96 protein-coding genes (1 of these 96 running past the window's edge) are annotated in these 115,343 nt (G+C 38.9%); 13 read left to right on the forward strand and 83 right to left on the reverse strand.

Translation table 11 applies throughout. From position 1 onward, the window contains the following. Positions 1-110 precede the first annotated feature (110 nt). The 23 genes from R2B72_RS18625 to R2B72_RS06455 all read right to left on the reverse strand — a co-directional run bounded on the left by R2B72_RS18625 (position 111) and on the right by R2B72_RS06455 (position 24,279). Positions 111-272: an RNA polymerase sigma factor gene (locus R2B72_RS18625; protein ID WP_412177803.1), complete on the reverse strand. Its 162-nt coding sequence runs from the start codon at positions 270-272 to the stop codon at positions 111-113. A gap of 250 nt (positions 273-522) precedes the next feature. Beyond that, on the reverse strand, positions 523-1,509 hold the full coding sequence (locus tag R2B72_RS06350) for an SEC-C domain-containing protein (RefSeq protein ID WP_318615563.1): 987 nt from the start codon (positions 1,507-1,509) through the stop codon (positions 523-525). A 191-nt stretch (positions 1,510-1,700) separates the two neighbouring features. Beyond that, a complete protein-coding gene (locus R2B72_RS06355) occupies positions 1,701-1,856 on the reverse strand; it encodes a DUF1540 domain-containing protein (RefSeq protein ID WP_203247655.1) in 156 nt (51 codons plus the stop codon). A 75-nt stretch (positions 1,857-1,931) separates the two neighbouring features. Further along, positions 1,932-2,789: a YitT family protein gene (locus R2B72_RS06360; protein ID WP_318615564.1), complete on the reverse strand. Its 858-nt coding sequence runs from the start codon at positions 2,787-2,789 to the stop codon at positions 1,932-1,934. A 237-nt stretch (positions 2,790-3,026) separates the two neighbouring features. Further along, positions 3,027-3,329 (reverse strand): YunC family protein, encoded by a 303-nt coding sequence (locus R2B72_RS06365; RefSeq protein WP_318615565.1) that lies wholly within the window; start codon positions 3,327-3,329, stop codon positions 3,027-3,029. Between the two features lie 135 nt (positions 3,330-3,464). Next, positions 3,465-4,829, reverse strand: a complete 1,365-nt coding sequence (locus tag R2B72_RS06370) for an MATE family efflux transporter (RefSeq protein WP_318615566.1) — start codon at positions 4,827-4,829, stop codon at positions 3,465-3,467. A gap of 205 nt (positions 4,830-5,034) precedes the next feature. Beyond that, entirely contained in the window at positions 5,035-5,175 is a 141-nt protein-coding gene (locus R2B72_RS06375; protein ID WP_318615567.1) for a hypothetical protein, read from the reverse strand. Between the two features lie 59 nt (positions 5,176-5,234). After that, a complete protein-coding gene (locus tag R2B72_RS06380) occupies positions 5,235-6,341 on the reverse strand; it encodes a GNAT family N-acetyltransferase (protein ID WP_318615568.1) in 1,107 nt (368 codons plus the stop codon). A 12-nt stretch (positions 6,342-6,353) separates the two neighbouring features. Continuing rightward, positions 6,354-7,304, reverse strand: a complete 951-nt coding sequence (locus R2B72_RS06385) for a GNAT family N-acetyltransferase (RefSeq protein ID WP_318615569.1) — start codon at positions 7,302-7,304, stop codon at positions 6,354-6,356. 12 nt (positions 7,305-7,316) lie between these two features. Beyond that, a complete protein-coding gene (locus tag R2B72_RS06390) occupies positions 7,317-8,912 on the reverse strand; it encodes an FAD-dependent oxidoreductase (protein WP_318615570.1) in 1,596 nt (531 codons plus the stop codon). Further along, positions 8,902-10,530 (reverse strand): hypothetical protein, encoded by a 1,629-nt coding sequence (locus R2B72_RS06395; RefSeq protein WP_318615572.1) that lies wholly within the window; start codon positions 10,528-10,530, stop codon positions 8,902-8,904. Before R2B72_RS06395 ends, R2B72_RS06390 begins: the two co-directional genes overlap by 11 nt. A 137-nt stretch (positions 10,531-10,667) precedes the next feature. Next, on the reverse strand, positions 10,668-11,486 hold the full coding sequence (locus tag R2B72_RS06400; RefSeq protein WP_318615573.1) for a carbohydrate ABC transporter permease: 819 nt from the start codon (positions 11,484-11,486) through the stop codon (positions 10,668-10,670). After that, positions 11,476-12,384: a sugar ABC transporter permease gene (locus tag R2B72_RS06405; RefSeq protein WP_318615574.1), complete on the reverse strand. Its 909-nt coding sequence runs from the start codon at positions 12,382-12,384 to the stop codon at positions 11,476-11,478. Before R2B72_RS06405 ends, R2B72_RS06400 begins: the two co-directional genes overlap by 11 nt. A 14-nt stretch (positions 12,385-12,398) precedes the next feature. Continuing rightward, positions 12,399-13,094: a hypothetical protein gene (locus R2B72_RS06410; protein WP_318615575.1), complete on the reverse strand. Its 696-nt coding sequence runs from the start codon at positions 13,092-13,094 to the stop codon at positions 12,399-12,401. Positions 13,095-13,160: 66 nt separating this feature from the next. Then, positions 13,161-14,462, reverse strand: coding sequence for an extracellular solute-binding protein (locus tag R2B72_RS06415; protein WP_318615576.1), 1,302 nt, complete (start codon positions 14,460-14,462; stop codon positions 13,161-13,163). Between the two features lie 98 nt (positions 14,463-14,560). After that, positions 14,561-15,277 (reverse strand): response regulator transcription factor, encoded by a 717-nt coding sequence (locus tag R2B72_RS06420; RefSeq protein WP_318615577.1) that lies wholly within the window; start codon positions 15,275-15,277, stop codon positions 14,561-14,563. Positions 15,278-15,286: 9 nt separating this feature from the next. Then, positions 15,287-17,026, reverse strand: a complete 1,740-nt coding sequence (locus R2B72_RS06425; RefSeq protein ID WP_318615578.1) for a sensor histidine kinase — start codon at positions 17,024-17,026, stop codon at positions 15,287-15,289. Between the two features lie 525 nt (positions 17,027-17,551). Continuing rightward, entirely contained in the window at positions 17,552-18,532 is a 981-nt protein-coding gene (locus R2B72_RS06430; RefSeq protein ID WP_318615579.1) for an acetylxylan esterase, read from the reverse strand. 29 nt (positions 18,533-18,561) lie between these two features. Continuing rightward, a complete protein-coding gene (locus tag R2B72_RS06435; protein ID WP_318615580.1) occupies positions 18,562-20,118 on the reverse strand; it encodes an FAD-dependent oxidoreductase in 1,557 nt (518 codons plus the stop codon). Further along, on the reverse strand, positions 20,119-21,171 hold the full coding sequence (locus R2B72_RS06440; RefSeq protein ID WP_318615582.1) for a Gfo/Idh/MocA family oxidoreductase: 1,053 nt from the start codon (positions 21,169-21,171) through the stop codon (positions 20,119-20,121). Between the two features lie 24 nt (positions 21,172-21,195). Beyond that, positions 21,196-22,194 (reverse strand): zinc-binding alcohol dehydrogenase, encoded by a 999-nt coding sequence (locus R2B72_RS06445; protein ID WP_318615583.1) that lies wholly within the window; start codon positions 22,192-22,194, stop codon positions 21,196-21,198. A 12-nt stretch (positions 22,195-22,206) separates the two neighbouring features. Continuing rightward, positions 22,207-23,262: a dihydrodipicolinate synthase family protein gene (locus R2B72_RS06450; protein ID WP_318615585.1), complete on the reverse strand. Its 1,056-nt coding sequence runs from the start codon at positions 23,260-23,262 to the stop codon at positions 22,207-22,209. After that, entirely contained in the window at positions 23,263-24,279 is a 1,017-nt protein-coding gene (locus R2B72_RS06455) for an NAD-dependent epimerase/dehydratase family protein (protein WP_318615586.1), read from the reverse strand. A 235-nt stretch (positions 24,280-24,514) separates the two neighbouring features. Here R2B72_RS06455 and R2B72_RS06460 point away from each other — a divergent pair, with 235 nt between their 5' ends. After that, positions 24,515-25,873, forward strand: a complete 1,359-nt coding sequence (locus R2B72_RS06460; protein WP_318615587.1) for a hypothetical protein — start codon at positions 24,515-24,517, stop codon at positions 25,871-25,873. 52 nt (positions 25,874-25,925) lie between these two features. Here R2B72_RS06460 and R2B72_RS06465 read toward each other — a convergent pair whose 3' ends face one another. The 4 genes from R2B72_RS06465 to R2B72_RS06480 all read right to left on the reverse strand — a co-directional run bounded on the left by R2B72_RS06465 (position 25,926) and on the right by R2B72_RS06480 (position 30,057). Continuing rightward, positions 25,926-26,807: a Gfo/Idh/MocA family protein gene (locus R2B72_RS06465; protein WP_318615589.1), complete on the reverse strand. Its 882-nt coding sequence runs from the start codon at positions 26,805-26,807 to the stop codon at positions 25,926-25,928. 40 nt (positions 26,808-26,847) lie between these two features. Further along, positions 26,848-27,654 carry a carbohydrate ABC transporter permease gene (locus tag R2B72_RS06470; RefSeq protein ID WP_318615591.1) on the reverse strand — a complete coding sequence of 269 codons (807 nt, stop codon included), beginning with the start codon at positions 27,652-27,654 and terminating at the stop codon, positions 26,848-26,850. Between the two features lie 32 nt (positions 27,655-27,686). Next, positions 27,687-28,565, reverse strand: coding sequence for a sugar ABC transporter permease (locus tag R2B72_RS06475; RefSeq protein WP_318615592.1), 879 nt, complete (start codon positions 28,563-28,565; stop codon positions 27,687-27,689). A 184-nt stretch (positions 28,566-28,749) separates the two neighbouring features. Further along, positions 28,750-30,057, reverse strand: a complete 1,308-nt coding sequence (locus tag R2B72_RS06480) for a sugar ABC transporter substrate-binding protein (protein WP_318615593.1) — start codon at positions 30,055-30,057, stop codon at positions 28,750-28,752. A 378-nt stretch (positions 30,058-30,435) separates the two neighbouring features. Between R2B72_RS06480 and R2B72_RS06485 the strand changes: the two genes are divergently transcribed. Together R2B72_RS06485 and R2B72_RS06490 are read left to right on the forward strand one after the other, a co-directional pair. Continuing rightward, positions 30,436-31,047 carry a YesL family protein gene (locus tag R2B72_RS06485; protein WP_318615594.1) on the forward strand — a complete coding sequence of 204 codons (612 nt, stop codon included), beginning with the start codon at positions 30,436-30,438 and terminating at the stop codon, positions 31,045-31,047. A gap of 101 nt (positions 31,048-31,148) precedes the next feature. Next, the gene (locus tag R2B72_RS06490; RefSeq protein WP_318615595.1) at positions 31,149-32,342 is read left to right on the forward strand and encodes an ABC transporter permease; all 1,194 of its coding nucleotides are present in this window, start codon (positions 31,149-31,151) and stop codon (positions 32,340-32,342) included. 10 nt (positions 32,343-32,352) lie between these two features. On the opposite strand, the gene R2B72_RS06495 is transcribed toward R2B72_RS06490, so the two are convergent. After that, positions 32,353-32,577 carry a hypothetical protein gene (locus tag R2B72_RS06495; RefSeq protein WP_318615596.1) on the reverse strand — a complete coding sequence of 75 codons (225 nt, stop codon included), beginning with the start codon at positions 32,575-32,577 and terminating at the stop codon, positions 32,353-32,355. A gap of 98 nt (positions 32,578-32,675) precedes the next feature. Here R2B72_RS06495 and R2B72_RS06500 point away from each other — a divergent pair, with 98 nt between their 5' ends. Beyond that, positions 32,676-33,491 carry a serine protease gene (locus tag R2B72_RS06500; RefSeq protein ID WP_318615597.1) on the forward strand — a complete coding sequence of 272 codons (816 nt, stop codon included), beginning with the start codon at positions 32,676-32,678 and terminating at the stop codon, positions 33,489-33,491. A 79-nt stretch (positions 33,492-33,570) separates the two neighbouring features. On the opposite strand, the gene R2B72_RS06505 is transcribed toward R2B72_RS06500, so the two are convergent. The 11 genes from R2B72_RS06505 to R2B72_RS06555 form a co-directional block, all read right to left on the reverse strand. Then, positions 33,571-34,356 (reverse strand): hypothetical protein, encoded by a 786-nt coding sequence (locus tag R2B72_RS06505; RefSeq protein WP_318615598.1) that lies wholly within the window; start codon positions 34,354-34,356, stop codon positions 33,571-33,573. Positions 34,357-34,455: 99 nt separating this feature from the next. Next, positions 34,456-35,553 (reverse strand): sn-glycerol-3-phosphate ABC transporter ATP-binding protein UgpC, encoded by a 1,098-nt coding sequence (locus R2B72_RS06510; protein WP_318615599.1) that lies wholly within the window; start codon positions 35,551-35,553, stop codon positions 34,456-34,458. A 130-nt stretch (positions 35,554-35,683) separates the two neighbouring features. Beyond that, a complete protein-coding gene (locus R2B72_RS06515) occupies positions 35,684-36,574 on the reverse strand; it encodes a PucR family transcriptional regulator (RefSeq protein ID WP_318615601.1) in 891 nt (296 codons plus the stop codon). Positions 36,575-36,650: 76 nt separating this feature from the next. After that, on the reverse strand, positions 36,651-37,946 hold the full coding sequence (locus tag R2B72_RS06520; protein ID WP_318615602.1) for a glucose-6-phosphate isomerase: 1,296 nt from the start codon (positions 37,944-37,946) through the stop codon (positions 36,651-36,653). Between the two features lie 21 nt (positions 37,947-37,967). Continuing rightward, positions 37,968-39,704, reverse strand: coding sequence for a phospho-sugar mutase (locus tag R2B72_RS06525; RefSeq protein WP_318615603.1), 1,737 nt, complete (start codon positions 39,702-39,704; stop codon positions 37,968-37,970). 26 nt (positions 39,705-39,730) lie between these two features. Further along, positions 39,731-40,906, reverse strand: coding sequence for an ROK family transcriptional regulator (locus R2B72_RS06530; RefSeq protein WP_318615604.1), 1,176 nt, complete (start codon positions 40,904-40,906; stop codon positions 39,731-39,733). A 225-nt stretch (positions 40,907-41,131) separates the two neighbouring features. Next, positions 41,132-42,700: an aminomethyl-transferring glycine dehydrogenase subunit GcvPB gene (gene gcvPB / locus R2B72_RS06535; protein ID WP_318615605.1), complete on the reverse strand. Its 1,569-nt coding sequence runs from the start codon at positions 42,698-42,700 to the stop codon at positions 41,132-41,134. A gap of 159 nt (positions 42,701-42,859) precedes the next feature. After that, positions 42,860-44,254 (reverse strand): aminomethyl-transferring glycine dehydrogenase subunit GcvPA, encoded by a 1,395-nt coding sequence (gcvPA, locus tag R2B72_RS06540; protein WP_318615606.1) that lies wholly within the window; start codon positions 44,252-44,254, stop codon positions 42,860-42,862. 34 nt (positions 44,255-44,288) lie between these two features. Beyond that, a complete protein-coding gene (locus R2B72_RS06545) occupies positions 44,289-45,068 on the reverse strand; it encodes a glucose 1-dehydrogenase (RefSeq protein ID WP_318615607.1) in 780 nt (259 codons plus the stop codon). Between the two features lie 417 nt (positions 45,069-45,485). Then, on the reverse strand, positions 45,486-46,463 hold the full coding sequence (locus R2B72_RS06550; RefSeq protein ID WP_318615608.1) for a Gfo/Idh/MocA family oxidoreductase: 978 nt from the start codon (positions 46,461-46,463) through the stop codon (positions 45,486-45,488). Positions 46,464-46,523: 60 nt separating this feature from the next. After that, positions 46,524-47,825, reverse strand: a complete 1,302-nt coding sequence (locus tag R2B72_RS06555; RefSeq protein ID WP_318615610.1) for an alpha-glucosidase/alpha-galactosidase — start codon at positions 47,823-47,825, stop codon at positions 46,524-46,526. 179 nt (positions 47,826-48,004) lie between these two features. Between R2B72_RS06555 and R2B72_RS06560 the strand changes: the two genes are divergently transcribed. Continuing rightward, positions 48,005-48,901, forward strand: coding sequence for an AraC family transcriptional regulator (locus R2B72_RS06560; RefSeq protein ID WP_318615611.1), 897 nt, complete (start codon positions 48,005-48,007; stop codon positions 48,899-48,901). A gap of 88 nt (positions 48,902-48,989) precedes the next feature. On the opposite strand, the gene nagA is transcribed toward R2B72_RS06560, so the two are convergent. From nagA to R2B72_RS06655, 19 genes are all read right to left on the reverse strand, one after another. After that, entirely contained in the window at positions 48,990-50,180 is a 1,191-nt protein-coding gene (gene nagA / locus R2B72_RS06565; protein ID WP_318615612.1) for an N-acetylglucosamine-6-phosphate deacetylase, read from the reverse strand. Positions 50,181-50,192: 12 nt separating this feature from the next. Next, positions 50,193-51,125 (reverse strand): hexose kinase, encoded by a 933-nt coding sequence (locus R2B72_RS06570; RefSeq protein ID WP_318615613.1) that lies wholly within the window; start codon positions 51,123-51,125, stop codon positions 50,193-50,195. A gap of 65 nt (positions 51,126-51,190) precedes the next feature. Then, a complete protein-coding gene (locus R2B72_RS06575; RefSeq protein ID WP_318615614.1) occupies positions 51,191-52,048 on the reverse strand; it encodes a tagatose-bisphosphate aldolase subunit GatY in 858 nt (285 codons plus the stop codon). 36 nt (positions 52,049-52,084) lie between these two features. After that, positions 52,085-53,260: an SIS domain-containing protein gene (locus R2B72_RS06580; RefSeq protein ID WP_318615615.1), complete on the reverse strand. Its 1,176-nt coding sequence runs from the start codon at positions 53,258-53,260 to the stop codon at positions 52,085-52,087. Between the two features lie 100 nt (positions 53,261-53,360). Next, positions 53,361-54,077 (reverse strand): GntR family transcriptional regulator, encoded by a 717-nt coding sequence (locus tag R2B72_RS06585; RefSeq protein ID WP_318615616.1) that lies wholly within the window; start codon positions 54,075-54,077, stop codon positions 53,361-53,363. 166 nt (positions 54,078-54,243) lie between these two features. Then, positions 54,244-55,500, reverse strand: a complete 1,257-nt coding sequence (locus tag R2B72_RS06590; RefSeq protein ID WP_318615617.1) for a Gfo/Idh/MocA family oxidoreductase — start codon at positions 55,498-55,500, stop codon at positions 54,244-54,246. A gap of 156 nt (positions 55,501-55,656) precedes the next feature. Further along, entirely contained in the window at positions 55,657-56,478 is an 822-nt protein-coding gene (locus R2B72_RS06595) for a carbohydrate ABC transporter permease (protein WP_318615618.1), read from the reverse strand. Further along, positions 56,478-57,416, reverse strand: a complete 939-nt coding sequence (locus R2B72_RS06600; RefSeq protein WP_318615619.1) for a sugar ABC transporter permease — start codon at positions 57,414-57,416, stop codon at positions 56,478-56,480. The genes R2B72_RS06595 and R2B72_RS06600 overlap by 1 nt, the downstream gene beginning before the upstream one ends. Before the next feature lie 91 nt (positions 57,417-57,507). Continuing rightward, the gene (locus R2B72_RS06605) at positions 57,508-58,800 is read right to left on the reverse strand and encodes an ABC transporter substrate-binding protein (RefSeq protein WP_318615620.1); all 1,293 of its coding nucleotides are present in this window, start codon (positions 58,798-58,800) and stop codon (positions 57,508-57,510) included. A gap of 101 nt (positions 58,801-58,901) precedes the next feature. Continuing rightward, entirely contained in the window at positions 58,902-60,299 is a 1,398-nt protein-coding gene (locus tag R2B72_RS06610; protein ID WP_318615621.1) for a response regulator, read from the reverse strand. After that, complete coding sequence (locus tag R2B72_RS06615) at positions 60,280-61,728, reverse strand: sensor histidine kinase (protein WP_318615622.1); 1,449 nt, start codon at positions 61,726-61,728, stop codon at positions 60,280-60,282. The genes R2B72_RS06610 and R2B72_RS06615 overlap by 20 nt, the downstream gene beginning before the upstream one ends. Beyond that, on the reverse strand, positions 61,725-62,714 hold the full coding sequence (locus R2B72_RS06620) for a substrate-binding domain-containing protein (RefSeq protein ID WP_318615623.1): 990 nt from the start codon (positions 62,712-62,714) through the stop codon (positions 61,725-61,727). Before R2B72_RS06620 ends, R2B72_RS06615 begins: the two co-directional genes overlap by 4 nt. 142 nt (positions 62,715-62,856) lie before the next feature. Continuing rightward, complete coding sequence (locus tag R2B72_RS06625) at positions 62,857-63,780, reverse strand: AEC family transporter (RefSeq protein WP_318615624.1); 924 nt, start codon at positions 63,778-63,780, stop codon at positions 62,857-62,859. Between the two features lie 52 nt (positions 63,781-63,832). Beyond that, on the reverse strand, positions 63,833-64,303 hold the full coding sequence (gene larC / locus R2B72_RS06630) for a nickel insertion protein (RefSeq protein ID WP_318615625.1): 471 nt from the start codon (positions 64,301-64,303) through the stop codon (positions 63,833-63,835). A 2-nt stretch (positions 64,304-64,305) separates the two neighbouring features. Further along, complete coding sequence (gene larB, locus R2B72_RS06635; RefSeq protein ID WP_318615626.1) at positions 64,306-65,058, reverse strand: nickel pincer cofactor biosynthesis protein LarB; 753 nt, start codon at positions 65,056-65,058, stop codon at positions 64,306-64,308. A gap of 33 nt (positions 65,059-65,091) precedes the next feature. Then, positions 65,092-66,564 (reverse strand): gluconokinase, encoded by a 1,473-nt coding sequence (locus R2B72_RS06640; protein ID WP_318615627.1) that lies wholly within the window; start codon positions 66,562-66,564, stop codon positions 65,092-65,094. Then, positions 66,515-67,030, reverse strand: coding sequence for a sugar ABC transporter permease (locus R2B72_RS06645; RefSeq protein ID WP_318615628.1), 516 nt, complete (start codon positions 67,028-67,030; stop codon positions 66,515-66,517). The genes R2B72_RS06640 and R2B72_RS06645 overlap by 50 nt, the downstream gene beginning before the upstream one ends. Before the next feature lie 173 nt (positions 67,031-67,203). Further along, entirely contained in the window at positions 67,204-68,571 is a 1,368-nt protein-coding gene (locus R2B72_RS06650; RefSeq protein ID WP_318615630.1) for a hypothetical protein, read from the reverse strand. Between the two features lie 58 nt (positions 68,572-68,629). Then, entirely contained in the window at positions 68,630-69,403 is a 774-nt protein-coding gene (locus tag R2B72_RS06655) for a LarC family nickel insertion protein (RefSeq protein ID WP_318615631.1), read from the reverse strand. Between the two features lie 124 nt (positions 69,404-69,527). On the opposite strand from R2B72_RS06655, the gene R2B72_RS06660 reads away from it, so the two are divergent. Then, positions 69,528-70,709 (forward strand): ROK family protein, encoded by a 1,182-nt coding sequence (locus tag R2B72_RS06660; protein WP_318615634.1) that lies wholly within the window; start codon positions 69,528-69,530, stop codon positions 70,707-70,709. 78 nt (positions 70,710-70,787) lie between these two features. Here the strand turns inward: R2B72_RS06660 and gndA are convergent, their stop codons facing one another. Together gndA and uxaC are read right to left on the reverse strand one after the other, a co-directional pair. Next, positions 70,788-72,197 carry an NADP-dependent phosphogluconate dehydrogenase gene (gndA, locus tag R2B72_RS06665; protein ID WP_318615636.1) on the reverse strand — a complete coding sequence of 470 codons (1,410 nt, stop codon included), beginning with the start codon at positions 72,195-72,197 and terminating at the stop codon, positions 70,788-70,790. A gap of 57 nt (positions 72,198-72,254) precedes the next feature. Then, positions 72,255-73,652, reverse strand: coding sequence for a glucuronate isomerase (gene uxaC, locus R2B72_RS06670; protein WP_412177801.1), 1,398 nt, complete (start codon positions 73,650-73,652; stop codon positions 72,255-72,257). Between the two features lie 391 nt (positions 73,653-74,043). Between uxaC and R2B72_RS06675 the strand changes: the two genes are divergently transcribed. The 5 genes from R2B72_RS06675 to R2B72_RS06695 all read left to right on the forward strand — a co-directional run bounded on the left by R2B72_RS06675 (position 74,044) and on the right by R2B72_RS06695 (position 79,763). Next, on the forward strand, positions 74,044-75,222 hold the full coding sequence (locus R2B72_RS06675; RefSeq protein ID WP_318615638.1) for a galactokinase: 1,179 nt from the start codon (positions 74,044-74,046) through the stop codon (positions 75,220-75,222). Continuing rightward, a complete protein-coding gene (gene galE, locus R2B72_RS06680; RefSeq protein WP_318615639.1) occupies positions 75,223-76,227 on the forward strand; it encodes a UDP-glucose 4-epimerase GalE in 1,005 nt (334 codons plus the stop codon). Then, positions 76,224-77,714: a UDP-glucose--hexose-1-phosphate uridylyltransferase gene (locus R2B72_RS06685; protein ID WP_318615640.1), complete on the forward strand. Its 1,491-nt coding sequence runs from the start codon at positions 76,224-76,226 to the stop codon at positions 77,712-77,714. Before galE ends, R2B72_RS06685 begins: the two co-directional genes overlap by 4 nt. Further along, positions 77,715-78,752: an aldose epimerase family protein gene (locus R2B72_RS06690; protein WP_318615641.1), complete on the forward strand. Its 1,038-nt coding sequence runs from the start codon at positions 77,715-77,717 to the stop codon at positions 78,750-78,752. 69 nt (positions 78,753-78,821) lie between these two features. Further along, on the forward strand, positions 78,822-79,763 hold the full coding sequence (locus R2B72_RS06695) for a Gfo/Idh/MocA family oxidoreductase (protein ID WP_318615642.1): 942 nt from the start codon (positions 78,822-78,824) through the stop codon (positions 79,761-79,763). Positions 79,764-79,886: 123 nt separating this feature from the next. Here the strand turns inward: R2B72_RS06695 and R2B72_RS06700 are convergent, their stop codons facing one another. Next, on the reverse strand, positions 79,887-82,520 hold the full coding sequence (locus tag R2B72_RS06700; RefSeq protein ID WP_318615643.1) for a transglutaminase-like domain-containing protein: 2,634 nt from the start codon (positions 82,518-82,520) through the stop codon (positions 79,887-79,889). A gap of 1 nt (position 82,521) precedes the next feature. Then, positions 82,522-83,550 (reverse strand): carbohydrate-binding family 9-like protein, encoded by a 1,029-nt coding sequence (locus R2B72_RS06705; RefSeq protein ID WP_318615644.1) that lies wholly within the window; start codon positions 83,548-83,550, stop codon positions 82,522-82,524. A gap of 178 nt (positions 83,551-83,728) precedes the next feature. Between R2B72_RS06705 and R2B72_RS06710 the strand changes: the two genes are divergently transcribed. Next, complete coding sequence (locus R2B72_RS06710) at positions 83,729-84,760, forward strand: glycoside hydrolase family 18 protein (protein ID WP_318615645.1); 1,032 nt, start codon at positions 83,729-83,731, stop codon at positions 84,758-84,760. A 144-nt stretch (positions 84,761-84,904) separates the two neighbouring features. Here the strand turns inward: R2B72_RS06710 and R2B72_RS06715 are convergent, their stop codons facing one another. Continuing rightward, positions 84,905-85,411 carry a DNA topology modulation protein gene (locus tag R2B72_RS06715; RefSeq protein ID WP_318615646.1) on the reverse strand — a complete coding sequence of 169 codons (507 nt, stop codon included), beginning with the start codon at positions 85,409-85,411 and terminating at the stop codon, positions 84,905-84,907. A gap of 232 nt (positions 85,412-85,643) precedes the next feature. Then, positions 85,644-87,569 carry an ABC transporter ATP-binding protein gene (locus R2B72_RS06720; RefSeq protein WP_318615647.1) on the reverse strand — a complete coding sequence of 642 codons (1,926 nt, stop codon included), beginning with the start codon at positions 87,567-87,569 and terminating at the stop codon, positions 85,644-85,646. Positions 87,570-87,786: 217 nt separating this feature from the next. Here R2B72_RS06720 and R2B72_RS06725 point away from each other — a divergent pair, with 217 nt between their 5' ends. Next, on the forward strand, positions 87,787-89,835 hold the full coding sequence (locus R2B72_RS06725; protein ID WP_318615649.1) for an endo-beta-N-acetylglucosaminidase: 2,049 nt from the start codon (positions 87,787-87,789) through the stop codon (positions 89,833-89,835). Positions 89,836-89,933: 98 nt separating this feature from the next. Here R2B72_RS06725 and R2B72_RS06730 read toward each other — a convergent pair whose 3' ends face one another. The 19 genes from R2B72_RS06730 to R2B72_RS06820 all read right to left on the reverse strand — a co-directional run. Continuing rightward, positions 89,934-90,551, reverse strand: a complete 618-nt coding sequence (locus R2B72_RS06730; RefSeq protein ID WP_318615650.1) for a YesL family protein — start codon at positions 90,549-90,551, stop codon at positions 89,934-89,936. A gap of 104 nt (positions 90,552-90,655) precedes the next feature. Further along, positions 90,656-91,993 carry an ABC transporter substrate-binding protein gene (locus R2B72_RS06735; RefSeq protein WP_318615652.1) on the reverse strand — a complete coding sequence of 446 codons (1,338 nt, stop codon included), beginning with the start codon at positions 91,991-91,993 and terminating at the stop codon, positions 90,656-90,658. Between the two features lie 618 nt (positions 91,994-92,611). After that, entirely contained in the window at positions 92,612-93,250 is a 639-nt protein-coding gene (locus R2B72_RS06740) for a hypothetical protein (RefSeq protein ID WP_318615654.1), read from the reverse strand. A gap of 208 nt (positions 93,251-93,458) precedes the next feature. Further along, positions 93,459-94,835, reverse strand: coding sequence for a sensor histidine kinase (locus tag R2B72_RS06745; protein ID WP_318615655.1), 1,377 nt, complete (start codon positions 94,833-94,835; stop codon positions 93,459-93,461). Next, positions 94,804-95,511, reverse strand: coding sequence for a response regulator transcription factor (locus tag R2B72_RS06750; protein ID WP_318615656.1), 708 nt, complete (start codon positions 95,509-95,511; stop codon positions 94,804-94,806). The genes R2B72_RS06745 and R2B72_RS06750 overlap by 32 nt, the downstream gene beginning before the upstream one ends. A 568-nt stretch (positions 95,512-96,079) precedes the next feature. Beyond that, on the reverse strand, positions 96,080-97,093 hold the full coding sequence (locus R2B72_RS06755) for a carbohydrate ABC transporter permease (RefSeq protein WP_318615657.1): 1,014 nt from the start codon (positions 97,091-97,093) through the stop codon (positions 96,080-96,082). A 12-nt stretch (positions 97,094-97,105) separates the two neighbouring features. Beyond that, a complete protein-coding gene (locus R2B72_RS06760; protein ID WP_318615659.1) occupies positions 97,106-97,975 on the reverse strand; it encodes a sugar ABC transporter permease in 870 nt (289 codons plus the stop codon). A 1-nt stretch (position 97,976) separates the two neighbouring features. Beyond that, positions 97,977-100,247: a DUF5696 domain-containing protein gene (locus tag R2B72_RS06765; protein WP_318615741.1), complete on the reverse strand. Its 2,271-nt coding sequence runs from the start codon at positions 100,245-100,247 to the stop codon at positions 97,977-97,979. Further along, positions 100,247-102,406: a YIP1 family protein gene (locus tag R2B72_RS06770; protein ID WP_318615660.1), complete on the reverse strand. Its 2,160-nt coding sequence runs from the start codon at positions 102,404-102,406 to the stop codon at positions 100,247-100,249. The genes R2B72_RS06765 and R2B72_RS06770 overlap by 1 nt, the downstream gene beginning before the upstream one ends. 23 nt (positions 102,407-102,429) lie before the next feature. After that, entirely contained in the window at positions 102,430-103,266 is an 837-nt protein-coding gene (locus R2B72_RS06775; protein ID WP_318615662.1) for a carbohydrate ABC transporter permease, read from the reverse strand. A 78-nt stretch (positions 103,267-103,344) separates the two neighbouring features. Continuing rightward, positions 103,345-104,340 carry a sugar ABC transporter permease gene (locus R2B72_RS06780; RefSeq protein ID WP_318615664.1) on the reverse strand — a complete coding sequence of 332 codons (996 nt, stop codon included), beginning with the start codon at positions 104,338-104,340 and terminating at the stop codon, positions 103,345-103,347. Beyond that, a complete protein-coding gene (locus tag R2B72_RS06785) occupies positions 104,330-107,308 on the reverse strand; it encodes an extracellular solute-binding protein (RefSeq protein ID WP_318615665.1) in 2,979 nt (992 codons plus the stop codon). Before R2B72_RS06785 ends, R2B72_RS06780 begins: the two co-directional genes overlap by 11 nt. A 13-nt stretch (positions 107,309-107,321) precedes the next feature. Then, positions 107,322-108,437, reverse strand: a complete 1,116-nt coding sequence (locus R2B72_RS06790) for an ABC transporter ATP-binding protein (RefSeq protein ID WP_318615667.1) — start codon at positions 108,435-108,437, stop codon at positions 107,322-107,324. A 417-nt stretch (positions 108,438-108,854) separates the two neighbouring features. Next, on the reverse strand, positions 108,855-109,994 hold the full coding sequence (locus tag R2B72_RS06795; RefSeq protein WP_318615668.1) for a DUF2264 domain-containing protein: 1,140 nt from the start codon (positions 109,992-109,994) through the stop codon (positions 108,855-108,857). Between the two features lie 341 nt (positions 109,995-110,335). Next, the gene (locus R2B72_RS06800) at positions 110,336-110,689 is read right to left on the reverse strand and encodes a glyoxalase superfamily protein (RefSeq protein ID WP_318615670.1); all 354 of its coding nucleotides are present in this window, start codon (positions 110,687-110,689) and stop codon (positions 110,336-110,338) included. A 22-nt stretch (positions 110,690-110,711) separates the two neighbouring features. Then, on the reverse strand, positions 110,712-112,052 hold the full coding sequence (locus R2B72_RS06805) for a sialidase family protein (RefSeq protein WP_318615672.1): 1,341 nt from the start codon (positions 112,050-112,052) through the stop codon (positions 110,712-110,714). A 30-nt stretch (positions 112,053-112,082) separates the two neighbouring features. Beyond that, entirely contained in the window at positions 112,083-112,913 is an 831-nt protein-coding gene (locus R2B72_RS06810) for a glycoside hydrolase family 16 protein (RefSeq protein WP_318615673.1), read from the reverse strand. Positions 112,914-112,939: 26 nt separating this feature from the next. Then, positions 112,940-114,901, reverse strand: coding sequence for a hypothetical protein (locus tag R2B72_RS06815; RefSeq protein ID WP_318615674.1), 1,962 nt, complete (start codon positions 114,899-114,901; stop codon positions 112,940-112,942). Positions 114,902-114,974: 73 nt separating this feature from the next. Further along, on the reverse strand, positions 114,975-115,343 hold the 3' portion of the coding sequence (locus R2B72_RS06820) for a metallophosphoesterase family protein (RefSeq protein WP_318615675.1). The gene runs 498 nt beyond the window's last position; the window shows 369 of its 867 coding nt (coding positions 499-867); its start codon lies off the right edge, out of view; its stop codon occupies positions 114,975-114,977.

Below are 115,343 nucleotides of genomic sequence, written 5' to 3' on the forward strand. Positions count from 1 at the left end.
TCCCTCGCTACGCTCAGTCCAGGGTCTTCAGCCCGTGCTGTTCCCGCAGGAGTCGCCGCCTTACGCTCCAATCAACGAAAGTGGAACTTCATATTTAAGAATATTGAAATTCATATACGAAATTTATCCATACAATGGTTAATGGCAACACGGTACATCCATCTGGCAAAAGAATCGGTCCTATCATATTTCCCAAGTTGCTCATACACTTTAATAAAGGCTTCCTGCACTAAATCCTGAGCATCATGTGGATTTTTTGTCATCCGCAAAATTGTTGCAAATAAAGGATTCTAATATTTATTAATCAGATGTGCGTAGGCTTGCTTATTCCCTGCAAGCACTTCTTGAACCCATAGATTATCCTCTTGCATCATTTACCTCCTCACTCAAACGACCATGCGCATGTCTCGTTTTGGACTTTCACTCAGTATAACGGGTTAGACTTTTCATTCGTTTCACTTTTAGATGAAATAAAAAATCCCACTCGACTGGATATGCAACCAGTGAGTGAGATTTCTTCAATTATACTTTGCTAGTATAATACGCATTTAAATCATTATAATATTTATTCAAAGAAGAAGTGGACACTTCAAACCACTCTGCAATTTCCTTAATCGTTAATTGTAAGGGCTCAAATAAGCCATTTTCCTGACCAAAACGAATGGCACCTGCTGCAATCGCTACCTCTTTACGAGCGTTTGGTTGCTGTTCCACCAAATAATCTTCAAGTACTTCTACTAACTTATCAGTTTGTCGCTCATTTTTCTCTAAAAAATCGACGGCTTCGAGCAGGACACCTGCTTCAAAATTGGTGAATTCTCCTCCACCATAGCCATCTTCTCCAAGTAGCTGCCAAAATGCGATACCATTTTCTTTTAAAAATGTTGAAACGGGCTGTTGTTGCGCTTCAAACTGCTTCGCAAACTGCCCAAACACTTGTTGATGATCTGTCGGGAAGAATAGTAAACTTGATACTGCTAAATAATGATTGTCCTTCGTTGTTCCATCTGGCAAGATGAAGCAATAGAGATGCACTCCTACTGGGACTGGTTTTTCACTTTCACGTCTTAACTGTATTGTTTCATCTTCGAAAATACTCTTCACAGATAAATAAGCATCGTCTACTGCAACAACTTCTCCGATGAAAGCACGTGGGTTGTTCCATGTCTCCAATACCCGTAGTACAGATGGACGAATAATTTTCTTACGTTGCTTATCCAAATAGCTTGTCCAAATCTCCGGTTTATGATGGAAAAAGAATTCATCCACTGCAATTGCTTCAATCATTTCTTCTATTAAATAGCTCTGTAACGATTCCTTCCACTTGTTCGCAACTTGCAGGTAATCCCCTATGTCACGTCTTTCAGGATACTCTTCATAGAAAGCTTGCAAAATGCGTTCTAATTCTTCTACCTGCACTGCTTCTATTGAAAATGCCGCTTTCGATTCACAGCATTTTTTATACTTCTTGCCACTGCCACATAGGCATGGCTCATTACGTCCTATCATATAAACACGTCCTTTAATCATTAACTCTATATGATTATACATGATTACTAATGGGTTAGACATGTTTTTCAGTCGCCTTAAACAGTCATAATATTCATCATTTTGCTTTATCAAAAGATAATACGACAAAAAAACTCTTTCTACGACTATGTATCGTAGAAAGAGCATTTTTAAGGCATGAAAGGTGGCTCTTAGTCCCTAGGTACAAATGTTTTACAATCTGTTTCTTCACTACTCGTTGCCTTTTTACCTTTTTGGCTGACGACATAAATGGATTTCGCACTGCATTTGTCCCCAGCACTCCAAAACTTACAGTTATTCACTTCACATAGGATTTCTTGAGCCATCGTGTCACACCTCCTTTTTGTTAGCATGAACAAAATCGGAGAGAATGATACTTTTTTTCTGAACAATACCTAATATTAACCAACAACTTCACCTTCACGTCGAAAGAAACCAAACACGCCAACTGTTTGCACAATGTTTGTAAAAGCCGTTGGATCGATTTCCTTAATAATCGTTTCCAAATCATATAACTCATAACGTGTAATCACCAAATACAGCATGTTCTTATCTTCCTTTGAATAAGCACCTTTTGCCGGAAGAATCGTAATACCTCGTACCATTTTTTGATGAATGGCTTGTTGCAATTCATCCACCTTACTTGTCACAATCATGGCTGTCACTTTTTCATGACGTGTATGAATCATATCAATGACGACCGTTGTGACGTACAACGTCAACATCGTATACAACGCATTTTCCGGCTCATAGACAATACCCGCCAACACGATAATCACACCGTTTAACAGTAAAAAGTACATACCAATTGGTTTATCGCGCAAACGTGATAACACCATCGCTACAATATCCATGCCACCAGTCGAAGCACCCAACTTTAACGATAACCCAACACCGACTCCAGCAATCACACCGCCAAATACGGCATTTAAAATAATATCATCTGACACAGATAATACCGGTAGTAGCTCCATAAAAGCTGTCGTAAAAATAACCGAAACGATACTATAAATGGTAAATCCTTTGCCTACTTTGAACCATCCTAATATAAAGACCGGAATATTGAACAGTAACAATAAAACCCCTGTACTAATACGGATATCCATAAAATCTTCAAACACACTAGACGTCAGCTGTGCCGCGCCGGCAAATCCACTCGCATAGACATTGGCATTGATCAAAAAGAAGTTAAGTGAGACGGCTACTAAAAAAGAGCCAAAAATAACAATAATAATCCGTTTTGCTTCAATAAAAAACATAAGTACCTCCATTTCGTGTGAATAAAACAACATTTTCGATGAACTAAACAATGCCTCGCCTACACTAGGCAACGTTTCTGATAAGTTAAACAACACTTGGCCCAAGCTACACAACGATTCCTGCATTTACGCAGATGTTCAACCTATTCACTACACCCATTATAACAATATTCCCCAAAATAAAGAAGATATCTTACCCGCCAGTCAATCCCACGGGAAAGTATCTTCTCCATTTTCTCATGCCATTTTCAACAAAGCCTGTTCTCCAGTCATTCCTACATGAATACCTAGCCGCTCCGCTTCCAGTGTAATTGACTCCATTGGCGCTTGTAGCAGTTGCTCAATTGTCTTGACCCCAACTGCTCGCCCTGCAATTATTTTTCGATCCTGTAACTGCGTGTTCAGTAGCCCTACATCTAACGCACCACACATAATATAGCCATTATCATTAGATACTGTTAACAACGTCGTTTTCGGTAAACATACTGTCACCGCCGTAAATGTATGACCTTCAATGTCAATAGATGTCGATGTAATCATCTTACCCGCCCCTTTCCTTTCTATACATATGGAAGGGGCTCGTAAGATGTTCATCTGTTACAGGCGCATATCAAATAAGCGTACACTTTTTACTTCATTAACCCCTTTCAATATCCGTGTCATCCACCAGAGGCTTTATCCTCGACTTTTATTAGGAGACACCAAAGCATATCTTTCCCATCTTCTACTTTTCCATCGGAAATACATTATAACCGCACGCGTCCATTCATCCGCCGCAATGGCTAACCAAACACCGACGAGTCCCATATCAAATACGAACACCAATAAATACCCCAGTGGCAAACTCATCGCGACCATTGAAAAAGCACCAATGATTACTGGATATTTAGCATCTCCAGCTGCACGTAACGAAGAAATGACGATAATATTAATCGTCCGCCCAGTTTCTAGCAAAATACTTAGCAATAAAACGGTTGCCCCTATTTTAATAATGTCTGCATTATCTGTAAATAAGCCCATTAATGGATAGCGGAATAAAATAACGAGCGTAACCATTGATACTGTGAATACCAATGCCCATTTAACGCTAAACCAAACACTTGTATACGCCTGATCTTTTTCATTGCCACCGACAAAGCGACCGACAATAATGGCCGTTCCCATGCCAATCGCAATGGCGAATAAATACGTAAACATCGAGATATTCACAGCGTATTGCCTCGCTGCTAAGGATTCCGCCCCTAAATACGTCACATAATACAAAAAGACAATTTGACAGCCTTGGTACATCACTTGCTCAAACGCAGATGGAATACCAATCTGTAATATTTTCCGAATGTATTCTTTCGATAATGTAATATAATAGCGCCACTCCACACGGTACTCCATTACGCGATACAATAACCAGAAAAACACAAGCAATGCCAAGAACCGGCTAACAACAGAAGATATCGCCGCCCCCTGCACACCTAATTCTGGAAAACCAAACTTCCCGAAAATCAGTACATAGTTACCCACTACGTGAATAATATTCATACCCAATGACACAAACATCGTTTGCTTTGTAAAACCATGCACACGAATAATCGCTGACAATGAATTGATAATCGCTTGTAGGAAAATGGCTCCTCCAACAATGATTAAATACTTGGATGCATGTTCAAGTACATCCCCTTGTAAATTCATCGCTACCATCATATGCTTTGAAAATACGATGAAAATCAAACTCATAACAAGCCCAACAAGTAAGTTCAACGTAACTGCTAACGCTGAAATTTTGGAGGCTTCGAGATACCTTTTTGAGCCTATATATTGTGATACTACAATCGCTGCGCCATTCCCCACGACTTCAAGAATAAGTATCGCAATATGGACATACTGATTTGCCGCCCCCACACCAGACACCGCATCATCTGATAACGCACTCAACATGAATGTGTCCGCAATCCCCATTAACATAAACAGAAACACTTCTAAAAAAATTGGCCACGTCAGATGAAATAAATTCAACTGCTTGACAGGGCTATTCTTTGCCGTCATTTAAACGCCTTCTTTTCTGTATCCATTTTCAAACAAGACATAGTTTACCATAGATTCCGAATAAATCACTTTCTTTTTCTCAATAAAAAAAGCAGTACCCTTTCATTACGAAGGATACTGATTTCCCATTCCTAGTTTTTTTTCACAAGTCAACAGAATCAAACATTCTAACTCTAGGGAGACATAGCTATTAAATCCAGATTCCTTATGACTTTAACAATACCCCTGATATTATTTCCCCATGATCAGCTTTGGTTCCTTGATCAACAGATTGCAGTACGCTGACCGTTATTAAAGCCAATCGAAAATCGTTTTTTTCTAGTTCAGCCAAAATAACAACCGCCATTGTTAACATTTCCCTACTACACTTCTTTACCTGTTTTCGTAGTTTCAAAACTATCTTCCCTACACAAAATACAGTCCTTCCGTATGTGGCAATGGAATAGGGAAAATCGTTTGCAACGCCACGAATGCAGATCCCCCGTGTGGATCAAACAACAGCGCTACCAACTCGTCTACCCCCAGTGATATTTTCGACTCCTTATGATAACGAAAAATCACATGATCGTCCTCCAATGTTTCAACGGTGAGATTTTGAGCTACTATAGGATTTTTGTCGTATACATAAGGCATTAATTGATCAATCAGTCTTGCCGCATTCACAATATGAATGGTTCCAGCATTCTGGATTTCCTTATAGGGATACGCGCTTAGTTCTTCACGCAATTTTTCATGCCAGGGAATCGTTAATTCAATTTCTGACACAACATCATTTTCCAACAGATTCAGCAAAATTCCGTAGATAGCTTTAGAATCGCCACCCCATTCCGTTACAATCGCCTGTTCTTTTGTACTATTTTCAGTAGGCATCCCCATCACTACATACCCTTCTATCACACCATCCTGACTAGCCACATATAACGACTGTTTCATTTTGAAAATACTCGCAAAACCACTCGCCTCAAGGAGAACCTGCCATTCCCATATACTATTATCAAACCGGACTTGGGTTGCTCGTTTTATCCGATCGATTTGAAATAGATCTGCCGGTTGACCTCTTCGTATCTCCCCTACATATCCTGCTTTATTTACAGTCGATTTATTGATTAAATAAGAATAAGTTTTGCCGAAATGATAACATTGATTTCGCATATACATCCCACGGTCTCCAGAAACGAATAATAATGACGCGGCTGCATGATTGATATACCGATAGATTTCCTTCAAGATTTTTGTCGATATCCCTTGTTTCCGATACTCTTCATGCGTGCAAACCGCTCCGAGTGAATAAACAGTCAGCGAAGCTTCACCAATCTGAATGGTAGCAGGAACTAATCCCATAAAACTCACTAGCCTATCCCCATCAAAAGCACCAAAGGATTGCTGCAATTGTGGCGAGAAAACATGTGGAAACGCCTCGCCCATTGATGTATGTCCTTGCTCACGGAACGTATCATCGGCTAATTGGATTGCTTGTTCAAATTCGGCTGGCTTTAGTTGTCGGATTTCCATAAATCCTTCTCCTCACTTAACATTTTTTAAATACACGCCATATTTCTTCCACGGGTCAAAATCTAATTTTTTATAAAAGTCCACTAAAATCGTCCAATCAATAATGATCGCTTCAATATTGCGCTGTTGTAAATAAGCCATTGCCGCTTGAACAATCGCTAATCCATAGCCCTGCTTTTGTTCGTTCGCATCAATTCCTAATGGACCAATACCACCAACTTCCTCATTAAAAAGAGGACTCCAATAAACGTTTTGTGCAATGAATGGTGATTGGCTATCATTTATCCTACAAAACCCAATGATTTTATCGTTCTTTTTGATGACTACAAATTCACGGCCATTCCCATTCATCTCAAAATACTTCATAGTTTCATAGACCCATCTTCCTGGAAAACATCTTTCTAAAAACGAAATCAGGTCTGCCTGCTCTCCTTTTTTTAGTATTGAAAATGTAACTAAATCATCAACAGGTAAGTCATATTTTTTATTCAAATAATTTATTAAATCAAATGTGTCAATCCTCTTAACATAGCCATGCTTTTCTGCCCATTGTTGTACAGCCTGATATTGACCCGGTATGCCTGAGAAGTAGTGAAATGGATCTCCTGCCAATTGGATTTCCTCAATGCCATGAACTTTTAAACCAACTTCCGCACGGTCGTATAATGCCGTACCAATCCCTTTTCCACGATGGTCACTGTCCACTAACAGCACTTGAATCCATCCTCTTTTAAGGTCCATCTTCACGTCGATCGTTTCTTGCCAACGTTTTGCTACTACAAACCCAATCACCTGGTCATGTTCATCAACCGCCATATAAGAACTATCATAAGAAACGTTTAAATCATCAAAACTATTTTGTTTAAACAATTCTTCACGCATTGGGAATTCAGCGGCCAATTCTTTATTCCATAAATCCACTAACTCTGCTAGTCTATTACGATTCCAAGCAATGATGTTCATCTAATCCCCTCCTCATTCTTTCCCGAACGTTTCTGTCATTCGTTTAATCGGATCATCTACCTTATCTGCGCCCCATTCCACCACTTGATTAGCTTGTAAAAGCTCTTGCCTTAATTGTCCATAATCCACTTCTTGGACAGTTGTTTTATGCTTATAGGCAAGGGCTGCAGCCGTAGCTGCCGACTGACCTAATATCATAAATATCGGCTCCATTCGAATTGAACCATAAGCAATATGCGAGCTAGAAAGGCATACAGGGACAAGTAAATTGGTACATTCCTCAGTCTTCGGACGAATGGAACGATACGAAATTTCATAAGGACCGATTGGCACCTGAACATCTCCCTCATTCACGCATCTGCCATCGATGACAACGCGTCGACAGTTATGTGAATCCATATGGAATGAAGCTAAACCAATTGAATCATCCACAAAGGTCTGTTGCAGGCAATTGCGATCTGTCATGACATAATCAGAAATCATTCTTCTGCCTTCACGAATATACAACTGATGCGGCCAGTGTCCCGTTGTTTCAAACTCATCTTTCGGCAACCCCCAAGCAGCTACTTCCTCCCGTATCGCAACAGGAACCCGGGAATCATTCGCTAAAAAATACAGCATCCCAAGATCATACGTTAAGTGATCCTGGAAGATTTCCTCACGTCTTTCATAACTACCTTCAGGCCAATCATAATTCATCCCAATATTGTCTGTTGAGAACGCACCATAATTATTCAGATCAGATTTTCCGTTTGGCAGCATCGTATGGAGGTTCATTGCATCCCAAACACCAGCCTGAATATACCGGAGTAGTAGCTGATATCGCTCTGCATCATAACGGGGTGGCTGCGGAAAAGGAACACGATTCTCCGGATTTTTCGTCAAGCAAACCCGGAAATTATACGCTTGAATCCGATGATCCCCTTGTCCTTGATAGCCTAATTCCCCTGGATCATCCTCCGTAATTCCCGGTAATAGGCCACTCTCCGGCTGCCCTTGCATCACATAAGGATCGATCCACTTTTCAAATTTATGATGTGGCGCACCAAACTGGATACCATTATAAATTTCTTGATGCGTTGCGTTTGATTCCCGCCCAACAAAATAGCTAACCCCTGATTTCGCTAATAAATCACCTTCGTAGCTACAATCCATGAAAAACTGTCCTTGATAACGTTGCCCATCTTCCATGCCAATTTCAATGATCTTCCCATTCTCTTTGATAACCTCTGCTAAATGCTGGTTAAAATATACTGGAATATCATAGTCTTTCATCCATTTCTCAAACACATAGCGAGCTGCCTTCGGTTCAAATGTCCATTGCTTTTCTTTTTGGTAGTACTTCGCAATTTCTTGATAAAACTCTCGGGAAAGACCTCCAACCGCTTCTTCTGCACCAAGATCCGTCGCACCTAATCCACTTGCAGTCATCCCACCAATATGTTGACTGAACTCAACGATGGCAACAGTAAGACCCATTCTCGTCGCCTGAATAGCTGCTGTAATCCCAGCCGGCGTTCCCCCGTAAATAATAAGGTTTTTCTCAACAATTGCTGCATTGTCTACTTTTTCTGCTGGCACATAATAATGTAATTGACTAAAGTCCATCCTCAAAACCTCCTTTTAAAGTCCATTCACCTTTATATATTTCGGCCGTCTTTTTAAGATAATAAAAGTAAATCAACATCATTTCTTTTGTCGTAAATGCATGATAATTATAATTAGTTTGAATGACTAATAATGATTCAGTATCGGCCAAATTCCATGTAGAAAAACAATCATATACTTCACGTAAATAGGCTGGAATCATCAAATGATTCATTGGTTCATGAACTTTTTCCGGATCAACTACCCTAGCTGGAAATAGGGACGAATTCCATTTTGTATGTTGGGAAACCAGTTTCTCTAATTCTATAAGCATGTCACGGAATACAACTTTATCTTCATTGAACATTGCGAAATATTCTTCGACAACGACCTCATACTTTTCTCCCCAAGCAATTCGGGAATAAACGTAATTATTCAAATGGTGAATCCATTTCCACGGGTAGTCAGCCATTCGCACAGGTTGCTTTTGGTGTGTTGGCACAATTAAATTTAACACGCCATTGATAGCCAATTGTTTATAATCCTGCAAATCCTGCTGAATTCTCATAAGAAGTGGGGGGAATAACTCTGATAACATGAAATGATCACTATAATACTCCAAAACCGTTAACGATCTCCCTTGTTTTCGAGCCTGCTCGTTCCAGTCCCGCAATGCTTGATAAGCCCTCTCTTGTCGAGGTTCATTGGCATCAATTCCCGATGAGTAATCCCTTCCCCAATAAGCGTACAAAGCATCAACTTGATTAGACGCTTCCGTTTGATGCTCCCTTTCTAACATGTTCCAAGACAAACCGGCATTGTAGACAATATATTCTACTTCTACTTGTAGCCCTACTCCATTAAGCGCAAGCTTCAATTTTTCAGTAAAACGAATATAGGTCGGTAAAAATCCATGGGCGTTTTTCTCATCAATTCCGATATCTTCAGGCCACAACGAGATTCTAGTCACCACTTTGTTTTCCAAGCAAATTGCAACGATTTTATCAATGACTTTATCCTGAAGATATGTATTTTCAGCAAAAAACTTTAGTTTTTCGTCTCGCCCAAGCATGTTACCAGCCGATTCTTTTTGTATCTCTTTAAGCAAGTAACTTAAACTATGCCCGCCCAACGTGACATGAACACCTCGTTTTCGCAAGGCTGGAGTCACATACGACTTGATAGCATCCCATAAGAAAAACGTAAAGAAATACTCATTGTGTCCATTTTTAACTCCCCAATCAATAAGGGTTTGAATATAAACGGGATCATTAATTGTTTCAAGTATATTGCCACGCCTCGCAAACAATGGTTCGTAAATCGTTAACTCTTCTTTCGTCGTGGATATCGGTTTAACAATGGTCTCTTTGTCCAACTCAATCCAGCGATAGCCAAACTGCTGTCTACAATACCTGTACACGCCATAAAGAATCGAACGCGGCTCATTGCCAATAATCCACACATCATTGCCTACGCTAACGTATGAAAAACCATCATACTTTATTGTAATAGTGCTGTTCTTATTCCCGAGTGCACGATAGTCGTTTGCTCTAATTAGAATGATTCTCTGACGATTCTTACTAGGTTCAATGAATGTTGATTGACCACCAATCGTACTTTCGTATCCAGCTTCTCGCATAAGCCTTCTTAACTCTTCAACGGCAAACAATACGGTTTCGTGATTATCCCAATAAATAATGTTAGTTATGATGATCTACACCTTTCTTTTTTCAGCATTAAAAGGACACCACTAGTGCCCTTTTTGATTTCATTAACTCATTTAATACTACCTGCTGTCATTCCTTCTATAAATTTCTTTTGAGCAAAGAAAAATATGATTAATAAAGGTATTGTCGCTAATGTCGTTGCACTCATTAAATGATGCCATGCAGTACCCGTCTCATCAGTAAATAGGGATAATCCAATTGGCAATGTCATGAGTTCTCGCGAATTAATAAATATCAATGGATATAAAAATTCATCCCAATTCGCTAAAAATGTAAATATTGTCAATGTTGATAGAGCTGGGATGGATAACGGTAACATAATTCTCCAATAAATCTTAAACTTTGAGCAGCCATCCATTATTGCCGCCTCTTCTAATTCTTTAGGTATCATAATAAAAAACTGTCGCATTAAAAAGACACCAAAAGCACCAGAGGCACCAAATGTAGGTAATAAAATTAATGGAAGATGCGTGTTAATAAGCCCAATATCACGCATGAATAAAAATAATGGAATGATCGTCACTTCCGCAGGAATCATCAGGACACTTAATAACAACAGAAAAATTACATTTCTACCCATGAATTTAATTCTAGCAAAAGCATACCCAGCCATTGAAGAAAATAACAAGACCAATAGTGTAACTAATACTGCTATATAAATACTATTCCAATATTGTTTCAAAAAAGTTGAATTACCTAATACATCCGTATAATTGGCCCATCTAATCGGGTTAGGTAGAAATTGCGTGAAGGTTTTGGCAGGTTCCTTTAAAGAAGTAGCAATCATCCATAGTAACGGACCAATCATTAAGAATGTTATTAATAAAAGTGTAATATATTTAAATAGGTTTCTACCTTTATTCTTCATAGAAAACCCACCTCTTTCTAACAACCCAAGATAAAATGGTGAATCCTAGCAAAATAAAGAACAACACAAATGCTAACGCCGATGCATAGCCCATATCGAAATGCTTAAAGGCTGTTTCCCAAATGTAGTACACTAGCACCTTAGTACTATCAACTGGTCCACCACGAGTCATAACGTAGATTTGTCCAAATACTTTCATAGCACCAATTGTAGTAATAATCATCGTTAAAAATACTGTTGGTGTAATTAGTGGTAATGTTACGCTTCTAAACTTTCTAAAACTAGTTGCACCATCAAGCTCCGATGCTTCATATAATTCTACTGGGACTTGTTGCATCGCAGTTAAAAATAAAATCATGTTTAACCCAACATTTTTAAGAACACTTACAAAAATAACTACCGGTAAAGCAGTTGATACACTTAGCAGCCATGAAGGCCCTTCTATGCCTACCAAAGCTAACATTTGATTAATAAATCCTAATTCAGAGGCCAGCAAATACTTCCAAACAATTGACCAGACAATTAACGATGTTACTACCGGTACAAATATAGCTGTTCTAAATAAGCCAATCCCAAAGAACTTCTCCCTTAACAGGGATGCTAAAAACATTGCCAAAAGTATATTAAAAGGGACTAATCCTAAACTAAATAATAAAGTATTCACTAACGATTTAATAAATGTAGGATCTTGAATCAACGTTTCGTAATTCTTCATCCCCACAAAGGTTTCTTCTCCTAGTAGCGGCCAATCATTTAAACTAATAAAAAAAGCATATAATAATGGACCAAACATAAATATTGAAAATCCTATTAACATAGGTGAGACAAATAACCAGCCTGTTATATTGTCACTCCATTTAGAATTAAGCTTTTTTCCTTTACTGAAGTGTCCAACCATTTATCTCACCCTCATTAAACGTTCTTAATTTCCTTTTTAGTAAACCTTGAAACTGTTTCAAAAATAGATTCAACTGTATGACCAATTGTTACAGCGCCTAGCATAACTGCATTGATACCGATTTCCTGAAGAATTATTAAATCTTCTGGCACAATCTTTTTTTGCGAAGGAACTACAAGCGGCAACTTCGTTTTTTCTCGATAACTTTTATAAGAAATTAAATCTTCAAAGTTCAACGGTTTTCCATAGTCTTCTTTTTTTACAATCGATAGTTCAACTGCTTGTATATTAAATGACTCGATACCCCCTATCCATTCATGGCAAAACTTATCGTCGACTGCCACTGTACATTCCAGGTCACTCTGAAGTAGCATTTTCGAACCAATATCTTTTGCATACAGTGAGTAATAGTTAAAACCTAGCTCTTTTAACTTTGTTGTATTTGCAGTAAGTACCTTATCAATTTCATCACCTAGCACAATACCAATTGGCCCATTGAATGTTATCCTTACTTCTTTAAACATCTCTTCATAATCCTGAACATCTTTGAAATCATTTCCGCTAGCTCGGTGTGAAACATTAATATGAAACTTGAGCGCATCTGCCCCCGCATCGATAGCCGCCTGCGCTAAATCCATACGGTTTTCTGGAAGGCTCACAATGACGGACATTTTTTCACTACATAACAACTTCTTTAATGTTGCTTCCAATTTCAATACCCCCTTTATAAGATTAAAAGTAACGGATAAAAAACCGTTACTTTTAATCTGGTCTTGTTATTGTAATAAAGGCTTGATATCATTTTCCATTTGTTCAAGTATTGCAGCCGGGGATTCCATTTGTGCGTACAGCTTATCAATTCCTTTGATAATTTCACTTTCAATTTTTGTCCAGTCTTCATGTAACGGGTATGTGTAGCCATCATTCATCTGATCAATCATAGCCAGCTGAATAGATTCTCTAGATGGATTATTTGGGATGTTAATGAACTTATCAGATTCCAGCACACTTTTTCTTGCTGGAACAAAAAATTCTGACTGTGCTTGAATACCTACTTCACTCGCCAAAAATTTAAGTAACTTTTTTGCCTCTTCCGGATGTTTACTGCCCTCGAATGCAACAATGCCCGCTTGCCCTAGTAATGGAGCCCTCCCATTAGGCCCTTTTGGCAGTGGAGCAATATCCCATTCAAAGTCAGTGATTTGTCTTGCATTTGTCATATAACTATACATAGCGGAATACATACCAACTTTTCCGCCTTCATATTCAATATTCTCGCCTGGTGGTACATGTGATTTATCCTCGAACATCATACGATTTAGCATCTCAAATGTCTTAATTCCTTCTGGAGAATTCCACTTGAATTCTTTCATATCGTCAGAAAACATTGATCCACCATATGAGATTGTATGAGAAGGTAAGGTTGCGAAGTTAGTCCATTCCCTAAATAATCTTGCTCCATATGTTCGATTGGTTCCTTCACCAGCTGATAAAGCTTTAGCAGCTTCTTCAAATTGTTCCCATGTCCATTCACCCTTAAGTGCTAGTTCCGTCGGTGTTTCTAAACCAGCCTCTTCGAACATCGTTTTGTTGTAGTACAAAATCATCGGTGGTGTAGAAAATGGTAACCCCAAAAGTTTTCCATCATGTTTCCATAATTCCAGAGTGGAAGGGATAAAATCATCCATATCAAAGGCTGCATCCTCACCAAACTCTGAAAGATCACTCAAAATATTATTCTTTTTAAATTGGGATACCATTGCTTCTGAAACCCAACCTACATCCGGCAATTCATTTCCAGCGGCAAGTACGGACATCTTTTGCTGATAATCTGGAAACGGGATCAAATCAATCTTCACTTTAATGTTTGGGTTTTCCTCATAAAACCCTTTGATAACTTCCTCATACATTCCCGCGTGTTGATCATTTCCCCATATGGAGAACGTTAACTCGACGTCCCCTTTTTTATCAGTACTAGTTGCCCCTTCCCCCTTACTCTCGCCCGTTGAATCCTCGTTACTGCAGGCAGCAAGGAAAATCATTACCAGACTGAAAATCAACAATAAATACTTTTTCATAGCCTTCCCTCCCTTGTATTCTTATTACTATAATACTAATAATGAAAGCGCTTTATAATTAATCTATATTAAGAAAAGGTTTGTAATATTAAGATTTCTCATTTTTTATGCCTATATTGATAAGGGGTCTCCCCAACTGTTTTTTTAAAAACGACAGAAAAATGTTTTGAATTCGTATAACCCACTAAATAGGCGATATCATATATTTTGAGATTCGTTTTAGTTAATAATTCTTTAGATTTATCTATTCTTTGTTGAATGATGTAGTCTGATAACTTTATAGTTGTTTGTCGTTTGAATAGCTGGCTAATATAATTTGGATGAAGATTTAGCGCATTTGAAATGAAATGTAAAGTGATCTCTTTTTCTAAATTCTCTTTAATGACATCTTTAATTTTACTGATGTTTGCAGACTCACTTGGATCACTCAAACCTTTTTTAGCACTAGACTCATTATCTATATTTTGAAGAATACTTGCGAGATCACTTCTACTTATGGGTTTTAACAAATAGTCTTTTACACCTAACTTTAACGCCTCTCTTACATAGCTAAAATCATCGTGACCACTAATAACGATTACGGACACTGATGGATGCCTTTTTTTAAAGTAAGAGATGAAATCAATACCATTCATCTCTGGCATCCTAATGTCTGTAATCACAAGATCAGGTACTTCTATATTTGCAATTTCAAGAGCTTCATAACCGTTAGATGCTTCCCACATAACCTTATAGCCAGTTATAACATCCTCCAATAATTTCTTTATTCCTATTCTTATTACTTTTTCATCATCCACTAACAAAACTTTTTTCAAACTTATCACCTATTTTCTAATGATGATTTCTACCTCTGTCCCTTCGCCCTCTTTTGATGAAATATGTAACATACTATTAATCCCATGAATAAGTCTTAACCGTCTATTGATATTCACCAACGCGATGCCATTTTTATGTTGCGTCAAGTTTTCACCATCGTTATTATTCAATGTACTGTACTTTAATGACTCTTTTATCTTTAATAGTCCACTATCATCTATCCCAGAGCCATTGTCACTCACTGATATAGTAAGTGCAGATCCTATCATTTTAACTTTCACAAGTATCTCAACTCTTTTAACTCTATTACTATAGCCATGCATGACTGAGTTTTCGATTAGTGGTTGAATGATATATTTTGGCACCAAATGATCCACAACCTCTTCCTCTACTTGCCAATAAACATCGAGAGCATCTTCTAATCGATTCTTCATAATACTTACATACGTTTTCGCGAATATTATTTCTTCTTGAAGTGGTATTTGTTGTTCTTCATTCTTCAAGCGATATCTAATTAACTTCCCCAATTGGGCAATCATATCTGAAATCTCAAATTGATCATTATTGATCGCTTTCATGTTAATTGATTCCAATGTATTAAAAAGAAAATGTGGGTCCATTTGAGACTGTAACGCCTTATATTCCGCTTCCGAATTTCTCAAACTTATTTCATACACTTCTTCGACCAAATAATCTATATCAAATAACATTCCGTCATACGCTGCTCGTAATTCTACTATTTCATCCTTAGACTGAATATGATTGCTGTTTGACAACTTATTCTTTTGAAACAAGCTAATTCTCATCTTTAACAACTCTAATGGCTTTAATAGATAATTCGTCAAATAGTAAGAAATAAGCACAGAAATCAGTAGGCAAAATCCTATTAATAGCAGTAAGAAAGAATTGAACTCTTTTATTTCACTATACAAATAATCTTTAGGAATAACATTGCTTATTTTCAAACCGGTTTTTGTTGATGTATGTGTTACACAAAGATACATCCGACCAGATTTTTTGTTTTCGACCCAACTTTGATTTTTTATACAATTCGCTAATAGATGGTCGCTCTGACTTCCCATGAAAGGCTCATTTTGCGCAGTAGAGATCTGCCAGTTCTCGCTTCCTAACTGTTGAGTAATCTCCTTTAGATACTCTGGTGAAAAATCAATTCTAATGACGCCTAGCTCCTGTTGATTTTCCGGGTCCCTTAATAGTCTTAAAAAACTGACGTATTTTTCCGTGTTATTTTTATAATAAATTGGATTTTCATCATAATATGTAATCCACCCACCTCTTTGTTCTTTCGCTTTTACATACCACTCTTGTTCTTGTAAATTAATATGATCTTCAATTCTATAATTATCCATATGACTAAATAATTGTCCGTTATTTGTGAATACATGCATACCATATATTTGATCTTTATTAAATGTAATGCTTGCTAAAAATAGTGAAAGTAATTGGATATGGTTATACTTTTTATAATTTTCAGGTGTATCCATATCATATTCTCTTAAAACATTTACCAATTCCTTGTTATATAATAATGTTATTGTAGATCTTGATGCATCTTCTAACATCAAATCTAAATTATGATTCAATTGTATAATTGTATTCTCTACTTTAGTAATAACTTCTTCGCTTTTAGAAGATATAAATATATGCTGTACAACTAATCCAACGATTATTAGCGGGAGTAATAATAGTAACGAAAAAGTAATGAATATCTTATTTCTTAAAGACATTCTGATATTCCCCCTGTTCTACTAATCTCGGAATGGCCGACCGCATCCTCAATAGTAAAAATATTCTTTCAATAATATCGCAACCCTTTATAATCTCCAATACGCTTTAACCTTTAACAATTCAAAAGTAAAAGGACACTAGATAGTGCCCTCTTTGACTCATTTACTATTCCCTGCTGATGAATCGATTTCATAATTCCCTATATCAATTGAAAAGTCGAATGATTGTATGACTATTCGATTGAATGTTCATGAATATGATGTTTTATTATCGTTGATTGGAGCGGAAGGCGGCGACTCCAACGAAAGCCGTCACTAAGAACGGCTTTTGCGAACAAAAGCAAAGCGTTGAGGGCAGGATGTAAAATTTCTGCAAAAAGGCGAAGAGTTTATTACAAAACGAACACTGCGCTGTTCGATTGACTGAATCCGTGCCCACGGAAAGCGTCCCCCTGAAGCGCAAATCAACCTTGTTCGGATTTCAGGATAATTGTTCTATAATGAAATTGATTCTATTACGCTTCCTCAATCTTCTTTTTGCAACTGACTCATAACAAACTCCAATTTCTTTTCTTCGTGTGATGGGACAATCTCATGCGGAAATTGCGGATAAACCTCAATCCTTTTGTCACTTGAATGGATATGATTGTATGCAGCGAAAACCGTTGATGGTGGTGTTACACTATCTTCTAAGCCAATCGCTAGTAATGCAGGGCAACTAATAGAATCACAGAAATGAGCACAATCAATATAACCTAATGTCTGCATCACTTGATCGTAAGTCTTATACTGCGGATCATTCCACTTGAAGTAATTCACAATTTCTAAACAGGGACCGTTAAGCGCAATGTCTAGCGCACGTTCAAAATGAGCTATGAATGGAAAGTCCGCAACAACAAAATCGACATTATTATCTAATCCGGCTGCACTAAGAGCTAATCCTCCACCTTGCGATGAACCCACAAGCCCAAACTTCGTCACCATAACCGGAAAGTCACTAGACCTAATCCAACTTAGTTGTACTAAAATATCTCTATAAACATTTGTATAATAATAGTTTTCTGGATTTTGAATTCCGTTTAACATCCAGCCTGGAATTCGACTACCATTGCCGTATTGTGCAAAATCAGGCGAATCTCCTTGCCCACGTATATCAAAAGTTACCACTGCAACGCCCAAAGCAGCCCATTTCAAGTAATCAATTGGCAGCCCACGACTACCGGTATAGCCATGAAAGCTTAGTATCACCGGACACTCTTTGACTGACTTCGGTTTAACAAAAAGCCCTTTTAATGGTGTCCTATCCCAACTTTCAAATACAATGTCAGCAACCTCAACTGTTGGTACTGAATAATCCCGCCACTCCATCACCACTTTGGGCTTGATTGTGGTCATTCTATTTTTTTGCTCACTCCAAAAAATATCAAAATCGGCAGGACGATTCACTAATTCAGGCTGATACGCTTGTAATTCTTTAAGCGGGAAATCCCCAACATGTCTACCCATTACTTGTCACACCCCTTATTGTTGTAAACCTAATAAAACTCTTTCGGCCACTCCAATTCAAATCCATCTCTTCTTAGATAATCTTGAAACGTTGTTAACAATTGCTTATTTTCCCTCACTGCCTTTGGCTCTGCATTATTTTTCAGACAAAAGGCAACTAATGCCCCGCAGGCTTCACCAATATTCCATTCAGTTGGCTGAAGGCGATAGCAACCATTCGTAATATGTGTTGTACCAATATTTTTGCAACCCGCCAACAGATTAGCTGTGTCTTTTGGGATTAGCGCACCTAAAGGAATATGGAAAGGTAATGCTTGTATATCCAGATAGGTTCTCCCCGTCATACTTGGATGTAGGTCTATGCTATATGAACCTATCCCAATCCGATCCTCATAAAATTTTCCGGTTTTCCCTTCATTACAATCAGGTGAAACGTCTTGCTCAACGATTGTATACTCCGCTTTTATCCGCCTTGATTCTCGAATATAAGGTGCTTTCGCCAATCCATCTTCCGTTGCAAATAAATCTTTGCGAAGTCGTAACCCTGGATAGCCTTTACCGCCATCAGGTCGGGCTGCTTCGGTTTGTAACCAATAGAGAAGTGACAAGCTTAACTGCTTTGCTTGATAGAGATTTCTATCCTTGTCAGCTTCGGGTACATCATAAATATTTCCTAAGAAATAATCACTTTGTGGCCAATTCATCAAGCTGACATCGCCAGCAGCCACTGGCGTATTAAATTGTTGTCTATCAAAAATACGTCGATATTCCCAAAGCGGAAAACCTGTGTCCTCACGAAAAAGCGTATATTGTCTTTTCTCTTTCGTAATCGGATGTGGTGCAAAAAAGCTTAAATAGTTATCTGGCCAAATAGTGGGATGGAATTCTTTCCAAAAGGCGTACATCGCAGGCTCCTGAATCGTGTGATCTTCTCCTGGTCGATATTCCATCCCAAGAACATATGTAAATGCTTGAATATCATTCGGGTCCGCAATTTCCAATGCATGAGGTTCATGTGTAGCTGCTTTTGCTTCTGCACCTGTTACATACTCAACAGCAGCCAATGGCAATAAATCCCCTGCTTCTGTTGCATCAATGAAATACGGCGCACTAGCCACCCCCTCTGTTTCTGTCATTGTATTTCTGTATGTAACGCCAGTGACTATTCTACCATCCCTCTTCACCGAAATAGCCACCGTGTTAGTCATAATCGTCAGCTGGCCCGTTAAAATAAATGGCATGAGCATTTCCTGTAAGACATGCAGACTCACGCGCGGATCATGGCAAATACTACTCACCAATCCATTTCCAGGATTAAACGGCGTTGTCTTCACTTTTACATCCATTATTCGTAAATAAGCGTCACGTACTTTTTGACGATACGCCCGATAGCTCCGAGTTGAACCAAATTGTTCAATCCACTGATGTTCATCGGGCGGCACACCTTGCGCAGTCACTTGACCACCAATCCAATCGGTTTCTTCTGTTACTAACACATGTAAACCATTGGAACAGGCCGACAATGCAGCTGCGCAACCACCAAGTCCACCGCCGATAATGACAACATCCTTCTTTAGTGTCTCCATTTACAAATAAACCTCTTTGCCTGTTTTTGCTGACTCATACACTGCATTTAACATTTTCATGACCTGCACACCATCTTCAACAGGTGCAATGGTCTCTTTTCCAGTTAAACAGCAATCCACAAAATGGTTAATTTCATTTTCAAACGCCCCGACAAAGTCAAAACTAAGGTTATCAATTTGCGGGGTACTATTTAATATCGTATTGTTTTTCTCTGTCACTATTGCTAATTTCGGCTCAATTTCAGCTCCGCCTTTTTCCCCGAAAAATTTAACATATAGTTCATCTTTTTTAGCATGAAGTGTAAAGCTAACATCCACATACAAAGATGCTCCATTATCAAAACGAATCAGCGCATTCGCCAAATCTTCTACATCATTGACTGTCGGATTATAATCAGCTGCCTTGTAGAAGGATAAGTTTTCAATATGACTGCGGTTGCCTAGCTTTGAATACGTATTTCCGCTTACCGAAACAGGTCTTGGTTTACCCATCAAATACCAGCAGATATCAACCATATGCACGCCTAAATCAATAAGTGGTCCACCGCCCGATTTCGCCTGATCACTAAACCAGCCGCCTGGATTACCCAGTCGTCGTAAGCAGGAAGCCTTAGCGTAGTAAATTTCACCAAATTCATCTTGATCGATAAATTGTTTGAGTAGCTTTGTATTATTGCCATGACGCCGAACAAATCCAACCTGCAATATTTTCCCTGATTTCTCTACTGCCGCTTCGACAGCTAATGCTTGTTCAACCGTCATACTTAATGGTTTCTCAACCAACACATGCTTACCTACTTCTAATGCCGCAATGGCAATCTCTGCATGTGTGTTATTCCACGTACAAATGCTTACTGCATCAATGTCTCCATTTTTCAACAGTTCCGCGTAGTTACTATACAAATTCGTAACACCATAACGCTTACCTGCTTCTGCAAGACGTTGCTCATTGCTATCACATAGCGCAATTAACTCTACTTCACCGTTTGCTACATACGGTTTAATATGAAACTCTGAAATAGAGCCTCCCCCGATAACACCCACATTTAACATCTCTAACACTCCCTTATCGGTCCATTAGTAAGTAATGAGCTTCGTTAATGTCGTCGACTTTTTCTGAATCAATTCATCATATGCAGCTGGCACATCATGAAAATCCACTACATCCGTTAAAAATGGTTGAACATCAATACGCTTGTCATGTACTAGACGTAAATATTCTGCTACATTCCGCCCTTCTGTCCAACGCACATATCCATATGGATAATCAATTGCTTGTTTCTCATACACTTGATCATATCTCCCTGGACCTCCAGCACGTGAAATCAAAATTTGAGCTTCCTTACCAAACAGTAACTCACGAGGGAAATCAGGTTCAATATCACCGACAATGACAACTGTACCTTGAGAGCGAATCCATTCTAAACTTTGATGGGTCAATGTTGAACGCTTCCCACCTGCACATAACAAAACTGCATCTGCTCCGTGATTATTCGTACATTTCGCTATGTCGCTTTCCATCTCTGAAAGAGTAGAAAAGGAACGAATATTTCCTTTATCCCGAAGCATTGTTGCTCGTTCAGCTTGAACATCAAAGGCCACCACATCATATGCAGCAGCATCGGCTATTTTTGCAATCATTTGTCCAAGTAATCCTAAGCCAACAATTACGACAGTCTCTCCGAATGTTAGCTTGGCAACCCGTAGTGCATGAATCGCAATCGCACCAATCCCCGCCAGAGCAGCCTCTTTCGGTTCTACGCCAGTAGGAACCTTTGCACATAATGTAATGGGCACTACTAAAAATTCACAATGCCCAACATAGGGAGCCCCATAACAAGCCACAGTATCGCCGATTTGATAATCTGCTACGCCTTCCCCGCACTCCATTACAACTCCAACCGCACTATATCCTAATGAAATTTTTCGATTTTCGCTCGCTCCAATCAAGCTGAGTTCAGTCCCCGGTGAAATGGCCGAATACAATGTCTTTATTAACAAAAATGAAGGTTTAATAATTGGCTTGCTTCCTTCTTCAATATGGACTTTTTGATCTTTGGCAACAATGGATTTCACGTCATTCGCTCCTTACTTACTAAACCACTTGGCTAAGTTCTCTTTGACAAATGCATCATCATTCAAATGTGGATAATCCGCATACACCCGATTGATTTCTTCCAGTTGATTCGGACTTAATGTTTCTTTATCTAGCAAACACCAACGCCCTTTTAGCAGTCCTTGTCTTGCCAATACTTCATTTATCCCAGCAATACTGCCTTTAAAGTGATGTTTTGGGTCAAAAAAAGCTGCATTGGCATCGGTTATTTCTTGCCCTAGCGTTAATAGTTCGCTTGGAATCAAACCCGTGGATCGAACCTCTTTTATTTGATTAAAAAGATCCACGGTTGTTTTCGTCCATACTGACCAATGCCCAAGTAGCCCACCCACAATTTGTTTTTCTACCTTTTCACCGTTGACCGCTATGCGATAGGTCGTTAGCAAATCGCTCACAATATTGTCATCATTGCCTGTGTACATCGCAATCTCTTCATTTCTTGATGAATGGCAAACCGCACGAATCACATCAAGCGTTTGATAGCGATTAAAAGGTGCGATCTTTATGCCATGTACATTCGGGATTTCCGCCAGCTGTCGCCAAAAATCATAAGATAGCATACGCCCACCTACCGCCGGTTGCAAATAAAATCCGATAATAGGAATAATTTCTGCGATTTTCTCAGTCCGCGTCAATAACTCTTGCTCGGAGGCATTTTGCAAACCGCCCATACTCAACAAACCTAGATCGTAGCCAAGTGATTTGATAAATTTCGCTTCTGCCATCGCCTGCCCAATCGGCCCACTAATACCACCGATTTTGATAAAAGAATCAGCCACTTGTGCCCTTTCCATCTCTTCCATTGCGAGTGTTAACACTTTTTCAAATAAATTAAATCGTGGATCTCGAATTTCAAATTGAGTCGTATGGACACCGACAGCAATTCCTCCAACACCCGCGTCCATATAATAGCGGGTAAGTGCCCTTTGACCCGCCTCATCTAATTGCCGGTCTTCTGTTAACGCAAGCGGATGTGCTGGAATAACTGCTCCAGCGTGCAATTGTTTTTTCACAGTAGGATTCAACATTTAAAATGCTCCTTTACGCTCTTGGAAATGAGTTGGTTTATTATACGTTTCACCATTATTGGCTAGCCATTCTGCGGTCATATCCACCATCTGTTGCAGTGTTACTGTTGGATAGCCAAACAATTGGTGTGCTTTGGAAGCATTATTTAATAAGGATGTCTGCTGTTCTTCATTTACAAATAAGGGTTGCTTCTTAAATCGAGTCCCAAACTCCTCTGCCAACCAGCGGACTGAAATCGTTTCTGGTCCAGTGACATTCATAATTTTAGGAGGTGTCTCACAATGCAATAATGAACGCACAGCATATTCGTTCGCATCCCCTTGCCAAATCACGTTGACGCTTCCCATTGTCAAATCAATCGCTTTTCCTTCCAAGACATGTCGAGCGATTTCGAGTAACACTCCGTATCTCATGTCAATCGCATAGTTTAGTCGGAACAGCAGCATAGGCGTGTCATTCGCACGTGAAAAATTGGTCAGTACTCGCTCTCTGCCTAAACAAGACTGTGCATATTCTCCAATCGGACTCGGTTCTGTTTCTTCCGAGCAATTGCCATTTACTACGTCCGTTAATGGATAGACATTGCCAGATGAAAAGGCAACAATCCGAGATTTTTTAAACTTCTCCGCGATTCTGCCAGGTAAATAGGCATTCATAGCCCAGGTGAAATGTTCGTTACCAGCCGTTCCAAATTTATTGCCAGCCATAAAAATCACATTTTTCACTTCTGGCAATGCTTGAAGCTGTGCATCATTTAATAAGTCCGCGGCAATTGTTTCAATTCCAAAGTTCTCTAATTCTTGTTGTAAACTGCCAGAGGAAAAACGAGAAACGCCAATGACCTTTTTATCTAGACCGGCTCGATCAATTGCTCTCTTTGTCATTTTCGCTAATGTAGGTCCCATTTTACCTCCTACCCCTAAAATTAAAATATCGCCCTCTATCAACACAAGATCAGCGATCAATTCTGCAGATGGTGTTGTCATAAAGTCCTCAAGTTCTGTAAGCGTATTCATTTCATCACTCCTAGCTATTTTATATAAAGCAATCATCTTTTTTCTCAAAAACTGGATTCATTCATAATTGTATGTAGGGCACCATTAAAAGACAAGTCTTAATTAAGTCCTTTAATAAAATAGTATTAATATCTTTCTAATCACTAGCCTGCCTTGTTTTTTGACAGATTTACAAGAAGAAAGTATGATAAGCAAAATAGTAGATTAACAGACACTGACAAGGAGGAAACCGTTCATGCATAGACAAAATAGTGTGCAAGATAATTCAGATATTAAAATCGGCATTATTGGTCCGAAGGCACTGGTTGATCAAACACGTGAAACGTTGAAAACATTTCCAAACTTTAAGCCTATTTTTCAAATGATCGATTCGAGTAGCTCACTACGAGACATAACAACAGAGTTGATGAACGAGGTAGAAGTCTTACTATTTACAGAATATCATTCCTACAATAGTGTTAAACAAGTTTTGGAATTCACCATTCCCGTACACCATATGCCGCTAATGGGCACTGGGCTCTACAGATCATTATTTATTATTAAAAGCAGACACAGTTTAACCTGCTTATCTATCGATACTGTTGAAAAAAAATATGTCGAACAAATTTTATCCGAGCTTGAAGAAGATCACTATGAACTCCTTGTCTTTAAAAACCTATCACAACAGACCGTCATTGAAGAATTCGTGCAATTTCATGTACATAATTATCAACAACACAACGCCATTGCACTTACCGGCATTCAGGAGGTCGCTACTCAATTACTAGCCCTTAATATCCCTCATGAATGGGTAACGCCTACGCAACAAGATATGATTGTCTCATTAGAACGTGCTTTGTTAGCTACTAACACTCGAAGAAATAAAGAAGCACAAATCGTATTCGGTCTTATAAATATCGATAACTTTAAAGGCGTCGCGGAGAAATATTCTTCTGAGCATGATGTCCAACTATTTAAATTAGCCATTCAGCAAATGTTGCTTGATTATATTAAATCGCTAGATGGACACCTCATCAATTTAGGCGGCGAGGAATATTCTTTCATTACGACTCGCGGGATTTTTGAACGTGAAACAAGAGGCTATAAATTCATTCCCTTATTGCAAGATGTCCAAAACGAGCTCAGCATTACCATTAGTCTTGGCGTCGGCTTTGGTCGTTCCGCTGCTGAAGCGGGTAATCATGCACGGCTCGCTCTTCGCCAATCGAAAGAATTGGGCGGCAATGTGTGCTATATTGTGCGAGAAGATCGAAGTGTATTAGGTCCCGTCGATATTACAACACACAAACAATACGAACGATATAATTTAGCCATTACTGACCCTCATCTATTAGACAAAGCCGAAAAAGCAGGCATGTCTGCTGCCTATATGACCAAATTAATGGCACGTGTTTCAAGGCATAAAAAAATCGAATATACCGCCCAAGAACTAGCCTCAACACTGAACGTGACCATCAGGAGCGCCAACCGAATTTTGTTGAAATGGATGGATGCTGAATTAGTTGATATTGTAGGCGAAGAGAAAGTCACGCATAAAGGACGTCCACGCCGCATTTATCGCCTCAGCTTTATCGAAGACGAACTAAAATCTTGAATACTATGTCGCTGGGAAGAACAATATTTCTTGCTGGCGGTTTTTTAACACCTCAAAGTTGAACTATTCTTCCAGTTCGGAGACTTTCATTAGCCGCCTCAATCAAACGGATTATCTCATGTGTTTCCTGCAAAGGCACCCTTGAAACACCATCCTGAAAAAAAGCGATAATTTGCTCCAATAAGCTTGCATAATAAGGCTTTTGCTGTGCATGTATAGCGACAAATTCGCTACCGTGCTCAAAGTGAATGATGGCTCCAAACTGGGAATTTCCATGTCGATTCCCTCTAATCGTCCCGATACGTCCATCCGTCCAACTCGCTGTAATGGCATCGTGTCCCTCACTGGATAAAGTCATAACTGATTGAGCACCTCGACCTAAAATGGCAAACAACATTTCAACCGTGTGAATGCCATACCAAAAGAAACCCGGTTGTGTCGCTTGCATTTCCATCGGTCCAAAGCAATCAGCCCCTATTATTTTTCCTTTATCTACCTGCTGCAAAATTCCCGTTAGCCCTTCTGCATAACGAAGTGCAGATGTACTCATCAAAGGTGTTTGATAATCTTCCGCTAACCGAATCATATCGCTTGCCACTTGTGAGCTTAAGCTAAAAGGTTTATCAATAAAGATTGGTTTTTGATAGGCAACGATAGCACGCAACTGCTCATGATGAACAGCTCCATCCACTGACTCCAATAAAATTGCATCACTTTCAGCGGCAACCTGCTCAATAGAATCCACAATTTTCACATGAAAGCGAGTGCAAAGCTGCTCTGTAAATCCTTTAACACGTGACATGCTTAACTCAAAATTAGGTGAGCCACCCGCAAAAGCAACTACTACTTCTCCACCTGGCACATGATAGCTTTCATGCGGATTATTTAATAATTTTGTAAAGGCTACTGCATGTGATGTGTCGAGACCTATCATGCCAATTTTCAGGACTCTCTCCCCTTACTGTTGAGTGTTATTATTTCATACCAGACATTTGAATACCTTCCGTAAAGTAGCGCTGGAAGAACAAGAAAATGAGAAAAGTTGGGATAAAGGATACCGCTGAACCGGCCATTTCAACACCAAAATTTCCTTCTTTACCAAGCATTGATGCTAAACCAAGCGTAATCGGAAACATTTTTTCTTGTGTTAAGTAAATCAACGGTTGGAACAAATCATTCCAGTTTGAAATAAAGGAAAATGTGCCGACCGTCGCAACAACGGGTACTGAAAGCGGCAAAATAACCTTGAAAAAGATTTGGATATCATTCGCACCATCGATATAAGCAGCTTCTTCCAAGTCATTCGGTATACTTTGTAAAAACTGTCTCACTAAAAAGACGCCCATAATTCCCCATAACTCTGGAACGATCAATGCCCAATATGTATTGATCCAACCGAAATCAGAGAACATAATATACTTTGGAATGATTAATAGCTGTTGCGGAATCATGATAACTGCCATAAAAATCCAAAATATTGTTTCTCGTCCCACAAATTGTTTCTTCGCAAAAATATAGCCCAAAACTGCACAAAACAGCATTTGCGTAGCCACTGGAATAACGGTAATAATAACCGAATTGAAAATCCAACGTACAAATAGGCCATCTCTCATAATATAGACATAGTTTTTCAATGTCGGATCGTCAGGTATCCAAAAAAGAGGATCTAACTGCGCAAATTGAACATCTTTAAAAGAGCCTAAAATCATAATCGCAAAGGGTAATAAAAAACAAAATCCCAAAATAAATAACGCTATATATGTGATAATTTTTTTAACCATTTGTCAGTCTCCTTTCTAAATGCGACCGTCTATTAATAATGGTTGGAGTCCTTACCCAAATACTTTCGCTGAACGAGAGATATCACTAAAATGATTGAAAACAAGACATAAGAAAGTACAGCAGCATAGCTCAAATTAAGGCTCGTAAATCCTTGTTCATACAAATAATAGACAATCGTCGTCGTTGCATAACTTGGACCCCCACCTGTTAATAAGTAGGCCGAATCGAAAATTTGAAAGGAACCGATTGTCGTTGTGATTGCCACATAAAAGTGAATGGGCTTTAATAAAGGAAATGTGATATTCCAAAATATTTTTAAAGAAGAAGCGCCATCAATACGTGCTGCCTCATACAATCCACGATCAATCGATTGAAGTCCCGCAAAATAATAAATCATTGTTGTCCCAGCAACTTTAAATATACTCAAACCCGCCAATACCGCGAGGGCTTGGCTAGAATTCGATAAAAATAATTGTGGTTCGACTCCTATAAAACTAAGTAAATAGTTGATTAGCCCAGCTTCTGTTCCTCTAAATAACCAACCCCAAATGCCCGCAACAATAACAAAAGACGTCACAACGGGTAAGAAGAAAATCCCTTTGAAAAAGCCTGCTAATTTAACCCCCGAATTAATAATGAGCGCGAGAACAAGCCCCAAGGCCATCGTCGGCACAATGTAATAGACTGAAAACATGATTGTATTCCAAATAGCCTTCCAAGCTAATTTATCCGTCAACAAATACTTCCAATGTTTGAGTCCTACAAATTCAGGGTCACCAATCACTTTCCAATCCATAAAAGTTAAATAAAAGCTTAATAAAAACGGATAGACTTGAAAAATAATAAAATGAATAATAACGGGTACTAAAACAATATAAACAATCGCATTGCGCTTCCATTCACGCTTCAATCGCTCTCCTAAAGGCAGTTTACTCTTTTTAGAAGTTAATGCTTTACTCAGTGTACTCACCCCTTCACTTGATTTGGACGCCGAGGCGTAATGAATTCTGTACATTAGTAACAAAGAGCTTGATCGTTAACTGATCAAACTCTTTGCTGGACTACTCCATTTTCAATTACAGCTTATGCCTTTGTTATTTCATCTTCGCCTGAACAGAGGCTGCCGCTGCATCCGCTGCTTCTTGAGGTGTTTTCTTGCCTTCTAGCATTGCTTGAAGTTCTGCTTGTATTAATGGCATAATTGTTCGTCCTTCTGGATGAATCACGCCAGGCAATGCGTATTGCGTGTAACCCGCTAACTGGCTAAGATATTTTTGATCTCCGAAAATATCTTTTGCAGATTCTCGAGTTGGAATATATTGTGTAACCGTATTAAATTTCTTTTGATTTTCTGTATTCGTCATGATTTTGATGAATTCTGCAGCTGCAGCTGGATTATCCGTATTAATCGGCGCAACGAACATTCCCGTTGTACCATACGTCAATTGCTCTTTGTTTTTCATCGGTGGCGCAATGACAAAGTCAAAAAGCTGGTTGTTCAATAAACGACTAACTGAAATACCTGAACCTTGAACAGCTAACATCTTTCCGCTGTCCCAAATCGCATCATGCTCCATTGCCGTAATTGAATCCGCTGGAATCCAACCTTCATCATACATTTTTTTGATAAACGTAAATGCTTCTACTCCAGCTTCGTTATTGATCAACACTTCATTACTATCCGTGACGACATTTCCACCAGCTTGCCATAGGAATGGATACAATGTTCCGTTCATAGAGCCTCCACCTTGGAAACTTGTTGCATAAAACCCTTTGTCTTTCGCTTTTTGAGCCCATTGCTCAAACTCTGACCACGTTGCTGGTAATTTTTCTGGATCTTCACCAATCGCTTTAATGACATCAACATTATAAATATATGTGTACGCTTCTTGTAAAATCGGAAGTCCGTATAACTCATCCTTCCAAGTAGTAGACACCAATGCTGTGTCGACAAAGTCATCAATGTCAAAGCCTTCTAAATAAGGATCAAGCGCTAAAAGCATCCCAGCGTCCGCATACTGTGGCATTTGGTCTGGAATCACATAGAAAACATCCGGACCATTATTCGCAGCTAGTGCTGTAAGTACTTTTTGATCGCGGTTTGCCCATGGAATTTGTTCAAAGTTTACTTTTACCCCTGTTTGGTCTTCATAAGAAGCAATAATTTCTTTCCACATAGCGCCTTCTATTTCTTGGTCACCTGTGAAAGGATGTGCCCAAACCGTAATTTCCCCAGACAAGCCTTCTTCTTTCGCCTCTTCTTCAGGCTCTTGTTTTTCCACCTCTCCTGCTACTGCTGGCTCGGCCGCCCCTTCTTCCTTTGTCCCCGTGTCATCTGCGCTACATCCTACAATCAAAGCCCCCAGCAAAACGAGTACCAGAAATAACCAAAGCTTTTTCATCAACATGACCCCTCTCTAATGTTATGAATGTGATTGCTTTCAATCTGTTGAACTAGTACTATATGACTTGCACCTCCCTAACTATTCAACACCTTAGCTGTCTAGATTTTTACCTTATTTTTTAAACATTGGTACCCAGTGAATGAAAGCGTAATCATTTTCCATTTCAAACAACAATTCACTCAATACATAAAAAATATCAAATTATTAAATTACTTGTTTTCAGATTACATGATTCCTTATCAAGAGACAAGTCCCTAAAGCGTCTTTAATTAGAGACACACAATTATTATTTTGGTGTATTCTTCCTCCCTACCAATAATGTAGTTGCAATTTTAGTCGTTCTCAATATATAGTTAATTTTGAGAGGTGAGACATTTGGTAGGGTGGGAGAAGTTTAATAGAATCGCTTATAAAATGATTGAAGTGATATATATCAATGTGCTCTGGATACTTTTTTCAGCCATTGGTTTGGGGTTATTTGGTATATTCCCAGCAACAGCTGCCATGTTTATAGTTGTCCGAAAATTGATTAATAACGAAGAAAGCATTAAAATATTTCCTGCCTATTGGACTTCATTTCGTTCCAACTTTTTACAAGCAAACGGTTTTGGAATGATTTTTTTACTTATTGCATACTTTTTTTATTTCGATTTTTATTTCTTACAATTGAATAGTGGCAAATTAGAATTTCTATACCCGGTCTTAATTTTCATTTTAATTTCAGGCATTGTTACATTGTTATTTTTCTTTCCAGTCTATGCACATTTTGATTTGAAGTTCTTCCAATACTTCAAGCAATCCTTATTCATCTCCATTACATCACCGATTGAAGTGATCGCGATTGGTGCTTCAGCTGCCATTATCTTCTTTGTCACGACCATCCTTCCCGGGATTATTCCGATATTCACCGGCAGTGTCTTTGCATATGCAGCGACATTCATTAGCATCAGGGCATTTGCACGAATTGAGAGACGGCAGAGCATATGAGCATACAAAACAGCCCCATGGTATTGTACGTAATACCAGGGGCTGTTTACATGTAGCAAATTTTTCTCACAAAAACTTCTTTCTGAAATTGAGGTGAATGGATGAATATTAACTCCATATGGAACAAACGAGTAAAGGAATTTTACAGTGAAATTATTCGATACTTTTCAGTTATTACGATGAGTGTTGTCTATTCTTTTATTATCTTTGGCGCAGTTTTTCTTTATTATTATACAAATTTTGTCAAATGGATGCCTTCATCTTTCCCTACCGAACTACTTGCAGCACTTGTTGTCACCTCGTTTTTCTTAACAACAGGCATTCGTACATTTTTGAAACAAGCAGATGTCATCTTTTTAATGCCTGCAGAGGCTAGATTGTCTACCTATTTTAGAAAATCAATGGTGTATAGCGCGTGTATCCATGCCGTGCAGCTAATCATTTTACTAATGATCCTAAGTCCTTTGATTCGATTAAATGGGATTGCAATGATTATGTTCCCGCTTGCTTTTTCGGGTTTACTCCTTCTCAATATCCGCCTGATATGGGTTGAACAATGGCTAGTAAATTCATTTCAATTGTTCACCCATAGAATGATCCGTTTTTTATTATTCGTCACTATTCTTTATTTGTTATTTGTCGATGCTTGGCTAATTGCGGGAAGTCTAATACTCGTGAATAGCGTGCTTTGGTTTTATGTAGTAAACAAGAAAACAACAGCAGTGCAATGGAATTTTTTAATACTTCGAGAGGAAAAGACCTTGGAGAAAGTGTACAAGTTTATTCATCTATATATTGATGTTCCTCACCTAACCTATTCATTCAAACCTCGAAGACAGTTAGGATGGTCTGTCAAAAGAGCAATATCTTATCAGCAATCTTCTGCTTATACGTACTTATTTGCACATTTATTTGTTCGGTTGAATGAATTTTATTATTTGTATGTACGATTGACAATCATCGGCTGCACGATGATTTATTTTGTGCCTACCTACGGCTGGTTGATCATTTTTCCAATACTATTTTTTACTGGCTATCAGCTTTTGCCTTTGAAACACACACTTAATGACTATTCTCATACGTATCCGATTTCTACAGCGATGATGAAGAAGTCTTTCAAAACACTTCTACTAAGTCTGTTGCTTTTGCAATTGGTGCTGTTGAATGTAACTTTGCTTGTTCATGTCTTCCAGATCAAAATGATAGGCATGATTGCACTTGAAATACTGTTTTTTTATTGGTTTGTATGTAGCTTTATAGCGAAGCGGATTTTAACTCATCCTGCAGATCGATAACTCATCCGCTTCACACAAGCTTTCGTAATTCGGCATTTCTTTGCTCTCGCACTTCTTCTGAAGCTAAATCATACTTCTTTAACAAATGAAAAATCATATTTAATGTTACTTGATCCAGTTGTTCGTCCAAAAATAGCTGGTATAGTTCATGTAAGTCCCGTGGCAAAAATAAACTTTGCTCCCCTAGTTTGTTTCTAACATCCTCAAGTGAATGATCCACTGTACATTTACTCATCATAGTCCCTCATTTCAGTAAATTCTTTCTTTCATTTTATCATACTAGCCCTTTTTCAAAAAGTTAATGCAAATCTCATGTATAATGAAGTCATACAATTGACTACATTGACGAGCGGATGTGATTTCTTGAACTACAACGAACATGAAGAAATAGATGATGATGAGCTGCAAGACCTTGTGTTGGAAGCACAGCGGGAAGCGCTTGCCAATGCTGATCAACAGCAACTCAAGCCTAGACACAATTTTCCTAAATGGCTGTTCTGGCTCATTGCAGGTATGCTAACCTTCAATACATTTACCATTATTTTTGAAGTCTATTCAATCCCTGCCATTGAATTCGTCAAGACTTCTGCGCAATTATCTGCACAAGACGATATTGCTGCCTATAAAAAATCTGTTGTCGTTATTACAACAGCTGATAGCAAAGGCACCGGATTCGCCATTTCGAGCGATGGAACACTTTTAACAAATCATCATGTTGTCGAAGGTAATAACAAGGTAACAGTCTCTTTCCCAGAGAAAGGATTGTTTACCGCCGATGTTGTCCATACATATCCGTCCATCGACCTCGCTGTACTACAAATAGACGGTGAAGACTTGCCCTATTTGGAGCTAGCGGACCAGACAACCTTTACAGATGATGAACCGATCTATTTTATCGGTAATCCGTTAAAATTCACAGGTATTGCCAATGAAGGAACCGTTATTGATTACCTCCTACTAAGTGATTGGGATGAACCCGTCGTGATGATGAAAGCACCCGTTTACCGCGGTAATAGCGGGAGTCCTGTCCTCAATCATGATGGCCGAGTGATTGGAGTCGTGTTTGCTACGTTAGATCATGAAACATATGGCAAGGTTGGACTCTTTGTGCCGATTGATGCGTATTATGACCAGCAGGTGGATGAATAAGTGGACAAGAGACTGCTCACGACGAGCAGTCTCTTGTCCATTTTCATCAATCACACCGAGGCGTGATTGCGTCCGGATTTTATGAAAGTGGGGGTCTTGGGCTGAATTCAGATAAATAACTCTCCCGCCACTCCTTCCGTTCTTGTTCATTTATTTGTGCTTCCAGCGTTTTATCCCAATGCCCTAACAGCGTATTCCAAACTCGTGCATACAGCACGTCCTCTGCTTTATTGTACAGTCGAAATTCAAGACAAAGCACTGCATCCGTTTGTACATTCGTAGCAGATACTATTTTAGAGATGACAATTTGAGTGTTTCCTTCACTAGATTCTACTTCCAGTGATTGTAGCGCAGTGATGGCATCAGTTTTTGCCAGTGACTTAACCGTCCAATCGGCATATTCTTTGTGATAACGGTACGTTTCTTGCCCTTCAACTGATGAACACGCTTCTAGATTTCCAGTCAGAAACGTTTCATGACATGGACTATACAACGCCTCTTTAGTCCCATCTTCTGGTTCATGAGCGAAAATTCCACTGTCTAGCTGCTCATTCCCCGCCTCCGTTAATACAAAAGAGTTTCCCTTAGTATCTAGGACACCCGTTCTCGACATTTTATCAATCAAATCATTAATGAACAGTTGTTCAACGAGCAGTATGTCACTTAATTCTTCTGCATCGGCAATTTCTTCTGTTTGAAAAGCCAACAACATCATTTTCATCAAGATATCCATTTGCGTGCGTTTCACCGTTTGATAGGCAATTTCAATGGTATGGACCGGCAAATTCCATGACAGGGATTCCAATATTTTCACATTGAAGTCCTGTTGAATCTCCTTCGTTAACCGGCGTTTTAACTCTTCCACTCAATCTCCACCTTTGTTTCAAACACTTTTTCGTCTTTCATTTTACCATACTTAAAACCGCCAAAGGATTGTATATCCCTTGGCGGTTTCACTCATCTATTAATGAATACGTAATTCAGTATCGCAATCGAAGAAGTGTGCGTTCGCAAGATTGAAAGCTAAGTCAACTGTTTCACCAGCTACAACATTGAAGCGTGCATCAACTCGAGCTACAAAATCTTGGTTATCTACTTTAGAATATAAAATAATTTCTGCTCCCATTAATTCAGCAACTTCAACACTCACTGTAATTTTCGTTTCAGGAGAAGCATCGATGAATAACGGCTCATCATGAATATCTTCTGGACGAATACCTAGAATGATGTTCTTGCCAACATAACCTTGCTCACGAAGCACTTTCATTTTTCCGCCTGGAACAAGAACTTTTACATTGCCCATCACAAAATGTTCGCCTTCTAGCTTACCATTCAAGAAGTTCATAGCCGGTGAACCGATAAAGCCACCAACAAACACGTTATTCGGCTCATCATATACTTCTTTAGGAGCCCCTACTTGCTGTATAATACCATCTTTCATAACAACAAGGCGTGTAGCCATTGTCATCGCTTCCGTTTGGTCATGCGTTACATAGACAGTTGTTGTTTGAAGACGTCTGTGTAATTTTTGGATTTCCGCACGCATTTGCACACGTAATTTAGCATCCAAGTTTGATAGTGGCTCATCCATTAGGAATACTTCAGCATCACGAACGATCGCTCGTCCTAATGCAACACGCTGACGTTGACCACCTGATAACGCTTTCGGTTTACGCGTTAACATTTCTTCTAGTCCTAAAATTTTTGCTGCATTATCTACACGTTTTTTGATTTCATCTTTTTTCAATTTACGAAGCTTAAGACCAAATGCCATATTATCATAAACATTCATATGTGGGTATAGCGCATAGTTCTGGAAAACCATCGCGATGTCACGATCTTTTGGTGGCACATCATTTACGCGTTTGCCGCCGATGAAAAGATCTCCATCTGAAATTTCTTCCAAACCAGCAATCATTCGAAGTGTTGTTGATTTACCGCAACCAGATGGACCTACCAATACTAAAAACTCTTTATCTCTAATTTCCAAACTAAAATCTTTTACAGAGACAACATCTTTATCATAAACTTTTCGTATATTCTTTAATTGCAAATCTGCCATTTTCTTTCCCCCTAAGTTTGTATGTAAGTGCTTTCACTAACTAGTAACAGCATACAATAATTTGACTATTTGAGGAATGGTGAATATGCACAAAGATTCGTATCATCTTCGTGCACATTTACATAACGTGCTATTTTCTCGCTAACAATGCCAAATACACGGTCATCGCCTGGTGAAACTGTCGTATATCTATGCCCGTTTTCTCGAAAAAACGATCCAACCGATATTGTAAACTGTTGCGGTGCATATGTAGCGCTTTTGACGTTTCCGATAAATTCAAATTACATTGTACAAACGTCTCAATCATTTTTAACGTTTCTTCATCATCCTTATATTCTTGCAAAACAGTGTTGCTCATATCAGAACGAAAGTCCGAATCCGTTTGATGAATAAGCAAATAAGGAATAGCGTCTATATACGTCACAACCGCCTTATTTGAATAAACAAATACGTTCTTGGCTGCATTGAATAAAGAATGATAATGTTGCGCGATTCCTTCTTTCCCTTGCCGATAAGGGCCAACAAAGAAGTTGATTTTAACATATAAATCACTCATTAATAAATCAATGATTTGTTCATAAGAAGTGCTTTCTTCAGCTGTCGTTTGTTCCTCAATAATGATCCCTTCAGAGCCATTAGCCCATAGAATAGGAACTGGTTTAGCAAAAAGTTCCTGTATCGCACTTTTAAAGACAATCGGATCAATTTCATTTTTTTTAATGGAAAAGTAGACAAAACGATAAGGACTTGTCCATTTTAATGCATCATTAGCACTTGATTCAGCCCCATGAATGACTTTACTCCACTTTTGTTCTTCATCCGTAGGAATTGGAAAGTTGACGTTATAAGGTACTAAAAAAGTAGCTAATACGGAAGCATCTTTTTGCGTCAATTCATCTTCATGAATACCAATAATTTCATCGTTATTTATGACAAACCACTTATATGTACGGTCTACAAAGTCCTGACCTTCAGAGTAAATAATTAGTGAAGGATAGATTTTACGTAGTTGACTGATCATTGACATGCCCTCCATTGAATATATTAAAAACGCCAAAGGAGCTTTTCCTATGGCGTTTTTACTTTTACTCATATATTTACCCTACAAACCCTGGCTTCTCTAACATTCTAAAAATATTCTTCTTATATTCTTCAACGCCAGGCTGATCAAAAGGATTGACACCTAGTAAATATGCACTCATCGCACAAGCAGTTTCAAAGAAATAAATTAGATAACCAATATGATAAGCATCATGCTTGCCTACTTGAAGTAGAATAAGAGGGACACCACCCGCTTCATGTGCTTCCATCGTTGCTCGTAGTGTCACTTCATTAATTTCATTCATTGTTTTATCAGCAAGGTAATTCAGCCCATCTAAATTATCAGCAGAAGTAGGGATCGCACTGTCTTCCATGGACTCCACAAATTGAACAAACGTTTCGTATAGTTCGCGTCGTCCATCTTGAACATATTGACCCATTGAATGTAAATCAGTTGGGTACGCTACAGACGCTGGGTAAACCCCCTTGCCATCCTTACCTTCACTTTCGCCAAATAGCTGCTTCCACCATTCATGGAATGTAGCAAAGCGTGGAACAAAGCTTGCTAAGATTTCGATATTAAAGCCTTCATTTAACAAATGATTGCGCAATGCTGCGTATTGATACGCACTATTTGACGCAATATCCGCAGCAGAAAACTCCTGCACAGCATCCTTTGCACCACTCAGCAATTGTTTAATATCGATCCCAGCGACTGCTAACGGAAGAAGTCCTACAGGTGTAAACACCGAAAAACGTCCACCAACATCGTCTGGCACAACAAAAGAGGCAAATCCTGAACGGTTCGTCAATTCTCTCAAAGCTCCAGCTGATTTATCCGTAATTGCTACGATTCTTTCACTAGCGGAAGTCCCATAACGACCCTCCATATATTCCAATAAAACTCGGAAAGCAATTGCAGGTTCTGTTGTTGTTCCTGATTTTGAAATAACAATCACTGCAACTTCTTTGCTATTGATGTAGTTTAGTAATTGCTTCATATACGTACCGCTTAAATTTTGGCCAGCGAAGATAATTTCAGGATCCTCTGATTTTTTCTCGAAATAAGGAGATAGTGCATCTTGGACAGCTTTTGCCCCTAAATAAGAACCACCTACACCGATGACAACAACGATTTCAGCTACTTTCCGTAACTTGTCAGCGACCGCTAAAACGTCTTCCAGCTCATTTGCTAGCACTTCCTCTGGAAGATTACGCCAGCCTAAATATTCAGCACCTTTAGATGTGCCATTTGCCATAGCATTGTGAAAATCTTTCACTTGTTCTCCAAAAACACTTTCCAATTCACTTACTGTTATTAATGACTGATTAACTGTTACAGGTGATACCATTTTAACATTCCTCATTTCTTTTCATACTGATTGTGCGATGACATTTTCTACAATCGTCATGACATCTGCCTTAATTGCTGATAAGTGCTCGTCACTTTCCACTTGTGTGTCTGCCTTTACGCCGAAATAAAACTTGATTTTAGGCTCTGTTCCAGATGGACGGATGGCAAACCATGTAGCATCCGCTAATTTGAATTTTAACACATTCGCGGTAGGTAAATCGAGTGAATGCTGAATTCCCGTCTGAACATCAACGGAATAGCCAGCTTCATAATCTTCAATAACAGCAAGCGGTTGCGTAAACGCGCTACTTAACGGTGTCGAACGGAAATAAGTCATAATTTCGTCAATTTTCGCCATGCCAGTCTTTCCTTTAAGTTGAATCGATTCCAATCCTTCCAAGTAAAATCCATACTGCTCATACAATCCATGTAAACCTTCCAATAAGGTTTGACCATTTGCTTTATAACGAGCAGCAACGGAAGCGATCAGGACAGAAGCTTGGACAGCGTCTTTATCTCGCACGAAATCACCAATCAAATAGCCGTAACTCTCCTCATAACCCATTAAGAAAGTTGACGCGGAATTCCCTTCAAATTCCAATACCTTTTCACTAATAAATTTAAAGCCTGTTAGAACATCTAGTGTTTTAACGCCATAGTTATTTGCAATGGCGCGACCGAGTTCTGATGTAACAATTGTTTTTATCACAACACCATTGTCCGGCAGAGTACCGCGTTGCAACTTATCCTCCAACAAGGCATGTACGAGCAATGCGCCGATTTGATTACCTGACAAAAAAACATAGTCATTTTGTGCATCCCGAACAGCTACTCCCATGCGATCTGCATCCGGGTCCGTAGCAATGAGTATATCTGCTGTTACCTTATGACCATATGTTAGCGCCATATCAAAGGCTTGTGCTTCTTCAGGGTTCGGATACTTGACCGTTGTAAAATTAGGATCAGGAATAGCTTGCTCGCTGACAATCGTTACATTTGTAAAGCCAGCTACCTCTAGCCCTTTAGCAACTAATTTCCCACCAGCCCCATGAAGGGGAGTATAGACAATCGATAATTGCTTATCAAGCTGACCGTCTAATAGAATACCATCTAATCGCTTCAAATAACGATTGCTCATATCCTGATCTAAATAAGTCAATAATCCTTCTGCTAAAAGACTGGCTTCTTCCATGACCCCTATTGAGAATAAATCTTCAATTTTTTCCGTATGGGCCGTAATGGCATTTGCCGCCTCTAATGTGACTTGACCGCCGTCCTCCCCGTACACTTTCAAACCATTATATTCTGCTGGATTATGACTTGCGGTAATGACCACACCTGAAAACGTGTTCAACTCCCGGATTGCGAAGGATAACAATGGTGTGGATTGAAGTTCATCAAACAAAAATGACCGAATACCATTACAACCAAGAACTTTCGCAACTTCAAGACCAAATTCCGCAGATAAATGCCTAGAATCATAAGCAATGACGACGCCTCGATTTCTCGCGGATTTCCCGTAGTCCTTAATATATGAAGCAAGCCCCTGTGCCGCCTTCCTTACTGTGTAAATATTCATCCGGTTTGTGCCAAACCCGAGTTCGCCACGTAGACCCGCTGTACCAAATGAGAGATTTGTATAAAAACTATCTTCCATTAAATCTCGATTATTCTCTTCATTGATCAATTGCTGTTTTAATGTGGCTTCTAAATTTTCCTGAGTCAACCATTTTTCTGCTTCTACTTGCCAAGTCACATGAAAAACCCCCTAAAAATTTGAATTTACACCGGATCAAATAAATCAACTAACAACAAAGATACGGCTCCTAGCAATGTTGCATCATCACCTAGTGTTGTAATGACTATTTTGGTCTTCTTTGCCTGTGGTGTCAAGGCTCGCTCTTCAATCGTTTTTAAGATTACTGGCAAAATTAATGAACCCGATTTTGTAACTCCGCCGCCTAGTACAATTTTTTCCGGATTAATAATATGGATAAGATTCGTTAAACCTATCCCGATGATTTCTCCTGTTTCCTTAAACAAAGTTGCAAATTGTTCATGACCACTAATCGCCAGTTCATAAATTGTTTCGCCTGTTATTCCATGATTCTCACTGGCATTTTGCATCATATACATTTCGGCTCTTCTAACAATTGCAGGACCGGTTATGAATGTTTGTAAACACCCCCGATTACCACATTCGCATACCTCACCATGCAAATCAATAGTCATATGGCCGACTTCTCCCGCAATATCCTGTGCTCCGTGATATAATTTCCCATCAATGACAAGCCCTGCACCTACACCATGACCAATATTAACAGCCAGCATGCTATCTACTTCACCTTGATCACCAAACCAAGATTCCCCTAGTGCCATGGCTCGAGCATCATTTTCTACTTTAACGGTCATCATAAATTCTTTTTCTAGTTCTTCTTTAATTGGGATATTAGTTAACCCCAAAATAGGTGCAAATAAGGATGTTCCTGTTTCCACCTCTACAACCCCGTGCATCGCGACACCTATCCCCACCACGTTTTCAATGATTGCAGGAATAGATTGAAGGCAATTACGAATACAGTCTTTTAAAATTGTAAGAAACTCTTCATTCGTAATCGGTGTTGTTAACATACTGGAAGACCGTTGGAAAATTGTACCTGCCAAATCAACTAGAATACAATCGATTTTTTCTGGCCCGGCATCCACACCAATGACGTAAAAGGCTTGATGATTGATGAGGAGCATCGTTGGTTTTCGCCCCCCTTGGGATTCACCCAGTTGACTTTCTACCACAATGCCTTGCTCAATCAATTCTTTTACATTACTACTCACAGTAGGTGGGGTTAGTTTTGTTTCCTTCGCAATTTGTGCCCTAGAGATAGGCGCGTCCGTCCGTATTTTATTGAGGATGATTGATTTATTAACTGATTTCATCCACTGGAACGTGCCTTGTCGCATTATTGACCCCCCCTTATTAAACTATGATAAAAATGAATCTCTACTATTAATAGTAATCCATTTTTCCATTATATCAACTAAAGCGGTCATTCCTATCAAAAACAGGAAAGACCGCTTGATATACTAGTTAAATTAATCTTTCTTTCGCTTTTTTACTATCACTTATTTCTTTCGTAGAATAAGCGGACAACTTCATTTTGAGTGTAAATGTTTCAATTTTAACATTCATTTACCGTTCTTCGCCAACTTTTTCAAATAGATTCTCCAAGTAATAGACCATTTTTCAGGATCCTCGAACCAATCTTCGTCCACGATACGGTGAATGGTGCTATTATGTGGTGCGTTTTTGACGATTTCAGGATTTGTATACGCTTCGTTCGCGATATGCGTTAATGAAGCGATGTACTCATCCAAGTCCTCTTTGGAGTACGATTCTGTTGGCTCCAGTGTAAATGGCTCTGGAATGACGTAAGGATGGTGACTTGTCCAGTATTGATGGCCGAAATCTGCCATTCTTCTTGAGATATCATCCGTTGTTACACCCGTTTCTTGCGTTAACTGCTCCCAACTATAACGAACTTGTTCCAACCGTAGACCATCAATATAAGGAGCACTAGCACCTTTTATTTTCAGGATTTGATGATAAAGATAATTATTATTGAGCACTGCAATTTCTGCAACATCACGCAGCCCTTTCGCACCTAACCCACGAATCCAAGCATACGCACGCAGGATGTTTTGAGGCACCCCATGGAACGACCTCACTTGACCAATACTATTATCCAAATCATAATTTAAGCTGTATTTTTCACCATCAAAATCGACCAATGGAGCTGGAAGGAATGGCTTCAATTTTTCTACTACGCCTAGTGCACCAGCTGCTGGACCTCCAGAAGCATGCGGTGTTGAGAAAGTCTTATGAAGATTGAAAAAACACATGTCAAATCCAGCTTCTTTTGCTCTTGTGATACCCAACAAGCCATTGGCATTTGCCTGGTCATAGTAGCAAATTCCGCCTGCATCATGCACAATTTGAGTGAATTCCTTAATTTTCGGATTGAAAATACCCGTATCTTCAGGATTCGCTACAACAAAGCCTGCTGTTCTTTCTGAAACAGCTGCTTTTAGCTTTTCAATATCTGGGAAACCGTTTTCATCTGGATAGAGTGTAATAATTTTGTAGCCTTTGACAGCTGCTGTTGACGCTTGCGATGGATGAGAGAAAATTGTCGTAATAATTTCATCACGCTGATCTGCCTCGCCATTTGCTTCGTGATATTTTCTGACGATAGACGCCATTGCGAACAATGCTTGTGTGCCTGATCCAGATTGGAAAGAAAAATTATCCATTCCCGAAATTTCTCTCATATACAAGTCTAGGTTATGTGTAACTTCGAGCATTCCTTGTAGCGTTTCTTCATCCTGGAGTGGATGTAGGGCCGTCATTTTTGGTGATGAAGCAAATGCTTCATTAATAATTGGTGAATACTTCATCGTACAAGTTCCTTGGCCAACTTCAACGTTAAATGCCGCACCTAACGTTTCTTGAGAGAGGCGTAAATAATGACGTAGCACACGGTTTTGTGAAATTTCCGGCAACTTAGGCTCTACAGTTCGTCTCATATGCGCTGGAAGAACAGATACTCCGTCACCAGCAGCGTCTACAACTTGTTGTTCAACTACTGGAAGTCTTACACCTCTCTCTCCTTCTTTATGAAGTTCAAAAATAATAGGCTCGTCCCATTTTGCTTGATGGAAATCTCGTACTTTGCGTTCCCTATCTATTCTTTTCAATCGTACCCCTCATTTCAATGTAGTTGAAATTATATCAATTACGCCGTGGCGTAATTGCGTCCAAATTTTGAATTGTGCTTGCGCGATTAACTCCATTCAAAATTTGTGACATCCTCCGGAGGATTAACTTTAATCAGCAGGAACTTCTGATGATTAAAGTCAGATCGCCGCTTGAATTGCAATAACCAGCTTATCAATGTCAGCTTGCGCATGTACTTCTGTTACACAATAAAGCGCACATTGGCCCAATTCCGGGAAGTTTTCCGATAAGTCAATTCCGCCAAAAATACCTGCTGCACGTAGTTGTTTATTAATATCTGCAACTGTTTTACCCGTTGCATTAAAATCAACAACAAATTCTTTAAAGTTTACACTGTTAAAGCGTGAAGCTGTAATGCCTTCAACCTTCTCCAGCTCTTTGATTGCATATTGTGATCGTTGCAAAATGGTTTGACCTAGCTCGTACATCCCTTTAGGACCCATCAACGCTAGGTAAACACCTGCTGTTAGTCCCCACATAGAAGTTTGTGTTCCCACAGACTCTTTACCGTTTTCTCTTTTCGCAAAGGAGGTTCGGTCATATAACACATCACCAAAGCCATACTCGCCTTCTTTACTTGTTGGAGCAATCCCAAATAATCTAGAAGGATATTCCTGGACATATTCAGCCTCATCTCTTGTTGCGATAAAACCAGACAACCCGCCACCGTAACTCATATGTACGCCTAGAGGTTGCAACTCGCCACAAACAATATCAGCTCCATAACGACTTGGTGGTTCAAGTACACCTAAAGAAGATGGATCCACGCCGACAATTGTTACTGCATTATAACTTTTGGCAATTGCGCTAATCTCTTCTCCAGCTGTTTCGATAAAGCCAAGATAACTTGGATTTTCAAAGTAAATTGCTGCAATGTTTTCCGACATTTTACTCTTCAAATCTTCTAAATCCAATTGGCCTGTCTCTTTACAGTAATCAACAAGCGTACATGTGATATGTGGAGAACAATAGTTTTTAATAATTTTTAATTTTTCTGGTGAAATAGTTCTTGGAATCAGTACTTCATAGCGATCTTTTAAACGTGAGGCCATTCGAATAGATGTAGCTGCTGCCTGTGCCCAATCGAATGTCGGCACGTTCACCACATCCATATCAACGAGTTCAGCCATTAAGCTTTGATATTCAAACAGTGCTTGATATCTACCATGGTCTTCATAAGAATCTCCTGCATAAGCAGTGACAAACTCCGCCCGGTGATTGATTTCATCACATACCGCTGGGATGAAATGCTTCCAGCATCCCCCACCTAAAAAGCTAATGACTTCATCTGTACTAACATTTTTATTTATGGTTTGTGTCACATTTCTTCGAAGATCAAATTCTGGTAAAGCTTCCGGAATCGCCAACTGTTGTTGGTATCGAAGTTCCTCTGGAATGCCGGCAAATAGATCGTCAATCGTCTCAACACCAATCGTCTTCAGCATTTCTTCTTTTACTTCTGGAACAGTATTTGGAATATAAGGATGCGCACTATCTATCTGTTTGTTTACCAATTCACTCTCTCCTTTTTTATCAATTGCACTCGAATTATGCTAATCCGCCACCATCTACTACTAAAGTTGTCCCTGTTACCCATGAAGATAGGTCACTTGCTAAAAACAGTACGCCTTTGGCAATATCTTGTGGAGTTCCTATGCGTTGGAGTGGTCGATCGACGCCTGATGATTTCAAAAATTGATCTACATTCAATTTTAACTGGTCTGCTTCTCCTCTTAGAAGTGGTGTATCTGTATCTCCAGGAGAAATGCAATTGACACGAATATTATCTTTCCCGTGATCGATTGCCATCGCTTTGGTAACGTTAACAACTCCTGCCTTAGCAGCACAGTAAGATGCAGCATCATCCCCGCCTTTAAGGCCCCAACCCGATCCCGTATTAACAATGCTTCCACCGCCATTTTTCGCCATGACAGGAATTGCATATTTCGACAATAAGAAGACACTTTTCAATGAGACATTGATGACTAAATCCCATTCTTCTTCACTATGGTCCACAATATTTTTTCTGCGAATAACGCCCGCATTATTAAAAAGAACATCTATTCTACCAAATTCACTATTAATTTTTTCGATAACTGATTTACATGCCTCATTCGATGTTACATCACATGTGTAAAAAGTTGCTTTACCACCTAGCTTATTAATTTCATCTGCCTTTTGCACACCAGCTTCAGCATTAATATCCAGTAAAACTACATGACAACCAGCTTCTGAGAGTAATTGACAAGTAGCAAGTCCAATTCCAGACGCTGCTCCAGTCACAACCGCAACTTTATCTCTCAGCCCCACTAATTCTTCATAGTTCATATTCGTAACATCCTTTCTCCATGACAAATTTTTTTCGTAATTTTGCTGTTCACATACTTTCAACCAACTTAGTTAATTAACTTAACTAACTTCTATCACATTAGCACGCAATTTCAATAGTGTCAATTGTTTTTCAATTTATTATACTTTCACGATCACAACAAAACTTTTTCTATCATTTATAAAGGGATACCTGTTATTATTGCGCCAAATTAGGCAATAGCATTGATGCAAATATCGCTACCTGCCTTACTACGATAAAACAAAAAGGTGGCGTATCATTCAAACTTCGAATGGTACGCCACCTTTTTTCGTTAAATCAATTATTGAATGACTACTTTTGTATAACTCTCAGATGCTTTACTATCAGTTAACCGATACGGCATTGAACTCCCTAATATGCCAACACTCCAGATTTCACAGGTCCAATTTGATAGAAGAACCCTTCATTGCCGATTCTAACGCAGCTACAGTAACTCTATGCGTCTGATAGGCATCTTCATAATCAGATAATATCACTGATGAGTCACCTGTACGTATCGCATTGATAAATACTTCACTCTCAGTTTGATACGGATTCGTCACATCGATAACTTCAGATTTTGAGGATGTTCCTGAAATCTTTAAATAGTTCGGTGTCCAATCAAGCATACCTTGATCTGTAAATAAGGTAATTCCCGTTTTCCCGATATTTTCAGGGAGTATACAGGTATTTGATATATTAGCTACAATGCCATTACGAAGCCTCATCGTTACCGTTCCGACATCCGCTACAGACACAGATTCGTCCTTTGCAGAAAGAATACGGTTACCAAATGCTGCGTAAACTTCTTCAACTTCTCCACAAATATAGCGCAGTAAATCGACAATATGCGTTGTTTGTTCGATGAATTGCCCTCCAGAACTAGCTTGATCTTTCCACCAAGCCACTGTAGGCATACTAGTCATAAATTGCCCAAGTACAATACCAACGTTTTGGTTAGATAGCATAGTTTTCAGCTGTGCAATCGAATCACTATAGCGGTAGTGATAACCAACGGAAGTAAGTAAGGACTTTTTTCTGATTTCGGATAAAATCTTGAAAGGAATTTCATGTTCTTGACTCAATGGTTTCTCAACAAAAAATGGAATTCCTCGCTTAATTAACTCCAACTCTATTTGCCCATGTGCCATTGGCGGTACACAGATGTAGACAGCATCTAAGGAATTGGCGTCTAGCATTTCAACTAAATCACAATATCCCGTTGCATAAGGTAACTTTGATGCCATCCCTTTTGCTTTATCTAAACTTGTGCCATATATGGCAGTTACCTTAACATCGACTAACTCCGATAAAATCTTTGCGTGGAACATACTGAAATAACCTGTTCCTATCATTCCTACTTTTATGGTCAATGTGAATCCCCCGCTTTCCAGCTATCAGATGATTCTTTGTCATACCCAAGGCTTCATTATTTATTCAAAAGCTGGTAACAAATCACCATGCGCCTCAATTAAATCATCACACAATGAAATAATATCATCGATAGAAAGTTCAGCTGAAGTATGTGGATCTAGCATAGCTGCTTGATAAATATGCTCTTTCTTACCTGTCATTGCAGCCTGAATCGTCAGTAACTGCGTATTGATATTTGTACGATTTAAAGCAGCTAATTGTTCTGGTAATTCACCAACATACGTAGGTGTTACTCCACTTGCATCTACAAGACATGGAACTTCAACACATGCATTTTGCGGTAAATTACTAATTAAACCACCAGTGTTCAGTACATTTCCACCAATTTTTATCGGTTTATCTGTTTCCATAGCCTCAATGATATATGAACCATACTCACCTGTTCTTTCATGTGAAAGATTTTCATCATTAATTAAATCCACACGCATTTTCTTCCAGCCTTCAATCTGATTGATACAACGTCTTGGATATTCATCTAGCGGTATATTAAACCGTTCAATTAATTCTGGATATCGGCTCTTTATGAAGTATGGATGATACTCGGCATTGTGCTCGGAAGACTCTGTTACATAATAACCAAATTTCAACATTAACTCGAAGCGCACCATATCATGATGTTTTTCTTTTTGTTTCTCGATCGCTCTTCTCTTAATCTCTGGATATAAGTCTTCTCCGTCCCGAGTAATTTCAAGCAACCAGGCAATATGATTAATTCCAGCTATTTTCCACTGAATATTATCTGTTGGCATGTCCAAAGATCTTAGTAATTCTTTTGCACATACCTGTACACTGTGACATAAACCAACTGTTTTAATGTTAGTGTATCTAAGCATTGCACCCGTTAGTGCAGCCATCGGATTCGTATAATTTAAGAACCATGCATCCGGACATACTTCTTCCATATCTTTAGCAAAGTCCATCATGACAGGGATTGTTCTCAAATTACGGAATATACCACCGATTCCGACTGTATCTGCAATTGTTTGGCGCAATCCATATTTTTTTGGTATTTCAAAGTCAATAATTGTACTTGGGTCATATCCGCCAACTTGAATTGCATTAATAACATATTTTGCATTTCTTAAGGCCTCTTTCCGATCTGTATATGATACGATATTTACAGTCGACCCAATATTTTTTTTAATATTGTTCAACATTTGTTCTGAATCTTTTAGTCGCTCATGATCAATGTCAAATAAAGCAAACTCAAAATGTTGTAAAGCATCAACTCTCATGCAATCACCCAGTACATTTTTAGCAAAAACAGTACTACCCGCACCTAAAAAAGTAATTTTGGACAATCTATAACCCCCCTGTTTTTTATAGGTCATTCCAAGAATAAAAGTAATTTTAGATGAATTATCATTACTAACCTGTATAAAACTACATTGTCTTATTCATAACAAATGACGTTATGATCATCATAGTCTGAATAATAAGGTTATACAATGGTAATAAAACAAGAAAGAAGGGTAAAATATTGCTATCTAACTTCCACTCCTTACAGCATGGGACATTCGGATTTCGTTTTAAAGGAGCCCATCAGCAGCGCATTGTAGGAATCTATTCTCTAGGATGGGAGAAACGGATAAGTGACTCCTCTTATGACTGGGACGGTTTAACTAGAAGTGAAAAGGATATCATCGTTTTCCAATATACCTTAAAAGGTGCCGGTATGATTAGGATTAAAGATTGTACATATCGTCTTGAAGCCGGGGAAGCGTTCTTCGTCAAGGTTCCTAGTGATCATCGCTATTATTTGCCTTCAGATAGTGAAGAATGGGAATTTATACATATCACTTTATTTGGAGAGGAAGCCGTTAGATGCTATGAAGAGATCATACAGGATGCTGGTCATATACTGAAGTTGGATTTATTCTCAAACACGGTTTCAACGATCATTGATCTATTAAAAAAAGTTTCTATTCATAAATTGAATGATGCTTATGAAGCATCCTATTTGTCCTATTTGTTTTTAATGGAGCTACAACGTCATGTCTTAAACATTAAAACGAATGAGGAATGGCCCGATTCAATTTCAAATGCAATTCATTACATAAAAAATAATTTTGCTAATCCGATTACTCTTGACGATATTGTAGATGCATCAGGACTTTCTAAATATCATTTCACTCGACTGTTTCATAAAACCATTCATTCAACACCTATACAATACTTAACAAATACTAGAATCAATAAGTCCATTGATTTATTAAAAGATGATAAACTCACGATTGATGAGATTGCAGTAAAAGTAGGTTTTTCAAACGGAAATTATTTTGGAAAAGTTTTTCGTTCTTCCCTAGGACTATCGCCTGGAGAATATAGAAACAGTAAATCATTCATCGCTGTCGATCATATTATCGGCGACCATTGACTTGCAAGGCTTACTTCAGCGATTCACAAAAAAAGTAGCTTATCATTTAAATTTTAAATGACAGGCTACTTTTTTTACTACCAAACGATTAATCCCCTACAACATTCCGTTCATAAGCAACAGTACCTCTACAAATCGTTAACTCAATTACACCATCCTGACCAATCACAACAATATCCGCATCTTTCCCAGCTTGAATAGACCCTTTTCGATCGAACTGACCTAAACGCTTTGCTTGATTGATTGAAGTAATTTGGAGTTGTTCATGAATAGATAAATTCAACCATTTTGCAAGATTCACCCTTGCTTGATTCATCGTAACAATACTGCCCGCTAAAGAACCATTGGCTAATAAACACTTTCCATCATGCACCGTTACTTGCTGTCCACCCAAATCATATTCCCCATCTGGCATACCTTTCGCGCGCATGCCATCTGTAATGACAAGCACTTTTTCCAGCCCCTTCATCCTCACAATCATCTTCAATAAATCAGGGTGAAAATGAATGCCGTCTGGAATAATCTCAACATGCACATCATCTTGTATTAGAGCGCCTCCAGCAACACCAGGATCACGATGGTGCATGCCCTTCATACCATTAAACAAGTGTGTTGCATGGCTAACTCCGTGTTGAACAGCTGTTAATACTTCATCATAGGATGCATCCGTATGCCCCATCGATGCAATAACACCGGTCTCTTTCAGTTCAGCTAACAACTCAAAATGAGCATCAAGCTCTGGAGCAAAGGTAATCACCTTAATCGAATTTCCCGATAGCACCTGCCACTCTTTAAACAATTCGACATTTGGTGGGATAATTGCACTTTCAGGCTGGGCTCCTTTTTGCTGTTTATTAATAAAAGGACCTTCCAAATGAATACCTAGCATTTCAGCAGCTCCGGGACCATTTTCTTGTGTATAATAGAGTTCAAGATTTTTTAGCGTGCCCGTAGTATGTTCGATTGGATTCGTGATCGTTGTTGCCAGAAATGAAGTTGTTCCTTCTTTTGCTAGGGCAAGCGCAATCCCTTCAAAAGCTTCCTGACTGCCGTCCATAAAGTCAAATCCAGCTGCGCCATGAACATGAATATCAATCATACCCGGCATAACATATTGTTTCCCAGCACAATCGATGATTCTGTCATCGACAGACACAGATGGACAATTCTCCATATCCCCAACAGATTCTATTTTATCACCTTTTATATGTACGAATCCTTGCTGCAACAGCGTATTCTCCAATACAATTGTTGCATTTAATAAGAATATATTTTCCATATAAACGCCTCCTTATTTCATTTTTTCTACTTGTATCTGGTCAACAGCCCATTGTACTTTTGCCACATCAATCCGCCCTGTTTTCTCTTCCATTGCATTAAGTACGCCCATTGAAAGTCCAAATTTAATGAGGTCTTCATCCTTTAATCCGCGTGCAAATCCTGCCGCGAACCCTGCTACAACAGAGTCTCCCGAACCTACTGGATTGACCGCCTCAATTTTTGGCGCTTTAGCCCTGTAAAAAGTATCGGCATGTTTAACAATTGCTCCATCAGCTCCAAGTGTCACAACAACCCAAGGTATATCCTCAAATAACGATGATTCCAGCGCCTTTATAATGTCTGTGTCGCTCATCATTTTGCGATTTACTAGATCTCCTAGTTCTTGCTCATTTGGTTTGATGAAGTAAGGTTTATGACCACTTGTTAAGGTTGCCTTTAACAAAGCACCATTCGAATCTAATAATACACGTGCATTATGCCGATTGGCAATTTCTATTATCTTTGAATAAAAGTCTGTTGACAGTCCTTTCGGTAAACTGCCAGAAAGAGTAACAATGTCAACTTGCTGCACATCGCCAGTGAATTTCTCTAAAAATGCTAGCAATTCCTCTTGTGAAATAATTGGACCACTCTCCAATATTTCTGTCTGTTTTCCTTCATGAATGACGGCAATACAATTTCGTGTTTCACCTCCAATTTGCACAAAATAGTCCTCAATCCCTATCAACTCCATTTGTGAACGTATGAAATCTCCTAAACTGCCTCCTAAAAAGCCTGATGCAGCCACATCCTCGTTTAGCTGGTGTAAAACACGGGCTACATTCAATCCCTTCCCACCCGCTGTTTTAGACACATCGCCCACTCGATTTACCGTATCTAGTATAAAATTATCTAGCTTGTAACTAATATCCACAGCTGGATTTAATGTAATTGTTAAAATCATAAGTAGCCCTCCCCATTTTGATAGTTAAATGGAGTGAGAATTATCTCCCACTCCACACTGTTCTGTTATGCTTTGCCGTTACTCATACACATCATAATTTTCTCTTTCACAACTGTTTTCATAGCTTCTTTTGCAGGATTCATATATTTTCTTGTATCTGTCTCATTCGGATGTTCAACTAAATAACTACGTAATGCATCTGAAAATGGAATTTTAAGCTCTGTTGATATATTGACCTTTGCACAACCAAGTGAAATACATTTTTGGACATCTTCTTTAGAAATACCTGATGCACCATGTAATACAAGCGGAATATCCACTAGGTTTTTGATTTTTTCAAGACGATCAAAATCAAGATTTGGCACTGTTTCATAGACACCATGTCCTGTGCCAATCGCCACAGCTAGCGAATCAATACCCGTACGTTCCACAAATTCTTGAACAGTATCTGGATCTGTATAAGCCGCATCTGAAGCTTCAACAATTAAATCATCTTCCTGTCCCACTAATTTTCCAAGCTCCGCTTCAACTGTTGCCCCGTAACGATGTGCTTGTTCGACAACTTCTTTAGATATTGCAATATTATCTTCAAACGTACCATGTGAACCATCCACCATAACTGACTTAACACCTAGTTCGAGTGATTCTACAATCGATTCTAATGTTTCATGATGGTCCAAGTGCAAAGCAACCGGAACTCCACTCGTTTTTGCAGCTATCTCTGCAATGGCTTGAATATATTCGCGCCCTCCATATACCATTGTTCCCGGAGTAGCCGCAAGAATAACAGGCGATTTCAATTCGGCCGCCGCCTCGACAACCACTTGAATCGTCTCGAGATTATGAATATTAAACGCCGGAACAGCATACCCTTCCTTTCTAGCTTTAATCAGCATTTCTTTCGTATTGTGAACGTATCCCATCCTATTTCCCCCTAGTTATCGTTGTAGAATAGTTGCTTATTTTTGATAATCGTAAATCGTCACACCCTTAACAACACGACTAATCGCACCATCCGGGCTTGGATTATCCGGTGTAATCCCCAATTGAATTGATTTTTTCATTGCTAACGTCTGTGCAAATATCACATACAAGACAGCTAAATTAAAATCATTAGCAAACGACTCTGTTCCAGCATTTACAGTGACTACCCAATCGGCTAATCCTGCTACTTCCTCGTCTTCTGTTTCAGTAAGCGCAACAATTTTCATCCCCGACTTCGCTGCGGCTAATTCGCGTAAAATATCCAAATCATATTTTCGTGTATACGGATCCTGTGACATAAATAACGCCACCACTGATTTGTCATTCAAAATCGACTTAGGACCATGACGGAATCCAAGTGATGATTCATGAATCGCTACTACTTGCCCGCCCGATAATTCAAGCATTTTCAAAGCTGCTTCATGCGATAGTTGTGCAAGTGGACCTGACCCCAAATAAACAATTCGGTCAAAATCAAAGCCAAGTACTTCGTCAACCGCATCACCAAGCTGTTCAATGAATGTCTCCGCACTTGCAATCACTTGTTGTGCAACCGCTGGCGTGAAAACATCTTCCGTAAATAACGCATAAGCTGCCATAATCATACTTGTAAAGCTACTTGTCATCGCTAATGATTGGTCATTCGATTTTTCAGGCATCAACATCGTCATACAGTTAGCATCACCTTGAATATTTTTCGCTAACTGGCCGTCTTTGTTACAAGTAATAACGACTTGATAAAAGTCCTTCACAATCTCTTGTCCTAACGAAACCGTTGCCACACTTTCCGGACTATTGCCCGAGCGCGCAAATGACACCAAGATAGTCGGTGTATCCTTAAACAAATAAGCTGTTGGATTTGACACAATATCCGTTGTCGGAATTGATTCAAACTGAACGTTATGACGATTATGTCGTGCTAATTCTGGAACTAATGTGTCGCCGACAAAAGCAGAAGTTCCCGCACCTGTTAAAATGACACGTACACGGTCATGCTTGTTGTAAATAGAAGCCAAAAAATCTTTATATGTTGCTTGTTGCTCAAAAAACGCTGACACCAGTTCCTGCCATACAGCTGGCTGTTGGTGTATTTCCCTCGCCGTATGCACTGCATTATGTTCAATAATTTGTTCTGAAGTTAGATTAAACAATTTTACGCCTCCAATTTTATAATCTTTCATTTCGTCTGGTCATGTTGTCATAACCAGTCAAGGTACGAAGAAACTCCCTGAGGATGTTTCTTTTGGATGATTAACTCAATTCCACAGTATAATCAAATTTATCTCCACGTACGACGCTAATCGTATATTCAATTAAGATATCATTATGATAAGCATTGCGTTTGATCAACATTCCAGGCTGGTGGACGGCCATTTTTAAATGCTTCGCTTCTGCATCGCGCACACTAATTGCTGAAAATTTTTCGACTGCTTTTGTGACGCTCACTTGATAATCCTGAAAAAAGATTTCATACATAGGCCTTTCTACAAAGTCCTGTTCAGTTAATCCTGGAAAGACTTTTTTCGGTAAAAAAGATGCTTCATACATTAACGGTTCATCATTTGCTAAACGTAAACGAATGACTTGAAACACTTCATCAAAGGGCTTCAAATTCATGTTCGTTGCCAAACGTTCGTCTGCTACGATTTCGTTAAATTCTAGCACCCGCGTAGTAGGAACCTTGCCCATCTTCTTCATTTCTTCAGTAAAACTATATAACTTTACTAAATGTTGATTGATGGTTTTAGGTGCCACAAATGTTCCTTTGCCATGGAGTTTGTAAATATAGCCTTCTAGCGTCAATTCCTGCAAAGCTTGCCTGACAGTAATTCGACTTAAGCCGTAGATCTCACAAAATTCACGTTCAGAAGGCAATTTTTCATGTTCTTCATAATCCTGTTGCTCAATTTTCATAATTAGTTTATCCATCAATTGTAAATACAACGGGATTTTACTTCCTTTATCCAAAACGTGACATACACCTCCTGAACCTACATGGTTCTTTATCCAACTGGTTATAACCAGTCGGATATAGTATAGACTATAATCTTTTACATGTAAAGCTGTTGCAAGATACATAGTAATATAAACGCTGTTCAACTTTTCCTATTCACAGAAAGTGCTTCTACTGTATTCAATTAAAACTCTTTAAAAAACTATCTAAATGAATGACTTTACCATTTTGAAGTCTTGAGGCTTCAGCACCAAACGCTAGCAAATGGCTTTCGAGAGATACCGCAGCGGATGATCGGCTGCTATTTTCTGTGTAGTTTTGAGCTGCCTGTAAAAAGTCTCGAACAATGGCTTCATCGCCACCGCCATGGCCACTTTTCGGTTCCTTAAGCTTGGTAATTGTTTCGTTTTTCGTTAAAAAATCAAAAACAGAGATTGAGTTTTCATCCATTTTCCCTCTAATTTCACCTTTGGTCCCCATAATTTGTACAATACGTGTTTGCTCTCTAGTAAACCCACACATGCTAAATGTCGCCGTAGCGCCATTATCAAACTCCAGATTGACCACTTGATGATCAACAACATTATTATCAGAACGATAGACACATCTTCCATAGTCTGTTGTGTTTAACGCATGAATGATACCTTCTCGTGAATGATCGGTTGTAAACTTTTTCGCCCAGCCCATTCCTTCCCCTAAATAATAGCGTCCTGCATGAAACGCACAATCATTGGCGATGGGGCATCCATCCAAACAACGTAAAGGTCCATTTTCAGGTGCATTGGACTCCTTAAAATGCATCAGCGAACCAAAAGAACTGACACGCTTACATTTCTGGTCCATCAAATACATAAGGATATCCATATCATGACATGACTTTTGTAAAATCATCGGACTAGATTCATCGCAATTATTCCAATTTCCTCGCACAAAGCTATGTGACATGTGCATCACTTCAACATTTTCATTCAATTGAATCGATACAATATCACCAATTTTGCCTTCGTCAATAATCGCTTTAATAGATTGCCAGAATGGTGTATATCTAAGCACATGGCAAATTGTTAGTAATTTATTATGCTTTTTTGCAACTTCAACCATCGAAACGCATTCTTTCGGACTAGGTGACATGGGCTTTTCAAGTAAAACATGATACCCTTTTTCAATGGCTTTTACGGTTGGTTCATAATGCCCTCTATCTAATGTACAAATAAAAGCCACATCCGCTTCAATATCCTGCTCCAGCATTTCTTCCCAGGATGCGTAACATTGCTTTGGTGAAAGGGAATATTGTTTTGCAAATGCTTCCCTTCTCTCTGGAATCGCTTCTGCAACTGCCACAAACTCTAATTCATTTGGATAATTGTTCGCATAAGGCGCATAGGCTTTAGCACCTCTATCACCCGCGCCGATTAATATAGCTTTGATTCGCTTCATAATATCCCCGCCTTTTCTAATACTTTCTAAATTACTAGTAAAATTTGATAGTAAAACATTTATCCATGATAACATGGATTTATTATTCAGACTATACGGAATATAAAAATGTCCCCTATGCCACTGTTGGACATAGAGGATTCACTAGTACCATAATTATCCCTTCACAGATCCAGCCAGCAACCCTCTTACAAAATATTTCCCAAGAAAAATATAGACGAGTAAAGTGGGTAATGCTGCGAGTAATGCCCCCGCCATTTGTACGTTCCATTGCACAATCTGGCTTCCTGATAGATTTTGCAACGCCACCATAACCGGCTGCTTACTACCCGTTGTAATCGTAACGGCAAATAAGAATTCATTCCATATATTCGTGAATTGCCAGATTGCCACAACAACAAAACCAGTAATGGATAAGGGAATAATAATATGCCTAAAGACACCTAAGAAGTTGGCACCATCTATTTGGGCTGATTCTATCAGTTCATCAGGGATGCTTGCGTAAAAGTTTCTAAACATCAATGTAGTAATCGGTAAACCATAGACCACATGCACCAATATTAATCCAGGAATCGTATTATAAAGCTCAATCGTCCGCAAAAATTGAATCAATGGAATCAAAATACTTTGATAAGGAATAAACATTCCAAATAATATAAACGTAAACAATACATCAGAGCCTCTAAACTTCCATTTGGATAAAACATAGCCATTCATAGCTCCAAGCAGGGCAGACAGTAATGTCGCCGGGATGACTAAATAAAAACTATTTAATAGATTCGGAGCTAAGCTATCAAAAGCCATTTTATACGAATTAAAATCAAGTATTGTTGGCAATGCCCACATTTGATCGATTGAAACTTCCGACAGCGGCTTGAGACTTGTCACGATGATGACATAGATAGGTGTTAGAAAAAAAAGTGAAATTATGATTAATAAACTATATTTAACGATGCTTCCAATTCGGATTGACGCCATTATCTTTCACCCTTTCTACTACTCCATAAATAAGGAACAATAAATACGGCTACTAGCAGCAACATGATAATTGCGATGGCAGCGCCATTTGCATAATAATTTCCTCTAAATGTTGTTTCAAACATATACAGACCAGGCACATCTGTGACAAAATTGGCACCCGAACCTGTCATCGCATAAATTAAATCAAATATTTTCAAGGAAATATGTGCCATGATGATGACAACACTCATGGTAATCGGCATCAGCATAGGTAAAATAATTTTCATATACACTTGAAACTCTGTTGCCCCGTCCATTCTCGCAGCTTCTCGTAATTCATCGCCAATGCCGCGTAAGCCCGCTAAATACATCGCCAATGAAAATCCAGTCATTTGCCAAACAGCAGCAATGACAACCGCAATAATGGCAACAGGTAATCCAAACTCAATGCTTCCCCATTTGAAACCTGCTAAAATGGTAGTATCTGTATACCATTTAGGCTGGATACCAAATACATCCAAAAATTTATTAAAGCCCGTTGATGGATGTAACAGCCATTGCCAAACAACTCCAGTGACAATAAAGGACAATGCCATTGGAAATAAAAAGATGTTTCTAAAAACCGATTCTCCTTTTAGCTTCTGATCAAGTAAGATAGACAACGCTAAACCAAGTAAAATGACAGCACCAATAAAGAAGATAGTGAAAAATAAAGTGTTCCGTAAATCGGCCCGAAAACGGAAATCATTAAATAAATAGAGGTAGTTTTTCAGACCTGCAAATGAAAAGTCGGGAACAATCGTATTATAATTACTTAATGAAATATACCCCGTCCAACTAATAAATCCATAGACAAAAACCATAATAAAAATAATAGAGGGCAGTAAAAAGGCTATTGCTGTCAATTGATCTTTTGATACTTTCTTTTTTCTCTTAAGCTGCATATCCTTTTCCATAGTCCATCCTCCTCGATTTGAGGCTCCCAAAGTTAATAACTCTATAAAAATAGAGGGTGCCGCCAATCTATAAGGCTAGCACCCTCATTTTTTACATATCAGGTGCTGCATTTTGTAAAGCTTCTACAAAGTTCTTAACGTCTCTTTGTGTCACAAAAATATTAACAGCTTGATTTGCTTTTGTAACAAAGCCTTCTGATGCTGCTGAACCGTGCGCAAGGCTCGGGTACAATTGAGCAGTCTTGAAGTCTTCGATTGTATCTTTACCATAGTCATCGTATTTAGATGGGTCTGCATCAATCCTAGCTGGGATAGAACCCTTTAATGGATTAAATGCATCCTGACCTTCTACTGAACCGAGAACTGTTAAGAATTGTTTCGTAGACTCCACATTTTCAATTCCTTTTGGCAAGCCAAATGTATCTGTGATAACTGCGAAGTCTCCCACTGTGTCAGGGAATGCAAAATAGCCAAAGTCTTGATTTGTGACAAGTTTTAAGTCATTGACGAAATAGCCTTTCGCCCAGTCACCCATATTAATCATCGCTGCTTTCCCCTCTGCAACTAACTGTGCAGAGTCCTGCCAGTTACGTGATGCATGGTCTTCATTGACATAATCAAGGATTTTCCCAAATTTCTCTGCTGCAGCCACAACTCTTTCATCTGTGAAATCAATTTCACCCGCAAATAGTTGCAAATAGCCATCTCTTCCTAGTTCAGCTGCCAATACATTTTCAAAAATCATTGTTGCTTCCCATGATTCTTTATCGCCCAATGCTAATGGAACAACGCCAGCCGCTTGCAATTTGTCTGCTACTTCAAAAAACTCATCCAATGTTGTTGGAACTTCAATGCCGTGCTCGTCGAATACTGCCTTATTATAGAACATGACATTACCACGGTGAACGTTAACCGGAACGGAATAGATATTATCGCCATTACTCACAAGTTCTATTAAAGCTTCCGGGAATTTATCCAGCCAGCCATTTGCTTCATATAAATCATTGAGTGGAGCCATTTTGTCGGCTGCAACCCAACTTTTGTTCAGTTCTTCTCCACCATGTACTTGGAAAGTTGACGGTGGATCATTCCCTTGCATTCTTGTTGCTAGAACCGCTTTCGCGTTTGTTCCAGCTCCTCCCGCTACCGCCGCATTTTCAACTTTAATTTCTGGGTGAAGTTTGTTAAATAAGTCAATGAGCGCTAGAAGCCCATCCTCTTCACCAGCACCCGTCCACCAGCTAAAGATTTCAACAGGCCCTTCTGCACTTCCCCCACCCTTATCCTTCGATTTGTCTGGGGAATCAGATGTCGAATCTGAACTACACGCAGACACAACAAGTGCAAGTGCTAATAATACAAATAAGCCAAAAAACTTTTTCATAATGTTGCCCCCTTTTCTATTGATGGCGCTTACATTCTATATTGTATGATAATTCAGATGCACTAGGTTGATAAAGAACCTGCACTTTTCTACGTTTAGCTTCATTTTTCAAAGATGCTATCTTTATATTGCCTTGGAGAGCTATGAAAATACTTTTTAAATACGCGACTAAAATAATTGGGGTCTTTATAACCAACCATAAAACTAATTTCTTTTAGCGAATGGCTATTTTTCTCAATTAATTCTTTAGCGTGCTCCATTCGTGTCTTCGTTGAAAATTCGATAAAGGTTTCACCAAACTCTTCTTTAAAGAGATTGGAAAAGTAATTAGGGCTTAAATTCACAAAAGCTGCCACTTCTTCTAGTGTCATCCCTTGTGCATAATGCGCTTCTATATAGTACTTTGCTTTGGTCATAGATTGCTTGGTGTGGCAATAATCATTCATGTTCATACAACAGACATTCAAATACGTATACCAATCTTGATTGGATTGTAAAGATGATATGGAGCCGGCTATTGCAATATTACGCTTGGCAAATATCGTTTGTAACCGAATGTATAAGTTTTCTTTATCGTGCATCGCTAATACATGCTGGTTTTCTTTAAAAGCCATCAACGCTTCATCAGAATTACCCTTCTCAACTTCTTGCGTAATTTGTGCGACAATATCCTTCTGAAGCTGATTTTCTTGTAAAAAACCGTAATTACTTTTATGGTCCATTTTCAATTGAAAACTCGCTGTGTAAGCTTCGCGATATGATAACGCTAATTTCTCTAGCGAATCAGCACTCTGTCCAATCCCAATAAACACATTTCCTCCTAGTCCCATCTGTACATTCCTCACTACAGTCAATTGCTCCGCCTTTGTGACCAGCTCAGTTGTTAACACAAGGACAGCGATACTATCATTTGTTTCATAGAGCATAAACGGCTGATGAAGCTGTTGCTTAATATGTTGTACATCAAATACGCTATCTGAACTTAGCACAAAAAAATATCCTGCTGCCATGTGAGGAAATAGCTGCTTTTGCAAATCGAATGTCTCTTGCACAATCATCTGTTTCATCAATTTCCTCATAAACTTCTCTTTCAATAACTGTTGTTTTTCTTCTTCAATTTTCGCTTCATACATGATTTCCTTCTTCACGCGAAGTAGCGCCTGACTAATCTCCTCTTTCTTCCTCGGTTTTAACAGGTAATCCTTAATGCCAAATCGCATCGCTTGCTTGGCATATTCAAACGTATCAAAAGCTGATACCAAAATAAATTTGATAGTCGGTTGGGCAGCATGTATATGTTCGATAGCCTCCAAGCCGTTGATACCGGGCATTTTTATATCCATAAAAATAATATCCGGTTGTAGTTTTGCTGCTAACTCAATCACCATTCGTCCATTTGCGGCTTCCCCCACAACATCCATGTCCTCGAAATTCTCGCGGATAAACTTCTTCATCGCTTGTCGCTCGAGTACCTCATCATCAGCGATTACAATTCTCATCTTTCTCCCCCCCAATCATTTTAGGTATCAGTAAACGTACCGTAGTCCATTGTCCTTTTTCAGATTCAATTTCCACTACATATGTCGTTTGGTAAAATAATTGTAAGCGTCGAATGACATTCGTTAAACCAATCCCTGTGGAGTGCCCGACATGGTCATCCCTAACTGCTGCTAGTGTTAGTAAGTCTTCGATTTTGTCCAGTTCAATTCCTTCGCCATTATCTTTTACTTCGACGATGACATTTTTGGCTGTTTGCCGAACAGTAATAGCTATAACGCCGCCTTCTTCTCGCTCCTCAATGCCATGAATAAACGCATTTTCAACTAATGGTTGTAAGGTCAAACGCGGGATTTCAATGCTCAGGCATGTCTCATCGATTTCCGTCACAAATTGGATTCTTTCAGAAAATCGCGTCTGTTGAATCCGAAAATAATCCCCTACGATGGTTACTTCATCCTTCAGTGTCACATGGCTATCAATTTCCCCTAAACTATGGCGCAATATTGCTGCCACTGAATCGATAAGGCCTGAAGTGGCATGGGCATCTTCCAAATAAGCCATTTGTGAAATCGTATTAAGTGTATTAAATAAGAAATGCGGGTTAATTTGGTTTTGCAAATGCTTTAATTCCATCTCTTTAAGAAGCTGATCTAATTCTGACTGATCTTTAATTTCCTGAACGAGCCCATGAATGTTAGATCGCATATGATTGAAGGCATCTCCGAGTACCCTTAATTCATCATTCGATTGAATGTCTACTGGTTTTCCGATGAGATCTCCTTTGGCCACTTCCTTCGCCGCGCGTGATAGCTTATTCAATGGACTGGTAATCCCATTAGCAAACCATAGCGCAAAAAAGACGGCAAGCGCAATTGTTGTAAAAAATAAAAAGATAATAAATGTGAAGAAGTAGCCCTTCCTTTGTTGCAAATCAACATAAAAAGACTGATAAGCGGTTAATTCGACATCAATTAGCTCAAGTGCAGCTTCTTGAATATAGCCTGCTGCAATACGCACTTCCTCTAAATGGTCTGTATATTTTTCAATATCTCCCTTCAAGACAAATCCGATGGTCAGCTCACTTTCATGCATAAAGGTGTCAATTAAATTGATATAGTTTTTTACTTTAATCGTTTCGATATAACCGAATGTGTCTGCTAACTTTTCCTTATCCGTCGCTAGTTGCATTTTTTTAGCAAAATAAGCTAAAGCATTCTCATCCTCTGGTTCTATGACATATATTTTTGTAAACGCATATAGTTCATTGGACTTTTGTGAAATGGAGTTGAGCAATAAAAACCGTTGAAAGCTGACGTCATATTTATCGATAAGCTCTGTTGAACTAACGAAAATAGATATAGCCGTTACTTGAAATAGTAGAACAAAAACAAAAAAATACACAATTAGCTTCCCTCGGATTGTCTTCATCTACGTTCTCCTTGCAAAAACGCATCGGAATTTTCCTTTTCTACGACAATTGTTTGCGTAAAAATTTCACTTTCCAACAAATCACTCTGTTGTAAATTAATCATCGCTTCGATAGCCACTTGCCCCATCTTTTCTGGATATTGGGCAATTGTTGCATCAATTTTCTCTCTTTGAATCAAGTTAAGCGTTTCTGGCAAAATATCAAACGCTGTTAAATAGACATCCTTGTTCGGAGCGATTTCACGTAAACCTTCCACCATGCCAATGCCATCTAACGCGCTAAGACCTACCAATACATTGATAGCAGGATATTCTTTTAGCAAAGAGTATGTAGCCTGTGCTGCGCCCACTTGCGTAATATTTGATTCGCGAATACCGACAATTTGGATACGTTCTGTCTCTTGAATCGCGTCCTTGAATCCTTCTAGTCTCTCCTGCTGATTAATCGCATCAAAACGCCCTGTTACAATACCTACATATTGTTCGCCAGTCGTATTGGCAATCACTGTTTCCCCCGCAAGCTGGCCTGCGTAAAAATTATCGGTTCCTACATAGACTTTACGCACACTACTTTTCACATCCGTGTCAACAGTTACAATAGGAATTCCACGCTCTACACCTTTTAGAACTAGATCAACAAATCGTTGCCCCTCAACACCTTGTGTAATAATCCCATCTACCTTCACGGACACCATCCTGTCCAATAACTTGAGTAGCTGATCATTATCTGCCTTCAGGGGTCCAACATATTCCAAATAAATATCATGTTCTGCAGCTATCTTCCTTGCTCCTTTTTCAATTAAGCGCCAATACTCATTATCAATTTCCTCTGCCACTAACGCAAAGTGATAACGATAATTGTCGGAAGATCCTACTTCCTCTTCAATGTAAAATGTTTTATAGCCATAAACAATCATGCCTATAAAACTACTAATAAATAAAGTTCCACCCAATGTATATACAATTAGTCTTGAATACTTGTTCATCACACACCTACTTCACTAAATATTCTTTCAATCTATTGTCTAGTGAATGGTGACTTTTGGCAAGGCTAAAAAAATATAGGCTTCAAAATTCAACAGAGGCCCTCCTACAGTTGAACTATAGGAGGGCCTCTGTTGAATTAGGTTAAAATAAATATCTTGCCGAATAAATGATTATCGAAACAGTGATGGCGCTAATTAAAGTGGAAAATAATACGATTTGGGCTGCCAAATCAGGGTGATTATTATACTCCTGAGCTATAACCGCACTGTTTACCGATGTTGGCATTGCCGAACCAATTAATAAGGCTTGTGCTACGATACCATCCACCTTGAATAAGAAAATAATTGCCAAAGCAATCATCGGTCCAACAGCTAATCTGAGGAGTAAACTATAGTAGATGGAAGATAGCCCTGCACTGAATTTAATTTGGGCAACTTGAGCACCAAGCGTTAATAATGCAAACGCAATCATAGCGTCGGCAATATAATTTGCTGGCACCCAAATAAATGACGGAATCGGAATACTAAAAACATTTGTGGCAACTCCCGCCAACATCGCATACAGCACCGGCATTTTAAAATATCCAAGTGCCGCTTTCAATTTTCCTACTTGAATCGATTGAAGAGAAAAAATACCGTATGAAAATAAAAAAATGTTTTGCAGTGTGAGCATAATCACTTGGATAGACATAGCTAATGGATCACTTTTGAATACTAAATCATTTACAGGGACACCGTAATTACCTGAGTTAAAGAACATAACGCTATTTGAAAAGGTGGTCCTCTCTCCTGTTTCCAAACCTATCATTTTACCGACAAAGTGAGATATACAATAGAGAAGCGCTACATAGAGTATGAAAAAAAGTAATATATTCCCGAATAAGCTGGCAGAAATTTGTGTACTGTGTAACTTAACAAAGATGAAACCCGGTACGAGAAAGTAAATATTCAATCTTGCTAATGTTTGTAAGTTCAGTTCAAATTTCTTTTGCAATAAAAACCCAATACCCATAATCACAAAAATAGGTAACAGGATATCTTTTAAAATAACAAATAGTTCTACCAAACAGTTCCCTTCCTTCTAGTGATTGCCAAGTAACGTTTACTCGGCAATCACATCACTCCTTTAACTGCATCCACACTTGTTCATATACCTTCTTCAACGCTATATTATGCTGTTCAGCGATTTTTTTACACTCCTCAAATTCTGGAGAGCTTTGAATGACTTGACCATCATAAATCCCTTCCTTGACAGTAACAGTGCCCCATTTAATTGTTACTGTTCGAAACTTTCTTTCTAGGCGATGCACGGATAATGGATAATAACGCACACCTAATGTCGTTGTTTCTGTAAATAATATGTGCTTCATTTTCTCAAGATTTTCTTGTGAACAAAGTAATTGTAACAATATCCCAGGTCTGTTTTTCTTCATATAAATAGATGTGTAATACACATCATTTGCCCCAGATTCAATGAGTAAATCCATCAGATAGCCAAGCAACTCACCAGAGATATCATCAAGATTGACTTCCATCTTCAACATTTCATGATCGATATGCGCATGATTAGGTGGGTGGTTCGAAGTCACTGTCAACACTCCTTTTCTTTAGGCTGCGCTAACCGATGGATTAAAACAGCATTGAATGCCCCGCCAAATCCATTATCAATATTTACAACACTAATGCCTGAAGCACAGGAATTTAACATGGTTAACAGTCCAGCTAAACCGTTAAAACTCGCTCCATAGCCAACACTTGTGGGGACAGCAATGACAGGATGTGACACAAGTCCACCTACTACACTAGGAAGCGCACCATCCATCCCAGCAACAACAATCGAAACTGTTGCCTGTTGGATTTCTTCAATATTATCAAAGAGGCGATGAATGCCGGCTACTCCTACATCATAAAATCGTCGGACTTCACAACCAAATGCTTCCGCAGTAACAGCTGCTTCTTCCGCTACCCGTAAATCAGATGTCCCTGCACACACTACAGCGATGTAGCCCGTTTGAAACTCCTTCTTTATTTTGCGTTCAGAATAGATAATTTGTGATTGCTCATCGTACATCAAGTCTGTATGTTGCTCGAGCACTTCAATCGATTTTTCTTTCGACATACGTGTGACTAATACAGCATTGCCCTTTGCCCGAATCGCTGTAATAATCGCAGAGATTTGTTCAGCAGATTTCCCTTCACCATAAATCGTTTCAGGAAATCCTTGGCGTTTCTCACGATGATGATCGACTTTGGCAAATCCTAAGTTTTCATACGTAGCCAACTTTTCCTTGGCCTCTTCTATACTGAGTGTCCCTAGTTGAACTTGTTTCAATATTTCTTCCATCTCTCATCCACCTTACTCATTGTCAAATTCCGATCAAAAGTACTTCGCTAAGTCTTTAGCAATCATCTCATACTTTTCAAATGCTTTTCTATAGATGTCATGATTTTGTTGATTAGGTTTAATGATGGCTTCGATTGGTATATTATGCTTAATATCTTCAAATGAATCCACTTTTCCAACGGCCACTAATGCTGTCCAAGCTGCTCCCCACGCCGCGCTATGGTGGCTTTCAGAAAGATACACTTCTTTGCCAAAGACATCTGCTAGCATTTGCACCCATAATGGAGATCTAGCCAAACCACCATTGACAAATAGTTTATCAGGTTCTCCCGCTTGGCGTTCGAGTGCTTTTCCAATATGGTATAGATTATACGTAATCCCTTCCAAAACCGCACGAACTAAGTGTTCCTTTTTATGCGTGATAGAAAGTCCAAAGAAGTTGCCCTTTGCTTCCTGATTCCATAGTGGAGCCCGCTCTCCATTTATATAAGGAAGGAATAATAATCCTTCTGCACCAGGAGCAACTTGTTCTGCTTCTGCAGTTAATTCATCAAAACTGCCCCCATATTCAATCAACTCTTTCAACCATTGCAACGCAATTCCACCATTATTAGTAGGACCACCGATAATAGAAAGATCTCTTGTAAATGCATAACAAAAAGTTTCCTGATGTTCACTGACATCAAAGCCAGTAATCATTTGTCGAATAGCTCCACTTGTACCAGCAGATATCGCCACTTCCCCAGGGGAAATCGCCCCACTTCCTAAATTCGACAATTGCCCATCCGCCGAGCCAATGACCACCGGCATATTACTTGAAATCCCCATTTCTGCTGCAATTCCTTTGTCAATTCCCATTAAGATTTCCGTCGGCGGCACAATGTCGGACAGTTGCTTTTTATCAACTCCTGCAAGAGCCAATGCTTGCTCATCCCAATCAAAAGTAGTCATATTAAATAGACCCGTAGCAGATGCCATCGAGTAATCTATCAGTCTACGGCCAAACCACTTTTGAATGATGTATTCTTTTGTGGACATGAAGTAACTAGCTTGCTGATAAGGCTCAAAAGCCGTCTCTTTCATCCATAGCAATTTACTGAGCGGTGACATCGGGTGATTTGGCAACCCAGTTTTTGCATAAATTTCATTGCCTACTGTTTTCTTTAGTTCTTGTGCTTGCTCGTTACTTCTACCATCAGCCCAAATGATGGCCTGTGATAAAGGTTGATAATGCTCATCAACACAAATCAGCGCATGCATGGCACAAGAAATTCCCAGTGTCAGCAACTCATCTTGCTTACTATTGGCTTTAGCGATGACATCTTTCATAGCCCCGACAGCTGCTTGTTCAATTTCTACTGGATCTTGTTCGACCCAGCCTACATGCGGATAATAAGATGTAATCATTCTTTCCGCTTCAGCCACTAACTTCCCATTTAATTCAAAAATAACTGCTTTAGCACTTGTTGTACCGATATCTAGTGCTATTACTAATTCTCTTGCCATATTCGCTCTCCCTCTCTAAATTGAAAACGCCCATATGTTCGTTATACATTAATGACCACATGACTGAAGCAAGAACCCCTGACACCGCCCACGGGATAAAAGCAATAGCTCGTACTAAGCCCCTGAATTTAAATGTTTGATTGAGTAATAGTGCAAAAATCATTCCAAACACTAACTGCAGACCTACTTCCGAAACAACCCACTTCAAACTATTCCATAGACTTGGAATAAATAATTTGTCGTCCGTAAATATTTTTACGAAGTTGTCGAAACCAGCAAATTTATTATAAAAAGGTGCTGAGATGTCATAGTGTTGAAAGCTGTAATAAAATACTGTTCCAATCGGGTAGAATAAAAACGTTGCGATAATTAAAAATGACGGCAAGATGAAGAAATAAGGAATCCAATTATCCATTTTAAACTTCCGATTTACTTTTAGACTTCCACTCGATTGCGGTAAGCTCATTCTCACTCCTCCTTCTCTTTCTTAAGGTTGGTCTAAGTGTAAATGAAACCGCTTTCTTTTAGAAGTTGATATTTTAAGTATTTAGTTAACTTCTTTAACACGTTAAATTTCTTTACCGTCTCGTTTTTCGCTAAAATACACCATAATACCTCTAATAGGTACTATGGTGGTGTTTATAAAAGAAAATAAGCAACAGTCGTTCCTATTCCTCCGAGAAGCAGCGCATATGGCAAATTGTTTAGGGTAATTCTATATGGACTTTGATTGGTATCCATTGCTGTCAGTGTCACAACCAAGCCATATGTACCTACAGTCAATGTAGAAATTGCACTCGTAACCATAACAATTGCTAGGCTAAGCGGATTATAGACGTCTAGTAAACTGCCGATTAAACTAGTCAATATCCCAATTGTTGCAATCGGGTGAATCCCAAACATACTAAGCAAGATAAATAAAGCTTGGATCATAAAAAAGACTAGCAATGGATATTCTGCAACAAGAAAGATTGGCTTCTCAATTACCTCTAAAAAAGTAGAGGTACTAATACTATTTGAAAAAAAGGACAGTGAAATAAATAAGATTATAAAATTTTGCATTGTATTTGTTTTCATTTTCCACGTACTCCAACCGATAATCCAAAAACTTCTTCCCCTCTTTATAATAAATGACCAAATGAAAGTAAACGGAAAGATAAGAAGTGTCACTGTCAAAATAAAATCAATTTTAAAAAATGTCCCACAGACAATAACTAACACCAGAAATAGCACTAGCGCACTTGATAGATGAGCAATTTTTTTAGCCAAACCTTTGACATCGATATCCCTGGACAGCTTTTTACTTGGACTAGCATATTTTCTAAAATGATAGCGTCCCCAAAGTGAGTCAATTGTAAATGTAACTACGGCAATCAATAATAACCAAGGTAGGATTGCTACATAAGAAACGCCTGTTACAAAGATTGATAAGACAACTAATATTTCAAGAGGACTCCATAGTAAAGCTAAGGTAAATCCCCTTAATGTTGATGTACTAATGAATGAATCTCGCACTTTTTTATTTAATTGCGCTAAATTAGCTTTCAATACATCTTGTGAAATCGTAACCGCCGATAAATTTAGAAATGCTGCTAGCGTAAGCGTTGTTGCTGAGCCACGTACATACAACTTACCAACATCTGCTACATTCGCCTTCATTAAATTGTTTAGGCTCTGATCAAATCGCCCGCTTCTGACAACACTATTCATCCAAGGTAACATGGCTAAAAGAGTCAGCAACGCCATATTAGATGTTAATACACTTGGAATTGCAAGAACTTCTTGTCCTGATGTAACGTATAAACAAGCCCCTACAACAATGAATGCAGCACTTAGTATCCTAAATAATCTTGATGCTCCAACAAAAGAAATTAGCAACATGGCGATAGCAAGTAAACCAATTAAATAATTCAAACGCTCGCTGGCGATAAATATATTTGCGATGTGCAGGACAAATACGAATGTGTAAAAAATATATAAGTATTGAAACACCGAATACTGCTTCATGTTGACCTCCTAAAACCTAATCCTCTCGTTTATCTAAATGAACTTTAGACGACAGTGATTATTCTCCAATAATAACTCGAAGTACATTTGGATGCTTTGGAAAAGTTTTGGTTCCTGCTCCGTAGCCGATGGACTGTACTCTCATAGCCGGTAATGTACAGTAACTTTCAGCAAGTACCGCTACAATTGCCGCCCCCGTAGGTGTTGCTAGCTCTCCTCTTACTTCACTTTCCGCAATCGGTATGCCTAGCAAAATTTCTAGTGTAGCAGGTGCTGGTACTGGATAAACGCCATGATCAATATGAATTCTGCCTGAGCCCACTGGAATAGCAGATGATTTAATACTATCTATCTGCAGCTGTTCAAGTAATATTGCTACACCCACAATATCGATAATCGAATCAACTGCTCCTACCTCATGAAAATGAACATCTTCAAGTGCTACGCCATGGATTTTACCTTCTGCTTGTCCAATTTTTTTAAAGATATCTACTGCATTACTTTCTACTCGTTCGGAAAAATTAGCTGATTTAATAAGCTTGACAATTTCCTGATAGGAGCGATGGTCATGGCTATGCTCGTGATGATGATCGTGCTCATGGTTTTGACTATGCCCGTGAATGTGAACATCATTTGTTAACAAAACATCAAACTTTGTACTGGTGATGCCATTTTTAACAACTTTATTGAATTTTAATTCATACTCTTTTTCCATATTCAGCTTTTTCAACTCTGTTTCGAGATGGACTGGGTCCCCTCCTGCATCTATCAGAGCCCCGATAACCATATCGCCACTAATTCCTGAAAAACAATCAAAATATAATATTCTCATTTTAATAAATCCTTTCTATGCTATGATATATTTATGGTGGCATTGCTTTGACTACCAAACAAAGTAATTTTATTATATCAATAAGACATTTATGCATTAGTATAATTAAGTCGGGAGGATAAAGATGATTACTGGCGATGGTGCTTATATAAAAAAAATTAATAGAAGTATAATTTTAAGCAAAATAATTGAGTGTGGCATGATTTCGAGAGCAGACTTATCAAAGATTACTGGCTTAAACAAAGCTACAATTTCTATTCAAGTTTCTGATTTACTAGGTGAAAACTTGATTTGTGAAACAACTCTTGAGCATAATGTTGTTGGTAGGAGACCGATCATGCTGTCGATCAACAAAGAGGCAGGTTATGTGTTAGGAATTGATCTTGATTATAAACATATTCAATACACAGTCTCTGACTTAGGCGGTAATCCAGTTCGTTACGACTCTATCGCTTTAGAAACAGATGATTATGAAGATATCGTCCATCTGCTTATTAAGCATATTAAAGAGTATCAAAACGATTATTCAAACAGTTATTATGGGTTAGTTAGTGTGATGATTGGTATCCATGGAACTGTAAATAAAGATGATAGCATCTATTTTGTACCTACCTATCAATGGAAAAATAAATCCCTAAAGACTGACCTAAATAAAGAATTAGCAATAACTATATCGATTCAAAATAACGCAAACCTATCTGCTTATGCCGAACGAGTCTATAAACACCATGAGAGCAACAACTTACTTTGCATCATTCTAACCTCTGGAATTGGTTCAGGGATTATGATTGACGGCAAACTTCTTAAAGGTTTTCATGGCTATGCTGGTGAAATGGGACATATGATTATTTCCAAGGACGGTGAAGAATGTCGCTGCGGAAATAATGGCTGCTGGGAGCTCTATTCATCTGAACCAAGCCTACTTGCACGATTATCAAAGCAGCTAGACATCTCAAAGCTAACCCCTGATGATGTAATAACTCTGATAGCCAAGCAAGATCCTATTACCCTTCAGATAATGAAGCAATATATAATTGATCTGTCTATCGGCCTAAATAATATCATTAATATATATAATCCAGAAACATTAGTGTTAACGAGTGAACTGTTAAAAATGTATCCAAATGCAATCGATGAAATTAAAAGTAATTTAAATTCCACTGTAAGTCAGTTTGGCGATATAGTTATCTCCGATTTTGGAAATAGTTCCTGTGCCATGGGTGCATGTGCGCTAGCTATTCAACGTTTTTTAGAAGTGCCAGAACTGATCTTAACACCGACAGAGGATGCTGTTTTAATCAAATAATATTACATTAATAAAAAATAGATCTCCCTATCTGCAAAATAGAGAGATCTATTTTTTGTGAGCTGCATTATTTCTTATTTAGAACCAATTCGTATGGAATGTACCCTCTTTGTCCTTGCGTTCATAAGTGTGAGCACCAAAGTAATCACGCTGTGCTTGAATTAAATTCGCGGGTAAATCTTCTGCACGATAGCTATCATAGTAAGCAATAGCACTTGAGAAGCATGGGACTGGAATTCCTTGTTGAATGGCCACAGATACAACTTCACGTAATGCAGATTGATAGTCACCCGCGATATTTTTAAAGTAAGGATCCAATAATAAGTTTTCTAGGCCAGGTTCACGGTCATAGGCATCTTTAATATTTTGTAAAAATTGAGCACGGATGATACAGCCTCCACGCCAAATCATTGCGATATCGCCATAGCTCAGATCCCAGCCATTTTCCTCTGAATGAGCACGCATTTGCGCAAATCCTTGTGCGTAAGAACAAATTTTACTCATAAACAATGCTTTTCTTACAGCTTCAATAAGAGCTTCTTTATTGCCCTCATACTTTGCCACTTCAGGTGCAATGAGCACTTTACTCGCTCGTACACGCTCATCTTTCATTGAAGAAATACAACGGGCAAACACGGATTCAGTAATTAGTGGCAGTGGAACGCCTAAATCTAGAGCATTTTTGCTTGTCCACATACCTGTTCCTTTTTGGCCCGCTTTATCTAAAATAAGGTCCACAATCGGTTGACCTGTTTCTTCATCTTTTTTTGTAAAGATTTCAGCAGTGATTTCAATTAAGTAGCTATCTAATTCACCTTTGTTCCATTCTGTAAAGACCTCATGTAGTTCCTCAGCTTGCAAACCTAATACATGTTTCAAGATAAAGTATGCTTCACCAATTAATTGCATATCTCCATACTCAATTCCATTGTGTACCATTTTAACATAATGCCCTGCACCTTCTGGTCCAATATAGGCACTACAAGGCTTGCCGTCTACTTTTGCTGCAATCGCATCAAAAATAGGTGCTACTAAGTCATATGCTTCTTTTTGTCCTCCTGGCATGATTGAAGGACCATTTAGTGCGCCTTCTTCCCCACCAGAAACACCCGTTCCAATAAAGTGGATACCCGTTTTCTCTAATTCTTTATTTCGACGATTTGTATCTTCAAACAGTGTATTTCCGCCATCTATTAAGATGTCGCCTTTCTCAAGATACGGTTGCAATGATGCAATCGTAGCATCTGTTGCGGATCCTGCTTGAACCATTAGCATAATTTTACGTGGTACTTCCAGTGAATTAACAAACTCCTCAATGCTAGTAGCACCAAAAAAGTTCTTGCCTTTTGCTTCATTTGCTAAAAATTCCTCTGTTTTTGAAGCTGTGCGATTGTAGACAGCAACAGAATTCCCTCTGCTTTCAATATTTAAAGCTAAATTTCTCCCCATAACTGCTAAACCAATAACACCGATTTGTTGTTTTGACATTGTTCTTCTTCCTTTCTATTTTTCAAATTTTTACGGTGGTAGTCAGATAAATAATTCTTAAAGTCTAAAATAACGCTTGGCATTATCATAGCAAATGTTGGTTACATACTTCTCCAGTAACGCCATATCCTTTGGTACCTTACCTTCTTCCACCCAAGTTCCTAGCAGATTGCATAGAATCCGTCTGAAATACTCGTGTCTCGGAAATGACAGAAAACTTCTTGAATCTGTTAACATACCGATAAAGTTACTGATGAGTCCTGTATTTGCCAACATTTTCATCTGACTTTCCATACCATCAATTGTATCATTAAACCACCAAGCCGTTCCAAACTGGACTTTTCCCGCAATTTCTGAGTTTTGATAATTTCCTGCCATTGCAGCAAGCACTGCATTATCATTGGCATTTAGACTATACAGCACTGTTCTAGGTAGTTTATCTTTGCTTTCCAACGCATTTAAGAAGTTAGATAATTTGTCAGCGATGAGTACATCTCCTATTGAATCGAAACCAGTATCTGGGCCAAGTAAACTAAGCATTCTTGTATTGTTATTTCTTAGAGCGCTTAAGTGGAGCTGCATTACCCAGCCTTTGTCGGCATACAATTCACCTAGTGTTAGAAGAGTATACGTTTTATATTGTTCAATTTCATTAGCAGTCAATTCCTCACCTTGTAAGCGTTTCCGGAAAACTGTTGCTGCTTGTTCTTTTGTTGCTTTCGCATAAAACATAACATCTATACCGTGGTCAGAACTTCTACAACCATGCCCATCAAAATAATCCACCCGGCTTGCTAAAGCATCTAATAACGCATCGTAGGTTTCAATAGATGAATTTGTTGCCTGCTCTAACTTCCCTACCCATGAAAAGAACTCGTCTTTATCAATATTTAACCCTTTGTCTGGTCGGAATGAAGGTGAGACATTAATTTCGAAATCTTCATTATGTAATGCTATATGGCTTGCTAAATCATCTGTTGGATCATCTGTTGTACCGACAAATTCGACTTTATCTTTTTTCAGGAGTGATCGGACGGACATGTCTTTTGTTGCTAATTTCCGATTAGCTTCTTCCCAAATAGCTGGTGCTGACTGTTCATTCAACACCACATCAATATCAAAATAATGAAGTAATTCTAAATGCGTCCAGTGGTATAAGGGGTTGCCAAACGTATTGGGAACCGTTTTAGACCATGCTAAAAATTTTTCATAATCACTTTTTTCACCTGTAATATAATCTTCATCAATACCGTTAGCCCGCATGGCTCTCCATTTATAGTGATCTCCACCTAGCCAGATATCAGACAGGCTAGTAAAGTTCTTATCTTGTAAAATTTCCTTTTGATTTAAATGGTTATGATAATCGATAATCGGTAAATCCTTAGCCGTACCATGAAACAGGATTTTTGCTGTGTCATTGAACAGTAAAAAATCATCCGTTATAAAAGTTTTCAACGTCATCATCCTTTTATTTTTCATTAGTTTGTCTGGTAAACAAACTGAATAGCATCTATCATATATAATAGATGTAACTGTATTACTTTACAAGACTTTATCATACAATTCGTAACAATCTTTACACTTCCCAATTTTATAATTCCGATTTTTTTAGTGGAATACCGTTGCCTTTAACTAAAAGTATCCCTAAAATTCATTTTACAAAACCGAATGATTCCCTTTAAATCATGCACTATAATTACTTAACCAATAAAACTACTATATTTTTAAAATACTCAGATTATATACACATATTCGAACTATGTCATTAAATAAGTTTGAACATTTCCGTAAGATGTAGTACACTCAACTTAATTAAATTAATTTATTAACTTAGGGGGCACACACTTTGAAACCAGATTTACACTATGAATTCCAATCTATCTTCAATAGTACCGAAGCACCACGCACATTTTTTGCACCAGGTCGAATTAATCTAATTGGGGAACATACAGATTATAACGGCGGCCATGTCTTCCCTGCCTCCATCTCATTCGGGACCTACGCACTTGCACGCAAACGAGATGATCAGCGGCTACGTTTTTATTCGCTAAACTTTGCGCATACGGGAATCATTGAATGTGATCTTAGCGATTTATCTAATAATGAAGTACATGACTGGGCGAACTTCCCTAAGGGGATGATCAAATTCATGGGTGAAAGTGGATACGCGATTTCATCAGGAATGGATATTTTATTTTACGGGAATATCCCAAATGGTGCGGGACTTTCCTCATCAGCTTCTATTGAAATGGTCACGGGCGTGTTGCTAGAAGGACTTTTTGATTTAGATATCGAACGACTGCAGATGATTCAGCTTGGGCAACAAGTAGAAAATAACTATATCGGTGTCAACAGTGGCATCATGGATCAATTCGCCATTGGTAAAGGCAAAAAAGATCATGCAATTCTTCTAAACTGTCAAACGTTAGACTACCAGTATGCACCTATCCAGCTAAATGACCATGTCATTATGATTATTAATACCAATAAGCAACGCACTTTGGCCGGCTCAAAATATAATGAACGGCGCGCACAGTGTGAACAAGCTTTGGCAGACTTACAACAAGAACTTACTATTGAAAGTCTTGGCGATTTGACGAACGAACAATTTGAACAACATAAGCATTTAATTCAGGACAAAACAAACCGACAACGTGCCAAGCATGCTGTCTATGAAAATCAGCGGACACTAGAGGCTCTTCAACAATTGCAGCAAGGGCATGTTGAGGCATTCGGACGATTGATGAATGAATCCCATCAATCACTTCAACTAGACTATGAAGTGACAGGCATTGAACTGGATACAATCGCTCAAACAGCATGGGAGCAACCTGGTGTGATTGGCGCTCGTATGACTGGGGCTGGCTTTGGCGGTTGTGCAATTGCCATTGTCGAAAAAAATCAAGTTGACAACTTTAAGGATAATGTCAATCGCATCTATCATTCCAAAATAGGCTATGAAGCGACATTTTATACAGCAGCAATTGGTGACGGGGCAAGAGAACTTACTGAAGGAGTGCTTTAAATGAGTGTACTAGTTTTAGGTGGAGCAGGTTATATCGGGTCACATGCAGTCTATCAGCTAATTGACCAACAATCAGAAGTAGTAGTCATCGATAATCTACAAACTGGACATCGAGAAGCTGTCCATCCTGCTGCAACATTTTATGAAGGGGATATTCGCGATATTGCTTTTATGCGCAGTGTTTTTGCGAAGGAATCCATTGATGCTGTCGTTCATTTTGCGGCGAATTCACTTGTGGGTGAATCAATGGAAAAACCGCTAGAGTACTTTGATAATAATGTGTATGGGACACAGGTTTTATTGCAAGTGATGACTGAATTTAATGTCAAGAAAATAGTTTTTTCATCCACAGCAGCGACTTATGGGGAGCCTGAAGCTGTTCCCATTACGGAAGACATGCCAACTAACCCGACGAGTACCTACGGGGAAACCAAGCTGGCAATGGAAAAGATGATGAAATGGTGCGAGCAAGCTTATGGCATTCGCTATGTCGCCTTACGCTATTTCAATGTAGCAGGTGCACGTGAATCTGGAGAAATTGGTGAGGATCATCAGCCTGAAACGCATCTAGTGCCTATTATTCTGCAAGCGGCTCTTGGCCAACGCACACATATTACCGTCTTCGGAGAAGATTACGATACACCTGATGGTAGCTGTATTCGTGATTATGTACATGTAGAAGATTTGATCGAAGCACATCTCTTAGCCCTTCAGTACTTAACGAATGATGGGAAAAGTGATGTGTTCAATCTAGGGAGCAATCAAGGCTTTTCCGTTAAAGAAATGATTAACACAGCCCGAACAGTGACAAGCAAAGAAATCCCTGCAAAATCCGGTGAACGACGTGCTGGCGATCCAAGTATTTTAATCGCTAGTTCTGACAAAGCCGCTTCCATACTAGGCTGGAAGCCAACACGCACTTCGATCGACAAAATTATTCAAGATGCTTGGAACTGGCATGTCAATCACCCGAATGGTTATCAAAAGGACGTGACGAGCGGATGATTTACCAACAGATTACAGGACTTGTCCAACAAGCAATTGGTGCCGAGCTAATCGATGCGACTGATCGAATTTATGCAACGAATCAGGTGCTGTCCCTACTCCATCTCGAATCTATGCCTGTCATAATCGAAAATCCAACAGTGGATACGATTCCTAATATACTTGAACAAATCATTACCTATGCTGTCGAACAGAACGTCATCGACAACGTCTTTGATGATAAAGAAATCCTGTCTGCCAACATCATGAATTGCTTTGTGGCAAGGCCTTCTGTTATTAATACAATTTTTCAAGAAAAGTATCGTCACTCTCCACAACAAGCAACCGATTATTTTTATGAATTAAGTAAAAATAGCAATTATATTCAGATGAACCGTATCAAAAAAAATATCCAATTTAAAGCGGATACGATTTATGGTGAAATGGATATTACGATTAATATGTCGAAGCCTGAAAAAGACCCTGAACAAATAAAGCGTGAGAGCCTATTGAAGCATACGGTGGACTATCCAAAATGTCTATTATGCGTCGAAAATGAGGGCTATGCCGGTCGGACTGGTTATCCCGCCCGAGCGAATCATCGCATTATAAAAGTACCACTTGTCAATGAAAACTGGTATTTACAGTATTCACCGTATGTCTATTATAACGAGCATAGCATTTTACTAGCTGAGCAGCATCGTGATATGAAAATCGGGAAAGCAACTTTTGAGCGCTTGCTTGATTTTATCAGTAAGTTCCCACATTATTTTATCGGTTCAAATGCCGACTTACCAATTGTTGGTGGATCTATTTTAAGTCATGATCACTATCAGGCTGGTAATTACCATTTTCCAATGACCAATGCTGCGACTGCCTTGTCATTTGAACTCGACCAGTTCGCAGACGTGACAGCGGCTATTTTGGAATGGCCATTAACGACGATTCGCTTGCAGTGCGATGACACTAAAGTCTTGACTGAAGCGGCAGACCATGTTCTCACCACTTGGAAAAATTATAATGATGAACTAGCGAGTATCAGTGCTTTCAGTGGTGATACACCACATAACACCATCACGCCAATTGCACGTATGCGTGGCGACAAGTTTGAACTCGATCTCGTGTTACGCAATAATCGTACAACAGATGAGCATCCACTAGGCATTTTCCATCCGCATGCCGATGTCCATCATATTAAAAAAGAAAATATCGGTCTCATTGAAGTCATGGGGCTTGCCGTCCTACCTGCGCGGTTGAAAAATGAATTAGCGCAAATCAAGCAATTTTTGCAGGGGCGAACAAGTGATATCCCCTCTTACCATCAACAATGGGCGGAGCAACTGGAAGAAAAATATGGCTTGTTAACAGACACGGCACAAATTGATTCGATTTTAGAAAAAGAGCTCGGCGCTAAATTTGCCAAAGTGCTTGGCGATGCGGGCGTCTTTAAAGACATAGATGCGTGTAAACGGTTTATCAAGTCCATCAATCATGAGGTGGAGAATTAAATGCAAATCGAAACACAAAACACCGTTAACAACTGGAAATTATACACACTTACTAATCAGCATAATATGAGTGTTAGTGTGTTAGATTACGGCGGTATCATTACTGAAATAAACGTTCCAGACCGCCATAACTCGATTGAAAACGTAGTGTTAGGATTTAAAAGTCATGCTGATTATAAACAGAATCCCAACTTTTTAGGTGCAATCGTCGGTCGTGTTGCTGGAAGAATTCAAGGCGCTTCCTTTACAATTGAAGATCAAAGCTATTCACTAGAATTCAATGAAGGCGAGAATCATTTACATGGCGGTGCTAGTGGATTCCATCAAGTCGTCTGGGCAGCTAGCCCCTTTCAAACTAAAGATACGGTTGGTGTGACATTGACACATACAAGCGCAGACGGCGAAGGTGGTTATCCAGGTAAGCTGGTGGTTACTGTCACCTACACGTTGACCAATAGCAATGAGTTGATTGTTGATTATGCGGCTATATCTGATCAAACAACCGCCATGACATTGACCAATCATTCGTATTTTAATCTATCTGGCGATATGGCGCGGACGATACACGATCATCATGTCACAATGGCTAGTGACGAATTTGTTGAACTTGATAACGCACTCATTCCAACTGGTAACAAGCTTGCTGTCACAAATACACCGTTTGATTTCCGAAATGGGCGAAAGATTGCAGATGGCATTGACTCCACATTCCCACAAAATATTTTGGTGAGTCATGGCTATGATCATTACTTTATTTTAAATCCAAACCAAGCAGAAGCGATTCGTGTTAAAGATGAGATCAGTGGACGTGTGATGACAATCAAGACCAATCAGCCTGGAGTGGTGATGTACACAGCAAATGGTTTGACTGAAGGACTCGAATTGGCAGATGGCTTATCCAAACGATATGATGGGGTTTGTTTTGAAACACAGGCCTCCCCTGCTTCCTTGCATCATGTCGGTTTTCCAACCGTACTGCTAGAGGCACATGTACCGTATGACAAACAGACCGTATTTTCTTTTAGTATAGTAAGATAGCTCATTCTATTTAGTTGACCTCTCCCGAACTCATAGTTGATAATGAACATAGTTAAGGGGGGACTTTTTATGAGATTTGGTATCATCGGAACGAATTGGATTACAGACCGATTGATTACAGCAGCAAATGAACATCCTGAATTTAGCATTGGCGCGATTTATTCAAGAACTGAGGAAACGGGCAGAAGCTTTGCTGATAAATATGGCGCTCCAAATGTCTATACTGACATGGAAAAGATGTTTCAAAGTGGCGATATTGACGCTGTTTATATTGCCTCACCGAATGTCTTCCACGCAGAGCAAAGCATTTTAGCAATGCAAAACGGCATCCACGTTCTTTGTGAAAAGCCAGCAGTCACATCCGTCGAGGAAATGGACCAAGTCATTCAAGCTGCGAACCAGTACAAAACGACGTATATGGAAGCAATGAAGCCAACTGTGACACCAACATTTCTTAATTTGAAGCAGCATTTGCAGAAGATTGGTCCACTGCGTCGATTTGTTTTTCATTATAATCAATACTCTTCTCGCTACGATAAATTCAAGGACGGGATTATCGAAAACGCCTTCAAACCAGAGTTAGGCAATGGTGCCAAAACGGATTTAGGTGTCTATACGATTGCCCCGCTTATTCATTTAGTAGGCGAACCGAAGTCTGTATTGAAAAATGATTATTTATTATCGACAGGTGCAATTGGTCAAGGTAGTATGATTTTACAATATGATGAATTTGAAGCCGTTTTAATGTACTCCAAGATTTCTGATTCCTATTACCCAAGTGAAATACAAGGCGAAAATGGTGTCATTGAGATTGATAAAATCAGTGACCCTAGTCACATTGTCATTAGATATCGCGATGGACAAACTGAGGACATTTCTGTACAACATGATTACGATTCTATGTATTATGAAGTAGCGGAGTTTATCGCCTGTGTGAACAACAAGCAGATTGAATCTATGATTAATACGCATGACATTTCACGTAGTGTGGCGAAATTGTTGGCTCGCTAATTACCTCGGGTAACAAATAAAAAAGTCGTAGTGTATGAATGTTGAATTCATACATTACGACTTTTCAAATTATGCAACCATGATTCTATTTCCACATAACTGCTAGGAATGAATTATATCGAGTTAGTCATTCTGTAGCTGAGAAATTTGTTTATAGACGTCAACAACTTCTTTCGATATCCCCAGTTTATAACCCTCTGTCATGTGGCGGATGCGCTGCTTTTCATCAAGAACATAAACGACAGGAAATTCTCTTTCTACTTCAGTAGACGATTGTAAGTTTTGACTAATTGCTAACAGTGCATCATAGGTAGCTTTGTCCTTAAAGAAAGTAAGGTTGTTGGGAAAGTCCCCTGTCGAAGATAGCGAATGAACGGTGTCCCATTTTTCCTCACTCACAAAGCAGTTAATGCTTACATCCAATGACTCCCATTCTTCCTTCATTTCTCGAAATTCACGTAGTAAGTGTTTAGAAGGCTCCCGGTCTGGTTCAATCCAGGCAAAGGTTGTACCATTCACACCAGTAAAGTTAGTGGCCAGCTCGTTTTGTCCTTCCATTGATTCTACTTGGCAGTCAAGATTTGCTTGTGCAATAACTGGAACGTCAGCGACATGTTTCGGTAATGTCAATGGTACAGTGATGTCCTCTCCAGCCTTCACTTCAAAATAGCGGAGGCAAAGGAGGGCTGTTCCATCTGGTAATCGGGTACTTGTTGTGATCCGGTAATGCCCTTGAGGTAATGCCATTTGTTGCTGATTGCTGTCGTCAAATTTGTAAAATAGCGTTTGATACACACCTTTTGTAAAACGGGCAATCGTCAAACTTTTGAAATAGTTGCTGGCTTCTTCTGCCGCGTCATCATTTTCCCATAAAACGGTACCTGTTTGCTCTAGCGTTTCTCCCCCTGTGATTTGATCACTAAACTGGGCGTTTTGCCATGCTCCGTCACTGAAAAACTGTGGACGTTTATCGCTTGGCTCGAGACGCGCTGGAATACCTACACTTCTTGCTACTGCCACAAATAAAATGTCTCGTGATAGCGGGTCTGCCTTTTTCAGTTTAAAGCTTCCTTCGGGTGTAGCCGCGCCGCGATAATACGTCATATCTCGAATAACTTCGATTTCATTATCTAAGGTTTCTACTAATGAAATAGGATTCGCCAGGAACGACTGAATGTTATTTGCACCTAACTTTTCTATAAAATAAGTTCGAAAAGCTGTAATCATTTCAAATTCAACACGAGGACATAAAATATAGTCGGCAAACATCTCGTCATCCAGTTCCTGTTGAATGCTTTCTTTCACTTTCATCGCAGACTGTAGATGATCTGCTAACGTTGGACGAAATGTGTCCGTCATGTCTTTATCATTTAATACTTCCAGAAGTCGCAAGCTCCACTCCCCGTATTCTGTAGAGTATTCTCGTAAAAAGGCGGCAATCTCCTGGCTGTTTCCACGGGCATTTTTCAATACTTTCCATACCCTTGCAGTAGGTAGCATGCATTCACGGGCCACTTCTTCGGCATCTTTTTCCTGTAGGAATGTCGCTTCATAGTTCGCACGAATCGCCGCCCCTTGCTTAACTCGTTCGGCATGAAGTTCTTTTTCCTTTGTCGTCACTTTTATAGTCACATCATCAGGCATATCTGGAGGTGGAATCATCTTAAACTCAACCGCTGTATCAGAAGGAATTTCTGTAGTCAAGGCAATCGTTATTTCATCAGTTTCCTTTACACTGCATTTGGCAAAGCCCCATCCCGTAGAACCAACTGCGGAAATATAAATATCACCTAGTCCAAGCGTGACACTGGCTGTTCCAAGTTCATCCGTTTCCTTTGTTAAAATGGTGCCTAATGCTCCAAAGTTAAATAGTTGAAATTCCACCTTCGCATTCGTCGGTTTTCCTTCACAATCCGTAATTTGAACCTTAAGCTTTTTCGTGTCGGCATAGAAACTTGTTAAGTTCAACTCTGAATACCAAGGCTCCGCAAGCGTGACTTCTTCTGGACCGTTATATTCCGCGTTGATTCGTGTATGAATTAGCATGGCACGTTTAGCTGGTTTTTGGAACCAACCTTGATTTAATCTCGGCTCTGGTTCACACGCGCCCAAAAAGTGCCATTTTCCATCAGCCCACGCTTCCACCCATGCATGGTTTGAATCGGAATGAGCCCAAAGTGGCGTATAGACTTGTCTAGCTGGAATACCAATACTTCTTAAAGCCGCAACAGCTAGGGTTGATTGCTCTCCACATCTTCCAAGTGCTGTTCGAATTAAAGTTAGTGGAGAAACCGTTCGGCGGTCGTTTCCAATATAATTCGCTTTCTCATGACACCAATGATTGGTCTCCAAGATTGCCTCTTCCATTGACATCTCTTTTACACGTGGATAAATTTCTTCGAAAAGAAGCTCGCGAATATCTTCAATATTCTCGTTATTCACCCTGTAAGGAAGAACAAAATGAAGAAAAATAGATGAAGGAACATGTGCGCCCCAAGAAACAACACTTTGAATATTTAAGGTTTTTCTTACGTGTTCTAAGAATAAAGTACCGTCATAATCAGCCAAATCATTTAGTGGCATATAAGCAAATATATATTTGAGTGCTAGTTCTTCGTCTGCTGTTAGTACTTCATCGAAAACACCAAATAACTCCTTTCCTTTCGCTTTTGCAAATTCTCTTTTATATTGAAATTTCTCCTCAATTAATACTCTTGTATGTTCATCCAATGCAATAAATTGCGTAGTGTTGACCATTTTATGATTCCTCCCATACTTTCCCGTCTTCACGAATATAGATTTTTCGATTTCCTTCAGAACTTTGCAAAGATGCCAGGAATGTGCGTGATGTCGTTTCAATCGTAAAGCCTTCTGGTAGCTCTCGCACTAGTTCCTCCCCTATCTCAGTGGTAAAAGATCCATGCTCTGAAAAGTATTGTCTTTGCCAATAATAAACTTTACGAAGTTGCCATCTTCTAACTTCATCTTCTGAAATTTCCGGAAATTCTTGGGCTAATTTATCTGCAAAAAATACATAGCCCCATAGTTCTGGGTAATGCATGTTCACAATCCCCATTGGCGACCACACCCAATTATCTTCAGGGTAAGGCTTCCCAGTTGTCGGATTAATCTTTTTAACATATTGATCATCTTTGACTTCGACTTGCCACTGTACACGTGAGAAGTTTACACGCCAAAATTCGCCTGATTTGGGTGGACGCCCTTCTTTGGCACATTCCTTCAGTATGTTCCATGGCATTGCCACTTCAACACTCCATTTGCGGTTATCTTTCATAGTTGAGGGATCATTTAGTGTCCCATCAATGTGTACAGCTGTTTTTAGGCCACGAATGTCCCACCCATTGACACTTGGCCCACCATCACGATACGGTTTTACTAATAATAAATCCCACACTGTGTTTAGCGCATTTATTTCAAATTCGTAATAATTATGCGTGTCACCATCAGGATCAATAAAGATTTCAAAATCATTATCATGGAAGATAACAGATTCCCTTTCTGTCAGTGTCGCCCAAATCTCATCTTCTATTAACTCAGCACCGAAATAAAAGTACTCGTCGTCCCATAACATTTTTACTCGGGTTTGTTTCGTTGGTTTCGGCTTCGCATCCCCCTCGATATCAACGAAGTTTTCACTCCAAGGGGCTAATTGCCAAAATGGTTTGTCCAGCCTTCCATCCAGGTGTAGTGTGTCAGTTGTTTTTTGACACAGATAACGGTTCGGTGAATACGAAGAAATCATTGGTTCAGGTATCGCATTTTTCATTGTCGTCACGTCCTTTATATTACATGCATTAGAAAACCCTAAGCTTATCAATATTATAACAGTCATAATAAAATAATCACACAAATTATACTTTTGGAAATACTTCTGGAAATTGCTTTCTATTTGGGCTAACATAGTTTAGTATAAATGAAAATAATATACGACAAGGAGAATTCAGATGGAGAAAAAATATAAGGTAGTAGGGTATGCCGGGGACGGTTCTTTACCTAGTATACGTACGGAGGATGCTTTGAAATTAACGCATTTAAATGTAGCATTCGGCCATGTCATCCATGATCAAATTAGGATTGATCATTTAAAGAACCTAGATCGACTTGGTGAATTAAAGAAAATAAATCCAGACCTAACAATATTACTGTCAGTAGGTGGATGGGGTGCCGGGGGATTCTCGGAGGCGGCTTCGACTTTAGCTGGAAGAAAGCTTATGGCGGCTAGTGCTGTAAACATTTTAAAAGAACATGCTTTCGATGGCATTGATCTCGATTGGGAATATCCTTCTTATGGTGCAGCAGGCATACACTCTTCAGCTTCTGATAAAGAAAACTTTACATACCTGTTAAAAGAAATTAGAGAGGCATTGAATGACCTCGAAAAAGAAACAGGTCACTATTACCTTCTAACAATAGCAACAGGTGCAGATCAATATTACATTGAGGGTACCGAAATGGCTGAAGTACAAAAGTATTTAGATTACGTTCAGCTGATGACATACGATATGCGTGGTGGATTTCAAACATTTACAGGGCATCATACGAATTTATATACGCCTACGGGAGATCTTTTCAGAATTAGCGTCCAACAATCTGTTAACTTATTCATGCAGGCTGGCGTTCCACGTGAGAAGCTTGTAATCGGGGCTGCATTTTATTCTCGTATGTGGAAGGATGTTCCTGATAATAATAACGGCCTACATCAAATGACGGCAGGGTCAGGAGGTTACGGACCAGATTATTCCCAGCTCATAGAAAATTACATCAACGTCAATGGATTTACCCGTTTTTGGGATGATGAAGCGAAGGCACCTTATCTTTTTGATGGACATACTTTCATTACCTATGATGACGAAGAATCAATCCAACATAAATGCGAGTATGTAAGTAGAGAAGGACTTGGCGGCATTATGTTTTGGGAATACAAATGCGACAATACTTTTCGTCTCTTAGACGCTATGCATCAATCGCTGGATTAATTTTAAACCGTAGAAGAAAACAATCAGATTCGGCAACAATAGCAGACAACAAAGTGCCTCAGGAAATTTTGCTACTATATAGCAATTTCATTGGGGCACTTTTTATTGTAGGATCCGCCTGTTTGTGGAATGAAATATAAAACTTCATTTTACTTCTTCTAAAAAATTTTGAATTTGTTTAGGTGTTCTTAAAATGATAATTTGTTTTTCTTTAGATAATTGCTCTAGCTTCTTCAAAATTTCTGGTCTATTCGTCTTTGGATAATTCCATATCCATTTTAGAAAACCGAAGTCAAGCCTCTCCTCACAACCTGATCCCATATCTGGTCTAGTTTTATTTCTGTAATGCAACATTCTTTTTAAAACACGATAAACACAGATTATTTTATGAATGTCAAGAAATATTATAGTATCCGCTGCGGTAAGCCTTATATCTATTGTTCCACTATAATTGCCATCAATAACCCATTTTTCTTTTTTCACTAATTCATTTTGTACTTTTCTTTGCTTATCCTTTGGGACTCCAATCCAATTAGGCTTCCAAAAAAGTGCATCAAGATGATAAACATTTAATCTAAGTTTGCTTCCTAATTGCCTAGCCAATGTTGATTTCCCAGAGCCACCTGAACCAATAAGGACAATTTTTTTCATGAGAACCTCCTAAAAAATCCTATATTCTTTTATTTTCCAATCATCTAGATTTCTCACTTGCATATTGCAAGGACTCGTCTAGTAATGATGCGCAATAAGATAAATGAAAATAGTGTGGCTAGAAATGATTTCGTCATTTCTAGCCACACTTACTCTTCTATTATGATATAGAATTCTTTATTTCAACACATACAATTAAGTTTATTTAGAACTGGAACAAAATAATTGTCTTTTACGCCTGCACAGACTGCTGCTGAAACAATCCATCCGGCCGCATGGCTTTCAATTGTTTTTCGTATAAATCACGGTATAATCCGTCCTGCTTTAACAATTCACTATGGGAACCTTGTTCAACAATTCGTCCTTCATCCATCACTAATATTTGATCCGCACGGACAACCGTTGCTAAACGATGGGCGATGATAAATGTCGTACGGTTTTTCATCAACTCTTCCAACGCCGCTGTCACATTTTCTTCTGAATCTGCATCTAACGCAGATGTTGCTTCATCTAATATAAGAATACGTGGATTTTTCAATAATGCGCGGGCGATTGCAATGCGCTGTTTCTGCCCCCCCGATAATCGTACCCCACGTTCGCCTAACATCGTTTCATATCCTTTTGGCCAAGCTTCTATGAATTCATGGGCATAGGCCGCCTTCGCAGCACTAATCACTTCTTCATGCGTCGCATTGGGTTGTGCATAGGCAATATTATCAAATACCGTGCCCGAGAACAGAATATTATCTTGTAACACAAGAGCAATTTGTTCGCGAACGCCCGTGACATCATAATCCCGCAGATCAACATTATCCAACAAAATACGACCCTTATTCGGATCATAAAAACGCGGAATCAAATTAATCATCGTTGACTTCCCTGAACCACTTGGCCCGACAATTGCGACAACCTCTCCTGCTTTTGCAACAAACGACACATCACGCAATGCAGTAGTCTCCTCTACTTTAACAGGCGGCAATGGTGGAGCTGTTCGTGGAGAAACCCAGTAAAATTTCTTATCTGGCTTAAATTTTTCAATGACATCTGGATCCCCATCCTTATCCCGACTTTTCGGTTGTTCTTCTCGTTCAATTACATATGTGAATGATACAGACTCAAAGACAATCTCTCCACGAGACTCATCCAAAACAATCGCATTTTGTTTACTTTCAATATCTGGGTCAATATCAAATACTTCAAAAATACGTTCAATATTGGCCATTGAGTTTTGAATCGTAATATTAATATTCGCGAATTGCTGAATCGGTCCATACAGTTGCATTAAATATTGCTGGAATGCAATCAATGCCCCAATCGTAAAATGACCGTTCAATACAAACATACCACCGATAAACCAACTAATTAAGTTCCCAGTGTTATTAAATGTCTGTGTGATACTACCGAGTACGTTTGATAAAACATGGGCAGACATCGCATAGTCATAGTGATGTTTGATTTGTTTCTTAAAGCGCGACATTTCCTCTGGTTCACGATTAAAGGATTGTACAATTTTCATGCCTGAAATCCGCTCAAACAGCACACCAGAAATTCGTCCCATTTGTTTATGGACAGAACCCCAAGCAAATCGAATTCGTACGTTTAAATTAGCAAATGTTAAGTAGTAAAGCGGTAAAATCCACAATGATAAAAGTGCTAACTTCCAATTCAAACTAAACAATAAAATCGCCGCAAAAATAATCATAAACAAATCAATAACGAGGTTGATCACACCGCCCCTAACCAAGTTCAATGCACCATTGACATCATTTTGCACTCGCGAGACAATCGTTCCGATCTGACGGTTGTCATAATACTGTGGTGATAGCTTTTGCAAATGTTCGTATAACTGTTGTTTCATATCTAATGCCATTTGATTCCCTAAACGATCTGTAATATAGTTCCGAATGAAATTAATCACTACACCAAAAGCAAAGACACCAGCCATTACAAGTATGACTTTTTCTAAAGACCAGAATCCCTTGTTCCCCGGTAGCACATCATCAATTAAAATTTTTGTCATCCATGGAATTGCCAATGGAACAGCAAAACTCATGATACCTAATACAATAATAGACACAATAACAAAACGGTATGGCCTCACAAATTTCCAATATCTTTGTACCAAAGCTTTTTGATTAGCCCGTTTATCACTTTCCATCTTCCCGCCCCTTTTTATAAATCGGAATTTTTCAAACAAATAGTATTCGTATTAGAGTATAGCGTCATGAAAAGGTAAATAACAGCAATAAGTCCTAAATATAACGATATTTTAAAATTATTATTTTATTAAATAAATTCCTTCATTTCACACTACCTTCACATCATTTCGTATAAAATTAATTTCGTGTAAACTTTTAATAGAATGGAGATTAGTAATGAATAGACCGGCGAAAGCACACCAACCAACTATGTATGGCTACAATGCAAATGAGCTGAAAAACTGGAGCCCAAGCACAGATAAGTATGCCAAGTATTGCCGCTCCAGAGTTCCTTTAGCAAATCGGATTCCAGCATTTGCAGCAACTCAAGCAAATCCAACATTAAGCGCTGAACCGCAAGTCATGAATTTATCTGCTGACTACGATAAAGATTCAACCGGTTTCAAATACAGTGATTCTTTTTGCAGAAATTTACTTAAGTTTTGGCAATACACCGATTTATATGGCGCTTGGCAAGGACTACCCATTGAAGGTTCGCCAACAGATGAACTGATCTATGGCGTTATTAATTTACCTAATCCGGCTTATACGGATGCAGCGCATCGCAATGGTGTACTCAGCCTCGGGTGCTGGTTTTGGCCACGACAGGAGAACTTCTCCGAATTAGTAGAACAATTACCAGATGGGTCCTTTCCAATTGCAGACAAGATGATTGAAATGGCATTATACTTCGGCTTCGATGGCTATTTTATTAATCAAGAAGATACAATTTCAGAAGAAGATTCTCATCAATTATTAAAAATGATGCAATATTTCCATGAAAAAGCACCTGCCTATTTCCATTTGCAATGGTACGACACCATCCTGATTAACGGGAAACTACGTTATCAAAATCAATTTAATGAGCAAAATGCACCATGGCTCCAAGATGAGGCAGGTAACACAATTATCGATAGTATGTTTATTAACTATGCGTTTAATGAAGAAAGAATCTTGAATTCCCAAGCATATGCTAAAAAAATCGGGTTGGATCCTTACCGTACGCTCTTCCCAGGAACAGAGAATGATAAATATGGCTATAACCCACCTTACGACACACGTTTGATATTCCCCGAAAACGAGCCTGCACGAATGGGCTGGGGCTTATTTGGTACGGATTTCGTCTGGAATCGCTATTACAATAAATTCGATCCCAACGATCAAGAGGAGGTGTATACGAGAGAGAAACGCTATTGGTCAGGTCCATTGGAAGATCCAACTGATCGAATTGGAAGGACTTTGTACAAACCCTATAAAGACCCTTTCCACGCTGTGGATCGTGAGGAATATCGAAAATGGGATGGTGTAGCGCATTATATTCCTGAACGATCAGTGATTGGCTCCTATCCTTTTGTGACGCGTTTCAATACGGGGCATGGTAAAAAGTTCTTTTTAAACGGACTGCTTGCCAGTGATAAAGAATGGAATAATGCTAGCATCCAAGATATCCTCCCGAGTTGGCAATGGTGGATCCAACGATTCGACGCAAACCATCAATCGCTAGACGACACAGTAGCCGTCTCCGAACGCCCACTTCAACCGAGTTATGACAATAACATCGCGTATGATGGTGGATCGTCGCTAAAAGTTTCAGGAACTTTACAGCAATCTGAAACAACTGAGCTAAGACTATTTAAAACGCAACTTGCCGTTGACCTTGATGTCAAGTTAGCTCTTACTTACCAAACAGTGACAGCAAATGCCGACTGTCGTATGGAAGTAGGACTACTATTTGAAGATAATCCAAGTCAATTTGTCTGGCTAGCGGTTGACGACAGCCCGCATAGCAAGTGGCAAACACAGACGTTCTCTCTTGACGCCTATACAGGTAGAACAATTGCGACCATAGGCTTACGCTTTGCTTCTACTACCGACTCGGCATATGAAGTGCTCATTGGGGAACTAGCCCTCACACAAGAAATTGCAACTTTTCCACAAGCTCCTACAGGATTTACAGTGGATGAAGCCCATTTCGAAGACAACAGTGCTACGCTATTTTTATCATGGGACTTTACTGACAAGGATATCTGGTTTTATGACATCTACCGCGTGCTGGCGAATGATGAAAAAGAATTCGTTGGTCGTATATATGATGAAGTCTATTACGTCAAAACGTTGAACCGTCTAGCTGACAAAAAGACTTCTACACTTCAGCTCGTTGCTGTAAATGTTGATGGTGTCAACAGTACGCCTGTCATGATGACATTTCAATGGCCAGTTGAATAATAACACACATACCCAAAAGCCCCTCGGTATCTTTTGAACCAGGGGCTTTGTCACGTCATAAGCAATAGAATAGTAGGTTTCAAATCGCTTTGGATCCTTTAATTGCTTAATTTTCGTTCAATATTCGTAAACGCCATATTGGCAATTAACATGAAAACAATTGCAAATGAGCTGATACCCATTAATATAAATACTCCTGGCACAAGCAACATGAGGTAATAAAAAGAAATGATCGTTGTCAGTAGACCGACCACATGTAGGGGGTGCATCACGGCAATCGCCACCGCATGCCTAATGACTTGTAGTAAACGAACATCAAAATGAACATACACAGGAATAATAAACAAACTTGTCACCGCATACAATAGCGATAGTGTAATAAGAATCGCAATGGAGATGATTGATAATGCCCCAGCAAAATTATTCGTAAGATTAAAATAATAGTATAGACTAAATCCTAACAGAACAATCCACCAACCAAGTATATTGGCTTTAAAAAATGATTCCTTATACATTTTTTTAAAGGTTGTAAATACCGGAAAACCCGTCCCTTCTCGAATCCATTTTCTTGAAATACCAAACATCGTAAACGTCGCTGGAAAGACACCCCCTACAACAATTCCTAGTAAACTGAAGGCACCCCATAAGAATTGCAGATAAAGAAGCCTAGTAATCCAGTTCATCACATCCATTAGTTTTCCATCAATCTTAAACATATCTACCCTCATTTCAAAATAATCCAAAATAGTAAACCTGTGAAAATGAACATTTTCACAGGTTTACTTGGTGTGTTAATTGCTATAAAAAAATGATTGGTGCATTATTCAGATTCCATTGCTTTCCTCACATTTTCTTCCGCTTCTTCTTGTAGTATACGCAAGAATTCATTGATATCTTTACCAGATTCTACGTATTTAATAGGTGCAGTCCATAGTACGCCGTCACCATAACGTGCTTTTTTAGCTGGACCCGTTGCATATTCATTTTTAAAGAGTGCAGCCGTATTTTTGCCGGCTAAGTTTTCATTTTCTGTACCAAATACATCGTGAACTTCTTGATTCACTAAAACAGAAGCCCCACCAGCTTTAGATACTCCCATTTGATATTCATCAGATAGCAAATACTTAACAATCTCCATTGTAATTTCTTTATGCTCACTTGGCGCTGTAATTGCATAACCTCCAGCATTTGGTACAGGGTTCAAACCTTCATAACCTTTCCATACTGGATACGTTGCAATATCCACGTTATCAGTTCCTAACCAACCGTAATGCGTTGCAGCTGGTGCCATTGCGATATTCCCTTCACTGAACAATGAACCCCAGTTATGAAGTAAGCTTGCAGGTTCACTTGCTGGGTAGTTTCCTGGAATAGCTACAACATCTCCAACGTACTCAAGGTGTCTACGGTAAGCTTCAGATTCCGCGATCAGTACTTCGTTTGTTTCAGGGTCAATCGAGTTCTGGCTAAACTGTGTATACGCATCATAAGGAACATCTAGATCCAATCCGCGATACTGAACTCCACCTACTTCACGTGTTAATTCTTTCGCAAGCTCTAGCACTTCTTCCCAAGTCAATCCATCAGCTGGATATTCAACACCAAGCGTGTCAAATACATCTTTGTTGTAATGCAATGCCCATGTTGGACGTGCGTTAGGAAGGATGTATAAGCCATCTTCTTTATTTGGATCTTGGTTACGTGCATATTGAACAATAGAAGGCTCAAGTCGATTTAAATCAAAACCACTTTCTGCGATTAAATCGTCCATGTTATATGCTAGTCCAAGGTTATTTAAAAAGTTCGCATGTGTCACTAACCCCATTGTGACAATATCAGGGCTTTTCTTTGCTGCAATTAGTTTCTCTAAATCTTCTGGATGGTCAGTTCCAGCTTGTTGTACTTCAATCGTTACATTCGGGAATTTCTCTTTTAAATCTTTCCCGATACCATTCCAGAAGTGATCTGCTCCCCATTGGTGAGCCCATCGAATCGTAACTTCTTCATCTAAGTTCACTTCTGGTTTGTCAGCAGATTCTTTTTCCGGCTCTTTTTCTGTCCCTTTTTCCTCAGTATCTGATCCGCTACATGCTGCAAGCACTGATAGCGTGAACACAGCTACAAGTAACATCAGCCAAAATTTAAAGTTCTTTTTCATTACTAAAACCCCCTAATTAAATTATAATTTCGCATTCGTGATACTCCTAGCTTAACAACGCCACGACCTATGAAAGGGTATCACGCAGTACTGGGCTTTCCAACTTATGACCCATGCCGGGAAGCTTTCTTCAACCTTGGTGAATGAAGTGTACTGAAGTTGTTGTACAATACAACGATTCACTTTATGCACAAAATGCAAAAAAGCGCTTACATTTCGTGCTGAGCAAAAAAGACAATTCTTATTAATTCCCCCCTTATTACCGGTCTTCTTCATATTAATCGCAATCGCTAGTCCATAGGCCAATAGGTAAATAGATAACTAGTTCAAGTGCTTGTATATATAATCTCACAAATGATATGAATTTGGTGTGAAGGTTTATCTATTCCAAAAACAATCACTATTCTAATTATAGTGATGAATCTCATTAATTACTGGCTTGAACAACTATTCTACCACATAAAAAGAAGTAGGCTCCATTGAACCTACTCCCAATAAATAATCGTGATAAAGGTTTTCTATAAGGCTTATCACGGGAGGCATCCCCAAGCGACAAGCGTTGGTGGTAAGATTTTCACTTCACCGTTAATAGAAATAAATCACATGACCTTCAAAAGTTTACGCAAACAATGCCTTTATAGAAATCGGACGCTCCCCTTTCAATTGACAAAGAACTGTCATCAATAGCAACTGGATAGCTGTCATCACATAAGCATAAATAACTGTCAATCCAATAACTGCGATTGGTGACCAAAAGTAGTGGAGTACAAAACTCAACAAACTTGACACAATATACATCACTAACACAAGTAACAAGCTAATCAGGATTGATTGCATTAAATAACTACGACTTTTCTTAAGTGCACCTGTGATTCCGACTCGATCAACCACCATGGTAAATTCTAAGTAAATATAGATAATTCGAAGGGTAATGAAAAAAACTAACGAAGCGAATACGCCAATGATCCCAAAAAATAAAGCTAATAAAGCCGTAACGCCAATTTTCCCAAAAAACAAAATAACTTCCAAAATAATAAACTGAATCCAATTTCTCAACCCCATACTAACCAACGCTTTAAAACTAAATGCCCTGTTCTCCACAATTGCAGCTAAGTATCCGATATAACCACCTTGTAGAAAAGCCCCCAGAATAATAGCTGTAATAGTTATCACTAACGCAATAGGGGGAATTTCGACAGGAATACTTAAAAAACCCATATCATTAATCAGTAATGGAATATTTGATAGATGACTCACAGAAGGTATCCCCATCTCAAGTATCATCCGTATCGATACTAAATCCTTTCCGTAAAATCCTACTAATGATATTCCAATCACTAAAGCAATGACGTCATATAAGATTGGATATAACAGGATAGTCGCATTACGATTTAACTTCTTACACGCATCAATAACAATCGCGAAAACCTCCCTAGTTGATATGTGTAGTTGCTCGATGGTCTCGTTACTTTATATTCAAGGGGATCTTCACTGAAAATTTGGAGCCTTCCGCCAGCTTACTTTCAATAACTATATGCCAACCATGCGCTTGCGCTAATGCATGGGATATATTTAAGCCAATCCCTAGCCCTCCATTTTCACTTGTTCTGGACTTTTCTACCCGGTAAAATCGATTGAATACCAATATTTGATCCTCCTCCGATATACCAATGCCATTATCCTCACAATAAAAAACGATTTCATCTGAATTTATTTCTACTCCTATTTCAACTGTTCCTCCCTCCAGTGTATATTTGAGTGCATTTGAAATAAGATTGGTAATGACCTGTACAAAACGATCTGCATCTAATTCAGCTACACATGGCTTATTGGGAAGCTTCAAGTACAATTTAATATTCTTTTGTGCCGCCACGAATAAAAATCCATCATATGTACCTTTGATTAAAGGAATAATGTTTACTTTTGTGATATCCAATCCAAACCGTGCACCTTCTGCTTCCGAAAGATCTTGCACATTCAAAATCAAACGTGATAACCTATCAACTTCTTTATAAATTTTTTGCAAGTTTTCAGTACTAGTCGGATAGACTCCGTCGATGATTGCTTCCATCATCAACTGCACGGATGTCAGTGGTGTCCGTATCTCATGTGTTAAATCTTCCATCATCTGCTTTCGCCAATTTTCCATATTATTAAACTCAACAAGCACACTATTTAAGCTATCTACCAAATAATCCATTTCCAATGTTCCACTTTTCGGCACATGAATATCTCGCTTCCCCTGTAATACAGTTAGTGCGGATGTCACTGTCGGTTTCATAGATTTTGAATAAATTTTAGCGATGATCAAACTACTTACGATTAAGACGAGCATCGTAACGTTGGCAACAATACGCCATTGATTGTCTAAACTATTTTGAAACTTCCTTAAGGAAGGCGACATTTCTAACGATTTTATGTCATAATATGCCCTTAAATAACCAAGTAGTTTGCCATTAGAAATAATTGGTGCATCCACATAAGAAACATTATTTATCGTTGAAGTGTTGAAAGCTGTTTCATGTATTTTCTCTTCCCGCTGATGATCTAGTATTTCATATCGAATAGAAAAACTTTTCGCAAGATTATCGAATAATGTCATATTTTCTTTCTCATCCAAATCCCCTACGATATTCGAGCCTAAAAAGGAACTCAATCTATAGGTTTGTTCTGTATAATACGCCATTTTATAATCTTTTAATTGTTGATCAGAATAAATAGCATGAGTGATATATAGAACGCCTGCGGTCAACGTTGCCATACAGAGTAAAATTATGCAAAACTGGACACTTGCTTTTTTAAAAAAAGGTTTAACCGACATGGACTCGATCCGCTTCAACATTAAATTGGTAGCCCGCTCCAACCCTCGTAATAATATATATCGGATTTTTCGGATCTTTTTCGATTTTTTTACGAAGGTTTTTAATGTGAGCATCCATTGTACGCCCATCCCCAATATAACGGTACCCCTGGACGTGATAGGATAAATCCTCCCTACTTAACACTTTTCCTGGTTTTTTTAACAGTGCATCGAGTAATTTAAATTCTGTTAACGTTAGCCTAACTAAATTATCGTCAACAAAAACTTCTTTCGATTCAAAATTAATGACGAGACTTCTACGGTTAAAACTCATAATCGGTTTCGCTTTTTGCGTGAACATATTAACTCTTCTTTGTAGCGCATTAATACGAGCAAGAACTTCCTGAATTCTAAAAGGTTTCGTTATATAATCATCTGCTCCAATATTCAGTCCTTTAATCATGTCCTCTTCCCTTGACTTTGACGACACAATTAGAATAGGTACATTTGACGTTTTTCTGATTTCTCGACATACTTCTTCCCCTGATAATTTAGGAATCATTAAATCCAAAATTACTAAATCCACTTTAATTTTTTGGGTTTTATTTAAAGCATCTACACCGTCGCCAGAAGTTAATACATCCCAACCTTCTTTTAACAAATATGACTTTAGAACATCCCGGATTGAAATTTCATCCTCAACAAGTAGAATACGCATAATTGGCCCCCCTATGAATAATTATTACTATGTAGTATAGAGTTAACAGACGACAACCTGCTTACGCACTATTCGTTTACTTTCTCAATGAACTTATTTAATGAAAGCGACTTTTTTAATAAGCATATTGGCATTAAAATGAAATCGATTTCATTCATCAATAATATAGTTCAATATGTTGCAACTAGAGAAACAATTGTCATTTATAAAATAAATCTTAGCACGACAATTAGTTTTTGTCCAATCATTTTATCAATATTTTGATATTTCAATTATACAGAATATCCAGAAAAACTTACTATATATATAAACAGCACAGCTAGTTGTTATGGCTATACTCTCTTAGACTTGACGATTACAAGAAAACAATCCGACTGTTAATTTCCCTGTTAATCATGCAACAATGTTCCTTAAATGATATTTAATTCATTATAGTAGAGTTAACTATTTTCTAAAATCATGCCCATTGATTTACTAAATCTAAACAGTAAAAGACGATGGAACATTCAAGTAGTGAATGTTCCGTCGTCTTTTGTAACTCGAATCATTTGTCACGAAAATATAGCGATTATTCGACTAGCCCTGTTCTTTCAACACCTTCTACAAAGTGTCTTTGGAATACCAAGAAAATCAATAATGGTGGTAAGATCACCAAGAAACTCGCTGCCATTTTAATAGCCCCAGCATCTTGAGATGAAATTTGTTGCGTTTCAACAAGACTTGTAATTAATTTATCTAATTGCAATGTTTCACTTGCTAAAGGTAGGAATAATGAATCCGACAAAAACATCTGCGGGAAATACGTATCATTCCATGTCCAGACAAACGAAAACAGAAACACTACTAATATCGCCGGTTTTGCCAATGGAAGCATTACTTTAAAATAAAATTTAAAAGCGGTTGCCCCATCAATTTTGGCAGCTTCCTCTAACTCTTTTGGCTGCGTTGCAAAGAACTGACGGAAGATAATAACGAATAATGCACCTTTAACTCCAAACCCTAAGATAGATGGGATGATCAACGTGACAATCGAATTATTCAACCCTAGATTCGTATACGCAATAATCGTCGGTAAAATAATTACTTGTGGCGGGATAATAAATGCCAACAACAGTAATCCAAAAACCAACTTCTTAAAAGGAAACTGCAATCGTGCAAGCGCATATCCCGCTAGTCCACATGAAATTACGTGAAAAACAGATGTAGACAAAGCAATGACAAGACTAACCATCACAGCTCGTGGATAGTTCAGCATCTCCCACGCCGTTTGCAATTGTCCCCAGTAAATCTTAGTTGGAATCCAAGTAACTGTTGGATTCATCAGATCGCTTGTTGACATAACCATATTGACCATCATTTTGATGATGGGGTTTAAAAATATATACGAAGTTGCTATAAAAACAACGTATAAAAAAATCTTAAAGAGAAGCCCCTCATTTACTTCCCTTCCAAGAATCATATACTTCGCCGTTCTTGCCTTGTCAGTATAATAATACTTGTCTTTCGGACTTTTATCCTTTATAAGTTGCTTGCTCATCTTTGACGGATGATTACTTTCTACTGGTTGGATATCAGTGCGCATATTCACCCCTCCTTAACTTTTTGCTAATCTTTGAGTTTTGTTTACCTTTATGAATGTCAATAATACGAGTAGTAAAAACACAATAATAATCACAAAATAGATCCAAGAAAGTGCACTACTGTAGCCGTAATTACCTGTTCCTATTAACTTAATGACGGGGTTAAATGGAAATGTAAACATATCAACAACTGTGTAAATTAAATTTAATAAAATAAATGGTGACATTGCAGGTAATGTGATTTTCCAAAAAATTTCCCAAGGTGAAGCTCCATCAATCCTGGCAGATTCATAAGCCGAAATGGGAATGGTTTGTCGTCCTGCTAGGAATATTAAAATTTGAACCCCAGAGTACCATAACACCAACACAAAACGATTCAGCAACGTTTTAATAGGCTGCCCCCATGAACTATCACCTAAGAAGTCATCTAAGTATGCCCCTAATGCAAAACGTTCAAGGAAGCCTAGACTTCCTTCCCCTTGGTTAACGAATTCAGTTAAAAGATACCCTGTAGAAAAAATAACAGGCAAGAAGAAAATTGCTCGGAACATAAATCTTCCACGTAGTTTTTGGTTAAGTGAAATCGCAATAAGGAATGCAAATATAATAATAATTGGAACCATGATTACGACTTCTTGGAAATAAGGAATTAATTTATCATAAAACTCTGAGCTGTTAAATAGAATTTCGCGATAGTAATTAACGCCGTTAAAATCGTACTGCATGCCACTAGGCAATACTTTAACTTTATGAAAACTCATAAATAATGAAAAGCCTAGCGGAAAGGCTAGAAAGACAAGGAACCCAATTAGCCAAGGTGCGATAAATAACATTCCTTCTAGGTTTCGCGCTAGTTTCGGACTAAGTATTCTCCTTTTTAGCATATTAGTTTCCTCCTTCCAAAATGATAAAACCTTCCGCCTCTATAACATGATTTTGATAGGTATACGGACTGTCATTATAGTTGACTAGAATACGTTTACCATTTTCATAAACCGTTTCAAACACATTTTTAGATACTTTTCGGTGATCAACGATAAACTGGTTCTGAACATCCGCTAGTGCGTCATTAAACAACTGATATTGAGTTGCTATTTCAGTTTCCCAATCTTTATAGTACGTACTGTAAAAGCGATACATTGCTCTCGATTCTAGTAATCGATGGGATTCTTCATATGTGACCAAAAAAGCTGGTGTTGCTCCATACTCAATCCCCTTTAGAAGAGATTCCGTAACATTTCCACTCATGTTCCCATAATTAAAGGAATAACTGACTAAACCATGTAAAGCAATTTGGGCAAATGGAATCGTTCTGTCGACAAATAAGTCGTAAGAATAATCATTATCCATCTGCTCAATATGACTACTTTCAGCGAGCGCATAAAAATTACCTTCAGCTACTCGAACATCCCCAAGCTCTTTTTTGGTTGTCGTTAAAATATCTTGTTGGATTTCTTTCACTTCGTGACGCTGCGCCAAATGTTTATCATTATAATCAGATGGTAATGTAGAACCAATGCCATCTCCAAATAAATAACCATCTACGCCAAGTTTCTTTGCTTTCTCAAAGTCATTATAAATGACATTTTGCATAAATCGAGGACTGACTAATACTGTATCATTTTCTTTACGATTGAACTTCATCACGTTCAATCCTAAATCACGTAATCCATCGCGATTAGCCCTAAAACCATTTTTCCCAGTGCTATTATACGTATAAGTACTAGCATCCAGATAGATGGGATGTCCTTTGGAATGAGCAAACTCTGCGAGTTCTTTCATCCCATCATTTCCACCTAGTTTTCTAGCCACTGGAAATTGCTCCCCAAATTTTCCATAACCACTTTTTTCCCATCCATGATACGTAATTGACATATCATCAACACCAAGGCTACCTAGCTCTTGTACAATTTCTATAGCTTGATCAGTCGTTGTAAAAGGCAGATATGAATCTAGTAGAAACCCTTTTTTTATCCCCCCGCCAAGTATATGTAAAGAGAGAGCCAGACTGTCATCTGCTACTTCCTTGCGTTTAAAACCTCGTTCTTCCATTAAATACTGCCGATATCTAACAGCCATATCGGCATAATCTGCTTCTTCGAGCAGGTAGTATCGAATCGCACGATTGGTGCGCTGCATATCTTCACTATAAATATAGAAACCTTCTGTCTTTTGTTTATTCGTAGCTTGATAGACTTTAAAACGGAATAGATGTTCACCCGTCACCCAGTTATACTGGCTATAGGATTCCGAAGGTGCAGAGACAATATTCGTATACGTATCTCCTTCGTGAACAACGCCCAAGATGGCTTGGTCACCCGATTTCATCCCAAATACCGGCATTCTAACGGAAAGCCTTGGTGACAAACTAGCTTTTGTTGCAAAAGCTTGGTCGGAACCATAAATTCTTTCACTGTACAAGTTGTTCGTACTCGCCCGATTCTTTTGGAAATCTACCAATGCCCCTGAACCATCCGGCAAAAATAAGAAGCCGTCTTGATCGTCCGAGTTATCTGCACCCAAGAATGGAAATAGACGTAGAGAAACTAAGCGATTTTTTACAGCATCTGCCTTTTTTGCGTTTTTATCCGTTTTATTTTCATCCTGAATCTCATCCGCCAACACTTTTGTTTCTACATAATCTTCTACTAATCGAACTTCAATCGGAATTACAAAACCTAAGTCTGGCATTTCATAAATGACCTTATAGCCATCCTCAATTTCTTCAAATGTTACTGTTGTTTTGTTATTCAATGGATTCGATTCTTTCACCTGATCTTTTCTTTTATGCATTTCGACATATGAAAACATAAAAGGTGCTTTCAAGTGCGATTGCCAAGAAGCTGCTGTCTTTTCCTCATCCCATTTTTCCGGATTAGGGAAGGACGTTACAACACTTCCTGTTTTTTTGTTTTGTACTACGAAATGGCCTGTCTGTGGATCAGCTTTCAATGCAAATCCTGTATTCTCTGTTACTTGTTGAAGATTTTCAATCGCTGGGAATACAGCATTACCACTAACTGCCTGCTTCTCCACTACTTCCTCTTTGTCTTTGTCTTCTGTCGAATCATCGTCTGCAAAAGAAGTAATTGACAACAGTGAAAATAAGAGCATTGCGGTTGTTACGATAACCAAAAACTTTTTTCTACTTTTCATCACATTGTCAACTCCTTGTAAAGTGTGATAATGAAGTCTACCGTCTCAGAAGTAAGACCTACGATAATAAAGATTAATACCCATAAAATGATCATAGAAAATAGTGTTAATAAAATACTAATAATTGTTTCACCAACTGAATAATTTTGTAACGTCATGATCATCCAGAAGAATAATGCAGCACACCATAGTGTCATAAATGCAGTTGCTGCATTGTAAATTGATATTTCACTCCATGTCATGATATTCGATAGGAATGCTAATGGTAATCCCAATATCGCGATTGGGAAAAGTGAATAAGCACTACCGACAAATATATCTTTAAACCTAGCTTGTCCTTGTTTGATAGCCCCTATTAAATACTGGCACACTACCCACGAAACCCATATAGCTACTGACATGGCCAACGTAGATCCCACACTAAACGCCCCTTCTGGGACAGGAAAGAATGTGAAGCTCGTTAAAAAGGTTCTGGAAAACGCAATGACGACGACAGCTACTAAGACGATTATCGCGCTAAGATAGCTACCCATATTTCTAAATCGAATATCATCAAAGCCATCAATAGGATGACGCAACGTATAAAATGCATGTTTTAATTGGGCAAAAAGAGTTGGTTCTATTGGTTTGTCAACCAATTTCATCTTTGCTTTTGATGTTTCGTTATTGCCTTTTTTCTTTCTTTTTCGTTCTTGAATCTTTATCCAAATGAGAGCAATGGATCCGAAAATCAAAAAGGCATTTGCAAAGAGTGGGAATTTGCTTTGGAACCAATTTAAACGAATTTGCCAAAATGAATCAGAATAGCCTTCTGCATCACCCGCACGTTTATATAACTCTCTCGCTCCTGCATAGTCTTCTTTATAAAAAGCCGACCGCGCAAGACCATTATAGGCTGGCGTAAATAAAGCGTTTTGTCTAGCGACTTCTTTCCAATACTTTTCACTGCCATCATAATCACCTTGCTCTGTTAGAACGAAAGCCATTTGAACTGTTTCGCCAAATTCAGTTGGTTGGAGAACTTGAATCAGGTTTAAGGAGTCATCTAGTACTAGAATTTGCTTACGACTATTGGTCTCGACGGCTACTGGGCTTCTTGGTACTCCTTTTTGTGCAGATCCGGATGTAACAGGCGCTCCCCAGTAAAATAGTATTTCCCCGTTTTGGTCAAATTGCGCAATGATTGAGCTACTTTTGTCTACCACTGTAACAATGCCATTTTCATCTATCGAAATATCTGTTAAGTTGTTGTTACTTCCCGCTGTTGCTTCCTCTTGGTTCGTGCTTCTGCGTAAAAACCGTAAATTTATGTTTTCTTCATATTGAAAATCCTTCCATTGATTTTCACCACGAATATTCAATTTTTTTATCTGTTCTGCTGCATCACTTGACACCGTATAGATATATCCTACGTCGTCAATAGCAATATTAGTAATTGGATTCGGTAGCAATCGAACTTGCCTAGCTAATTGCTCTTTCGTATAGAAAATATTGCGAACCCGATCCATTAATTGTACTTCTGTAATATTGGTACCGTAAAACCCATAAAATGCTCCCTCAGGGCTGAACTGAATAATCCCTTGGAATGTCCCCCGAGAGACGACATAGACAAAACCCCTATTATCTACAATCATATTTGTTGGTTCATAGACAAAAGAATCATCGATATACTTGGATTCTGGGCGTAAATACTCTTTAATCATTGCGCCGCTGTTATCTAATAGGACAACTCTTTTATTACCTGTATCAGCAATATAAATTTCATTATTTTCTGTAATGAATATACCTGATGGTTTATTTAATGGACTTTCTGGAACGTTAAGTACTCTAATTAATTCACCATTCATATCCAAGTGAACAATTCGGTCATTTCCTGTATCAGCAATATATATTTCATCATTTTGGGCTACAAAGAAATCCTTTGGTTGATTTAATGGAGAATAGACACTTTCACCATTTTCATCTTCTATATAGATATCATCTGCTAGTACCCCTTGAGGCTCATATGCAGGCTGAGTAAAAATTGTTTGTCCAAAACCATTCACGCTAAACGTGTCATAAGGGCTTTCCGCTTTGACCGTTGTCGAAAATGATAGGAATAAGGTCATAAGGGTAACAGTAGCTATATACTTTTGCCACTTTCTCCTTCTTCTCCCCATAGATATCCCTCCTTTTTTCTAGCTTACTTGATACCAGAGTGTGCCATCGTAGCGATTACTTTACTCTGGAAGAACAAAAATATGATAAGTTGAGGTAAGAACATAATCAATGCACCTGCCGCAGCGGCCCCTTGTCGTGCCACTGAGTTTGCAAGATTCGCTGTTAGCGACATCATGTAGTAAGGTAATGTCTTCATAGACTCATCTTGCATGAATAACTGTGATGTTTCTGTGTTACCCCATACCGTTTGGAAAGCGATAATCGCTATCGTCGCAACAGCAGGTGTTACTAATGGAATCACAATTTGTAGAAACGTCCGTACTTCTGAAGCCCCATCGATTTTTGCTGCTTCCATAATTTCATTCGGTACTTGGTCCATAAATTGTTTCATCAAAAATACACCTACTGGCATAGCGATGAGTGGCAAAACATGCCCCCAATACGTATTCATAATCCCCAGATTTTGAATGACGACAAATCTTGGAATTTGAATAACTGTCGGCACAAAAAGAAGTGATAACATAATCATTGAAAACACAAAATTCGAACCTGGGAATCTATGTTTAGACAATGCATATGCACAAAAAGCACTGGTGACAACCATGGCGACCGTTGTTGCAATCGTCACAATCACACTATTAAAGATGTAGCGGGATACCGGTACAAACGTACTTTGTGTTAACGATAACAATTCAACAAAGTTTTGTGTCGTTGGTTCTTGCACAATAAATGTTGGAGGAAAGAGAAACAACTCATGTAAAGGCTTAAAAGCATGATTAATGATATAAACAATCGGCAGAAGCATAAAAATGGACAAAAGTGTTAATAAAAACAGAATCACATATTGCGTCCGATCCATATGCTTAAACTCTCGCATAAAATTAGCAAATTTCCATTTTAGGTTTGAGCCTACTTTGTTAAGAGTCTCCATATTTTATTAGTCACCCTTTTCCTCTAAAATATAACTAAAGATTTTACTTAAAAAGAACATCATGATCAATAGCACAACTGAAATGGCACTTGCGTATCCTAATTCATAACGAATGAAGCCATAATCCTCAATGTGGCTGAGCATAATTTGCCCCGCATAGTTAGGCGTAGGATTGGAGCCCGAAAGCTGCACACCCAAACTTCCAGATTGCAATGTATGTACAATTGACATAATGGCCGCAAATAACAATTGTGGTTTCATTAAAGGAACTGTAATATACCAAATCTCTTGTAGACGACTCGATATACCATCCACTTTTCCCGCATCATACAGTTCTTTGTCCACACCGAGTAGCCCTGCCAACATGGCCAAAAAACCGATTCCCATACTCGACCATATCGCAACAACAATCATAATATTTAATAGCCATGCTTGATCTTCTAAGAAGATGATTGGTTCAGTAGCAAATCCCCATTTTAAGAGGAAACTATTGACATAACCAATCCGATCCCCCGTAAACATAACTTGCCAGACCACGGTCATTGCAACTCCCGCTGCTAGCGATGGAGCGTACATTGCGAGTGCATAAACCATGCGTAATGTGTTCGGAAGTTGCGCTATAAACCATGCCAACAAAAATGAAAGAACGAAAGCAACGGGACCTACAAACAAAGAAAACTTAAAGGTATTCGGTAAGACATTTTGAAGTAACACAATGTCTTGTGAAAATAATGTTTGATAGTTTAGCCAGCCTACCCACGAAGGGAATTCGATGGAGTTGAAATAGGTAAAACTTAACCCAATTGCTGTTACAACTGGGATAAGTATGAATATTACGAACAATATGATAAACGGGGCGATAAACAGATACGATAAACGGTGCTTCCATACATCATTTTTCAACTTTTTAGTCCAGTTTACTACTCTTTCATTTAGACCATTCTTTTGTTCTACTTTTTGCGTATTGACAGTTGTTGCGTTCTTCTCAAGGCTATTGTTCAAATCGTTTCGCCCCTTCCCATGGTTCTTTAATCACTGGAAGATCTAAAGAATGTACTGGTTCGCCATCTTTTCCAAGTAAATTAAATTCATTTTGTTTTCTCTTTAATTCACGATTGATTTCTTTTACTGCTTTTTCAAGTTCGATTCTTGGATTCCCTGTCTCTATGACGGTTTGGTTCCAAGCAAAATCTAACTGTCTTAACGTCATATACCCACCTGGGACATTGGCAATATCTTTCAGCCATTGCCACTGATTTAAAATAACATCTAAATCTGCTTGTCTCCACGGCATTTGAGCAAATGCATCAATGTTTGCGGAGTTCCATCGAAATGTTTCGCCACGGAACTGCTCCAAGTTCAAACCAAACTCAGTTTGTGTCTCTGCAGATGCATACCACTTCATGAATTCCCAAGCAATATTTTGCTTTTCTTCTAAAGTATCGTTAAATAGCATCATACTCGTCGTTCCAAGTCCTGTACCTCCAGCCCAGCGAACAACTTCTCCTGATTCATTGATATGTCCTGGGATAGGTGCAATTCCCCAAACATCAAGAATCTCTGGTGCTGCAACAAGTAACTGCATATACTGATTAAAATCAGCTATCCCAATTGGGTAGCCACCTTTTCTAAATTGTTGATAGAAGCTCTGTACTTTTTTATCCATACCACGTAGATTAAATAGATTTGTCCATTCTTCAAATGCCTTAAATGCATTGGCTTGATCTAGCCTTGAAGACATACCGTCCTCGCTATATAATTCAACATCCTTTTGGTATAACATATATGAAAAATCTTTTGGATCTACATAGAAATTACTTTGATTTTGCAGTAACGTCGGCATCATATCGTAGACGTCTTGCCACGTATCCGGGATGCCTAGCCCCATTTGCTGCAAAATATCTTTCCTATAAAAAAGGACTTTGAAATTGATTGTTTCAGGAAGACCATAATAACCACCATCATAAAAGAATGGTAGTGACACACCTGGTGCATAATTATCAATGACTTCCTGTGCTCCCGGTAATGTCGAAATATCTTTCGCTGCGCCACGCAGTGCCATTTCGAATGGCATATCAGCCGGAACACCTAACGCCACATCCGGCATGATGCCGGCAGCTTTCGCTAAAATTAGTAAGTTTTTATCTTGGATTAAGTTGACATTTACTTTAATGCCGTGTTTCGGGGTAAACTGTTGATCAGCAAGTTGTTGAAGTTCCTCAGCATAATCTCGTCCCCACATCATCCAAACGTTCAGTTCCTCTTCTTGTTGTCCTGCTAATTCATTTTGTCCAGAAAAAGAATAGACTAAAGAATTAAATATGCCTTTTAATTTCTCTATTTTATTCGCAGTCATACGGGGAAAATCTTTTCCAGCTGGTACTACATAATATTTATCGATTTGTAATGGACCATTCATGAGTTCTTGTCTTTGACTTTCAACTCGTTCTTGCAATTTCCCTACCGTAACTTGCTTATTTGGAATTTCGTTGGGTTTTTTAAGCAACGCCTCGATATCCCTACCTAAAGATTCAAATGCTTGCGAAACATTACTTGTTTCACCATTGATATCGATCATTTGTTGGGCCATCTGCTGAAACTCTTTCCCCATTGCCTCCAATTTCTCAGTAACTCCAGGTAATTCTTTTTTAATATCCCAAACCCTAAAACTATCTTCGCGATTACCAGAAGCCAGTCGAAGCTCTTTCGCTATCGCTCCAATTTCTTTCGAAACCTTATCAATTTCAATCAATAAAGGAACAAAAGGTTCATATGTTACTTCAGAAGTAAGCGTATGCTTGCCTTTCTTTAAGTAAAATGAATAAGGTTGATCACTTCCATCGCCGAGGACAATTTCCTGCCAGCTAGTCGCATATGGAATTTGGTACTGTTTCATTTCTTCGAATGGAATGTCTCCATCCAGATAAAATGTTCTAAAGACCGATAAGTTTTTACGGTAGTTTTGTAGCCCTCTAAATGCGATTTTGTATTCGCCGTCTTCTGGAACTTCAAACTCCCAGGTAACTGCTTGTTTTCCCTCAAACCAGCTCATCCCACCCAACGTATTAAACTTAATCGTTTTCAGTGATTCTGGCGTTGTTAATGGATCACGGTCGTATTGTACTTGAATCGAAGTAGAGTTTTTCTTCGCGAAGTTCTCCGCTTCAATCTTAATTACTTTATCTGTCGCTGTTGATTTAGTCGGATAGTCTTTCTTGACATTTTCATAATCACTAAATGACAAGAGAGGTTTAACTGTAAATGACTTAAATGCCACTGCCTCACGTAATGTAAATAAGCGAATTTTGTTTGTTCCTTGTTTCAAGTGGAACACTAGTGGTTCAACATTTGCACCACCTGATTCTCGGAGAGCCGTTGTTTTCCAATCTGTCAGTTCTTCAACTAACGACCGAATTTGGTTACCACTTTTATCATAATGAACGTCTAGGTCTCTAAATTCTCTTCTTAATTCAATAGAACGAGCTTCTCTGTACGGATAAGCACCATTAATTTCTGCGCCAAAGATAACAGATTGCTTACTTCCTCCATCTTCTTGTGAAAAGGGAATATAATCTACATCAATTTGATATAACCCTTCTTGCGCCATATCCAATTCATATTCAACCCAACCACCCGGAGTAGACCAGAGTAAAGCTTCATTCTTTCCTTTGTATGATCCGATTGTAATATTCGACTCTGCTGATTTTGCTGCGAATTCACTCGCAGCGAATGTTACATGTTGTTTTCCATTTGGAATGCCTTCGCTTGCCCATTGTTGCTTCACTTCATAGAGATAAGGCTCCAATTCTACTTCAGCTTCAAGCGGCGATTTTTCCGACTTATTTTCTTCCAAGCCAGCGGCCGTCGATTTTTGCGGTACCGTAAACAATGTACTACTAATAATCAGAACAAAAACAAGTGACAGTAACACTAGTTTATTAGTGACTTTTCCTCCCAATTGACGTCTCATTCTCTCCCTCCATTCAATCTTCCATTAGTTCCTTTGTATCTCTGTCGAAAAACAGAGCTTGTTCCATGTCAATGCCGACAACTACTTTATCGCCCTCTTCGTAACGATATCTTGGATTGGCACGAACAGATAATTTCTGTTTTTCGTGTGATAATAGATGATAATAACGGTCTGAGCCGACAAACTCATCAAAATCCAGCACACCATTAATGATAGATAGCGGGGATCTTTCTAATATCGAAGGTTCGTAGCTAACATGTTCAGGTCTTATACCCATGTAGACAGTTGGCTTGACGCGTTGGTCTCTCATCATTTTCGCTTGTCGATCTGTTAGTTGTAATTTAAAGGTATCAGTTATAAACAGCATCTTATCCTCATCTTCTACAATGCGCCCTTCGAATAGATTCATCGGATGGTTCCCAATAAATTTGGCAACAAACATATTTTTTGGTCGACTATAAATCATTTCTGGCGTATCTACTTGTTGGATTTCCCCTTTTTCCATAACCACAATTCGATCACCCATTGTCATTGCTTCTATTTGATCGTGTGTCACGTAAATAGAAGTTACTTCCATTCTACGATGGATATTGACAATTTCTTCTCTCATTTGCCCGCGTAGCTTAGCATCTAAGTTCGATAGTGGTTCGTCCAGCAAAAAGGCTTTTGGACTTCGAACAATCGCTCTACCTAGTGCAACACGCTGTCGCTGCCCACCGCTCAAATCACTTGGCTTACGATCAAGAAAATTACTAATTTCAAGAACTTTTGCCGCTTTCCTTACTGCACTATCAATTTCATGCTTGGGAATTTTTCTAATGCGTAGCCCAAATGCAATATTTTCATAGACCGTTAGATTCGGATATAAAGCGTAGTTTTGAAATACCATAGAAATATCTCGATCTTTTGGGGGATGATTATTGATGAGGGTATCACCAATGTAAATTTCTCCTTCTGTAATATCTTCAAGACCTGCAACCATTCGTAACGTTGTTGATTTTCCACAACCAGAAGGACCTAAAAAAACTAAAAACTCTCGGTCATCAATATCTAAATTGAAGTTCTTCACCGAATACTCCATCTCTTTCCCATAACGCTTTGATACATTATTTAACAATATTCCTGACATGCAGTTCCCTCCTAAAGGTTCACTATTTGAGTTGTCTAACACTTAATACCTTTCATTCATTTGGATACGCTATATAAAACTCAATGTGGAAGCGCATACAATAAAAATGAATAGGAAAAATTTGGTCGTATAATACCCCTTACCTTTGGTTTATTGATGTAGGTTAGTTTTCATCAACCACTCAACAAGGTATTGTAAAGTGCTCGTACCTCTTTCTACTACTTTACCTTTTTGTTTATGAATTTGGTGTGAAGATTACTTTTTCATTCGAATTATCTAATAACACACACGAATTTTGTAGACTTGTGGTTTCTTTTTAAACCTTTTTTCTTCTACGTATCAACAAAAAAATCGTAAAAAACGACCATTTTCGCGTGTAAATGGCCGGGTAAAATGATTGATTATTTCTATACATTCCTATGACAAAGCCTGATCCATAGGTACTTTCTTTCCACACCACGCCTTTTTTGATGTCCATTCTGCTTGCCCCTGCCAAAATGGATCTTGTTCTGGTAACCCAAGTGGTAGCAATACCGTTGCACATAAATATAAACTTCCTGTAGAAATATATGCTTCACCAAGTTCGGGTTGGTGTCCACAAAAACCAATCCGAAGCCATCCATTTTCATCAAATGTGGCTGGCATCTCCATCATGCGCTTCATGACGCATGTGAGTGCACATCTCACTTGGGCAGGTTGTAGCCTTTCATCGAGATTATGCTGTAATGCCATTTGCGCTAAATGTTGAAATGCTCCCATTCGATAAACGATGGATCTACCTACTACTGGAAAAGCGCCCTCAGGTGAAATCATCCTTTCTTGAATAGTAGCAAATCTTTTTGCACGTCTATCAACTTTAGGTGCCATTTTATCCCAATCAGCAGACTGGCTTTTCAGTGTCTTAATAATGTCAACCAACATTGGCTGGATCACAAAACTATTATAATAATCCATGTGAAATTGTGGCCCATCGCTATACATACCATCGCCTACATACCATTGTTCATGTTGTTTTAAAGCATAATCTACCCTCATTCGATCCCATGATTCACCCATTATAAATAAAGCCGTTTCAATCATTGCAGAAAATAATAACCAATTGTTAAAAAAGGGCTTTCTATTTTTAGTCATCTGCAACGCTTCAATTAAATTTTGCTTGGCCATTGGTGATAGTTTGGTAAATAGCTCTTTAGGTGCCCGTACAATCGCGTGGGCGAGAAATGCCGCATCTACAATCGGTTGCTCGCCGTCTGAAAAGTTCATATAATCAGGGGATTTCGGATTCGTTGCGACCTCGATTCCACGCCTCATCAATGACGCATATTGTTCTCTCCATTCGCCTTCGACACCATCTGTTGGACCATGTTCAATCCAAGGTGCAATTCCGCATGCGAGTCTACCGAAGGCTTCAAGGTGACTGAAACGTTGCCTATCTGTCGTTTGTCCTTCTAGTGGCATTTGGATTCTTAATTGTTCCTTCGCCAAGGCATTTAATAACGGCTTTGCCATCAGATTCATTATGTGAAGCCAATAGGCGCGGTCATCATTTCTTTCCATGTTTTCAGCCCTTTTCTTGTGGATGTAGTGGATAGTGAGCATACATTACTATACAATTTCACTTTTCTTTTATGAAATGGCTCAATGTAACGATTCACCGTGTAAATAACACTTACACTCCGTTAGTAGTTCCTCATCAAATCACAATCCGCCCTGCCTGTAAAATAGCTAAATCCCAAATAACTTCCTAGCCCGACAATGATGGTGGAAACTAGCTCTACTAACTGCTCTATTTCCTCCTTGATAAGGGCTGGATACACGGCATCTATGAGTTTTTTTCCATCACAATTAATCCTTTGAGCCACGCAAGCTCTTATTCCTACGATTTTTAACAAGATATTTCACAATTCAACTGCCTCGTAAAAAATTAATCGATTAAAGAAAGGATCGGTCACGGTCATTTCAGGAGTCCCCCACGGAGCCTGTTCAATACCCGGCCTTGCAAAACGATAGTCTTTCGGCAATGAACGGTGATAGTCCGCAACATTTTGTACTTGAATACGAATAGCTGCTCCTGGTGAGCAATCGCCATGATGTTCAGATAAATGTAAAATGATATCGTTCAATGAAACCTGACAATACACAGGTAATCCATCTTCAAATTGATGATCCCAATCATACGTAAAGCCCAAAAAATTGACATAAAAGTCTTTTGCCTTTTCAAGATCAAATATCCGTAAAATCGGAATAACCATTCATCCACCCCCTTAATACCAACTATGCTTTCAACCAATCTAGCGTAAATGTCCCAAATTGAATGTCCATGTTATTCCAGTTATCATAATCATACACACGCTCAAAGAGAACACCTATTTCGCCATTGGCCAAAACTGTCAGGCATGAATACCCATAATAATCCTCTTCGATCACTTTACTATACGGCCATGTCTGTCCGCCGTCTTCACTTAAACGAACCGTTCCATGTATCCTTGTTTGTTCATCAGCAGGGTTCGCAAAAAGTACACGCACTTTCCCATCTCCTTGATCTGGATATAGCACAACACTCGATTGACAAATTGGATCGAGTAAAGTGTTATCAAATGTAACTTCTCCCCACGTTTCTCCCCCATCCGTGCTCGTCGCGATGGCTGTTCGTTGTAGCCCAAAATGATTACGCATATAATAGCGAAGTTCTCCAGTCGGCAACTCAATAACCTGTGATTCTGTCAACATATGATTATGCTCCGAGAGAGTTTCTGCAGATAATCGTTCTCCATCGATGACTCTCCCATCATTCGGAGATGTGCCGCGCTGCCATGTCGCCCCACTATCATCACTATAAATTAAAGCACATGACATATGTCCAGATGGATTGGAAAAGTAAATAGGAAACAGCAATCTACCCGCTTGTTCTCCATGCTGTAACTGAATCCCGCAGCCAGGACCCGATCCAATAAAACGCATCCATTCTTCTTTTACCATTGGATTCAATTCTTTTGGTTTTGACCACGTTAGACCATCATCTTGACTCTCAATCACTTGCAAAAATGATGTTCTAGCTTCCAGCAAACTTTCATTGGGATCAATGCCTTTTTTATAATAAATATTGCCACGTGCTTCGTCTCCTTTGAATACATAGCCCTCTGTGTCGACGGTGTAATCCATTACATTACCGTCCAGGTCATGTACAGTACCGTCTGCCGACAGCAAGTACGTCCTGCCTTCATTGTCAAAGAGTTTGCGACGGCCATCTGCACTGAACCCCATTCCTACTTCACTTGCCCATAATCCAATCCCACCTGGTGTATGCATATATAGCATATAAATTGTACCGGTTACTTTGTCTTCTAGCAGCGCCGAATCAATTGCAGCAGCTCCATCTAGTCCTTCTCCAGCAAACGCAACTAATTTTTGAATAGGATCCCAAGTCTGTCCATTGTCCTCACTACGTCGAATTGCGATTTCAATTTGGTTCGGGTTATCAGTCTGATCCACTATTCTTGCATCAATTCCTGCAATTACTGTTCCTTTACGCGTCGTAATCATAGATGGAATTCGATACGCTTTTGAACCTCCATAGTTTGGATAAAATATTGCTTGTGTCTCAATGTTCGCCATTGCTAAAACGCCTCCATTTTTTAATATTTTCTACTGTTCTTTTTCATAAACACGTACATAATCGACTAGCATTTGAGCAGGTAAATTAGCTTTTGTTATATCGCCGGCCCAGTCCCCAACTTCAGCAGTAATTTTTAAATAAGCAGGTACTTGTGACACGCCTCCCGCAGAACTTCGCCAAGTTTCCACATCATTTATATAGAAAATATATTCCTCTTCATTCCACTCCAACGCAAATGTTGTAAAATCTTCATAAGCTTCGGGCACCGTAATCGATGTCCCTTTACTTTTATGGTCTTTGTCATAGCCATCCCAATGTAACGCATGCTCTATTACGTTATAGCGAGCAAATGGCGATTCAAATATATCAATTTCTGTGCCGTCTTTTCCTTCATTCCCGACTAGATGCACAGAGTCAGACATCAGCCAAAATGCAGTCCACAATCCTTCTTCAATGGGCAAACGGGCACGTATTTCATAATAGCCATATGCTTGCTCAAATAGGCCCATTGAACGGATAGCCCCAGAATAATATTGCCCGTCTCTTTCGCTAATTTGAATAACCAACTGTCCCTCACCATTTAGATAGGCATCCTGATTAGACCATTGTCCGTTATGCCTTTGCCATTCAGGTGCATGTTGCCATTTTTCATTGTCCAAGCTTTCTCCAGTAAACGTATCTTCAAATGTCAGCGTCCAGCCTTTTTTCTCACTATCTTTTGTTGGATCCTGCACTCCAGACTCCTCCGCATCTTTCGAAATAGGTGCACTTGCACAACCTGAAAGGACGGCAATTATCAGTAAACATGAAAGGAATACAAGCCATATGCCTCGATGACTTCGTCCATTTATTTTCGGCATAATTTTTTCTCCTGTCCGTATTTTCTTCATTGTTCATTTCCAAGCAACAGATCTTCCTTTATGTTCTCGGCTTGCATTTGAACATAAGACAGGGATGGCCGATACTTTCCTTCAAATGTGTTGGCTTTAATATTTACCTGCTGGCAAGCCGTCAATTCAAATGTTTTTCGAGCATACTCTTTTTCTACTAACTCACCAACAATCGTTTTAGCAAATGCCTCATTTCTGTTAGGCTTATACGCATATACATTGTTATTCGTAAAGTAGAGTTGATTAACACTATTGGCCACGAGTACAGACTCATGTTCCATAAAAAAGTGATTGTCTTCGATTCGAATATTTTGATGAATGGCATGATCATAGGACGGGAATGTATTGCCTTTCGTGATTGGATGAATACGAATAGCAGCATTTCTCGCCTCAGCACGCCCAACCTTTGGGACAAAAAATGTATTTGAGCGAATCGTCACATCTCGAACAGGCCCAGACTCATACCAATCTTGTGAATCGTTCGATATAAATATCGCATCTAATGCCATATGCCTAAAGGTATTATGTTCAATCACAACTTTTTTTCGGGTTGTACAAAGAATTCCCCTAGTCGGAATAGCCTCAAAATGATTGTTTTTAATATGAACCGAAGGCGTATACGTTACATTCTCAGCGACCACCAAGGGCTCCCCATCGATGCACGCTAGTAATTCACTTGGTATTGATTGATCGAAAGTGACCGTCATTGATTGAAGGTCATTTCCTTCTTCTCCAGGATGACTGACAGCGATTACAGTAAACTGCTTTTCAAGCCCCATTACTGGCGCTAATGTGTCCCGCCGATAAAACACGACTTGATTCCCACAATAATATTGCGGGAATCCGCCTTGCTGTCTATGCACATAACGAAGTCGTAATGTCCGGTCGTCGATTTGTTCCTCCACACGCGTAAAAGTTCCATGGATATTGATGGCATCGTCGTGCGCATGATTGAATGTACATCCTTCTATTTGAATATGTCCACTAGCTCCTGACACATGAATGGAATCAGCAAAACTTGAAGTATAAGTGCCACTGCCTTCTTTCGTCTTAAATGTACAATCGATATAGGAAACGTTATGAGACATTTGCGTCAGCCAGCCGAAGCCATGCATATAATGAACAGCCACTTTCTCGATGAAGGTTTCTGAGCTTTCCCAAATAAAAGCCCCCGCCGTATCCCTTTTAGAAGTCGGACGAATTTCAAATATCACATCTTGTTGATGGAGTAAAGGACGCTTATCCCCATAAAAAACACGGATCATTGAATCATTCAACGTAATGACTTTGCTTCTTCTTTCCGACAATGGTCCTAAGTCCGTCACATAACTTCTCGTTATGTTTTTATCCGGATGGTAACAAACAATAATCTCTGCGTCTTTTTGATTTTTGTTTGTCCAATAGTGTTCGCCACTTACTGGATCAAGTTCGCTAGTCCATGTAACGTCCCTGTCATTGTCATCTACTGAGAATGAAAAACAAGAAGGGATTGAGAAGTCCGTATATTGATTTCCATCCTCTTCCCCAATAGCAACGACTGTCATTTCAGCTGTCGTAGGTACCGCAAAATCCCATGAGAAATTGTACAGGTATACTTCTTTTGAGCGTACAATCGCTATGGCCATACAGTCACCGTGAATCATAAATTGAGAGCCATTTCCATTGAGGATTACTTGTTCTTGCCCTTCTAATAATAAGGCGATGTGCTTTAGTGGATACCTCATACTATCGGTATTAGACGTATGGTAGTTTCTTTTTTGGGCCGTTCCTTTGTGAAGTTGATAAATCCCATGTGGAAAATCAATCACGACTAGCCCTTGCATTTCTTTAGCCGATTCAAATGCTCGCCAAATGGCTTCCGTACTATCGCATATGCCCGTCGGATCGGCCCCAAAATGTGTAACATTAATTTTTTGATTACATTTTTCGATTTCCTCTACTACGTTTTCCCGTTCCATATCTTCATTCCAATCTACCGTTTTCTTAACTACTAGAAAATAGTTGGATTGCCAACAGGGGTACACCGTACTTTCAGTTCTTTTGTTCATTAACAATAATTGTATGTGTGAATTCCTCAATCCATTGTTGTTTAGCAAAGTCACGTCCTTTGATAATGACTTTGTCTGCATATACCTCCACAAATAAGCCTTGGCTGCCATGAGCATCAATCACAACTTCATTCCCTTGGGCGTCAAGCCCCCATGTATTATAGACGCCCCCAGTGTTTACCATAGCAAATTGTTTGCGCAAAAATAATCCTGGTATCCGTAAATCCCAATGGCTATGCCCTGAGAAATAGACGACTTGTGGGTAGTTAGCTAATCGTTCGACCAATTTGTTATGCGAGATGATCAACTGTTGATAATGAGGATGGTCTGTCCCCGATATTGTATAAGGAAT

The sequence above is a fragment of the Sporosarcina sp. YIM B06819 genome (genome assembly GCF_033485175.1).
GTDB lineage: Bacteria > Bacillota > Bacilli > Bacillales_A > Planococcaceae > Sporosarcina.

Coding starts and splice junctions, on each gene's coding strand:
- R2B72_RS06495 (WP_318615596.1), bottom strand. CDS start 32,577: ATGAGTAAATGTACAGTGGATCATTCACTTGAGGATGTTAGAAACAAA.
- R2B72_RS06715 (WP_318615646.1), bottom strand. CDS start 85,411: ATGAAAAAAATTGTCCTTATTGGTTCAGGTGGCTCTGGGAAATCAACA.
- R2B72_RS06490 (WP_318615595.1), top strand. CDS start 31,149: ATGAATATTAACTCCATATGGAACAAACGAGTAAAGGAATTTTACAGT.
- R2B72_RS06650 (WP_318615630.1), bottom strand. CDS start 68,571: ATGAAGCAGTATTCGGTGTTTCAATACTTATATATTTTTTACACATTC.
- R2B72_RS06705 (WP_318615644.1), bottom strand. CDS start 83,550: ATGAAAAATGCGATACCTGAACCAATGATTTCTTCGTATTCACCGAAC.
- R2B72_RS06685 (WP_318615640.1), top strand. CDS start 76,224: ATGATTTACCAACAGATTACAGGACTTGTCCAACAAGCAATTGGTGCC.
- R2B72_RS06395 (WP_318615572.1), bottom strand. CDS start 10,530: ATGCGAGAAGCTGGATACGAAAGTACGATTGGTGGTCAATCAACATTC.
- gndA (WP_318615636.1), bottom strand. CDS start 72,197: ATGTCAAAACAACAAATCGGTGTTATTGGTTTAGCAGTTATGGGGAGA.
- R2B72_RS06430 (WP_318615579.1), bottom strand. CDS start 18,532: ATGGGTAGACATGTTGGGGATTTCCCGCTTAAAGAATTACAAGCGTAT.
- R2B72_RS06645 (WP_318615628.1), bottom strand. CDS start 67,030: ATGAGCTTACCGCAATCGAGTGGAAGTCTAAAAGTAAATCGGAAGTTT.
- R2B72_RS06370 (WP_318615566.1), bottom strand. CDS start 4,829: ATGACGGCAAAGAATAGCCCTGTCAAGCAGTTGAATTTATTTCATCTG.
- R2B72_RS06795 (WP_318615668.1), bottom strand. CDS start 109,994: ATGGAAAGAAATGATGACCGCGCCTATTGGCTTCACATAATGAATCTG.
- R2B72_RS06725 (WP_318615649.1), top strand. CDS start 87,787: ATGAATAGACCGGCGAAAGCACACCAACCAACTATGTATGGCTACAAT.
- R2B72_RS06690 (WP_318615641.1), top strand. CDS start 77,715: ATGCAAATCGAAACACAAAACACCGTTAACAACTGGAAATTATACACA.
- R2B72_RS06520 (WP_318615602.1), bottom strand. CDS start 37,946: ATGGTATCACCTGTAACAGTTAATCAGTCATTAATAACAGTAAGTGAA.
- R2B72_RS06600 (WP_318615619.1), bottom strand. CDS start 57,416: ATGGAAAAGGATATGCAGCTTAAGAGAAAAAAGAAAGTATCAAAAGAT.
- R2B72_RS06760 (WP_318615659.1), bottom strand. CDS start 97,975: ATGCTAAAAAGGAGAATACTTAGTCCGAAACTAGCGCGAAACCTAGAA.
- R2B72_RS06615 (WP_318615622.1), bottom strand. CDS start 61,728: ATGAAGACAATCCGAGGGAAGCTAATTGTGTATTTTTTTGTTTTTGTT.
- R2B72_RS06610 (WP_318615621.1), bottom strand. CDS start 60,299: ATGAGAATTGTAATCGCTGATGATGAGGTACTCGAGCGACAAGCGATG.
- R2B72_RS06575 (WP_318615614.1), bottom strand. CDS start 52,048: ATGGGATACGTTCACAATACGAAAGAAATGCTGATTAAAGCTAGAAAG.
- R2B72_RS06455 (WP_318615586.1), bottom strand. CDS start 24,279: ATGAATACGCTTACAGAACTTGAGGACTTTATGACAACACCATCTGCA.
- R2B72_RS06450 (WP_318615585.1), bottom strand. CDS start 23,262: ATGTTGAATCCTACTGTGAAAAAACAATTGCACGCTGGAGCAGTTATT.
- R2B72_RS06460 (WP_318615587.1), top strand. CDS start 24,515: ATGCATAGACAAAATAGTGTGCAAGATAATTCAGATATTAAAATCGGC.
- R2B72_RS06700 (WP_318615643.1), bottom strand. CDS start 82,520: ATGGTCAACACTACGCAATTTATTGCATTGGATGAACATACAAGAGTA.
- R2B72_RS06790 (WP_318615667.1), bottom strand. CDS start 108,437: ATGTCAGGAATATTGTTAAATAATGTATCAAAGCGTTATGGGAAAGAG.
- R2B72_RS06590 (WP_318615617.1), bottom strand. CDS start 55,500: ATGAAGCGAATCAAAGCTATATTAATCGGCGCGGGTGATAGAGGTGCT.
- R2B72_RS06815 (WP_318615674.1), bottom strand. CDS start 114,901: ATGGAACGGGAAAACGTAGTAGAGGAAATCGAAAAATGTAATCAAAAA.
- R2B72_RS06620 (WP_318615623.1), bottom strand. CDS start 62,714: ATGAACAAGTATTCAAGACTAATTGTATATACATTGGGTGGAACTTTA.
- R2B72_RS06695 (WP_318615642.1), top strand. CDS start 78,822: ATGAGATTTGGTATCATCGGAACGAATTGGATTACAGACCGATTGATT.
- R2B72_RS06735 (WP_318615652.1), bottom strand. CDS start 91,993: ATGAAAAAGAACTTTAAATTTTGGCTGATGTTACTTGTAGCTGTGTTC.
- R2B72_RS06405 (WP_318615574.1), bottom strand. CDS start 12,384: ATGGTTGGACACTTCAGTAAAGGAAAAAAGCTTAATTCTAAATGGAGT.
- R2B72_RS06385 (WP_318615569.1), bottom strand. CDS start 7,304: ATGAACATCATTGCTTGGAATCGTAATAGACTAGCAGAGTTAGTGGAT.
- R2B72_RS06750 (WP_318615656.1), bottom strand. CDS start 95,511: ATGCGTATTCTACTTGTTGAGGATGAAATTTCAATCCGGGATGTTCTA.
- R2B72_RS06435 (WP_318615580.1), bottom strand. CDS start 20,118: ATGGAGACACTAAAGAAGGATGTTGTCATTATCGGCGGTGGACTTGGT.
- R2B72_RS06800 (WP_318615670.1), bottom strand. CDS start 110,689: ATGGTTATTCCGATTTTACGGATATTTGATCTTGAAAAGGCAAAAGAC.
- R2B72_RS06355 (WP_203247655.1), bottom strand. CDS start 1,856: ATGGCTCAAGAAATCCTATGTGAAGTGAATAACTGTAAGTTTTGGAGT.
- R2B72_RS06415 (WP_318615576.1), bottom strand. CDS start 14,462: ATGAAAAAGTATTTATTGTTGATTTTCAGTCTGGTAATGATTTTCCTT.
- R2B72_RS06595 (WP_318615618.1), bottom strand. CDS start 56,478: ATGGCGTCAATCCGAATTGGAAGCATCGTTAAATATAGTTTATTAATC.
- R2B72_RS06805 (WP_318615672.1), bottom strand. CDS start 112,052: ATGGCGAACATTGAGACACAAGCAATATTTTATCCAAACTATGGAGGT.
- R2B72_RS06545 (WP_318615607.1), bottom strand. CDS start 45,068: ATGAACTATGAAGAATTAGTGGGGCTGAGAGATAAAGTTGCGGTTGTG.
- R2B72_RS06640 (WP_318615627.1), bottom strand. CDS start 66,564: ATGGCAAGAGAATTAGTAATAGCACTAGATATCGGTACAACAAGTGCT.
- R2B72_RS06770 (WP_318615660.1), bottom strand. CDS start 102,406: ATGGGGAGAAGAAGGAGAAAGTGGCAAAAGTATATAGCTACTGTTACC.
- R2B72_RS06425 (WP_318615578.1), bottom strand. CDS start 17,026: ATGTCTTTAAGAAATAAGATATTCATTACTTTTTCGTTACTATTATTA.
- R2B72_RS06710 (WP_318615645.1), top strand. CDS start 83,729: ATGGAGAAAAAATATAAGGTAGTAGGGTATGCCGGGGACGGTTCTTTA.
- R2B72_RS06350 (WP_318615563.1), bottom strand. CDS start 1,509: ATGATAGGACGTAATGAGCCATGCCTATGTGGCAGTGGCAAGAAGTAT.
- R2B72_RS06375 (WP_318615567.1), bottom strand. CDS start 5,175: ATGGCGGTTGTTATTTTGGCTGAACTAGAAAAAAACGATTTTCGATTG.
- R2B72_RS06515 (WP_318615601.1), bottom strand. CDS start 36,574: ATGATCAGTCAACTACGTAAAATCTATCCTTCACTAATTATTTACTCT.
- R2B72_RS06655 (WP_318615631.1), bottom strand. CDS start 69,403: ATGAGAATATTATATTTTGATTGTTTTTCAGGAATTAGTGGCGATATG.
- R2B72_RS06470 (WP_318615591.1), bottom strand. CDS start 27,654: ATGGTTAAAAAAATTATCACATATATAGCGTTATTTATTTTGGGATTT.
- R2B72_RS06745 (WP_318615655.1), bottom strand. CDS start 94,835: ATGTTGAAGCGGATCGAGTCCATGTCGGTTAAACCTTTTTTTAAAAAA.
- R2B72_RS06530 (WP_318615604.1), bottom strand. CDS start 40,906: ATGCGACAAGGCACGTTCCAGTGGATGAAATCAGTTAATAAATCAATC.
- R2B72_RS06360 (WP_318615564.1), bottom strand. CDS start 2,789: ATGTTTTTTATTGAAGCAAAACGGATTATTATTGTTATTTTTGGCTCT.
- nagA (WP_318615612.1), bottom strand. CDS start 50,180: ATGGAAAATATATTCTTATTAAATGCAACAATTGTATTGGAGAATACG.
- R2B72_RS06465 (WP_318615589.1), bottom strand. CDS start 26,807: ATGATAGGTCTCGACACATCACATGCAGTAGCCTTTACAAAATTATTA.
- R2B72_RS06400 (WP_318615573.1), bottom strand. CDS start 11,486: ATGAAGAATAAAGGTAGAAACCTATTTAAATATATTACACTTTTATTA.
- R2B72_RS06390 (WP_318615570.1), bottom strand. CDS start 8,912: ATGGACTTTAGTCAATTACATTATTATGTGCCAGCAGAAAAAGTAGAC.
- R2B72_RS06785 (WP_318615665.1), bottom strand. CDS start 107,308: ATGAGACGTCAATTGGGAGGAAAAGTCACTAATAAACTAGTGTTACTG.
- R2B72_RS06765 (WP_318615741.1), bottom strand. CDS start 100,247: ATGAAAAGTAGAAAAAAGTTTTTGGTTATCGTAACAACCGCAATGCTC.
- R2B72_RS06570 (WP_318615613.1), bottom strand. CDS start 51,125: ATGATTTTAACAATTACATTAAATCCAGCTGTGGATATTAGTTACAAG.
- R2B72_RS06660 (WP_318615634.1), top strand. CDS start 69,528: ATGATTACTGGCGATGGTGCTTATATAAAAAAAATTAATAGAAGTATA.
- galE (WP_318615639.1), top strand. CDS start 75,223: ATGAGTGTACTAGTTTTAGGTGGAGCAGGTTATATCGGGTCACATGCA.
- R2B72_RS06720 (WP_318615647.1), bottom strand. CDS start 87,569: ATGGAAAGTGATAAACGGGCTAATCAAAAAGCTTTGGTACAAAGATAT.
- R2B72_RS06810 (WP_318615673.1), bottom strand. CDS start 112,913: ATGCCGAAAATAAATGGACGAAGTCATCGAGGCATATGGCTTGTATTC.
- R2B72_RS06510 (WP_318615599.1), bottom strand. CDS start 35,553: ATGGCAGATTTGCAATTAAAGAATATACGAAAAGTTTATGATAAAGAT.
- R2B72_RS06480 (WP_318615593.1), bottom strand. CDS start 30,057: ATGAAAAAGCTTTGGTTATTTCTGGTACTCGTTTTGCTGGGGGCTTTG.
- R2B72_RS06605 (WP_318615620.1), bottom strand. CDS start 58,800: ATGAAAAAGTTTTTTGGCTTATTTGTATTATTAGCACTTGCACTTGTT.
- R2B72_RS06365 (WP_318615565.1), bottom strand. CDS start 3,329: ATGATTACATCGACATCTATTGACATTGAAGGTCATACATTTACGGCG.
- R2B72_RS06440 (WP_318615582.1), bottom strand. CDS start 21,171: ATGTTAAATGTGGGTGTTATCGGGGGAGGCTCTATTTCAGAGTTTCAT.
- R2B72_RS06755 (WP_318615657.1), bottom strand. CDS start 97,093: ATGCGCACTGATATCCAACCAGTAGAAAGTAATCATCCGTCAAAGATG.
- larB (WP_318615626.1), bottom strand. CDS start 65,058: ATGGAAGAAATATTGAAACAAGTTCAACTAGGGACACTCAGTATAGAA.
- R2B72_RS06730 (WP_318615650.1), bottom strand. CDS start 90,551: ATGTTTAAGATTGATGGAAAACTAATGGATGTGATGAACTGGATTACT.
- R2B72_RS06775 (WP_318615662.1), bottom strand. CDS start 103,266: ATGGATCGGACGCAATATGTGATTCTGTTTTTATTAACACTTTTGTCC.
- R2B72_RS06380 (WP_318615568.1), bottom strand. CDS start 6,341: ATGGAAATCCGACAACTAAAGCCAGCCGAATTTGAACAAGCAATCCAA.